This window comes from Allobosea vaviloviae (assembly GCF_001298265.1).
Lineage (GTDB): Bacteria > Pseudomonadota > Alphaproteobacteria > Rhizobiales > Beijerinckiaceae > Allobosea > Allobosea vaviloviae_B.
The window spans coordinates 1-106395 of sequence record NZ_LGSZ01000054.1 but is presented as its reverse complement, the minus strand read 5'-3'; the positions used below and the strand labels follow the sequence as shown (position 1 = coordinate 106395).

Here is a 106395-nt window from a genome sequence, read left to right as displayed (position 1 = left end):
CATTCGCGCTGGTCGGCGGCATCTGGCTGCTCTGGTGGCTCGGCTTCAACATGTCGGTCGCCGTTGCGGTCGGCTTCATTGCGCTCGCCGGCGTCGCTGCCGAGACCGGCGTGATCATGCTGATCTATCTCGACCAGGCCCTGAAGGAGGTGCGGGCGCGCTGCGCGGCGGAAGGACGAGCCTTCACCCGCGCCGATCTTCGCGACGCGATCATGCTCGGCGCGGTCGAGCGGCTTCGGCCAAAAATCATGACCGTGATCGCGATCATGGCGGGCCTGCTGCCGATCCTCTGGAACACCGGCACGGGCTCGGAGGTGATGCAGCGCATTGCCACCCCGATGATCGGCGGCATGGTCTCCTCGACCGTGCTGACGCTGTTGGTGATCCCGGCGATCTACGGGCTGGTCAAGGGCTGGGGGCTGCCGGCGGCGGCTGGGCTGTCCGGCCGTCATCCGACGGATGGCGGCGCCAATTCAGGCACGGTCGCCAGTTCGCCGATCGTGTCTGAGCCCGTCCAGTGAGCGATCAAGCGTCTTCAAGGCGGCGTCAGGCGACGACGCTTCGGGTCCGAGCATATCGAGCACGGGACATGGCGCGAGCGGCTCACTGGTGCAGCGCGCGACGGATGCGGCGAGGATACTCTCCAGCCTCGTCAGGTCTGCGAGCTTGCGACGCACCTCGGTGAGGTGCGTCGACGCGATGTCCTTGACCTCCGCGCAGGAGCCATGGCGGGGGTCGTTCAGGATCAGGAGGGCGCGAATCTCGTCGATGCTGAACCCCAGCTCGCGGCCTCGGCGAATGAAGGCCAGCCGCCTGACATGGGCGTCGTCGTAGACGCGATGGCCGCCCGACGTGCGCGGCGGCGCGGGCATCAGCCCGATAGTCTCATAGTAGCGGACCGTCTCGAGATTGACGCCTGCGGCTTGTGCAAGCTGTCCCGCGGCGATGCCTCGCGCCTTTGTGAGCATATGTGGCTTGATCCCGTAGTGGCTACGGGAGGCAGAGTGCCATGGATCGAAACGGAGCACCATTCATGTTCAGCGCGGAACTCGGAAAGTCGAGCACGACGGAGCCTCTCCCGGCGCCATCCACGCGCCTCCTGGCCGGGACGGGCGCGGTCGTTGGGATCGGCGCGCTGGTCGCATCCTCATGCTGCGTGCTGCCGATCGCGCTCGCGGGACTTGGAGCGACGGGGGCGGTCTTCAGCGGCCTTGCCTTCCTGGCCGATATCCGGCCGCTGCTTATTGCCGGCGCTGCGGGTATGCTGGCTCTCGGCTGGGCTTTTTTCTTCTGGCGAAGGCGCAGGCCGAGCTGTGATGGCGACACATGCGCCAAGCCAGGAACATCCCGCCGCACGATCGGACTGCTCGGCTTCGGCTCTCTGGTCGTCGGGCTGGCGCTCGTCTGGTCGCCCTATATCGAGCCGGCCCTGCTCAAGCTGACGCGGTGATCCTCATGCAGCTTGAATCGACTCTGACTTGTCCTCGCTGCGCCCATCAGGCGACTGAGACGATGCCGACGGACGCCTGCTGGTTTTTCTACGAATGCAAGAGCTGCGGAGTACTGCTGCGACCGCTTGAAGGCGATTGCTGCGTGTTCTGCTCTTATGGCGACGTGCCCTGTCCGCCGATTCAGGCCGCCAGCGATGGACAGCCGTCAGCGGCGGGCTGCTGTGCGCCTCGGATCGCGGCGCGAACCGGCTCCGGGGACGGATTTTAGGTCTGCGCCCAAGCGAGCTGTTTTCGGTTCGCGCCTGCCGGCCGACCCGCGTTCTCGCAGGCCGGCTGGAACCTCGTCAGCTCATGCGCTTGATCTCGGCATAGGCGCCTTTGGTGCGCAGGATGATGGTCACCGGCTTCGTGCCGCGGTTGCGCCAGAACCAGCCATGGCCGCCGTCGAATTCGGCGGTCAGCACGCCGGTATCGCCCGCTACCGCGCGGCCGGTCTTGTAGCTCTTCTCCTTGGCGCCGGGGCCGGGCGTGCCGTGCATGTCGTAGTTGACGACGCCGTCCTTGACGCTCCACTCGAAGGTGACCTTTGCGCCCTTGACCATGGTGAGCTTGTATTCGGTCCCCTTGGTCGGATCGAGCGTGATCACGGTCTCGTCGGTCTTCTCGGCCTGGGCGAGATCGAGCCGTTCGCCGGCCTGCGCAGGCGAGACGAGGAGCCCGGCCAGCGTGGTCAGCAGGCCGGAGCGCTGGTCCGGGGCCGGCGTCGCGGGGGCCGGTTGAATCGGCGTCGTGGAGAGGTCCTTCAGGCGGTCGGCCTCGGCTTCGGCTGCGAGCTGGGTCTTGATCTCGCCCATCTCGGTCAGCCTGAGCATGCGGCCGACGCCGGTGGGGTCGATCGCGTATTCGGCGGGCAGCACGATGGTCACGAGGATGCCGGCCGCCGCGACGATGGCGATGGCGGTCGAGCGCAGAAGCTGGGCGTTAGTCGGCAGTTCGGCGCGGGTCGGGATGTCGGTGTTGTACATGAGACGTGTGTCCTTGGGGTTCAGGAAACGAAATAGCCGGTGAGCTGGTAGCCGACGAGCACGAAGCCGGCGGTGAGCATCCAGACGTTTGCGGTGTAGGCATGACGCCAGAAGCTGGCCGTGCGCCGCCAGTAGCCCATGACGATCAGGATCATGCCGAGCGCCGTGAGCTGGCCGAGTTCGACGCCGACATTGAAGGCGAGCAGGTTCGGGATGAGCCCGTCCGGGGAGATCTGGTATTCCAGTATTTTGGTCGAGAGACCAAAACCATGGAACAGGCCGAAGATCAGCGTCGCCGCCTTGGTGTTCGGTTGGAAGCCAAGCCAGCGCTGGTAGGCGCCCATGTTGTCGAGCGCCTTGTAGACGACCGACAGCCCGATGATGGCGTCGATGAGGTAGCTGTTGATCCCGACGTTGAAATAGACGCCGAGCAGCATGGTCGTGGAGTGGCCGATCGCGAACAGGCTGACATAGAGCGCGATGTGCTTGAGGCGGTAGAGGAAGAAGATCACCCCGAACAGGAACAGGATGTGGTCGTAGCCCGTCACCATGTGCTTGGCGCCGAGATAGACGAACGGGAGCAGGTTCACCCCCGTGATCTCCTTGATGTAGCCCTTGTCGCCCTCGGCTACGGCGTGGGCCAGCGCCGCATCGATGCCCGGCATAACCAGGACGATCGCCAGTACGAGGGAAAGGAGCAGGCGCAAGGCTGCTTGTCGCAGCAGGCGCCGCCCTCCGGTGGAAGGTGGTTGCATGACTGATCCGATGGTTCGTCGTTGAAGGCTGCCGCGAGCGCGGCGCTGAGTTCAGGCGACGGCGGATCGAGGCGGGCGTTCCAGACCGCCGGGTCGCTCCGAGGCGGATCGCCGATGCTCGTGCCGGATCGGGGTCCGCACGAAGCGCGGCGTGCCGAGCTGGATCAGGCCGACGACATCCGCCGTCTCGTGGACATGGTCGGCGGTATTGTGCCCATGGACATGGCCTGGCAAGCGCTCGTCGGGCTCGCCCTCTTCATGGGCATGGCCGTGCTCGGCGATCGAAGCGGCGAGTTCCGCATGCCGTAAGACCTCGGCCTGCGCGATGGCGTAGGCGTTGTGCCCGGCAGAGACGTGCGCAGCCGAGAGCGTCATGCAGAGCGCCATCGCGAGGGCGATGACGAGGCTGAACCCGGCTCGAAGGCGGCGGCGCGACATGGGCAGAGCGTAGAGCCCTTCTTCTTGACGACAATTTGACCGGAGACGACGAACGACGAGTCACGTGACCGCATTGACGTATCCTACCCAGGAGGATACGGAAAGCCATGTCCGAGAGCCATCTCCACGCGACCCATCCCGCCATCGTCAAGCGGCTGAAGCGGGCCGACGGGCACCTGCGCAAGGTTATCGAGATGATCGAGGCCGGTCGTTCCTGCCTCGACATCGCCCAGCAATTGCAGGCTGTGGAGAGCGCGATCGGGCAGGCCAAGAAGACCCTGATCCAGGACCATCTCGACCACTGCCTCGACGAAGTCGTCGGGCCCTTGCCGCATAAGCAGCGCGAGGTGGTCGACGCCTTCAAGGCCATCGCGAAATACCTTTAGGGCCCACCCCATGCTGGCTATCCTCGCCAACCGGACCTATCGCCACCTCTTTCTCGCGCAGGTCATCGCGCTGGTCGGCACCGGCCTTGCGACGGTCGCGCTAGGTCTTCTCGCGTATGATCTCGCGGGTGCGAATGCGGGCATCGTGCTCGGCACAGCGCTGGCCATCAAGATGATCGCCTATGTCGGCGTCGCGCCGATCGCGTCCGCCTTCGCTGAGTGCCTGCCGCGCCGGAGCATGCTGGTGGGGCTCGATCTCGTTCGCGCGGCCGCGGCGCTGCTGCTGCCTTTCGTCACGGAGATCTGGCAGGTCTATATGCTGATCTTCGTGCTGCAGTCGGCCTCGGCCGCCTTCACGCCGACCTTCCAGGCGACGATTCCCGACATCCTGCCCGATGAGAAGGACTACACCCGGGCACTCTCGCTTTCGCGGCTGGCCTACGATCTGGAGAGCCTGCTGAGCCCGGCGCTAGCGGCGCTGCTGCTGACCGTGATCAGCTTCCACAACCTCTTCGCCGGCACGGTCATCGGCTTCATCGCCTCGGCCGCGCTGGTCGTGTCTGTCATTCTGCCGAACCCGAAGCCCGGCGAGCCGCGTGGCGTCTACGACCGCACCACGCGGGGCCTGCGGATTTACCTCGCGACGCCACGGCTGCGCGGGCTGCTGGCGCTGAGCCTCGCCGTCTCGGCGGCAGGCTCCATGGTCATCGTCAATACGGTGGTTCTGGTTCAGGCGACCTATGGCCTGACGCAGCAGGCGACCGCGCTCGCGCTGGCGATGTTCGGCGCGGGCTCGATGACGGCCGCCTTCGCGCTGCCGCGCCTGCTCGACCGCCTCGACGACCGCAGGCTGATGTTGATTGCCGGCGCTGCGCTTCCGGTCCTATTGATGCTGGGCACGCTGGTTCCCGGCTTTTCCGTCCTGCTGCCGCTCTGGTTCGCGCTCGGCTTCTCCTACAGCCTGACCCAGACGCCGTCGGGTCGCCTTTTGCGGCGCTCTGCCCATCCGGAGGATCGGCCGGCGCTGTTCGCCGCCCAATTCGCCCTCTCGCATGCCTGCTGGCTGATAACCTACCCGGCGGCGGGCTGGCTGGGCGCGACGATCGGCTTGCCCGCGACATTCGTGGCGATGGCGATCATCGCCGGGCTGGCGCTGGCGATCGCCTTGCGTGTCTGGCCGGCGGGGGATCCCGACGAGATCGAACACGAGCATCCCGGCCTCGAAGCCGACCATCCGCATCTGGCGGGTGCGGGCAGGCGGCATCGGCATGCCTTCGTGATCGACCGAAATCATCTTGCCTGGCCGACGCGCGGCTGAGCGGCTTGAGCATGGGCCCGCTATCGGAAATCGTTCCTATTATCCGACATCTCGCCGCAGGCGAGACGCTGTTTGCGGCCGGGGACGAAACGCGCGGCTTCTTTATGGTGCGCACGGGACGCGTCAGGCTCGTGCGCTTCGGCGGCGATGGCCGTGAGACGGCGCTGTTCACCGCTGGGCCGGAAGAGCGCTTCGCCGAGGCCTCACTTTTCGCCGAGCGCTACCATTGCGACGCCATCGCCCTGAGTGAAGCCGTCGTCGCGTGCTTTCCCAAGGCCGCCAGCCTCGCGCTACTGGGCGATGATGCGACCGCACGGCTCGACCTGACGGCCGATCTCGCCCGGCAGGTGATGACGCTCCGCGCGCGGTTGACGGTGCGCGACATCCGCTCGGCGCGCGAGCGGGTGATCGCCTTCCTCGTCGCGGAAGCCAGCGAAGACGGACGCACGGTCGCCTTTGACGGCTCGCTGCGGGACATCGCCGTCGCGATTGGCCTGACGCCCGAGGCGTTCTACCGGACGCTGGCCCGACTTGAGGCGCAGGGGACGATTTCACGGAAGACCGGCCACATTGTCCTGACATGATCTCGATCATGTCGCGATGTCACGATCTCCGGCAGGTTGGGCGCGAAGGAGAACCCCGATGAGCCGCCTCGCCTTGACCACCATACTCGTTTTGATCTCGGCAGGCCTCGCGTCGGCCGCGCCGGCATGGGGGCAGACGCACAGCTCCTATGCCGGCGAGCAGAGCCGGGCGATCAAGGCGCTGTCGCCCAAGGAGTTCGACGATCTCGCGCAAGGCCGCGGCATGGGCCTCGCCAAGGCAGCCGAACTCAACCGCTATCCCGGGCCGATGCACGCGCTCGAGCTTGCGGACCTGCTCAGCCTGTCAAGCCGTCAGCGACAAGCGTTGGAGTCGATCAAGGCGCGGATGAACGTCGAGGCGAAGGCGGTTGGCGGAGAGCTTCTGGGCCTCGAACGCGAACTGGACGCAGGCTTCGCCGCCCGCAAGATCGACGCGCAGCGCCTCAAGGCGCTGACGGAACGGATCGGCGTCAGGCAGGGAGCCCTGAGGGCGGTCCATCTCGTCGCCCATATCGAGACTGCGGCGGTGATGTCGGCGGAGCAGATCGCGCGATACGATCACCTGCGCGGCTATGGCGGCAATCGAATCGCGCCGATGCCGGAGTCAGGGCATGGCGGCCACGGTGCGCCCAAGCACTGACCGTCGATCGACCAAGCTCCGCGTCAACCGCTTGCAATGATGTCGTTCAAGGCGTCCACGAACAGGTCGATCTCATCCTCGGAATTGTAATAGTGCGGCGACACGCGCAGAACGGTCGGGAGATTCCGGGCGCTGGCGTCGAGAAGCGTGCTGTTCGGCTTCGAGACGCTGACGTTGATCGCCCGTTGAGTCAGCTCCGACCGGATCGCTTCCGAGGCAAGACCGCTGACCGCGAAGCTTACGATCGCAGCGCGATCACGTCCGAGATCGTGCAGTGTCACCCGTGGCAAGCGTTCGAGTTCCGCTTTTACATGGTCGGTGAGGTGCAGGCAGCGAGCCCTGATGGCGTCGAGGCCGAGACCGAGCGCGTAATCGACCGCGGCGCCCAGTCCAAGCCTTGCGGCGTAGTTCTTCTCCCATGTCTCGAACCGGCGCGCATCCGGCCTCAGCGCATAGCGGTCGGCGCCAACCCAGGGCGCGCCGAAGTGGTCGATCATCGCCGGTTCGAGTGTCTCGAGCATCGCCCGTCGGACGTAGAGGAACCCCGTGCCGCGCGGACCGCGCAGGAACTTGCGTCCCGTTGCGGCGAGCAGATCGCAACCGATCTCTTCGACATCGATCGGGAGCTGACCGACCGCCTGGCAGGCGTCAAGGAGGTAGGTCACGCCATGACGGCGCGCGATCTTCCCGACCGCAGCAGCAGGATTGATCAGCCCGCCATTTGTAGGGATCCAAGTGATGGCGATGAGCTTGACCCGCTCGTCCATCATCGCTGCGAGAGCATCCGGATCGAGAGCACCCGTCTCGTCGTCGGGCACGACCTCGATCGTGACGCCGGTTCGGCGCGCCATCTGGAGGAAAGCAACATAATTTGCAGCGTACTCGGCGCGAGCGGTCAGGATCCGATCGCCCGCCTGGAAGCGCTGCGCATAGAATGCCATCTGCCATGCGACGGTCGCGTTTTCCGTCAGCGCGATCTCGTCATCGCCGGCATTGATCAGCCTGGCGACGGAGGCATAGACGGCCGAGACGGCCTCTGCCCTCATGTCGGCGGCCTCGTAGCCGCCACGCATCGCTTCAAGATCGAGGTGATCCTTCATGGCCGCGATGACCGGCGCTGGCATGAGGCTGGCGCCGGCGTTGTTGAGATGGATGCGATGAGCGGTGCCGGGTGTGTCCGCGCGCAAGCTGGCGATATCCAGTCGGTTGATCTGATTCACGTGTCGATCGCCTTGCCGGTCAATGCCGGCGGCTGAACGTGTCGCCCTCGTCGCATGTGCAGTCGGCGTGTGTTTTCGCCTTGCCGCGCTTTTTCTCAGCAGGCGGTTGGCGGGCGTCGGGAAGCGCGAGATCGGCCAGGATCGGGCATTCGGGCCGGTCGTCGCCGTGGCAGGTCTGGGCCAGATGCCGGAGCGTCCGTGACATGGCCTGAAGCTCGTCGATCTTGGTCTCTAGATCGCGGACATGCTTCATCGCGAACGTCTTCACGTCGGCGCTGGCCCGGCTCTTGTCGCGCCACAGCGCCAGAAGTTCGCGGGCCTCCTCGATCGAGAAGCCCAGCGTGCGGGCCCGCTTGATGAAGCGAAGCTCGTGGATCTCCTCGGCCGTGTAGACCCGGTACCCAGCCTGGGTGCGGATTGGCGGCTCGATCAGGCCGATGCTCTCGTAGTAGCGGATCATCTTCGCGGTGACGCCCGATGCCGTCGCCGCCTGGCCGATGTTCATGTCGATAGCTCCTGGTTCTGCAACAGATTCATTCGGCGGGCGCGAGCTGCGCCGGGCGGGAGGGCTCCGGTTCGACCCGGGCCCGCCGGCCGAAGCGCTTCAGCCGCAGCGCATTCGCCAGCACGCTGACGCTGGAGAGCGCCATGGCGAGGCCGGCGAACATCGGCGACATCAGCACGCCGAAGGCCGGATACAGCGCACCGGCTGCAACGGGGATGAGCACGACGTTGTATCCGAAGGCCCAGACGAGGTTCTGGCGGATGTTGGCGATCGTGGCCTGCGACAGCGCGATGGCCGTGGCGACGCCGGAGAGATCGCCGGACATGAGCACGACGTCGGCGCTCTCGATCGCGATGTCAGTGCCGGTGCCGATCGCGATGCCGACATCGGCCTGCGCCAGCGCCGGCGCATCGTTGATCCCGTCACCGACGAAGGCGACGCGGACACCGCCGACCTGCAGCAACTTGACTACCTCGGCCTTGCCGGTGGGCAGCACCTCGGCCACGACCTCGTCGATTCCAAGCCGGGCCGCGATCGCCTTGGCCGTGCGCTCGTTGTCGCCGGTGATCATGACGACGCGCAGGCCGAGGCCATGCAGCGCGGCGATGGCGGCGGGCGTCGTCTCCTTCACGGGATCAGCGACCGCGATGATGGCCGCGAGCCGGCCGTCGATCGCAGCAAAGAGCGGCGTCTTGCCGGCGTCGCCAAGTTGCGCGGCCTGCTTGGCGAAGGGCGAAAGATCGAGACCAAGACGACGCATCAGCCGATCGGCGCCGACCTCGACGCGACGGCCATCGACACGCGCCGCCGCCCCGAATCCGGGCTCGCTGGAGAAGTCCGTCGGCTCGGCCAGCATCAGTCCGCGCTGCCTCGCACCGGCGACGATCGCCTCGGCCACGGGATGCTCCGAGAGGGTTTCAACCGTGGCCACGAGGCGCAGCACCTCGTCCTCCGCGAACCCGTCCGTCACCGCGATGTCGGTCAGTTCCGGCCGGCCCTTCGTCAGCGTGCCCGTCTTGTCGAGCGCGATGACCTTTGAGTCCTTGAGGCTCTGCAGCGCTTGCCCCTGCCGAAACAGGATGCCGAGCTCGGCGCCCTTGCCGGTGCCGACCATGATCGAGGTCGGCGTCGCCAGGCCCATCGCGCATGGGCAGGCGATGATCAGCACGGCGACAGCGTTAACGAGCGCGTAGGACAGCGCCGGGCTCGGGCCGAAGATCAGCCAGATCGCGAAGGTGAGCAGAGAAAGCCCGATCACGGCGGGCACGAACCACATCGTCACCCTGTCAACGACCGCCTGGATCGGCAGCTTTGCGCCCTGCGCCGCCTCGACGGTCGCGACGATCTGCGCGAGCAAAGTGTCGGCCCCGACCTTGCGAGCGCTGAAGCGGAACGAGCCCGTGCCGTTGACCGTCCCGCCGGTGACGGCAGAGCCAGCCTGCTTGCGGGCCGGGATCGGCTCGCCGGTGATCATCGCCTCGTCGACATAAGACGATCCGGAGACGACCTCGCCATCGACGGGGATGCGTTCGCCCGGCCGCACGATGACGACGTCGCCGACGATCACCGTCTCGATAGCCACGTCGGCCTCGCTGCCGTCGCGCAGCACGCGCGCCGTCTTGGCCTGGAGCGACATCAGCCGGCGGATCGCCTCGCTCGTCGAACCCTTGGCGCGCGCCTCGATCCAGCGCCCGATCAGGATCAGGGTCACGATCACCGCGCTCGCCTCGAAATAGGTGTATTCGGTCCCGTCCGGCAACAGGCCGGGCATGAAGGTCGCTACGCTCGAATAGAGGAAGGCCGCGGTCGTGCCGAGCGCCACCAGCGAGTTCATGTCCGGAGCGCCACGCAGCAGCGCCGGCCACCCCTTGCGGATGAAGCGCTGGCCGGGCACCGCCATCACGAAGCCGGCGAGCAGGAACGACAGCACCTTGATGTTGAACTCGCCGATCCGGCCGGCAAGAAAATGGTGCAGCGTCTCGGACATGTGCATGCCCATCTCGAAGACGAGCAGCGGCAGGGTGGCGATCGCCGCCAGGACGACGTCACGGCGCAACCCCGAGAGTTCGGTTTCCCGGGCCTGACGTTCGCGGTCGGCTGTATCGACCGCATTCCGGATCGGTTCGGCCTCGTAGCCGGCGGCGGAGACTGCCTCGACGAGCGAGGGCGCCATCTCCGGCCCGCCCAGCACGCGCACGGATGCACGCGAGGTCGCCAGATTGACGGCTGCGTCGAGGACGCCTGGCACCGCCTTGAGCGCACGCTCGACTCGCCCGACGCAGGAGGCGCAGGTCATGCCGGAGACACTCAACTCGACGACGCTCTCCCTCGGCTCGTAGCCCACCTTGCGGATGGCCGCGTCAATGGCCGCCGTCTCGACCCTGCCGGACGAGAGGGCGACGTGCGCCCGCTGCGTCGCCAGGTTCACCGAGACGCCACCGACGCCCTCGACCCCTGCGATCGCCCGCTCCACGCGGCCGACGCATGAGGCGCAGCTCATTCCTTCGACAGGAAAATCCAACTGAATGCCGTGTGAGGCCGGGTTTCTGGCCATCGTTGCAGTCGACATGACGTGTCTCCGAACTGTGATGGCAAGGGATATGGTGCTTCCCATAATGGTAAGGTCAAGCGCTATCGGAGCGTTCGAAGAAAAATTCTTCGGACGCGCCGAGGCGGCGAAAAAAGCCTCTTGACCTTACCACTGTGGAAAGCCGCAGCCTCCTTCTCACCCGCACATCAACAGGAGGCTTCAGCCATGTGCTCGTGCCAGCAACATTCCAATTCCACATCCGAAACCGTCGCTACCCCATCGGCAAGCGGGCTCAATTTCCGCGTAGACGACATGACCTGCGGCCATTGCGCCGGCACGATCAAGAAGGCGATCGAGACGACCCTGCCTGGCACGACCGTCGATGCCGATCCGGCCTCCAAGCTCGTGAACGTGACGGGCTTCGGCGACTATGCCGCCATCAAGGCGATCGTGACCGACGCTGGCTACACGCCAAGCGCCGCGCCCGTCGCAGCCTGAGTGAAATCCGGGGGCAGAAAGCGGCACGAGGTCGTCTGACCTACGCAAGCCGCTCGTCCCGCAACAGAGGGGATTGTCATGAAGAGCATCATTCTGGCCGCGCTTGCTCTTGCCGGCGCGGCCGCCCTCCCGGCGGAAGCTGCCGAGGGCGACACCGTCAAGGCCATCAGGGCGCGGGGCGAGCTGCTCTGCGGCGTCTCGACCGGCGTCTCGACAGGCATGTCGACACTGGACAACCAAGGCAACTGGAAGGGTATGGAGGTTGAATTCTGCCGGGGCCTGGCTGCTGCGATCCTCGGTGACGCCAGCAAGGTGAAGTTCGTCCCACTCGAATTCCGGGTCGCCTTCACGACGCTGCAGTCCGGCGCCGCCGACATCCTGGCGCGCACGGCGACATGGAGCTACTCGCGCGACGCCTCGCTCAACCTCGATTGGGCCGGCGTCTACATGTATGACGGCCAGGGTTTCATGGTCGCGAAGAAGCTCGGCGCCAAGAGCGGCAAGGACCTGAACGGCGCGTCGATCTGCGTCTCGGCCGGCACGACGTCGGAGCTGAACCTCGCCGACTACTTCCGCTCCAACGGCATGAAGTACACCGTCATCACCGGTTCGACGCGTGAACAGAACCAGCAGAGTCTGGAGTCGGGCCGGTGCGACGCCTATTCCAACGAGCGCGGCGGCCTTGCGGCGAGCCGAACGGCGATGAAGAACCCCGATGACTGGGTGATCCTGCCGGACGTCTTCTCGAAGGAGCCGCTCGGGCCGACGCTCCGGCAGGATGACGCGCGCTTCCGCGACATCGTGGCCTGGACCCTCAACATCATCATCGCCGCCGAGGAATTCGGCGTGACGAAGGCGAATGTCGCCGAGCAGGCGGCGAGTTCGACCAACCCGGAAGTCCAGCGCATGCTCGGCAAGACGGGCGAATTCGGCAAGATGCTCGGGATGGAGCAGGACTGGGCCGTCAAGGTCATCGCGGCAACGGGCAATTATGGCGAGCTCTACGAGCGCAACCTCGGGTCGGGCAGCCCGATCAAGCTCGATCGCGGCCTGAACTCGCTCTGGAGCAAGGGGGGGCTGCTCTACAGCCCGCCTTTCCGGTGAACGAGGTGCGGCGGCTCAGCCCGCCGCACCGCCTCCTGGAGCATCGGTCATGACATCGACCGGGTTGAGTACGCCACAGATCGCGGCACGACCGGTGACGCTCGGTCGAAATCTTACGGGTCGGCAGCGCCGCCATATCCTCTACCAAGCCGCGTTCCTGCTCGTGCTTTGCGCCTTGCTGTGGCTTGCCTGGCGCAACGTGGAGGCCAACCTCGCCGTGCGCAAGCTCGCGCTCGGCTTCTCCTTCCTGCGGCAGGAGGCCGGCTTCGGCATTTCCTTCAGCATCATCCCATATGCGGAAACCGACACCTACCTGCGGGTTTTCGTGGTCGGCCTGTCGAACACGCTCCTCATTGCCTTGCTCGGCATCATCGCGGCGACGCTTCTCGGCTTCGCGATCGGCATCGCGCGCCTCTCGCCGAACTGGGCGGTGGCGAAGGCTGCACTTGTCTATATCGAGACCGTCCGCAACCTGCCCCTGCTTCTGCATGTCCTGATCTGGTACAACGTCGTGATCCGGTCGCTGCCGCCCTCCCGGCAGGCCGTCAACCTGCTCGACGCCGTCTTCCTTAGCAACCGCGGCATCTTTGTCCCGTCGTTGGAGACGAGCCTGGGTTGGGAGACGCTCGCGCTGTTGGTAGGCGGAGCGGTTGCCGCGATCGCAGGCATCCTTCGCCGCGCCCGACGCCGGCGCGAGGAGACCGGACAGCCGACGCGTGTGGCGATCCCGATCGTCTTTATCTTGGCCGGCGCACTGCTCCTTGTCGCTGGATGGGGCCAACTCCGCGTGAGTTGGCCGGCGCTGCAGGGGTTCAACTTTTCCGGCGGCATGGCGCTGTCGCCGGAGCTCTCGGCGCTGGTCGTGGCGCTGGCCGTTTACAACGCCTCCTTCATCGCGGAACTGGTACGCGGTTCGATCGAGGCCATCGGCAAGGGTCAACGCGAGGCGGCCGCGGCGCTGGGGCTCGATCGCGGCAGGATCTTGAAGCTGGTGATCATCCCGCAGGCGATGCGCGTGCTCGTCCCGCCGCTGACGAACCAGTATCTGCATCTCGTCAAGGCGTCGTCGCTGGCGACCGTCATCGGCTATCCGGACCTCGTCAACGTCTTCGTCGGCACGAGCCTTAACCAGACCGGGCGGGCGATCGAGATCATGGCGATGACAATGGCCGTGTACCTCGTGCTCAGTCTGGCGATCACGGGACTAAGCAACCTGCAGTCCCGCCGCCTGAGGCTCGTCGAGCGATGACTGCCGTGGTCAACTCGAGCCGCGTCGAGCGGAGCCCGGCTATTGCGCAATTGAGAAGGCGTCTCGCCTGGGCGCGCGCCAATCTGTTCGCTCGGCCGATCGACGTGCTGCTGACCTCAACGATCGCCGCAGCCGCTGTCGCGCTGCTCTGGGCGATCGTCCCGTGGGCATTCATCGACGCGGTCTGGGTCGGCGAGAACCGCGCCGCCTGCCGACCGGACGCCGCCTGTTGGGCCTTCATCGTCAACCGGGGCGGTCAATTTCTCTACGGCTTCTATCCCCAGCCGGAGCGCTGGCGCGTGAACGCCGTATTTTTGATCTTCGCAGTATCGGTCTTCTTGCTGCTGCGGCGCGACACCCCAGGCAAGCGGGTCGTTGCCTTCTTTCTCCTCCTTGTGTTCCCCATCCTGGGCTATGTCCTGCTCCACGGCGGCGTGGCGGGGCTGTCGCGTGTGACGACCGATAAATGGGGCGGGCTTTCGCTAACGCTTCTTCTCGGCGTCGCCGGAATCGTCGTGTCGTTCCCAATCGCGATCGTGCTGGCGCTGGGTCGGCAGAGCGAAATGCCGCTGTTTCGATGGGCGAGCATCGCCTACATCGAGATCTGCCGCGGACTGCCGCTCATCGCCGTGCTGTTCATGGCGCGGATCCTCCTACCTTACGCCTTTCCGGTTGGCTCCGAGTTCGATCCCCTCGCGCTCGCGGTCACCGGCATCATCCTGTTCGAAAGCGCCTATCTCGCGGAAGTGTTCCGAGGAGGCTTCCAAGCGATCCCGAAGGGTCAGGCCGAAGCGGCCGCCGCGATCGGGTTCGGCTACTGGCGGACCGCGATCTACGTCACGCTGCCGCAGATGTTGCGCGTCGTGGTTCCCGGCGTCGTCAACAACGCTATCGCGCTGGTGAAGAACACGACGTTGGTCGTGATTCTGGGGCTCTTCGAGGTCCTGAACATCGTCGCTGCCGGCGCCGCCGATCCCGACTGGCTGGGGCTCCACGCGGAGGGCTACGTCTTCGTCGGGCTGGTCTTCTGGGGGCTCTGTTTCGCCATGTCGCGCTACAGTCAGAGCCTCGAACGCGAGCTCAAGGCGGCGGAACGGTCATGATGTCATCGTCCAGCCGCCCGATTCTCGAGGTCTCCGGGCTCAACAAGTGGTTCGGCGCCATGCACGCTCTGCGTGACGTCGATCTGACCGTCGGGGCCGGAGAGCGCATCGTGGTCTGCGGTCCGTCCGGTTCGGGCAAGTCAACGATGGTCCGATGCATCAATGCCCTTGAACGCTACCAGAAGGGTCTGATCCGATTGGAAGGGGAGGCTATCAACCCCGATTGCGATAGCGTCCTCGGGGCGAGGCGCGCGATCGGGATGGTTTTCCAGGCGTTCAACCTCTTTCCGCATCTCAGCATCCTCGACAACATCACGCTCGGCCCGCGCAAGCTGCTCCGGTTGTCGAGGCCTGACGCCGAGAGCGCGGCGATGATCCTGCTCTCCCAGGTCCGGATGGAGGATCAGGCGCGCAAGATGCCATCGCAGCTCTCGGGCGGACAGCAGCAGCGGGCCGCGATCGCGCGCGCATTGGCCATGAACCCCAAGCTGATGCTGTTCGACGAGCCGACCTCGGCCTTGGACCCCGAAATGGTCAAGGAGGTTCTCGATGTCATGACGGCCTTGGCGGAAGCCGGGACGACGATGATCTGCGTGACCCACGAGATGGGCTTCGCCAAGGCGGTTGCGGACCGGATCGTGTTCATGGACCAAGGTAAGATCGTCGAGACCGCTGATCCCACTGCGTTCTTTGCCGGCGACTGCTGCGATCGGGCACGGAGCTTTGTTGGCACCACCACCTCCGGTCAGGCCTAGCGTTATCGTCGTGATCTGATCGGGATTCAAAGCAGATGAGCAAGAAACTTTATCGACTTTCAATGCCGGTCGGTGCGCAAAAAAGTCCGCGAAAGCGGAAGGTCAACAAGACGATTCTGAGGGGATCTCTAGCTAGTTTCAAGAAACTTATCTTGTTTATGTCGTTAGCAACAATAGTATTTATTATCTTAACAAATAGATGAATATCTAGCGCATGCCGAAGCTCATCCAGGCCGCCATGGCGACCATCATGAGATTCTCGGTCAACGACACGAAGCCGAGTGGAACCCTGCTACTTCCTCCGACGCACGCGCATTTGATCTGGCGACGGTCGATATAGACCGCCTTTATTACAGACGCAGCGCCAACCGTGCCGATGAAGGCCGCGACTGGGATGGAGAGCCAGGTTAGCGCGCCGGCGATCATCAGGACGCCCGCCGTCAGCTCGGCGTACGGATAGACATAGGAGTAAGGCACCCAGCGCCGCGCCAGAAGGTCGTAGCCGAGGAACATGGTCGAGAAGCTCTCGACGTCCTGAAGCTTGAGCAGCGCCAGGATGCACATGCTGAAAGCGATGAACCACTCCAGCGAGTGCAAATCGAGAAGACGACCCGAGCTAGCCCAGTTGGCCGCGAGCGCCATCAGTGCCGCGACGGCAAAGACCCAGATGACGGGCGTATAGCTGGTCGCCCCGGGATCGGCGACGCTCAGCCCAAAGAAGCGACGCAGATCGTCGTAGCCGCCGACGCGTTGTCCGTCGATGAAGGTCTGCGGCGTGGTCTTGACGTCGTGCTCAAGCTTGAAGGCGTCGGTCTCAGCCCTCGAGGTCAGCCAGCGATCTTCGACGGTGTAGCCGCGGCGGCTCAGCAGGTCCCGCGCTTTCAGCCCGAACGGGCATTCGTGCTCCGGCATGACGATCCGGTGGATGGTGGCGCGAGGTTTATCGGTTGTCACCGCCACGACTTCACCGCGGCGCTACTTGCCCTTGGTCTTCAGCCAGGTGTCGATCGTCGCAATCTCTTTCTCTTGAGCAGCCACGATCTCCTCCGCCAGCTTCTTGGCCTCGGGATCCTTCCCGTTCACCAGCTCCACCTTGGCCATGTCGATCGCGGCCTGATGATGGCCTTTCATCTGCTTCATGAAGTCGACATCCGCGTCGCCGGTATAGGCCGGCATCCCGCTCATCATCGTCATCATCGACTGCTTGTAGCCCTTGGTAGCCGCCGAATCGGAGTTCATCGGCATCATCATCTTCATGTGCGTAGCAGTGTCCATCGCCGGTTTGGAGGCCGGTTGCTGCGCACATGCCGCAGAGATGGCGAATGCGGATGAAAGAACGATAAGGCTGATCCGGATCATGATGCTGGTATCCTTGTCTGGACGGGATGGCTGAGTTGATGGGTCCGAGGCGGCGACTAGGCCGCCATTGTCCGGCAGCTTTCGGCGCAGGCGCGGCAGGCCCGGACGCAAGCGTCCATATCCCCGAGACGCCCGCATTCGGCGGCGCAGTCCGCGCAGATGTCGGCACACTCGGCGCAGAGATGCTTATGGTGCGGCGATCCGATCAGCATCACATGCGCGGTGGCGCGGCAGGTCTCGGAGCAGGCGAGCATAAGCTTGATGTGTTCGGGGCAGGCGTGCGCGCCGCCGACCTCAAGGCAGTGCCCTGTGCTCATGCCGAGACAGGTCTGATAGCAGCTTAGGCAGGCGTCAATGCAAGCCTGCATTCTGGGATCAAGGTGATGCATGGATATCTCCCAAGCGGTTCGAACCGGCGCTGGTCCTTGCGAAGGAGACGCCGGTCGGTGGGCAACGTTCCCGCCTGCAACAATCGGTAACAAATGCTCGGGTCTGATCGGGTGCTCTGCCCCCTTGGCCTACTCAGTCGGACCACGGCCAGTTGCCGTTCTGCCAGCCGAAGGTTGACTGAAGGCGACGGAGCGGCGGCTTCTCCCACGTTGCGAGTATCAAGGTGCGAGCACGCTGAAAGACAGCCCGCCCTTCCGACTTGACCCTGTAGCGAGTTCAGGGTGCATCCTGGCGATTGTATGTGTCCCACTCAAGCGCCGCATGAGCGCGCTCTGAAAGTCGGAGCAGTTGTCGGGCCCTGTGCCGCCGGGCTGCTCCACGAGGAGCCCATCTCTGATCCGCTCCAAGACGAAGTCGGTCCGACCGCCAGGGACCAGGCAGTACCGTGTCGTCCTGCTGTCGGCGCTCGTTCATGCGTTGCTGTTGGCCGCCGTCGGGATGAGCGCCCGTCGCGACGTCTCCGCCATGCGCGAGGAGGTGACGGTCGAGCTGGTCACTGAGATCCCGAGGCCGCGCGAGGACGTGCCGCCCAGCTCCCCGCGGATCGAACGGGCTCCCGCCGCGCCCGTCGAACTTGAGGCGAAACGACACGAACCCGACGCCGGGCGCCAGCCCACGCCCGGTCCCCAGGAAAACGAACCGCCCCGGCAGGCGCTGCGATCCAGGTCGATCTTGTCCGACCCGCGCAGCAAGCAGGCACGGGAAGTCCTGGGCCGAACGGAGCCGTTCGAGCGCGCGACCCAGATCTGCAACCTTGAGGTGATGGCTCAGATCAATGGTCGCGAGAGGTCGCAGCGGGCGGATTTCGTGAATGCCGAGGCGACGGCGCCGGTTCAAATCCGCGATTCCGACATCGAGGCGGCTGGCGCGGCCTATCGAAGCCGCGACAAGTGGTTTCGGCTCCGGTTCACCTGCAAACTGAATCGTGCAGGCGACGAGGTCGTCGATATCCGGTTCACGCCCGGCGCGCCGATACCGCGCCGCGACTGGGAAAAATACTCGCTTATGATCGACGATCACCCGATGCATGATTGATCGAACGACGCCTCGCAACTGCTTGCCTTTGGATCATCCTCACGGCGTGAGGGCGCCGATGACCCGGCAGTCGGAGACGATCCCGCAACCGCACTGCTCGATCATGCGGTTCAGATCGTGCCTCAGCGCCTGAAGATCGGCGATTTTCCGCTCGACCTCGATCAGATGCGCTTTCGCGATCACGTCGACGGCAGCGCAGGGGCCGGCGCGATCATCGGACAGCTCCAGCAGCACCCTGACCTGATCGAGCGGGAAGCCCAGCGAGCGGGCGCGGCGGATGAATCTCAGGCGATCGAGGTGGCTTGCCTCATAGGCGCGGTAGTTTCCGCCGGTCCTCGCCGGCTCCGGCAGGAGGCCAGATTTTTCGTAGAACCGGATCGTCTCGACCTTCGTTCCGGTGTCCCGGGCGAGGTGGCCGATGGTCAAGGCCTTGGCTTGCATGACGGCATCCATCCAAGAGGGCGGCGCTGTGAGCGCCGAGGCCGCAGGCTCCGGAGCTTCGTCGGGCCTGCGGCGGTGGCGAGCCTATTTCCGCGCCTTCTCGACCTCGCGCTTGACCATTTCGTAAAGCGGGCGCGGGCCGAATTCGGTGAGAGGTTGGCCGTTCACGAAGAAGGTCGGCGTCCGGGTCACCTCAAGCGCCTTCACGTCCACGGCGTCCTTTTCCAAGGTCGTCTGGAAGTCCGGCCGGGCTGCGTCGCGCTTACCGCGCTCGATGTCGAGCCCGGCGTCCTTCGCCCGCGCCCACGCCTTCTCCAGATCGGGTTTGTCGTGGTCGGCCCATTCCGGCTGGAATTCCAGCAGCGCCGCGAGGACGGGTTCGAACTTGCCCTGAAGGCGCGCCGCTTCGAGGATCTTGACGGCCTGATCGGAGCCTTCATGGAACGCTGCGTACCGGATCACGAGCCGTGCATCGTTCGGGAACAGGGCCAGAATCTGCTTGAGCGGCGGATAGAAGGCGCGGCAGGCCTCGCAGGACGGGTCGAAGAACTCGACGATCGTGACGGGCGCGCTCGCGGGGCCGATGACCGGCGAGTGGTCGCGGACCAGCGCCTCAGTGCGCGAGGCCGCGATGGCGCGGGCCCGCTTGGCCTGCTCGTTCTTGTGGAAGACGGTCGCACCGGAGAAGAGCGCGAGGGCGGAGACGCCGGTGAGGACGACGATAGCGCGGCGGTTCATGATGCGGCCTTTGGTCTGGAGCCGATGAGCGCGACGGCAATCGCGAGGAAGGCCGCGAGAGACAGGTACGGCAAGGGCAGCATGCCCAGGATCGTCATGTCGGCGCTGGCGCAGGAGGGGCCCTGCGAGCAGGGCTGGATGCCCTCAGGAATGAAGCCGGCGTAAAGCAGGCTGTGGAACCCGGCGATCGCCATGCCGATGACGGCCAAAGGCAGGCCATAGCGCCAGGCGCCCGCGTCGCCCCGGTAGCTCGCCACCGCGAGCAGGATCGCGAGCGGGAACATGAAGGCGCGCTGGTGCCAGCACAGGCTGCAGGGCGCTTGGCCGACGACCTCGCCGATGAAGAGCGCACTGAGGCTCGCCGCGACCGCGACGATCCAGGCGATGAAGAGATAGAGCCAGCGGTCGTGCCCGCTGGCGGCGCTGTCGCTGCCGGTCATGTGGAAATCACGCCTTTCATCCGATTTTGGCGAGGAAGGGGAAGGTTTCGAGAAGCCAGAAGGCGATCGTCGAGAGCTGGCCAGACATCATGGCCAGGCCCATCGCGATCATGGTGACGCCGGCCATGATCTGCAGAGCGCGTCCCGCGCCGCGCAGGCGGCGAAGTCTCGCCGTCATGCCGTCTGCGAACAGCGCCGTCAGCAGGAAGGGGATCGCGAGGCCGAGCGAATAGACGCTCAAGAGCGCGACGCCGCTGGAGGCCGATGGCGACGTCGCGCTGACAGTCAGGATGGCGCCGAGAACGGGGCCTATGCAGGGCGTCCAGCCGAAGGCGAAGGCGAGGCCGAGAAGGTATGCGCCGACCGGCCGACCGCCGGCGATCGGCGCCTGGACCCGAAGCTCGCGCTCCAGCCAGGACAGGCGCACGAGCCCGGTCGTGAAGACGCCGAAGACGAGGACGATCGCGCCTCCGACGATGCCGGCCTCATAGCGATAGGCGAGGAGGAGGTGGCTGAGCGCGCTCGCGCCCGCGCCGAGCAGCACGAAGACCGTCGAGAAGCCGAGCACGAACCAGACGCTCATCACGACGGCGTTCAGCCGTGATGAGGATCGGGAAGGCGGATCGACGGTCGCGGCCGAGCCGCCGGCGATATACGAGACGTAGCCGGGGACGAGCGGCAGGACGCAGGGTGAGAGGAACGAGACCGCCCCGGCCGCAAGCGCCGCCCAGATGCCGATATTGGCGATGTCCATCAGCGGGCCTGCCTTCCAGGACGATCGGCGAGAAGCCCCGCGATCTCGTCCATCATGGGCTTCTCGTCCCATGCCTTGACGCCATGCCAGCGCCCCTTTTCGGAGCCGTCGGGGCCGAGCAGGATCGTGGTCGGGAGCCCCGAGATGGCCAGTCGGCCAACCGACACGCCCGTCGGGTCGAGGACGACCGGCAGGTCCTTGACGCTCAGCTGCTCCAGCAGCGGCTCGACGACGTCCGCGCCGTCGCGATCGACCGAGAGTGCAATCACGGCGGGAGGCCGTCCGCCCAGGCCGCGATGGAGCCTCGCCAGCGCCGGCAGCTCCTGGCGACAGGACCAGCACCATGTCGCCCAGACGGTCAGCAGCACGGCCTGCCCGCGAAGGCCGGCAAGTCCGGTGGAGCTGCCGTCGAGCCGCTGGAACACGAGCGCGTCGGCGCTCCGTGATCGCGACGTCCTGTCGGCGACCACGACATAGCAGACGACGACCGCCAGCGTCGCCATGGCGACCGCCGACAACACGAGCCGTCTGGATATGAGCACTGGTCCGATCAATCTCGGGCCTCGAAAGCGGAATGGTCATGCCGCGCAAGTCCAGCATGGCGAGCGTCCACGCTCACGGCCGGCGGCGACGGGTCTGGACTGAAAGGCTTGCGCGCGATGACGCCGCAGGCCGCGCGAAGGCTCGCCCTTCAGCTGCGGTGCGGTGGACCCGTCGCTTGCGGCGGACCTTGCGGGCTGCACGAAGCCGGCGCGTCGAGACGCTGCACAAAGATCGTCTCGGACGGTGCGGCGCGTCTGGGGATCAGCGATGCCGGTGCGGGGGGAGTAAACGGCGCCAGCGCGACCGATTTCGCCCAGACGCAGCAGGCATTGACGCCCTCGACATGGGCCGACCGATCACGCTTCGATTCCGGCGTGGCGCCACATATCTCGACGAGGGAGATTTCCCCCACGTCGAACTTGGCGGCGAGATGGGTGCTGCCGGCAAGCGCGCTCGCCATCAACTGGAACATCAGCACGAGACCGCAGACGGCGGCCAGAAGGCCTCGCCCCAGATCCCGTGATGTGCCGATCGACGTCATGATTGGAGAATAGCCCAGGCGGTCGGAGCTGAGCAATCGCGGCGCAGCGTCCTCGCGCTCTGTTGACCGGCCCTGCCTGCGGCGACGGGGATCATCGCGTCGTCTCCCTGGACCTGGCGATGTGCTCGTCGATGTCCGCCACGGTTGCCGGCTGGTCCCACTCACGTGCCCCCGGCCAGCGGGCGATCTCGCGGCCTGCCGGGTCGATGAGCACGGTCGTGGGCAATCCGGTGATCTTCAGCGCCGGCATGCTCCTGGCCTCGCGGTCGAGATAGATCGCCAGGCGGCTTAGCCCCGTCCGCTGAAAGAACGGCTGCACCACCTCCAGCCCCTGCCGGTCGATCGACAGGGCCACGACCTCGAACGTGCCGCTGCCCTTTATCGCCTGCAGCCGGTCGAGCGACGGCATCTCCTTGACGCAGGGCGGGCACCAGGTCGCCCAGACGTTGAGCAGGACGAAGCGGCCGCGGAAGGCCTCTCCCGACAGCAGTCGTCCATCGGCGGTCTCGATCGTCAGTCCGGCCAGGACGGGCGCTGCCGGCTGAACTCGTCGCGTGGCGAAGAGATAGCCGGATGCCGCTGCAATCACGATCGCCGCCAGCATCGCGGCGACGAACACCCTGCGCCCACGAGGGCTCATCGGAGCACCATGCGGACCTTCTCCAGCGCGGAAGCCTCCTCCTCGTGGTAGTCGATCATCGTCCGGAAGCTGCCGTCGGCCTTCATCAGATAGACCGAAGCCGAATGGTCCATGGTGTAGCCGCTCTCGGTCGGGATCTTCTTCGCATAGGCCTTGTAGGCGGCGAGCGCCGCATCGACCTGCTCGCGGGAGCCAGTCAGGCCCACCACGCGGGGATCGAAGGACTGGAGGTAGAGCGCGAGCTGTTCCGGCGTGTCGCGCTCGGGATCGACCGTGATCAGCAGGATCTGCAGGCGATCCGCCGCCGCTCCGATCTTCCCGGTCAGGTTGGCCATCTGTACCAGAGTGGTCGGGCAGACCTCGGGGCAGTGCGTGAAGCCGAAGAAGACCGCCATCGGTTTGCCGCGATAGTCGGCGTCGGTGACCGACCTGCCGGTGTGGTCTACCAGCGTGAACGGCCCGCCGATCGCGGGCACGCCCTGGACGGCCGCGCGACCGGCGAGCGAGCGACCGGGACCATCGACCTGCCACCACCCCAGCATGAGGGCAGCGCTGACGAAGGCTATGAGAACGACGCCGGCCCAGGCGCCGTAGCGGATCCATTTGAGGATTGGCATGGCGCGCCTCAGTGCCCGGTATGGCCTGTCGCGGCCGGTTGCGGCGCGCCGACGGCTTGCACCTGCAGCTCGACCGCGACCGCGCCGGCGCGCTCGAAGACCAGCATGGCCTTGACCTTTTCGCCCTGCTTCAGCGGCGCCTTGAGATCGACCAGCATCAGGTGCAGCCCGCTCGGCTTGAACTCCACCGTCTGGCCGGGCGGGACGACGACGCCGTCCGTCTTCTCGCGCATCCGCATGATGCCGTCTGTGAGGCTGCTCTCGTGGATTTCGACGCGAGCCGCCGCCTCGGTCGAGCCGCCGACCAGACGGTCGGGCTCCGGGCCGATGTTCTCGATGGCGAGATAGCCGCCGCCGACTTTCGCCGAGGGCGGCGTCGCCCTGGCCCAGGGATGGCCGATCTTGAGCGTCCCGACAGCATAAACGTGGGCGCGGACGGGGGTGGCGGCATAGGCCGCCAAAGACAGGGCGACGCCGGCGGCGCCGATCGCGAAACGCTTCATGGATGATCCTCGTCAGGGTGATGGTGCCGGCGGGAGGGCCGGCGCTCAGGTCACGCTTTGAGGATGGGAGGTGCCCTTGACCCCTGGGCGGTCGCCGCTCGGAACAGGATCGCCGGCGGCGCGGCCTGTCCGAACGCGATCGGCAGGCCGGCCGGAACGAGGTAGGGGATGGCGATCGCCGGCGAGGTCGGAGGCAGGACGGGATCGACCGCCACCGAGGCGCTCCAGGCGCAACAGGACGGCTGCGCGGTCGCGTGGTGCGGGCTTTCGTCCGATGCAGGCGCGTCGGGAGCCTGAGCACCCGAGCACAACGCTTGCGTCAGGCCTGGCTCGCCGACCGACATGGCAAGGCGCGAGCCAGCGGCGGCGCTTGCGAACACCCCTTGCAGGATCAGGACATAGGCCATCGCCAGCGCGAGCAGCGCCCGGATGATGACGGTTCTGGCCGGTCGTATTGTCACGGGCCGGACATAGCGGGGCGCTGCCGCCCCCGCAATGCGACATGGCGGATCACGCTCAACCCGTGGCGAGGTCGAACAGCAGCTTCATGTTCAAGGCGATGATGATCGCGGCGATCAGGGCTGCGGTGACGGTCAGCCATTTCGGTGCCACCATCTCGCCCATCTTGCTCCTCGACGCGGTGAACATGACGAGAGGCACGATCGCGAAGGGCAGTTGCAGGCCGAGAATGACCTGGCTCAGGATCAGGAGCTTGCCGGTCTCGCTGGCGCCGTAGATCCAGGTCACGATGATCGCGGGGATGATGGCGACCAGCCGCGTGACGAGCCGCCTGACCCAGGCCGGCAGCTTGATGTCGAGGAAGCCTTCCATGACGATCTGGCCGGCCATCGTCGCGGTCACGGTCGAGTTCAGTCCGCAGCACAGCAGCGCGATGGCGAAGAGCGTCGGCGCGATCGACAGGCCCAACAGGGGCGCGAGCAGTTCATGAGCGCGGCCTAGCTCCGCGACGTCGGTCTGGCCGGTCTTGTGGAAGGTCGCCGCCGCCAGAATCAGGATCGAGGCATTGACCAGGAGCGCGAACATCAGCGCCACGGTGGAGTCCACCGTCGCCCATTTCAGGGCGTCGCGCTTCTCGGGCAGGCTCTCGCCGAAGGCCCGCGTCTGCACGATCCCCGAATGCAGATAGAGGTTATGGGGCATCACGGTCGCCCCGATGATGCCAAGCGCGAGATAGAGCATCTGCGGGTTGGTGACGATCTGCGTCGTCGGCGCGAAGCCGCGCACGACCTGGCCCCAGTCGGGGTCGGCAAGGGCGATCTGGACGCCGAAGCAAATCGCAATCACGCCGAGAAGCGTGATGATGAAGGCCTCGATCCAGCGGAAGCCCTTGTTCTGCAGCCAGAGGATCACGAAGACGTCGAGCGCCGTGACGACGACGCCGATTTCCAACGGCATGCCGAAGAGCAGATTGAGCGCGATCGCCGTGCCGATGACTTCCGCCAAGTCGGTGGCGCAGATCGCGAGTTCCGCCAGTAGCCAGAGCGGCCATGACACGGCGCGGGGATAGGCGTCGCGGCAGGCCTGGGCGAGGTCGCGGCCCGAGCCGATGGCCAGCCGCGCGCAGAGCGCCTGCAGGATGATCGCCATGATGTTGGAAAGAAGCGCGACGAAGAGCAGCGTGTAGCCGAACTGCGCCCCGCCGGCGAGCGAGGTCGCCCAGTTGCCGGGGTCCATGTAACCGACGGCGACGAGATAGCCCGGGCCGAAGAAGGCCAGGAATTTGCGCCACGGCGTCGCGCCGGGCGCGACCGAGATCGTCCTGAAGACGTCGAGCAGTGACGGTTCGCCACGAGCCTTGCGCCAACCGGTTTCAACGGTCTCGACCTTGTTGAGCATCGCCCGCCCCTGAAATTGCAATTCGTTTGCAAAAGCAGATTACGGGCGCCTGCCACATTGTCAATGCATTTGCGAACCATTCTCATTAATGAGGCTGGAGGGAGGAAGCGATGTCCGACGCAGCCGATGTTCTGATCAGCCATTGCCGCCAGGCGGGGCAGCGCATCACGGCGCCGCGCCGCATCATCGCCGACGTCGTCGCCAGGGCCGACGATCATCCAGACGTGCCGGAGATCTACCGCCGGGTTGCCGAGATCGATCCGGGCATATCACTATCGACCGTCTATCGAACGGTGAAGATCTTCGCCTCGACGGGCCTCGTCGAACGCCACAGCTTCGCCGGCGGACGCGCCAGGATCGAGCCGGCATCCGAGATCCATCACGACCATCTGATCGACATCGAGAGCGGCGCGGTCATCGAGTTCAGGTCCGACGAGATCGAGCGGCTGCAGGCGCTGGTGGCGAGGGAGTTAGGCTTCGAGCTGACCGCTCATCGCCTCGTCCTCTATGGCCGCCCGCTCGCCAGGAAGGCGCGCCGCACCCGGAAGCCATGAGGCAAGCCCAATCACAGGCGGCCTCCAGCCGCTGCATCGCTCGGCCCGTCAGCTCCGATCCCGCTCCGCAACGCGAAGGCTGGCGTTGGCCTGGCCTAACGCGACCGGGGCAGTGCTCACCGTGGTGCGAGGGAGCCGGTCGTATCGGTTCGGCCGGGCGCGTCGTCTCCGCCGAACGGATCGGCGAGCGCCGCATCCGGACGACTGATCTCGACCTTGCCGGCGACCATGGGTTGCATGCGCTCGGGCCCAAGGCTCTTGAGCATCGTGCGGAAGCTCTGGTGCATGCCGCCGTCCAGATGGGCGTAGCTCATCGCCGGTGTTCCGCTGCCGATCAGTTCGGCGAAGCGGGCCTCGTCACGCGCTTGGCGCTGCGACACCAGGGGCTGCACGTCCGGGTCGATCTCGTAGGGCGGACAGGCCTCGGCCGGCGCGAACGGTCCCGAGCCCTCCCTGGCATTGAAGACGTAGCGGCGACCGCAGGCCGCGAGCTTGGGCGGCTGCTTCGTCGCCTCGAAATGATCCGCGCCCTCCTTCAGGTTCCGCCAGAAGGCGATGTGAGGGCTGTTGCGATGCCGCGCCATGTTCTCCGGCGTCATGCGAAAGGGCAGCGCCTGGACCTGGAAGCTGCGCTGCCCGCCGGCGAAGGCCTCGCGCGCCAGACCGTAGATCTCGGTGACGCCCTCGTCGGTCATGGCGAAACAGCCGGCCGAGGTGCAGGCGCCGTGGACCATCAGCGCCGAGCCTGTAGCGCCTTGCGACTTCTCCAGCGGGTTGGGGTAGCCGAGATTGAACGACAGGTAGAATTGCGAGCGCGGGTTCATCAGGTCGGCGGTGACGCTGTAGAAGCCTTCCGGCGCCTGCCGGTCGCCCTCACGCTTTTTGGGGCCAAGCTGGCCCGACCAGCGGCACATCGGATAGGTTTTGAGCAGGGCGTACTGGCCGCTGCGATCGCGCTTCCAGACCTCGAGCTCGCTTTCCTTCTTGAAGATGCGCACGAGGATGGGATCGCTTTGGCTCATGCCCTTGGCCGACATGTCCGAGACAAGCCGGGCAGGCAGCGGCTGGAGATGACGTGTGTCTCCGTCGCCGGTGACGCAGCCCGAGAGGACCAACGCTCCCAGCATGAGCCCGAGGGCAAGACGCAGGGTCGAGAAGCGGATCTGTGAGAGCATGCGAGAATTTTTGCGCGAACGAAGCTGACAAAGCGTCAAAAAGGACGGTTAACGACTCTCTACAACCTGATGCCACTTGAGGTTCAAGGGGTAATCGTCGGCGTTCGCCCGACGCTCGCACGCTTGGTCCACCAGCGCCGCAGCGCGACGACCGACCAGATCGCCTCGACGACGCCGAAGGGCCAGGCGCCCTGCAGGAAGCCGTAGACCGAGCCGAGCGCGCAGGCGACGGCGAAGCCCAGGACGAATCAGGGACTGCGCTCCTCGAAGGCGTAGGTGACAAGCATGAGCGTCACGGCGACGAGGCCGAAAAGGGTAAGAACGTCCATCAGGCGATCATGTGCGGTTGCGGCGATCGAACGCCGTCATACCCAATTCCGTCCATCGGCGCAGATCCAGCACTGCGACCGCCTGTCGCATCACATTGAAGACGGAATGCCGCCGGAGGCATTGAACCTGAAGTGGCTTCGGGTGCGATCAGTGTTCCGAAGGGAGGATTCCATGTTCGCACGTCGCTCGCTGCTTCGGCTCACGGTCGGGCTCGTCGCCGTTGGTTTAGGCGGCCGATCGGCGACCGCCCAGACCGTCCTTGCTGCGAAGCTGCTGGAGCCCGGCCCGCTTCCCGAGAAGGTCTTCGGCGTCGCCGACGCGCAGGTTACCGTGATCGAGTACGCCTCGCTCACCTGCCATCACTGCATGAATTTCCACATCAAGACCTGGCCGGCGTTCAAGGCGAATATGTCGATACCGGCAAGGTTCGCTTCATCGCGCGCGAGTTCCCGCTCGACCCTCTTTGGGCTGCGGGCTTCATGCTGGCGCGCTGCGGCGACGAGGCGAAGTGGTACCCAATCGTCGACATGCTCTACAACACGCAGGAGGGCTGGGCGCATTCGCCCAAGCCGCTCGACGCCCTGACGCAGACGATGAAGCAGGCCGGCTTCACGCAGGAGACGGTCGAAGCCTGCCTGCGGCGCGAAGACCTCTTCACGGGCGTCAAACAGTTCCAGGAGCGCGGCTCCAAGGAGTTCGGCGTCAACTCGACGCCGACCTTCTTCATCAACGGCGAGAAAAAGGTCGGCGCGCTGACGATCGAGGAGTTCGACAAGATCCTCACGCCGCTGCTGGCCGGGCGCTGAGCGCGCCGGCCCCAGTCGGCGATGCTAGCGCGAGCCCTTGATCGCGGCGGTGACGACGTCGGGCCGGCCGAGGAAGCGGCCGAGATCCTGCCAGACGTTCTGGTTCTCCGGCGACTGCCGCCGGATGAAGGTCAGGCCGGATTTCGACCAGGGCAGAACCTTGTCGGTCTGGTTGTCGAGGACGAACTCGCCCCGGTCCGTGACGACCGTCAGCACGGCGTGGCCGCCGCCTTCCTTGTCGATCACCACGGTGATGAGCAGCGCCGAGAGGGGCCAGCCGCGCTTCACGAGTTCGCGCCGCTTCTCGAGGACGTAGTCCTCGCAGTCGCCCTTGCCGGTTTTGGCGTAGTCCCAGTTCTCGATGACGCCGAACTGGTCCTGGTCGGTGACCGGCTCGATCGCCTTGTTGAACTTCAGGTTGACTGTCAGGAGTTCGCTCCAGGACCTGTCGTCGAGGCGCATGACGGTTGCCGCCGAGCGCGGGGTCCGGCAGTCAGTGGGATTGTCCACGCAGAACTGCTGCCAGCCGATCGGCGTCCGCGAGGGCTGGCCGGCATGGAGGTGGGCGAGGTCGGTGTAGCCGGCCGCGAGGGCCTGCGTGACTACGCCGGACATCGCGATGCCGAAAACTATCGCTGCGAAGATGCTCTGAACTTTGTTCATGACGCTCCCCTTTTCGTTGAGAGCGTTTCTAGCGAAGACGCGTTGAATTGACGCGAAATCAGACGGCTAAACTGTAAGGCTAAGATTCAGATTTTATTGATATTTCTTGCGGCGCTATCAACCTTAAGAAAGGCTTCCGGGATGCCACGTTTCTCTCTACTCAAAGGATCTTGTACTCCGCTCGCCGCCGCGCCGATGCCGTTCGGTCTGGCATCATGAAGTCGCGCAACGGCGCTCTGGCTGCGGCCCTGATCGCACTGGCTGTCTTGTTCTACGCGGTTACCTTCGTGCGCATGCGCGAGACGGAAGATCGACGCCACCAGACAGACCCAAAGGCGCACTCTCAAGGCGTTTCATCGTCACCGTCTCGACCTTGACAGTCCCAAGCGGGCGCGCTTCCCAAAAAGCCGTTCTTCCCTCGCGCTCCCAAGCCCGCCTCGCTGCGGCGCCGATCGTCTACAGGCGGGTGACGTGGCCTGGGGCGCCTCTGATCGCTTCGTCCTCGATCTGGATCGTCGTGTGGGTCAGCCCGAACTCCGAGCGCATGGCCGCGCTCGCGGCCGTGAGGATGGCCGCCGACTTCGTCATGTCGTCGACGACGAGATGGCAGCTCATCGCGTCCAGCCCCGAGGTGAGTGTCCAGACATGCAGGTCGTCGACCGCCACCACGCCGGGGATATCCGACAGCTTGGCCTTCAGCAGCGCCATGTCGACCTCGGGCGGCGTGCCCTCGAGCAGGATATGGACGGCCTGCTTGAGCAGGCTCCAGGTCCGCGGCACGATGAACAGGCCGATGCCGGCGCCGACGATCGGATCCACGATCGTCCAGCCGGTCAGGAGGACGACGATGGCTGCCACGATGACGCCGAGCGAGCCCAGCATGTCGCTCAGAACCTCGAAATAGGCGCCCTTGACGTTGAGGCTTTCGGACGATCCGCCAGAAAGGAGCTTCATGCTGAGGAGGTTGACGCCGAGTCCGACGACCGCGACCGCCAGCATCGGGCCGCCGATGATCTCGGGCGGGTTCTGGAAGCGCCGATAGGCCTCGTAGAGGATGTAGACCGTCAGCACGAGGAGAACGACGGCGTTGGTCAGCGCCGAGAGGACTTCCGCGCGGACGTAGCCATAGGTCTTCTCCGGCGTTGCGGGCCTTTCGGCGAAGCGGATCGCGATCAGCGCCAGAGCGAGGCCGCCGGCGTCCGTGAGCATGTGGGCCGCGTCCGCCAGCAGCGCCAGGCTGCCGGTCCACAGCCCGCCGACGACCTCCGCGACCATGAATGCGGTCGTCAGGCCGAGCGCCATCGCGAGCCGGCTCTTGTGCCTGCCGGCCGCCGTGCCCGCCGGCGCCGCGCCCGTATGGGAATGTCCCGAACCCATGATCTTGCTCCGTGTCGCGGCGCGTTGCCGTCGAGGCCGTTGGCGCGTGGCTAGAAGCCCAGAAAGATGATCCCGACACCGAGAAACATGAGCAGCGAGCCGAGAATGCCGCTCTCGTAGCGTTCCAGAAACTCAAGCCGAAGACGCTCGATCCCCGACATCGTCAGCCAGGTGAAAATGACCATTCCGGATATGGTGGCGACCGAAAGGACCGCGCTCAAGAGGAGGAATCCGGGCCAGCCATACGAGATCCCCGACAGGTAAACCGGCAGGAAGCCTTCGCAGGGCGAAAAGGTCAGGAGCGTGAACAGGCTGACGATGACCGCGCGGTCGGATTTCGGCGCCGCGCCCGTGACGCCGCGCGCCGCATTGGCGGCCGGAGCCGCGTGCGCATGCGCGTGCTCCTTGTAACTCAGCGCATGGCGATGGGCATGGGAGCCGTGCGCAAGGCTGAAGGTGGCGTCGAACTCATGCGGCTCCGGAATCTCCTCGCGGGATTCGAGGAAGCCGTCCCTGGCGACGAACGAGAAGGATTGCCGCGCTCCGTCGGGGCGCAGGGTTTCGAGCGAAACCGCCTCGACGCCGGGCAGGTCCGCGCCCGCCTCGGCCCGCAGGCGGAACCGGGGTGGGACGCCGTCCTCGAAGACCTCGAGCAGCAGCATGCCATGGCCCGTATCGATCCGCTTGGTCTCGTCCTCGTGGCCGTGCGTATGCTGGTTCGGGCCTTGGGCATGCGAATGACCGTGGCTGTGGCCGCCATGACCGCCATGGCTATGACCGCCTGAGCCGAAATGACTGTGGCCGTGGCCCTCGCCGCGCGCCTGCCGGACAAGGTAGTAGAGTCCGAACAGGATCAGTGCGCCGCCGGCGATCCAAGGAAAGACAGTGCCGGTCCACTTGCTCGTCTCGATGCCGAGCCAGACCACCAGGACGCCGAGCATGGTGGTGAACAGGACGTGGCCCGCGCCGCAGAGCGCCACCACCATCAGAGTCTTGCCCTTGCTCCAGCGCTGCCCGCGCCCGGCCATGACGAATGGCAGCCAGTGGGTCGGGATCGCCGCGTGGGCGAAGGCGACGACGAAGCCTGTCGCCATGATCGACAGGAGGAAGGGCTCATTCACCGCGTCGTTCTCCTGCTGGCTCCGCTCTCAGCTTCCGGTTCTCTCGAACAGGAGAGCGGTATCGGGCGCTTGCGCGCCTGTTCAGATCAATCGAATGGTCCGTCGATCGCGCCGATCGCAGCCTTCCCCTGGAAAGGGTAAGACGGTCGATGTCATCGCTCTCAACCATGGTCCTTGTGCTCCGGTTCGCCGAGATTCTCGACGCGGATATGGGCCGGGAGGCGGCCGGCGCGCTCGACGACGAACGTCACCGGGATGGAGCCGCCGGGCTCGACCTTGGCGTTGAGGCCGATCAGCGTGATCTGATGCGTTCCCGGCCTCAGCGACACCCTGCCGTTGCCTGGAACGGCAAGCTCGTCGAGTTCGATGGGACGAACGAGTCCGGTCTTGGTGTCCAGCGCCTTCAGGATGGCGTGATGGGCGGCGGCGGTCTCGATCTTGAGCAGCCGATCGGGATGGGCGCCGCTGTTGCTGAAGGTCGCGTAGAACGGGAACTGGTCGCCCTTGAGGGCCGACCCCTTCGCCCATGGATGGATCACGGCGACGCCGCCGCGCTGCGCCACCGGCTCGGGATGGATCTGGCCCATGGCGAGCAGCCCTGCGCCGACCAGCACGACAAGCCCACCGAGGCGCCAGACGGCAGCCCGCGAGAGCAGTGCGAATGGCTTGATGTCGGCGGAAGCCGCGGTCGCAAGCCATCGCCTGATCCGCTTCACGTCCGCTCCCCCGACTCGCTTTGAGCGGCCTTCGTCTCCGCCAGACCCGCGCCCGATCGGCCACGCCGATAATCGGCCAAAGCGGCCAGCAGCATCAGGCCGACGCCGGCTGAGATGGCGATGTCGGCACCGTTGAAGGTCGGCCAGTGCCAGCCGCCCCAGTGCAGGTCGATGAAGTCCGTCACGGCGCCCTGACTCCAGCGGTCCTTCGCATTGCCGAGCGCGCCGCCGGCGACCAGCGCAAGACCGATGCGTTCCGCCCGGATCGGGCTCCTGACGGCCCAGACCATCAGGCCGAGCGCGACGGCGACCTTGAATGCGGCCAGAAGACCCGGCCATGCCTCCAGCGTGTCGCGGCCGATCCCGAAGCTGACGCCGTAGTTAAAGCCCAGACGCAGGTTGAGGAATGGCGCGATCTCGATCACGCGCGGCGGCTCCATGACATAGGTCAGGATCAGCCATTTCGAGAGCTGATCCAGCGCCGCGGCCGCGACCGCCCAGCCCAGGACGTCTCCGAGCCGCTTTTGCATCGTCATGGCGTTGTGTTCCCCGCGCGGCGGCGCGTTCCGAGCCAGCGCCGGACGCGCTGCCGGTAGTCGCGATAAGGCTCGCCGAGGGTCTGCGAGAGGACGCGCTCCTCAATGCGGACCTGGAGGATGATGGCGATCAGGAGCACGAGCGTCAGGCCCGCCTGGATCAGGCTGGGCAGCACGATGAAAAGGCCCACGAACAGCAGGGCCTGTCCGACGAAGACCGGGTTGCGCGAGATCGCGAAGGGGCCGTCGTCGACGATCGGCCCCAGTTCGCCCTCAGCCGCGCCGATCCGCCAGGACAAGCCCATATGGCGTTGGGACAGGATCGCGACGCAGGCCCCGACCACGACGAGAAGATGCCCGAGCACATCGAGCCAGGGCCCGTCCAGGGCCTCAGAGAGGGGATCCGCCTCGACCGGGTTGCCGACCAGCGCCAGCACGAGCGGCCAGATTACCGCGCCGGCGAAAGCGAGGCGGAACAGCGTGGCGGGCAGCGCCTGTTTTTCGCGCCCCTTGTCGAAGAGCCAGATCGGCCGCCCCGCCTCTTTCGCGAGGATGGCCGACATGGCGAGGAAGCTGATGACGTAGACGACCGTCATCAGGTAGCTGGCGATTTCCATGCCCGACATGGCGCGCTGCCCGTCAGGCCGCTCGGCCGGCGTTGAAGCGCAGCAGCCGCAGGGCGTTGGCCGTCACGATCACGGTCGCGCCGGTGTCGGCCAGGATCGCAACCCAGAGGCCGGTGTAGCCGAACACGGTCGTCACGAGGAATACAGCCTTCAGCCCGAGCGCGATGGCGATGTTGACGCGGATGTTGCCCATCGTCGCGCGCGCCAGGCGGATCATGGCGGGCACGTCGCGGACGCGGCTCTTCAGGATCGCGGCGTCGGCGGTCTCGAGCGCGACGTCGGTGCCCGACCCCATCGCCACGCCGATGCCGGCGGCGGCCAGCGCCGGCGCATCGTTGATGCCGTCGCCGATCATCATGACCGAGGCCTTGGCCGACAGCGCCTTGATGGCCGCGACCTTGTCCTCCGGCATCAATTCGGCTTTGTGTTCCATCCCGAGCGAGCCGGCGATGGCCGCGCCCGTGCGGGCATTGTCGCCGGTCAGCATCAGCGAGCGGATTCCCATCGCCTTCAGCTCGGCGATGCCGGCGGCCGCGTCCTCGCGCGGCTCGTCGCGCATGGCGATCAATCCGATGAGCACGCCGTCGGCAAGAACGGCGGCGACGGTCTTGCCCGCGGTCTCCAAGTGTTCCACGGCGGCTTTCGCCTGGTCATCGAAGCTGACCCGCGAGAGCGCGTGGCGCGGCGCGCCGACGAAGATCGCGGTTTCGTCGAGCGTGCCGGTCACGCCCTGTCCGGGGATCGCCTTGGCCTCCGTCGCGTTGCGCATCGGGATCGCATGCGCCTTGGCGCGCTCGATGATCGCCAGCGCCAGCGGGTGGCTCGACCCGGTCTCGACCGAGGCCGCGAGCTCAATAACCTCCCGCTCGCTCCGTCCCAACGCGACGACCTCGGTCACGCGCGGGCGTCCCTGCGTCAGCGTGCCGGTCTTGTCGAAGGCGACGATGCCGGTCTTCGCGGCGGCCTCGATGACGACACCGCCCTTCATCAAGAGGCCCTGACGTGCGCCTGTCGAGAGCGAAGCCGCGATCGACGCCGGCACCGAGATCACCAGCGCGCAGGGACAGCCGATCAGCAGCAGCGCCAGCGCCCGATAGATCCAGACCGACCATTCGCCGCCGAGCATCAGCGGCGGCACGATGGCCACCAGCACCGCCAGTGCCACGATCGCCGGCATGTAGATGCGCGAGAAGCGGTCGATGAAGCGCTCGGTCGGGGCGCGCGCCTCCTGCGCCTCCTCGACCAGCCGAATGATGCGGGAGATCGTGTTGTCCTCCGCTGCCTTGGTGACGCGCACCCGCAGCGCGGCCTCGCTGTTGACCGAGCCGGCGAAGACCGGTTCGCCGACGCCCTTGGTCTTCGGCACGGATTCGCCCGTCACCGGGCTCTCGTCGATGCCGGAGACGCCGTCGGTGATCTCGCCGTCGGCAGGAATGCGGTCGCCGGGGCGCACCAGCACCGTCTGGCCGATCGTGAGGGCGGCCGCGTCGATCGTGCGGGTTTCGCCGTTCTCCTCGACGATCGCCGTCTTTGGCACGAGGTCCTTGAGCGCGCGGATCGAGGCCCGAGCCCTGTCTGCCGCGACGCCCTCCAGCACCTCGCCGACCGCGAATAGGAAGACGACGAGTGCGGCCTCCTCGGCTGCGCCGATGAAGAGCGCGCCGGTGGCGGCGATGGTCATCAGCATCTCGATGGTGAAGGGCATCCCGGCGCTGGCGGCCGCATAGGCCTTGCGCGCCACCGGGACGATGCCGATCACGCAGGCCGCGATGAAGGCCCAATGCGCGATCGCCGGCCAGACGAGGCTGGACGCCCACGCCCCGCCCAGCAGCACGCCCGTCGTCAGGACCAGTCGGCCCTTGTTGGAATGGTACCAGGATACGCCGTCGGGCGTCGCTTTATGAACGTGGCCCGGTAGGCCGTGGCCGGCATCGATGGGGTGCTTGCCGGCGCCTTCCGCTGTCGTGGGTTTGGACTCGTGGCCATCGTGGTCATGCCCCGCCTGATCACGGGTATGCGTCTTCGACGCGATCGCCGCAGCGGTGAACCCGAGGCTGGTGACCTTCTTCTCGATGGCGTCCTGCTTGGTCTGGCTCTCGTCGAGCGCCAGCGTCAGTGTTTCCGACATCATCGAAAGCTTGACCTCGCTCACGCCGGGCATGCGTTCGACCGCGCCGCGGATCGTCGCCGCGCAGCTTGGGCAGTCCATGCCGCCGATCTTCCAGCTCAGGGGCGCAGGCGCGGGTGCGCTCGTCGTCGCCGTCGCCGCCTCGGCCTGCCCTTGAGCATTGCAGCAGCCGCACGCCGCCGGCTCCGGGGCTGGCGTGGTTTTCGTGGCCATCATCGCCGTCGTGTATCCGAGGCTGGAGATGCGCTTCTCGATCGCCTCGCGTCGGGTCTGGCGCTCGTCGAGCGCCAGCGTCAGGGTTTCTGCGACGACCGACAGCTTCACTTCGCTCACCCCGGGCAGACGCTCGACAGCGCCGCGGATCGTCGCCGCGCAGCCCGCGCAATCCATGCCACCTACCTTCCAGCTCAAGGTCTGGAGCCGGGTGTCCGAGGTCGCTGTCATGGTCGTCTCCGCTTGCAGGCGCTATGAGACACCCCAGATACGACCTCTAGCCACTTCAGCTTCAAGAGGGAAAATGCGGATGGCTGAGAAAAACATCGCGCGCGCCATGCCGATCGGTTCGCTCTCGGACCGGACAGGCGTGAAGGTCGAGACCATCCGTTATTACGAGCAGGTTGGGCTGCTGCCGCAGCCCGAACGCTCTGAGGGCAACCAGCGTCGCTTTGGCCGGGTCCATGTCGAACGCCTGGCCTTCATCAAGCATGCCCGCGACCTCGGTTTTCCCGTCGATGGCATTCGTGCGCTGCTCAGACTGTCTGACAATCCCGGCAGGGCCTGCGACGAGGCTCATGCGATTTCCGTCGCCCATCTCGACGACGTGCGCCACAAGATCGCCCGGCTGCGTTCGCTGGAGAAGGAACTGGAGCGGATCGCCGCGACCTGCTCAGGTGGTGTGACAGCGTGCGACTGCAAGATCATTGAGGCTTTGGCCGATCATGGCCAATGTCGCAACCACGCCCATTGACGCCATGGGAGCTGCTTAGGGCCAGTGGCAAACATGAAGGCAAAACGACCGCCCGTTTCTAAGACCCCTGCCAAAAGGCATCGGCGCTTCGATAGAGTACATAAGCAGCGACAATGAAGATGAGCGCCGCGAAGACGCGATTGAGCATATCCTTTTGTCCCGACAGCCGCGTTGCGAGCATCATGCCCAACACGCCGCCTAGAACCCCTCCGCCGATGAACTGGGCCGCGATCGTCCAATCGATCATGCCTGACACTGCATAGTTGAGCGCCGTCGCAAGCCCAAAGGTACCGACTGCGAGCAGTGAGGACCCAACGGCGTCGATGGATCTCATGCCGGTCGCCAAGATCAGGCCGGGGACGATCAGGAACCCGCCGCCGATACCGAAGAACCCCGATGCACCGCCGGCGATGATCGCCACTGAACCCGTGAGCAGGCACATACGCAGATCGACAGGTTTGGGCACGGTGGTGGCATTCTTGCGCGGTCGCAACATCAGGACGCCGACAACAAGCATCAGCAGGCCGAACAGAAACAGCAGGCGCTGCCCGTCCATGGCCTTGCCCAGTGTCGAGCCGATGAGCGCGCCAACCGAGCCCACCAGCGCGAAGACGATCGCGCAGGTCCAACGCACATGGCCCCTGCGGGCGTGCCCGATCAGATTGGCATAGGCATTGACCGAGACGGCAAGCGCGCCGGTTCCGATTGCGATGTGGGGCTGCGCGATGCCGACAGCATAGAGCAGCAGCGGCGTCGCAAGGATGGAACCCCCGCCGCCGACAAGGCCTAGCGCGAAGCCGACCAGGCCGCCCGAACCGACTGCGATGAGAACCTGCTCCGTCATGGCGCCCTCCGGAGCGCGGGTGTATTGGTCCGGCCTGCGATCAAGCGATCATGGATCGTCATGCCGACGAGCATGGCCACGACGAACAGCGCGACTGGAGCGAGGCCCAGCGACAAAGCAGCTAGCGCAGGGCCGGGGCAGAGTCCGGCCAATCCCCAGCCGATCCCGAAGATGGCGGAACCCGTGATCAGGCGAGTGTCGATCGGCATGGTGGCCGGCAGGTGGAATGCGTCGCCGAAGGCCGGGTTTTGCAACCGACGTCGCACAAATATCCCCGACATCACGACCGCAACCGCGCCGCCGAGCACGAAGGCGAGACTGGGGTCCCAATCGCCGGCGACATGGAGGAAGCCGCGCACGCGGACGGGGTCGAGCATGCCCGACAGCGACAGGCCAATGCCGAAGATGGCGCCGGATGCCAGCGCGGTCAGGATTTGTGCATGACGGTTCATGGCGCGACGAGCCTCATCAAGGTGACGGTAGCGACGCCTGCCAGAAGGAAGGTGACAACGGCGGCGACTGAACGCGGCGACAGACGCGCCAGGCCGACCACGCCATGACCGCTCGTGCAGCCCGAGCCCATGCGCGTACCAAAGCCGACCAGCAGGCCTGCCAGCGCGATGACGGGCAGCGAAGCTGTGATCGTCACAGGCGGCCACTGGCCGGCGCCGACCCGATATAGCAGTGGCCCGGAGATCAACCCTATGGCGAAGGCGGCGTTGGTCTCGACCTGTGCGCCTTGTGCCAGCCGGCCGAGAATGCCGCTGATCCCGGCAACGCGGCCATTGAGCAGCAGCAGCATCGCGGCCGAGAGGCCGATCAGCATGCCACCGATGAGGGATGGCCAGTAGGAGGTCATGATCCAGATTCCTCGGCACAGAAGATGGCGTGAAGAGCCTCGACGAGCTGGGCGGCTTTCTGCTCGCTCAGCCGGTAGAAGATCTGCTTGGACTCGCGCCTTGTCTCGACGATCCCGGCCTCGCGCAGCACGGTGAGCTGCTGGGAGAGCGTCGGCTGCTGGATGCCCAGCTCGTTCTCGAGCTGGCTGACGGCATACTCCCGCTCGACGAGGGTGCAGACGATCATCAGCCGGTTGCGGTTGGCGAGCGTCTTCAACAGGCTCGCAACCTCCGTCGCCCGGCCGGAGAGTTCCGCACGGGTCATCGATGGTCGTGATGGCGTCGTCATGCTGGTTCCTCGGCCCAGACCGCGCCCGCCAAGGCGTCGAGCGGAACCTTGAGATAGCGCCGGCCGTTCGACTCAGGTTCGGGCAGGCGTCCGCCACGAATGTTCACCTGCAGCGCCTGCAGCATCAGTTTGGGCATCGACAGCGTCTTGTCGCGTGCTTCGCGCATCGCGGCGAAAGCCGCCTCGTCGAGGCCGACGACATGCGCGTTCGCCTGCTTCTGCTGCGCCACAGTGCTCTCCCAGCGCGGCTCGCGCCCGCCGGGTTGGTAGTCGTGACCGGTGAACAGGCGCGTGTCGTCTGGCAGTGCCAGGATCGCCTGGATCGAGGCCCAGAGAGCCTTCGCGCTGCCGCCGGGAAAGTCAGCACGCGCGGTTCCGCCGTCGGGCATGAACAGCGTGTCGTGTACGAAGGCGGCGTCGCCGATGACATAGGTGATCGAAGCGAGCGTATGTCCGGGCGAGAACAGCACGGAGACGTCCAGCGTGCCGAGCTTGAAGCGTTCGCCATGTGCAAACAGCTTGTCCCATTGCGAACCGTCGGCCGGGAACTTCGGCCAGTTATACAAGCCCTTCCACAGCCGCTGCACAGCGACGACCTGCTCGCCGATCGCGGTCGGGGCCCCAGTCTTTTCCTTCAGGTACTGCGCCGCGGAGAAATGGTCGGCATGGGGATGGGTATCCAGGATCCACGCGACCGTCAGCCCCTTCTCGCGGACATAGGTGAGGATGGCGTCGGCGCTGGTCGTGGCCGTCGAGCCCGACCTCTCGTCGAAATCCAGCACCGGATCGATGACGGCGCAGGTCTTCGTGGCAGGGTCCGAAACGACGTATTGGATGCTGAAGGTCCGGGGGTCGTAGAAGCCTTTTACGTTCGGCCTCGCCGAGGTGGGTGCAGTGACGGTGCTCATGACTGGGCTCCTCGAACCGCCAGCCAGGCGTCAGCCGCTGCGAGATTGTGCCCATGCGCTTCGCCGAACGCCCGCACATCACCGGCCCGCATGCGACCGTCCAGGACTTCACCGAGAACGAACAGGGTCAGCGCACGGGCGCCGCTCTTGCAATGTGCGAGCACCGGACCTTCCGCCGAGGAGAGCGCAGCTTGGAATGCGCGCACATCGCTTTCCCTGATATCCTTCAACGTGACCGGAACATGAGCATAGGCGAGCCCGGCCTGTTGAGCCGAGGAGGCCTCCGCAGCTGACCCGGGCTGCCCGTCCTCCTCGCCGTCGGGGCGGCTATTGATCACAGCGGCAAAACCGGCCGCGGCAATTCCAGCAAAATCAGCGGGCGATGGCTGGCCGGCGATCGACAGCTTGTCGTTGACGTTGGTCGGATTCATGAGTGCTCCTTACGGTAGACGTTATATAATTAAGTAATATGTATAATGTCTAGATTCAAGACGCTCTCCCGACTTTCGTTCGGCGTAGCGCGATCCCATTGGCCGACCGATGACGGCAATTGGGTATGCTCGGGTGGGGGGCGCCATTAATGGTCGCTCCCTGACCAACCTATCCGTCCCCCCAGAGGGATACGATCGATGGTGCCGAGCTGGCTGAAGCCGATCGCCGCGCAGCTCCGACTTGATGCTTCATTGCCCCGGCATCAAACCGCGACAAATCGGCCTAATGTCTCTGGATCGATGTCCTTGCCTGACTGGAAGTATGTTTTCAGGGCATCGATTGCCTTGATCTGCAGGTCGAACCTGTTTGTTCCGAATTTTTGCGGCACGCCCTGCGAGGTTACGAATGAGACGCCGTAAATTTTGGACAGGTCGATCGGCGCGTCCCCGACAAAGATGTGTTCGATCCGCTCGCCCGGTGGGTTTTCCAGCTTTCCATAGATGGTCATGCCGCAGAACCGTTTGAGATAGCCGCCCATCTGCTCGAAAGGATCACTGGCGAAGGTGCGCTGTACGTTGTCCTCCATCAGCTCCCAGATATCGAAGCCCGTCAGATCGACGGTTGAGATTGGCGGGTTGGGAGGAATGATGTTCCAAAGGTCATTGACCGTCACTGGCCCTGGCGGAATCGGCGCGCCGTAGCGCCAACCATTCGAGAAGGCGATCCTGGTGCCGCCGGCCAGCGCGACGGCAGCCAGCAACAAATCGTCCATGGGAGCAGATAGCACGGTATCCCGGTGAAGCCCGATCGAAGTCCGGCCGACGACCTCGTTCAGCATCGTACGATGAGGCCGCATCACGTCATCGACCATACGAGTCATGGCATCGTCTGGCGTGATCGACGCGTCTACGGTGATGAGCTCATGACGCGTATCGACGATTTTGCCCTCAGCGATCCGAAGATCCAGCCGGCCGACGAATGCGCCATGACAACCGGACTGAATTATCGTTGTGCGCCCGACCTTAACGGGGTGCTTCAGCCGATTATGCGTGTGTCCGCTCACGATGACGTCGATGCCCGAGACGACGTCCGCGAGCTTCACATCCTGAGGAAAGCCAAGATGCGACAGCACGATGATTAGATCGGCGGCCTCGGTCTGACGCAGCCGCTCGATCTCAGCTGGCAGTTCTTCGAGCCCGAGCGTAAAGCGCAGGCCCTCGCTGAAATGCGGCGGCATGCTCTTGTCGATGATCGATGCGGCGATGCCGATAATCCCGATCCGTAGCCCAGCCCGTTCCACGACCGTCGATGCGGGAAATGGCCTGGCGCCGGTTATTTGGTCATAGCAATTGATCGCCAGCATAGGATGGTTGAGACGGGTAACGAGCTCACGAAAATGGTCCGGCCCCCAGGCGAACTCCCAATGAGCCGTCATGGCGTCGAGTTTCAAGGCGTTCAGCAATGGAACAAGCGCTTCGCCCTTGCTCACCATGGCAGGGTAAGTGCCATGCATGGTGTCGCCATTGTCGAGCGCAAGCACGCCGTCAGGGTTACCCAGCCTCGCTTGTTTGAAGAGCGATGCGATGCGTGCGTAGCCCCCAATGCGCGGATATGCGGCGTCGCTCCCGGCCCAGACCAACTCGGGATGGGCTTCGAGGTAGCCGTGCGTGTCGTTGATCTGAAAGATCGTCAACTCGTGAACTTTTGACATGTGCTTGGCCTCATGTTCTTCGCAGGGGAGGCTTGATAGCCCGCATCGATCATGCCTCGGCAACTCACGCCAAGCGGGCCGGCTGAGCGCTCCGGCGTCCTTACGGCGCTTTGGTGGCCCATCCCCAGCGCGCAAAAATGGCCGCACCGTCCGCTGATCGCAGAAAACTCACAAAGCGCTCGGCATCCTTGTCCTCACGACCTGTTTTCGAGATCACCACGCCGGTATCGCGGTAGATGCGGTAGGGTTCTTCGACCGGCACGACATCGGCAAGCTTCGGGTTTGCGACTTGCCAGATGTTCCAGATAATCCAGGCCTCAAGCGTCGGATCATCGATCCAGGCCTGACGCGCTTCGGCGCTGTTACGGGCATAGACGACAATGTTCTTTCTGAGCGAGCTAACCTTGTCGATATCGCCCGTCCGTCCAGCCATATCCTCCCAAAGGCCGTTTTGCCCGGCTCCGTTGACGACTAGAATGCGCCGACCCGGCTTGAACAGGTCCTCGAGGCCCTCAAGTTTCAGGGGATTGCCGGGGCGGACGAGGATGGAGGCGGCGCGCAGGTACAGCGGTTCAGCCTGGGACGCCTCGATGCGACCGTCCATAGCCGTGACGAAATCCGTCATCATGGTCTCAGACCCGCTGAAGACGATGTCTGCGTCTTGCTTTGCCTTATCGATCCATTGGGGAGTAGGACCGGCGACGACCGCGACAGCACGGCCCGTCTTCTGTTCGAATGCGGCTGCCGCTTCCCGCATCGCCGGCGCCGGGCCGCCCGGCCCGTAAACCCGCAGCGCGTCAGCTTGGGCAGAAAATGACGCTGCAATACCAGCAAAGACTATAGCTATGAAAAAAGTTTTATTCATTGTACCGCGCCTCTCAATTTCCTGAACAACAAGTGGATATAGCCACCCTGAATTTGAAAAATTCTCGAATCTATAGCCTTAATCTGCATATCAATCTCTTCGGGAGAGATTTCCCCGATATGCGCCTTGAACAACTGGCCGTCGGCGCTCAGGAATAATGTCACGGGAATACCGGGTGTTCCGTAATGACGGGGCAACGCTGAATTCTGGTCGAAAAGAACATGCTTGAGCCGCAGATTCTGGCCCTCGAGATATGCTCGTGCGACCTGCGGGGTTTCGCCTTGATTGACGAACAGAAACCGGACGTCCGGATTGTCCACCTCGGCCGCAGCCAGGACCGGCATCTCGCGCCGACACGGGGGGCACCAGGTCGCCCACAGGTTGATCACGGTTATCCGTCCGGAAGGGACGGCCAAATCGATAGGCTCCCCATCGGCCGACGCTAGCGTCAGCGCAGGAGGACCGATTGGCGCACCAGCGGCAACAAGCTGAAAGGCTACGTTTGCCACGAGAACGCCAGCCACGGTCGGCACGATCGCCCAGGCCATCAAGCGGCGGGTTCGCAAGAGCAGGAGGCTCGCGACAATGATAACGGGCAGAGCGCCGACCCAAACAAATCCCCCTTGCCACACCGCGAAAGCACGAAGTGGATCGTCTTCGAAAAACGACCAGTTCAAGACAACGTGGGTGAGCCGTGCCGCAGCTACGCTGCCGATCAGCACGACCGTGCTCCACAGGTTGAACAAGGTGCTGACGCGCTTGGTCTGAACGCTCGCGACCAGAATGAACGCCAGTAGGCCCAGCAGCATGGCGAGGCGTTCGGGAGACAGAACAAGGGGTCCGATCGTCATCAGATCAGCCCGTGCAGCCGTGTCGGCGGTCTCGTGGAATGAGGTTCAAAGCACCACCACCTTCGAACCCGCCGGAATCCGATTGTAGAGGTCGATGACGTCCTGATTCATCATCCGGATACAGCCGGACGAAACGGCCTCGCCAATCGTACTCGGCTCGTTGGTTCCATGGATCCGGTACAGCGTATCCTTGCCGTTCTTGAAGAGGTAGAGCGCGCGGGCGCCGAGGGGATTGGTGTCGCCGCCAGCCATACCGCCGGCCCATTTGGCGTAGCGGTCCGGTTCGCGCTTGATCATGTCGGTCGTCGGCGTCCAGCGCGGCCATTGCGCCTTGCGTTCGACGGTTGCCGTGCCCTGGAACTCCAGCCCCTCCTTGCCGACGCCGACGCCGTAGCGCAGGGCCTTTCCGTTCTCCTGCACCAGATAGAGAAAGCGCTTGCGCGGATCGACGACGACGGTTCCCGGCTGGTGCGTCGTTTGGTAGTCGACCAATTGCCTGAGATTGCGCGGCCGGAGGTCTTCCAGCGCGACTTCAGGAACGTGAAACTTCTCGTTCGTCAGGGCGGCATAGCGCTCGGCCTCCGCGGGGCTGACCATCGCGACTGGCGCAGCAGCCTGCGGCGGTGGCGCCGCGACGGTGGTGCAAGCGCCGACCGAAAGGGCGAGTGCGAGGAACGCGGCGACCGAACGAGCCGAGGGCAAAGATACTGTCATCGAATTCTCGTTTGAGGTGTTGATCGGCATTTCGTCAGAAGCGTTATCGCGCATTGAGCTTGGCCCGCGCGTCGGCGACGACTTGCTTGAAGCCGTCATAATTCTGGGTCGAAGTGCGGAACGGGCCGATCAGATAGGCAGGCGTGCCATCGATGCCGATCGAGTCGGCCTGAGCGAGGTTTCGCTTCAGCAATGCCGTGATCGCGGCGCCATGCTTGTCGAGGTCGGCCTGCAGACGAGGCATATCGACGCCCGAGGCTTTGACCGCCGCCAGCATCGCTTCCTTGCCGATGCGCATTCCCGGAATGCCCATCAAGGCCTTGTGGGCGACCTCGTAGCGATCCTGGTATTTGGCGGCGAGAGCGAGCTGCGCGCCATAGACCGAGGCTTCGGTCAGAACCGGCCAGTCCTTGTAGACAAGGCGGATTTTGCCGTCGGTCTTGACGATGCGTTCGAGGTCAGGAGCCGACTTCTTGCAGAATGGGCAATTGTAGTCGAGGAACGCGACGATCGTGACGTCGCCCTTGGGGTTGCCCGCCGTTGGCGCTTCGGGATCGTTGAGAATGGCCTTGGTGTCGATGCTTTGCGCGAGAGCGGGCGTGGCGAATGCCAGCGCGTTCACCCCTGACGCGATCACACTTGCAGTAAGCTGGAGGAAATGTCTGCGATTCATGATTGGCTCCTGTGAGACGTGGTGGAAACGAGTGCCGGTGCGCGGCGCGATCACGCGCCCGCGCGATCGAGGGCGCGGTTGAAATCATCGAGAGAGATCGCGCCGATCATTCGGTCGGAGCCGATTTCACGGCCCGACTTCGCGTCGAGGAGAAACATCGTCGGCGGGCCGGCGACCGCGAAGCGCGCCATCAGGCCCCGGCTGTCGCCGTCATTGGCCGTGACATCGGCCTTGATCACCGTGAGCCGCTGAAGCCGCGCCTGTGTGGTGGGATCGAGAAACAGTGTGCGCTCGTTGGTTTTGCAGGTGACGCACCAATCGGCGGAGAAGGCGACAAGCACGGGCTGGCCAGCCGCCTGAGCTCCAGCAACAGCGGCATCGAAGGCGGCCGAAGATGTCACCGAGCGAATGTCGAGCGCAGCCGCCTGCTGCGCCGCGCCGCCTATGAAAGCGAGCGGACGAAGAGGGTCGGATGCGCCTCCCGCAAACCCGATCAGCAAGGCCACGCCATAAACCAGAAGGGCGAAACCGGCCGCCTTTCCGGCTCGGATGACGCCTCCGCTCGCCTGAGAAATCTGGTCGAACGCCCCGATGAAGACGGCCGTGCCAATGGCTAGGGCCGCCCAGAGCGCCAGCGCGGTCGTCTCGGGGATAACACGCGAGATCATCGAGATTGCCAGTCCGATGAAGACGAAGCCGAAGGCTTGCTTGACCTTGACGAGCCAGGGTCCCGAACGGGGCAGCAATCCCGAACCGAAAGTGCCGAAGACGATCAGCGGCAGCCCCATGCCAAGTCCGAGAGAAAACAGCGCGCCGGCGCCACGAGCGAGGTCGCCGGTCTGTGCGACGTAGAGCAGCGCGGCTGCCAGCGGCGGCGTCACGCAGGGGCCGACGATCAGCGCCGAAGCGAAGCCGAGCAAGGCGGCGCCCGCAATCGAGCCTCCGCGCCCTGTCGAGGCGCCTGTCAGACGGGTCGTCCAGGAGGCGGGAAGCTGAAGTTCGTAGAAGCCGAACATCGAGGCTGCGAGACCAACGAAGATCAGGCTCATCAGGCCCAGCGCCAAAGGGGTCTGCAACGCAGCCTGGAGGTTCTGCCCCGACCAGGCCGCGGCCGCTCCCAGCGCCGCATAGGCGAGCGCCATGGCGAGCACATAGGACGACGACAAGGAGAAGCCGCGCCGCGCCGTCAGCGTGCCGCCCGATCGCGCCAGCATGCCCGACAGGATCGGCACCATCGGGAACACGCAAGGCGTGAGGGCCAGCAGCAGTCCGAACCCAAGGAAGCTCGCCAGCATCGCAGCCAGGCCGCCGGTCAGCGCTGGATTGGCTCCGCCGGTCTCTGCCTCGCGCTTCACCGCCGGCGTCGGCGCTTCTGGCGCCTGCGCCCAAAGACTGGTCGCTGCGCCGCGGCCGGCGTCGACCTCCACCGATCTCCGAACGGCCGATGTGGCCAGATCGATCGTCTTCGTCACGGGCGGGTAGCAGATGCCCTTTTCGGCGCAGCCCTGATATACGACGTCGACGGTCGTTGCGGAGCCCGGCAAATCGGCCCGTAAAATCCCGGCTTGCGCCTTGTCGCGGTAGATCTCGGTCGGGCCGAAGGTCGGGTCATCCTTGCGTTCGCCGGCGTCGGTCGTCACCGGCAGGGGCTGTCCATCGGCGGTTCTGACGGCGATCTTGTCGCGGTACAGGTAATAGCCCGGCTTGATAGTCCAATCTAGACGAAGGCCCTTCTCGGCGTCGCGGGACACGCCGAGGCGAAAGGCCTCCCCGACCGGAATCGGCGTCTGCGCGACGCTTGCTGCCGGGATCAAGGCAACGGCCCAGAGAAAAGCCGCGATGATCCTGTTGGAAATGGCGCTCGACATGGAGACCCCTGACCGGTTGATGGGACGGTCAGGTCGGAAACCAACCTTAAGCCAGCCTTAAGCCTCGGCTGCAGTATCGAGGGCGAAGGAGATCAGCATGCGCATTCTCGTCGTCGAAGATGACCCGGTCCTCGCCAATGGTCTGAAAATCGGCCTCGGACTTGCTGGAGCGACCGTCGATCTGGCCGAGACCTGCGCGGACGCGCGGGCCGCCCTCGAAACCACCGCCTATGACGCCGTCGTCCTCGACGTGATGTTGCCCGATGGATCGGGCCTGTCGGTCCTCAAGGCGATGCGATCGGGCAAGGACCGGACGCCAGTCCTGCTCTTGACCGCGCTGGATGAGGTTTCCGATCGTATCGCCGGTCTCGACACCGGCGCCGACGACTATCTGGGCAAGCCCTTCGATCTCGACGAACTGGCTGCGCGGGTGCGCGCGGTCGCGCGCCGGGGAACCGGGCGGGCCGAGCCGTGTCTGAGTGCCGGCGGCATCGTTCTCGACCCGTCGCAGCTCGCAGCGACGGTCGGCGGGACGCCGGTGAACCTGTCACGCCGCGAGTTCGCGGTCCTGTCGGCCTTGATGGAGCGCCCGGGCACGATCCGCTCGAAATCCGAGATCGAGGATCGGCTTTATGGCTGGCAGGAGGAGGTCGAGAGCAACGCGATCGAGGTCCACATTCACAACCTGCGCGCCAAGGTCGGCCGCGACGCGATCGAGACCGTGCGCGGTCTGGGTTACCGCATGAGGCCATCGGCATGACTTCGCTGCGAAAGCGTCTTTTCCTCATTCTCGTCGCCGCAACCGGGGCTATCTGGCTCAGCGCGGTCGTCTGGATCTATGTCGGTGCCAAGGCCGAGGTCGAGCAGGTGCTCGATACGCGGCTGCAGGAGGCCGCGCGCATGGTGAGCTCGCTGGTCGGTTCTGGCGAGGTCGCCGCCTCCCGCGCGATCGCAGCCGTTCCCGGCCTTTCGCCGGAGCCTGCGAGCTATGAACGCCAGCTCTCCTGCCAGGTCTGGTCGCTGGACGGCCGCCTTGTCGCCCGTTCCAGCGGCGCACCGGATGCGCGGCTGGCCGAAAACGCCAGCGGCTTTTCCGATCGCGTGGTCGAGGGCGAAACCTGGCGCGTTTACGCCGTTGAGAACGTCGCCACCGGCGTTCGGGTCATGGTCGGCGATCGGCTCGGTCTGCGTGAGCGGTTGGTTGCAGACCTGATCAAGGGTTTGATCGCGCCCGCCTTCCTGATTGTGCCGTTGCTTGGGTTGCTCATCTGGGTGAGCCTGGGTCGAGGTTTGCGGCCGCTGAACGCGATGGCCGACCAGTTGCAGGTGAGAGCCGCCGACGACATGAGTCCGATTGCCGTTGGCAACGTCCCAGTCGAGGTCATGCCACTCGCTCGCTCGCTAAACGCGCTATTCGCCAAGGTGGAGCTGGCGCGCCGACACGAACGGGATGTGACCGCCTTCGCCGCGCATGAATTGCGTACGCCGCTCGCTGGCCTGAAAACGCAGGCCCAGATCGCGATCGCTGCAACCGACCCGGCCATGAAGGAGGGCGCATTGCGGCAAATCCTCGTCTCGGTCGACCGCACGACCCGCCTCGTGCGGCAGCTGCTCGCGATCGCGAAGCTCGACGCCCATGGCGTCGCGCCAGACGGCGAACAGGTGATCGTCGGCGATCTGCTCGACGAAATTATCGCGGCCCTAAAACCATCGAACACCGCCATCCAAGTCGACGTGGAGCCCGCCCTTCATTCGTTCAGAGTTCGCGCTAACCGCGAGATCCTGTCATTGGCGCTCCGCAACCTCCATGAGAACGCGCTTCAACATATGCCGGGCGGAGGCACCGTCTCATGGCGCCTATCGCTGGACGGACAGGGCGTGATCGTGGAGGACGAGGGGCCTGGAATTCCCGATGACGAGCTTCCGCTCGTGACGCAAAGATTCTTCCGGGGCCGGCACAAGACCGTCGCGGGCACAGGGCTCGGGCTCGCGATCGTCGCCATCGCTATCAACCGTCTCAGCGCGCGGTTCAGCTTGCAAAATCGCGATGGCAGACGCGGCGTCTCCGCTACGATCAGTTTTGAAGAGGCCCGTCGCGCCAAAGAAGACGCTCTGGCAGGGCCATAAAAGTCTTGTCGCTCATTCAAAACGGCCGCGAGCGGTGTTGCACCGATGGCGTCGCCCCGCAGCTGCCTATCATGGCATTTGAGACGCCAATGCCAACCTTACCTCCTGCCAAACCGTCCATGAGCTTGATCGCTGTGCCGTCAAACGCATAACGCCGACGATCGCGGGATCGGCCATATGACGAGCGTCATATGGCTTTTCCAACAAGTGCTCCAACGCCTGCCGTGAGGGCCATTGCGAAGGCCCCCCAGAATGCTACCCGGATGGTAGGCCGCAAAATCGCAGCACCGCCGGCCTTTGCCCCCAATGCGCCAAGCGCAGCCAGAAAGATCAATGACGTCACCGACACGATCGCGACAAGCTGGCTCGGTGAAGCCAGCGTCGCGGCGATGATCGGCAGCAAAGCGCCGACCGAGAATGTCGCCGCGGATGTCAGCGCTGCCTGTATCGGCCTTGCTGTCGTAACGTCGGTAATCCCAAGCTCTTCACGAGCATGAGCGCCGAGCGCATCCTTGGCCATCAGTTGCTCGGCGACCTGACGCGCCAGGCCCTGAGAGACGCCACGTTCGACATAGATTTGCGTAAGTTCTTCGGTCTCCAGTTCGGGCTGACTTGTCAGTTCCATCCGCTCGCGTGCGAGGTCGGCGTTTTCCGTATCGGACTGAGAGCTGACGGAGACGTACTCGCCCGCTGCCATTGACATGGCGCCAGCCACGAGGCCAGCCACGCCGGCAACCATCACCTCTCCCGATGAACTCGCGGCAGAAGCAACGCCGACCATAAGACTGGCCGTTGAGATAATGCCGTCATTAGCGCCCAGAACGGCGGCGCGCAGCCAGCCGATCCGCGCAACGAGATGATTTTCGGCGTGAGTCATTCTCATGAGCGGCGGCCTTCATTACTGGGATCGCGTGGGCAGGGCGTTACAATTTGTCACTGGATGAACGACACAAAAGCAATAAACAAGGGGCGGCAAAGCATCGGCTTTCATGAAATCAGATGGAGTCTATCGTGAACCGCAGAAACTTGCTCGCGAGCGCCGGCATTCTTGCCACGGGCACCATGGCCGCTCGCTACGGCTTTGCCCAGATGTCCAGCATGCCTGGCATGCAACACGGTGGTGCGGTCCCGCCGAAAACCGTGATCCAGCCGATCGAAGGCCAACCCTTGCCGATGCTGAAGGAAGTCGGCACAGGCGCGAATGGGGAGCTGGTCGCAGAACTTCGTGCATCGCCTGCTTCCGCTGAAATCGTTCGCGGGATGAAGACGCCGATCCTGGCCTATAACGGCATGAGCCCGGGGCCCTGCTTCGTTGCCCGGGAAGGCGATCTCGTCCGGATCACCTTGGTGAACGCAATTCCAGGACAGGAGAGCACGATCCACTGGCACGGGATGCCAGTTCCCGCCGAACAGGACGGAAATCCGATGAACCCGGTCACGAGCGGCGAGAGGCGGACCTATGAATTCCGCCTTCCCGAAGGAAGCGCGGGATCCTACTGGTATCATCCGCACCCGCACAAATTCACCGCTGAACAGGTTTATAGGGGCCTCGCCGGCGCCTTCATCGTCAAGCCGCGCGGCGAAGATCCCGTTCCGGCGGCCTTTGGCGACACGCCGCTCTTTTTTACTGACATGCGTCTGGCGTCGGACGCGACCATGCCCGCGAGCACGCCGGTCGATTTGATGAACGGACGGCAGGGCGATTTCGTTCTCGTAAACGGGGCCTACAAGCCAGAGCTCAGCCTCGAAGCTGGGACCCGCCGGCGCTTTCGTCTCTACAATGCATTGAACGCCGGTTATCTGCGCATCAGTTTCGGCGGCATCAAATTCGCGCTCATCGGCTCGGACGGCGGGCTCCTGGAGGCGCCGGTTGCCGATATGACAGAGGTTCTGCTGGCGCCTGCCGAACGTGCCGAGGTGCTCGTTCCATTCGATGGAAGCCAACGATCGGTCACGGTCCAGAGCCTGACCTACGACCGCGGCTGGATGGGACCCGGCGCGCCGTCGGCCGCCGCCGTCGACCTGATGACGATCTCCGTCACCGGCTCCGCTGCGGCCTCCATCCCGCCGCTGCCTTCCAAGCTGCGCGCCATCGCCGACCTCGGCGCCTCAACGATCACCAAACGCTTCGTCTTCGGCGAGACGATAAAGATGGGTGGCCCCGGAGGAATGAGCATGACGTTTTTGATCAACGGCAAGGTCTTCGAACCGGGACGGATCGACGAGACGATGAAGGTCGGCCAGCCTGAGATCTGGGAGATCGTCAATCCGACGGATATGGATCACCCGTTCCATATTCACGGCACCCAGTTCCAGGTCATCGACACGGAGAAATCTGGGACGCGCGTCGCCGCGCCTTTCAAGGCCTGGAAGGACACGGTGAACGTTGCGAGCAAGGAAACCGTCCGCATCAAGATCGTCCAGGACATGCCCGGGGACCGGATGTATCACTGCCACATATTGGAGCACGAACATCTCGGCATGATGGGGACCCTTCGCGCAGGTGCGTAGGGACGAGATCGATCGACCAATTGAGCCAGCCAGCATGGCGTCTGATCGAGAGGCTCGCTCGGGTGGTCCTGTCGGTTTCATGTGCGCGGTAGCGTCGGCAGGCCAAACCTGCTGACACCAAATCTCATGGGGTGCGGCCAGCCCTGATCACGCTCGCAGCCAGAACAGCGACGCAGCCGCCGATGAGGGCGCTGGCGGCCCAGATCATCGGCGCTTGGAGACCGAACGCCAGGATTGCCGCCGCCGCAACGACGGCCAGGATCGCCAGCGCGAGAAATTCGTCGTCGATGAACATGCCGACGAACTCCCGCAGGACAAGGCGGAAGATCTGCATCAGGCGAACTCCTGCCGTTGGCGGCGGATGATGGCGGCGAGCCCCAAGCCCGTCGCAAGGAAGAGCGCCGCGAAGGCCAGGATGGCCAGGTCCCGTCCCGGCCATGCGATCCCGAGGCCCTCGCCGGTCCAGAACAGGCCGAAGGCCGAGAGCATGACGCCCACGCCGAATTTGAGCGTGTTCTCGGGGATGCGCGCGAGCGGCTTGCGAACCACGAGCCCGATCGTCAGCACGAGCAGGCATGCCGCAAGCGCCCCGAGGCTCGCCGGCCACAGCAGGCCTCGGCCTGCGCCGACCGCGATGACGATGAAGACGACTTCGACCCCCTCCAGCACCACTGCCTTGAAGGCCGCCAAGCCAGCGATCCAGTCGAGATGCTTCTCCTGTTGACGGGCCAGGTCGGTCAGTTGCGCCGATTCTCTGGAGAAGGCGAGCGTTTCGTCGTGAAGCGGGATGATGCCGGCCGAACGCAGGATCGCCTTTCGCAGCCAGCGCAAACCGAACAGCAGCAGAAGCACGCCGACGAAAAGCTGCAACGCCTGGATCGGGACCTGATCCAGGACGGGGCCGAGCGTCAAGACGAGGGCAACCAGAAGGGCGAGACCAGCCACGGCCCCCGTCAAGGCAGGCCGCCAGCCGCGAACCGTGCCGACCGCGAGCACGATGGTGAACGCTTCGACGACCTCGACCAAAGAGCCGAGAAAGGCTGCGGAGATCGCGGGAGCGGCAGTGGCCCATGTCGTCATGGTCGCCTACTTTCGGATGGAGATGGCCTTCTGGCCATCGGCCTGTCACGATGGCAAACGCCCGATCCGTGACGATGTCGTTTTTTATATGTTACGACCGTAACAATCAAGAGGTTCAATGCCGACTCTCGAATGGTTGCTGTTGACCTACAAGGTCCCGACAGAGCCTGCCCGCAAACGCGTCTCGATCTGGCGCAAGCTCAAAGGCATGGGCGCGGTCTATCTGCAGGGGGGCGTCTGCGTGCTGCCCAAGACCGACGACCATCTGCGCCGTCTGAAAATGCTCGAAAACGAGATCGCCGAGGCCGAGGGCGAGGCCCTGCTACTGGCAACAATCGGCCTTGACCAGAAGCAGCAGGACAAGATCATCAGTCGTTTCAATGCCGATCGAGACGACGAATACAAGGAATTCATCGAGAAGTGCGTCGCATTCGAGGCGGAGATCGCATATGAGACCACAATTCAGCACTTTACCTATGCGGAACTGGGGGAAAACGAGCAGGAGCTGACCAAGTTCAAAACCTGGATCGCCAAAATCCAGAAGCTCGATTTCTACGGAGCTCCCCTCAACAAGGAGGCAATCGAACGGTTGGTCCGATCGGAGGCCATCCTCGATGCCTACGCGCATAACGTATTTGCCGCTCAAGCCGAGAACAGGCCCGCAGGGGAGCCCGGGCCGCCTTAGCAGCCGGCGATATCTTCGCCATGGCGACTGCCCGACTTCCCGAAAAATGGCGAAGGGATTCCTCCCTCCGCCATTCTCCCCGGCGCGCTATCCTGCGATGGCATTTGGGGGGCTGTCCGCAGAACGACGCTCCAAGCGCGGCCGTTCATCATCCAGCGGCGAATGTCACCGCCATGAACCGTGATCCATCGGCTGTCTTAATTTTCAGCAGTGCGGCCTTCTTTCCGTCCTTGCGAGCCTGCTCCAGCCCCGACTTGACCTGTTCGGGCCTATCGACCGGCTTTCCCGCGACCTCGAGGATGATGCTGCCTTCCGCCAACCCCTTGGCGGCGCCCTGCCCATCGGGATCGACGCCTACGACGACGACACCGACGTCGCCGGCCCCCGGCACGGCCTTCGCAGGCGCGAGCTTCACGCCGAGGATCGACTTGGCGTCGGGGGACGAGGAATCGGCCTTCGCCTGTCGCTCGTCGTTCTGGACTGCGAGGGCCACATTCGCAGTCAGTTCCTTGCCGTCCCGCAAGTAGGTGAACTCGGCCTTGTCGTTCGACTTCATGGCGCCGACTTTGCGGGTCAGTTCCCGAGCGTCCTTGATCGTGACGCCATTCATCTTTGTAATGACGTCGCCCGATTTGAGCCCTGCGGCCGCGGCTGGCGTGCCGGGCTCGGCGGTGTCGATGAGCGCGCCGGCTGCTGTCGGCAATCCGAGACCGTCAGCCAGATCCTGAGTCACCGGCTGCACGCGCACGCCGAGATAGGCGCGATTGACCCTGCCGCCATGCTCGAGCTGGTCCACGACCGAGGTGACGGTGGAAGCGGGGATGGCGAAGGCGAGACCGACGCTGCCCCCCGACGGCGAGAAGATCGCCGTATTCACGCCGACGACCTCGCCCTTGAGATTGAAGGTCGGCCCGCCGGAGTTGCCCTTGTTGATCGGCGCGTCGATCTGGAGATAGTCGTCATAGGGTCCCGAGCCGATGTCGCGGCCATGCGCCGAGACGATCCCCGCGGTGACCGTGCCACCGAGGCCGAACGGATTGCCGATTGCTACAACCCAGTCGCCGACCATCGGGGCCTCGCGAGCGAGCGCGACAAAAGGATAGTCGCCCTTGGTGGCGACCTTCAGCAGCGCAAGATCGGTCTTTGGATCCGTGCCCACGACCTTGGCCGCGAGCTCGGTTCCATCGCTGCGGGTGATCGTCACCTCCTTGGCATTCTCGACGACATGATTGTTGGTCACGACATAGCCGTCCGCCGAGATGAAGAAGCCCGAACTCTGCGCCATAGCCGGCGCCTGCCGCGCGCGAGGAGACGCCGGCGACTGGTCCTGTTGGCCGAAGCGCTTGAAGAATTCCTGGATCTGCGGCGGAAGGTTGTCGAGTTGTTCCGACAGATCGGCGGTTTTGGTGATGCCCGCATCGAGCTTGACCTTCACCGAGACGACAGCGGGTTTCACCCGCTGCACGACCGTCGAGAACGACGGCATAGTCTGAGCTGCGAGGTCGCTGGTGACGACCTGGGCTGCGCGCGCGTCATGCGCACCCGCGAAAGTCATGACGCCATAGGAGCTGCCGGCCAACATGGCCAGTGCGGCGACGGACGCCATCCAGCGTTTACGGGATGACAAGGTTGAGGTGTTCTTCGAGACTGCCATGATGGATCTCCGTGGCGTTGACTGGTCGCCAGCGCGGCCATGAGAAATGGTCTAGTCCCGCCGGGATGAGGCGGGCTTGTCCAGTTCATGACAAATTCCCAACGCAGCTCGCGGTCTCTCCAACCGAGCGGGTCGGGCTGACCCGTCGGGCCAGCATCGATTCGGCAAACGCCTCAATCGGCAACGGCAAGAACGACGGGTTCGGTTCCAGCTCGCTCTCGCACCGCGATTGTCTGTCCGAGACGGTCAAAGAAGTTCGCACCGATGGGTGGCGCCGACACAGAACGTGGCAGCGCCAGCAGGTTCAGCGGCTGCGACAGGGTCTCGGTCACGATGGAGGCCGCCAGTACTGGCGACGCTTTCAAGTCGGAGATTGTCAGCGGCGTCAGCCAGGCGCTGAGCACGCGACGGGTCGCTCCATCCGCGGACATCTGCATCAGGGTGAGGACTGGCGATTGGCCACTGCTGAGGCGTGGCAGCACCGGCATTTCGCCGAGCGCCGGTCGAGGCGACAGAAACGTCGGCACGACATTGATCGACCACGGTTTGGGGACTGACCAACCCTCTTTCTGCAACGCACTTTGCAGCGCGGCAGGCGACCCGGCCCATTGCAGAACGATCGGCTCCTTGGTGTCCCCCTCAAGGTCGATGCGATGCTGCGGTAGGGTCGCCCAGGCCGATGTTTCCCATTCCGCCTTGGTCGCCGCGGCTTGCGGCAATGAGCGCACATACCGTTGTTCGGCTGCCGGAAGCGTTCGATAAACGTGCAGCGAACCGACCATCAGGAAAGCGCCGCACAAAGCCAGGCCGAGCCATGCGGGACGCGCCTGCGTCAGGTCGTCCTTTCGGAAGACAAGAGCGATGATCAGTGTCGTGCCGAGTCCGAAGATCGTGCCGGCGAGTACGTCGGAGGGCCAGTGTGCCGCCAGATAGATGCGCGATGTTGCGATCAAGCCCACAGTGCCTGCAGCCAGGACGATGGGTAACCAGCGCCATCGCCCCGGCAGGCCTCTCAGTGTCAGCCAGCCCACAAAGCCGAAGAATGTCGCAGCGAAGGTCGCATGCCCGCTGGGGAAGCTATAGGCTTCGGCGCCGCTATACATCGCCAACGGCCGAGCGATCTGGATCGTTGACTTGAGGAGCGGCACAAAGGCGGCGGTCGCGATCAGCAGGATCGCCAGGCCGCCAGCCAGGCGCCAACTGCGTCGCCAAGCCAGCCAGGTCAACGCGACCACCGCCAGCGCCGCGATCACGACCCCGTCCCCGAAGCTCGTCACGACGATCATAATCCGGTCGCCGGCATCGATGCGCAGGCTCTGGATGAGATTGCTGATGGCCAGATCGGCACGGGCGAGTTCGCCGCGAGCCACGACGTCCTCGACAAGATTGACGAAGCCGAGCAGCGCGACTGCAAATCCAGCAACCAGCAACGCCACGGTCCGGTCGTCAGGAATATCGGGGTCCAGCAAGCGTCGAACGGTGTGTGCGAACCAGCCGTTTCGGCCTCTGGCCCAAGCGAGCAGGCGTTCCTGCCAAGCGCCGAGCAAAGGCAAAACTCTCGACCAGGCCAGCCAGGCCAACAGGATCGCGCCCGCGACGGCAAGGCCGACGACGACCAGAACAAGCAGCAGACGGCTGCTGGCATCGCCAAGGATCGCCATCGACGCTCCAAGCGCCGTCGCCGGGAGGACGTGAACGGGAGCCCAGACGAATGCCGACGAGACATTAGCGGCGTAGAAGCGGCCCACGGTCATTCCAGCCATCCCTGCCGAGATCGGTAGGACGGCCCGGACACCCGGCAGGAATCGCGCGATGAAGACGCTCTTGCCGCCGTGACTATCAAAATAGGCATCCCCCTTTGCCAGAAGTCCCGGATAGCGGCTGAAAGGCCAAATCCGCACGATCTGGTGCTTGTAGTGGTGCCCCATCCAAAAGGAGATGCCGTCACCAACGATCGCCCCGGCAATGGCCGCGATCAGAACCGGCCAGACAGAAAGGTGGCTAGCACCAATGATCGCCGCCGCGGCCAGGATGATGGCTGTCCCGGGAATGATCGCGCCGATCAACACGATCGCTTCCGACAACGCCGCGACGAACACGATGAAGGCGACAAGCCATACGTTCTGGCCAGCGAATGCGAGCAGAGGCTGGACGTAACTATCGACAAACGTGCTCATGCTTCGGCTTTCAGCGGGAATGCGATTTCGATCCGGAGCCCTGGTCCATTGTCGTGCGCGGTCACGCTGGCGCCGTGGAGTTCGGCAATGGCGGCGACGAGGCTCAATCCAAGGCCGCTGCCGGTGGTGGTGCGGCTCTGCTCAAGGCGATAGAACCGCCGGAAGATCCGCTCGCGCTCCGCGTCGGGCACCCCCGGGCCGTTGTCGGCGACTGTCAGCGTGACGTCGTCCTGGCGTTTGGCCAGCCCAACCACGATTCGAGAGCCATCCGGCGTATGGCGAATGGCGTTCTCGACGAGATTGACGATCAATTGCGTGAGCAGGTCACGGTCGCCCTCGACCCAGACCAAGGGCTCGATTTCCGTCGCGATCGTTTGACTGCGATCATCGGCGACGGCCCCGTAGTCGCCTGCAAGCAATGTGGTCAATTCGGACAGGTCAACGGGAGAAAAAGCCGCCCTCCTCGTGCCGGCCTCGATCTGGGCGATCCGAAGCAGCGCGGAGAAGGTGGACAGGATTTCGTCCACCTGCAGTGTGGCGTTCAGAATGCCGGAGCGCATGTCGTCGATCGTCGCCGCGCCGCGCGCTGTCTCGTCGAGGTTCTGCTTCAGGCGGGACATCGGCGTGCGCAGGTCGTGGGCGATGTCGTTCGAGACCTGCTTCAGGCTGTCCATGAGCACGGCGAGCCGGTCGAGCATGCTGTTGAAGGCGCGGCCGAGTTGGTCGAAATCATCATTGCGGCTGGAGATCAGCACGCGGCTCTGCAAATCGCCGGCGACGATGGCCGCGGCCGTCCTGGTCATTCCATCAAGACCGCGCAGGAAGCGCGCGCTGAGCCAGATCCCGCTTGCCAGGGCCAGGACAAGCGTCGCGCCGAGCGCCCAGGCGAAGGTCGAGAGGATCGCTTCCTGAACGTCGTCGATCCAGTCCAGATCGTTGGCGACGGCGAGACGGACACCACCCTCCAGGGTAACGGTCCGAAGATATAAGGGTGAGGCCTCCTCGTCGCTGGTTCGACCCTCAGTAGCCGGCGTGACGATCGACCAGCCGTCAGTGGTCGGCAGAGGCAGCTTCCGCCTCGTGACGAGAGTCCTGTCCTGCAAGACCAGCATGTATTCGAGCGCGTCGCGCTCACGAGCGCCCAAGCGAGCCGAAACCGCAGCGACCAGATGCTCCAGACCCTGCGTACGGTATTCCTGTGCAAGGGTCTCGATCTCTCCCTCGATCCGCAGCGCCATCTGCTCTTCGAGAGCTGTCCGAACAGTCACGTAGACGATCGCGCCGAGTGCGGCGACCGATATCGTGAAAACGAGCGCATAGAGAACGGCGAAACGAAAACTCGTCGTTCGCAAAAGTCTAGGCAGGGTCACGGATCATGTATCCCGAGCCACGGACGGTTTCGATCAGCTCCTTGTCGAAATCACGATCGACCTTCGATCGCAGCCGGCTGACATGCGTCTCGACAATGTTGGTTCGCGGGTCGAAATGATACTCCCAGACGTGCTCGAGCAGCATGGTTCTGGTCACGAGACGACCTGCGTTCTGCATCAGAAATTCGAGCAGCCGGAACTCGCGGGGCTGCAGATCGATGTCCTTGCCTGCGCGAGAAACCCGCCGCTTCAACAGATCCATTTCAAGATCGGCAACTCTCAAAACCGTCTGCACGTCGTTGATCGGAGGGCGGCGCGCCAGCGCATTGATACGGGCGACCAGCTCGGCGAACGCGAAGGGCTTGACGAGGTAGTCGTCACCGCCGGCCTGAAAGCCATCGACACGGTCATCTATGCCTGAAAGCGCCGTGAGGAACAGGACCGGCGTTCGCACGCCCGCCGCCCGGATCGTCTTGACGATCCCAAGGCCATCGAGTCCGGGCAGCATCCGGTCGATGATCATGACGTCATAGGGCTCACCGGCGGCCAGGAACAAGCCGTTGCGGCCGGTCTCGGCGATGTCGATCACATGCCCGAGCTCGGCCATGCCCTTCTGGATATAGGCCGCCGTCGTCTTGTCGTCTTCGATGACGAGAATCTTCATGATAGCGATGATCCGTTTGGCGAGCTGGTCAAACCATGCTCAGCCATTCTTGCTGAACATTTTTGGAAGAACCCGCTCGCCGATCACTTCATGCACAACCGCCAATCCGGCATGGGCTATGAGGTAGGCCCACATCAGGTTCGCGAACAGTTTGTGCGTCGAGATCAGCAATTGACCGGATCCCGGCGAAACCAAACCAACTGCCGGCAGAACGCCCGTCAAGGCCATCAGCGTGACAGTCAATAATCCCAGTCCGTGGATCGCGCTGGCAAGCGGTCGATCATCCGCTGCGGGCAAGCGCCGACGCCGAAGTTCGGTGGCGTGGAGTCGAAGATCGGCTACGACAGCCTTGATCCGGTCGCCGGAGAACCACGGGAACAACGCACCCAACTTCGTTTCTCCGCGCCGCACTATCGACCATATCCAGAATACACAGAGAACGACAAAGGCGGCGTAGCCGCCATATTCGTGCAGCGTGAAAAATATGTCGGCGGACCGACCGGGACGCGGTCCTTCCATAAGCAGGCTGACGGCGAGCTGGTGTACGACCGTGATCAGCAGCAAGGCATGCATGATCTTCGTCACCATGGAACGCCTGCTCAAAGCAGCGTGGTTCATAGCTTGATGGTCCATCAGATTGTCTCGATTCTGCACGGTCACCGGATTCTGTGACATTGAAATCTGTTTCGCCTGCACGACGCGTAGAAGAAAAAATGCCAGCAGCGAAAATTATCCGGTATCCCGGCCCCGTCTGCGCCAGCCGATGAAGCTCATGCCGATCAGCAAGGGCAGGCCGAGCGCCACCGGCAGAACACGAGACGATTCCACAACCGGCTTGGAGCGAACGACAAAATCGGCGAACGGGCTCGGCGTCAGCGACGATCCCTCGCGACTGACCGCGCTGATGACGACGCGGTAGTGACCCGCCTGGATGAGGCGCATCGGCCATTGCGTGCTGATCGTCTCGCCAGGCTTCAGCGACGCTCGGCTGATCGCCTTGTGCGCCGACCAGTCCTCCAGATCGATCGGCTGCTCCTTGCCTTGGTCGATCTGGACGAGGCTGACCCAGGCGATCAGACCATCTATGGGCTTGTCGCCTGTGTTGCGGATGACCGTATTGAATGCGAGCCGGTCGCCCATCTGGGGCGATGCGGCGTTGGTTGTCGCCGGCGAAATACCGATGCTGATAGGACCAGCGTCAGCCGAGGCGGGCGGTGCGCTTGTCGCGGCCAGCAAAAGCCCTGCGGCCATGGCGATGGACGCCTTTTCATTTTTACGCATTGGAACCTCCTTCAGCGAACGAGACGGTTGGTCTGGCGAACGGCATAGGCGAGCGCGAAGATCAGCCAGGCGACAATTGCAGCGAGGTGGATCGACTGCGCCGCGACGCCGAGCGAGTCGATGATCATGGCGTCGAGCGCGTTGACCGCATGCGAGAACGGGTTGACGGCGTCGAACCAGCGGCCGAGCGTCGACTGGCGCAGGCTCGGCCCGATCAGCAGGGGGCTGGCGGCGAGCAGCAGAACGACGAGCATGGTCATCATGGTGGTCCGCACATTGCCGAGCCGTGCGCCAAGCCCCATGGCGAACAGGCCGAATGTGAGCACGACGGGGGTGCCAAACAGCGCCAGGCCCAGGATCGAGCCCGCCAAATTCTGTCCCGTGCTGCCGACAGCCCAAAGGTAAGGCAGCGAAAGAAGGAACATCACGGCCCAAGCCACCATCTGCCCGCCGATCTTGCCGGCGAGGATGCCGCGCCGGGACACCGGCGCCAGCAGCAGGGGCGTCAGGCTTCCGCGCTCATGTTCGCCCGCAAAGGCGTCCGAACCGACGACGAGCGCCAACAACGCGCCCAGCGCAATGACGATGCCGGCCATGTCGTAGACGACCTGGGCATTGTCGAGCAGGCTGAGTTCGGTGCTGCCGACGAGCAGCAGCGAGAAGCCCGACAGAGCGCCGACCATGGCGAGGAGCCAGCCCCGTCCGCGAGGGCTGACTATGATCTCGCCAGCCTCCTTGCGAGCGATCAGACCGATGGCGTTCAAATTCCCGGGCGAGCGAAAGGGCGGGCTTTCGCTCGCCGCCTTGATGGTCGCGTGAACGGTCATGCCGCCCTCCTGTCGGTCAGATCGAGATAGAGATCCTCGAGGCCGCCGCCTTCGCGCGCGATCTCGGTCACGCGCCATCCGGCGGCGAGAATCTCGCTCCAGGCCGCCTCGGGAGGAACGGACGGGTCGACGGCGACGATCGTCCAATCGCCCTCCTGCGCGAGCACCATGACGTGGCCCTCGCGGTTGCCGGCCTTGGGCGAGACGCCGTCGAGACGCAGGCGGAAATGGCGATGACCGCGCCGCGTCCTGACCAACTCCGCGATCGCGCCCTCGGCGACGGTGCGGCCCGCGACGATGATGCCGACGCGGGAACACAAACGTTCGACGTCGTCGAGGAGATGCGTGCAGAGCAGGATGCTGACGCCGCGGTCGCGCGCCAGCCCGATGAGGATATCGTGGATTTCGCGACGGCCACGGGGATCGAGGCCGTTGGTCGGCTCGTCGAGAACGAGGACCTCCGGATCAGCGATCAGCGCGCGGGCCAGCCCAAGCCGCTGCCGCATCCCGCGCGAGAAATGCCTGATCGGCTGGCCGAGCTTGGGCTCAAGTCCCACCTGCGCCAGGCGCTTCTGGACCTCGGACAGGGAAAGGCGCGCGCCATAGAGGCCTGCGTAGAACGACAGATAGTTCGATGCCGTCATCCAGTCGTAGAAGCCGTTGGGATCGGGCAGGACGCCGACGCGTCGCCGGAGCTCGACACCCTCCTTGGCCGGATCATGTCCGAGAATGCGGATGAGCCCGCTTGTGGCAGGCATCAGACCCAAAGCCGCAGCGATGGACGTCGTTTTCCCGGCGCCATTTGGACCCAGAAGGCCGTAGATCTCGCCGGCCTTCACGGAGATCGAGACGTCATGCAGGATCTCGGTCGAACCGAGCGTCAATTTGAGATGCTTGATGGTGATCGACATCGTGTTCTCCATCGCGATTACTCCCGGCCGACTGGATGCATCACGGGCACCGGCCGCTCGACCGTGATGGTTTGGGTAGCCAGATCGACATGGAGCGCGCTCGTGCCGTGCCGCGATCGGATATCGATCACGAGCGTGGCGGCGCCCCGGTGGGTGACACCGCGAACCCGGATCGCACGGCCGCCCACCGCCTGCTCCGCCAGAGCGACGGCGCCGCCGAGCGTGAGGCGCGGCGTCATGGCGCCCGCGCGCAACGCCGGCGATAGTCGCGCCGAACAATGATTGCGTTCGGCTCCTTGATGTCTCGACATGGCGAGCTCCCATCGGGTGACTGAGGCCAATGTCGCTCATGGCGCTGTGGGGCGAGGTGGCGCGACCTATACGAATTTGTCGGAAAGCAGGCCGGGACACGAAAACGGCCGGCGGGATTCCCGCCGGCCGAACGCATTATTTTACGGCCCAGACGGACCAGGCCCGCAGATCACGCCTCCGAGGCGGCAGTCTCGATGCGGTCCGTGTTGCTGTAGCTGAGATAGGCCACGACGCCGACAATCACGGCCAGGAAGAGCAGACTCGTGCCGACGGTGCCCAGTCCAAGGCCACCTGCGCTGACCGGCTTGGCCAGCAGATCACCCGTCGATGCGCCGAGAGGACGGGTCAGAATGTAGGCGAGCCAGAACGACAGGATGCCGTTCATCTTGAAGCGGTAGTGCAGCAGTGCGACGCAGCCGATCAATGCCGCAAAGACCAACGCGGCCGTGCCGTATCCCAAGCCCATTGCTTCAGCCATAAGGTCCCCGACCGAGGTGCCCATCGCGAAGGTGAAGAGGATGGCGGCCCAGTAGAACAGCTCCCGCCTGGTCGTCCGAATGGAATGCACCGAGAGGGTCCGCTCGCTGCGCTGCCAAGCGACGAACACGCCGGCGAGGATGAGGCCGAAGGCGACCGACGTGACCGGAAGGGCGATGCCCAAGCCATCGACGAGATTGTCGGAGACGAGCGTCCCGACGACGCTGATCAGCACGACGACGAGCCAGTAGAGCGATGGAATGTAGCGCCTCGCCTTCAACTGAAACGCCAGGGCGGCGAGGAACAGACCCGCCATCACATAGGACGTGATGGTGAGACCCAGTCCCAGTTTGGTTGCGAGAAGGTCGGCCGCAGTCTCGCCCACGGTCGTCGCCAAAATCTTGATGATCCAGAAATACGCGGTGATCTCGGGCACCTTGTTCAGCAGTTCATGCGAACGGTCATCTTGAATGGGGGGCATCGTCTCGCTCCTTGCGAATTTCAGATCGGAATCGGAAGAGCGGTCGCTTGCCGGGGGGCGGCTGCCGCTGAAGGACTGTCGATCGCATCGCGATCGACGATTCCAAGCTGGCGTGTCGCGCATCGCAGGGAGATGTCGTGCCGTATACGAAATCGTCGGAATAGGGCTTGACGCGAAAACGGCCGGTGCAATGCACCGGCCGCCCTCTTCGCCGCCCCTCATCCGGTGATCGCGGTATACTGCGATCAGCCGAATTCAGTCGTTGTCGCCATCGTCGTCGTTGTCGGCGCTGGCCATGACCTGCTTGGTGATCTTGCCGGTCTGGGTGTCGATCAGCACCTTGTGGCCCATGCCGTCCTTGACGACCTCGACCTCGAAGGTGACGACACCGTTCTCGTCGTCGATGCCCGAGCCGGTCGCCTTGCCGCCGACGGCCTGCTCGGCGGTGGCGATCGCCTGCTGCATGGTGATCTTGGCGTTCTGCATCACCTGCGCCTCATTGGTTTCCTGGCCCTTGCTCTCTTTGGCGAAGGCCAAGCCCGCTGCGCCGAACGAGCCGAAGGCGATGGTGGCGGCCATGAGGGCCGGAATGATCTTGCGCGAACTCATAGTCTTCTCCTGGGTTACTGAATCGGCTCGGCTTCAAGGCCGACCGTGAGAAGACTTTGACAGCAGCCAGGGTGGCGTCACTTGGACAGGGCTATACCGTTTCGCAATCTGCGCCCAAGGACGCCAAGCACCGAGTCGTTCAGTCGGGCCGCTGATCGAGCAAGAGCGTCAATAACCGCTGCTGCTCGTGCTGCCCTGTAATCACGGCATCGATGCGATCCATCCGCAATGCATCGAGCTTCTCGTGCAGCGCCATGATCTCGATCTCGGCCTTGAGGTTGACCTCGTAGTCATGCGAAACCGCCAGCCGGTCTTTCTCGGCCTGGCGGTTCTGCGACATCATGATGATCGGTGCCTGGATCGCCGCAATCATCGAGAGTAACAGGTTCAGGAAGATGTACGGATAAGGATCGAACGCGCTCGTTGCCAGGATGACGCTGTTGAGGATCGCCCAGGCTACAAGGAACGCTCCGAACCCGATAATGAAACTCCACGAACCGCCGATCTCGGCGACGCGATCCGAAAGGCGCTCGCCGAAGGTCAGTGTCGCGGAGAACTCTTGCTCCAGGTCGCGGCTGATATGCGCGCGCTTGGCGATTCGGTTGAGAACCTTCTGATCGCGCTCGGGCAGGGAACCGGAGCCTTGGTTCAATAGCCGCTCGGCGAGCCGCTGCAGATCGGAATTCATGTCGGTCTCCTGGACGGGGTCATGGCGTTCGTTCGCCGCGAGCGCTTATCGTCGATGGCTCCGCTAGAGAATTGTGCGGATTTCAAGGCGCACAAAGCGCGAAACGAAGAAGCCGACATTGGGAATTATCAATCAATCGGCCATCCGCCGACGGTCTCGCCAAGCCTATCGCTTCACTCGGTCGGTCCGACCAATTCTTGTGGAGCTATAGACCCATGTCGATCAAGGCGTTCCCCCTCGCCATCGCCGCTTCGGTGGCCTCGTTTGCAACGGTTCATGCCGCTGATCTGCCAAGCCGGAAGGGTGCTCCCGTTGCCCCTGCTGCCTATAGTTCCCTGCCTTACAACTGGACCGGGGCCTACATTGGACTGGGCGGCGGTTATGATCGCACGCAAGGCGCTGCGGCAACCGGGCTTGCCGGCCGCAAGAGCACTCGATCGCGCGGGGCGATCGGCGGCTATGCGGGATACAACATTCAGCTCGGGCCGATCGTTTACGGGCTCGAGGCCGACGCCGCGCTTTTGTCATCCGGCTCGAAATCGAACGCCTTGGCTGGCGCAGCCAAGGTTCGCGAGCGGTATGATGGGTCGGTTCGCGGCCGCGCTGGCTATGCCATCGATCGTTGGTTGGTTTACGGCACCGGCGGCTTCGCATTTCGCGACCAGCAGATCACCGCGCCCGGTCTGATAAGCAAGAGCAAGACGCAGACAGGGTGGATCGCCGGCGCCGGCGTCGAACGGGCCTTGACCGACAATCTGGTCGCCAGGCTCGAATATACCCACGCGGACTACGGCAAGACGAAAGGATTGGTTCCGGCCGGCCTCGGTCGAGGCAAATCTACCGACGACCGCGTGATGGCGGGCCTGTCCTACAAGTTTGGGATGTAGGCGACGGGATCCGCCTTCGACCGATCGGAGCGCAATCGTGCTCTACGCATTCAACCAGGACCTGTGCCGATCGATCAACGCCCGACAGACCAATTCGGCGGCTGCGCGCCTTCTGGGCGTCGCAGCCGCCGAATGACTGTTTGGCTGGTTTCAGAGTGCTCGTGATCGGCTCATCCGACTAACCCGCGTTAGTGAGAAGCGACATGATTGCTGCAAAAGCATTGGCCCAAACTACCTATCATCGCTTTTTTCGGTAGTGTGATTGCCGGCATTGTTTGACATCTCTCGTTTGTGTTGAGCACGCTGCGCCGCGATGCCAAGTTCCCGCTTCAATTGTTCCCGCCGCGTTTCCGGATCGGGCATGTTGGCAACGAACTCCCGCACCTTCGCCGCAAGAGCCCGATCGCTCCCCTTCCCAGTCCGCTCCAGCTCCTTGGCTTGAACTAGGTACTGAGCCCGGATCTTCGCCTGGCGCTCGCGAGCCTTCGCTTCCCATGGTCGCGAACCTGATACGCCGGCAGCCGCAGTCCGCACGACGTCGGCCCGCGCCCCCTTGTCCGTCTCGGGAACGACGCCGCGACGCCGCAGCGCCACCACTGTCCCCTTGTCGTACTTGCGCACCTTTCCCCGCGTCCGACGCGGCGTCGCCTCGGCCGCGACGCCGCGCAACCGAAGCTCGCCGGCGAACCGCTCGCGCCACGTCGCCAGATCAGCCTTCCGGGGGTTCAGGCGCTTCCCGTTATAGCCCTGCGATCGAACCGTCAGATGCACATGCGGGTGCTTGTCATCGAGATGCTGAACGAAGACGTAATCGTGGTTGGCTCCGAACGTCTCGATCGCGAAAGCCCGCACAGCATCCTTCACCGCGATCGGATTGGTCCCTGGCGGCATCGAAAGGATGATGTTGACCGAGACTGAGCCGTCGCGACGCCTCTTATCGTCGAGCACTGTGTCTTCGGTCCAACGCGACTGCATATCCTTCAGACCTTCCCTGCCCTGCATAAGCGAGCCCTGCTCGGTCTCTGCCGTCAGCTCGCCATTGCGCATGATGTATTCCAGATGAGACTTGAGGTGCCCGGCATCCTTGGTGCGCCCGGTGATCTTGACCATGACCTCCGGCGCACGCCCGACGATCCGTTCGAGCCGCGCCCGCATCGCCGGCGTGACGCGCTGCGGCGCGACCGGATCGGGAATGTCGGCCTCAGAAACCCGAGGCCGCCGCACCGGTGTCCGCCACACATAGGAGATCGGCGGTAGGTCATCGAGCAGCTCTTGAGCACGCTTCCCGCTCATTACTGGCCCTCCCAGTAGGTGCTGGTCCGATCCAGCACGCCCTTCAATTCACCCTGAAGCGCTTCAAGCGCCAAGCGGGCCTCATCTAGTCCGTACCTCGAGCCGCCTAGTTTCGTACTGTCGCCAGCGTTGGCAGCCCGCGCGATCTGGTTGATGTTGCCGCCGATCCGGTTCAACTCGCGCGCGATGGTCCGCAGCTCCTCACGCTCGCCATCCGACTGCTGCGCCGGCGCACCCAGGCGTGACCGCACCAGCGACGTGATCCATTGCGTCCGCGTCATCCCCCGTGCCGACGCCATCTCCCTGAGCTGATGCATTTCGCTCTCCCGGAAGCGCACCGTCACCTTCTGCGGCGCGCCGACAGCGACCGGTCCCCGCTTCGATGACGGCGCGCCGACAGCGTTCTCCATCAACCGGCGGATCAGCACCGACTTGCCGCCTTCGGTCGCCGCCAGAGCCGCAAACTGAAGCGCCAGCTCGTCCGAAACTCGCAACGTCAGCGTCGGCACCTGGGCGTCCTCTCACTGCAACAAAGACCATCGACGCGCTAAAGCGAGTCGCCACGCCAATCTGGCGTAATAAATCGCTGGCGGCAAGCCTATCCTGCACTAGAATAGAACCCAAAGACTCTCCACCATCCACCTCGGTTAACGATTCGAGAAGCTGGAATAGCTGCCGTATGGGAACTGCCCACAGCGAACCACAACGCCGCGGGTCTAGGCGATCGAACAGGAGCCGAAAGAGCGTGGTTTAAACCACGCCTTGCGAAACGACAGTGGCAGGGCGGCCCGGCTTAGCCGATCAGCACGGCCTCGATCCGCAGCTCGCCAACAGGAACGTCCTCGCTTCCACCATCATCGAAGGCGACGCGGGCGCTCCCTTGTTCGGCATCCGACCTTGCGTCGAGGACCAACTGACCGACCCGCTTGCCAGCGCGCACCCGCACCACGGGCATGCCTTTTCTTCCCGTTCCGGACGGCACTGTGGTTAAGCTTGAGGATGGTTTCTCGCGAGCCGATGCGCGACCTGTCTCCGGCGCTCGGACATCCTTGGCCCCATCCCGTGCTGCTGTGTCGGGCGCTACCGCTGGATCGACGAAAGCCCGGAGGCTGGATGCAAACTCTCGCGCCTGCGCATCGGTGAAGGTGTGCCGCTCATTGACGGCTCGCTCCACGACAGCAGGCTCCTGCCGCCACGCCTGGTAGAGCTCGTAGACCGCGCGGATCGAACTCGTGGGGAGTTTCTCCTGCAAGAACTCCGGCATCTTCGGTACCGCCGCATAGCGCGAAACCCAGTCGCGCGGCTTGCCCAGACGCCGTGCAATCTCCGTCTGCTTCTCGCCCGCCTCGAGCCGAGCCGTGATGAAGCGCGCGATCTCGCTGGGCTTGAGATCGTCGCGCTGAATGTTCTCGACCATCTGGGCGTAAGGGTTCGCGTCAGTGCCGTCCTGAACGAAGACGGGTGCCTCGACCAGCGCGGCAATCTTAGCGGCCCGGTAACGCCGCGCGCCCATGACGATGATGAAGCGGCCCGCCTGCTCTGAGTGCCTGACCACGATCGGCTGGAGAATGCCCTCGATCCGGACCGACGCGGCAAGGTGCTGCAGTTCGTCCTCTGGAAACTCGAGCCGCGGCTGATTGGGATCCTCGTCGATCAGGTCCAGCGCCACCTTGAGCGGTCGGCCATCCGACCCTCCATCTGCGGCGACATCCGCCAGATCCTTGAAGCTCAGATCAAGCGCCATGCGATCACCCCAAATGCTCGACGATGCGCGACAGGACGAGGCGGATTTCGCGGCCGGCCTCCTGCGCCGAGCGCTTCTTCAGCTTCCACACGGGCACGCCCTCGGCGACCGCTTCGGCATAGCCATCACGCGCGACGATGTGGCCGGGGAAGACGTATTTGCCAGCCTCGCGCAGAAGCTGGTCGAGATGCGCCCGCTGACGCGGCGACTTCGTGTTGAAGTTCGACGGCAGCAGTCCGAGAAACTTCATGTCGGATCGGCCGTAGCGCTTCTGCACGCCGATCACGGTCTGCAGCAGTCCCTTCACGCCTTTCACCGAGTAATCCTCGAGGTAGATCGGCGACAGCACATGGGTCGCGGCGACCAGCGCGGCCACGCTGCGCAGGCCCAGCGAGGGCGGCGTGTCGATGACGCAGACATCGAACGCCGCGCTGCCGGCCCGGAGATTGTCGCGGAACTGATGGATGCCGGCCGCATCGCCGCGATCGACATCGGTGAGCGAGCTGTCCGAGGCCGCGAGCGTGATCCCCTCAGTGCCCCCAGTGACTGGAGCCCTGCCCTGTCGGAACAGGTCGGCGGCGGTCACGTCGCCACGATGACGCTTCATCGTATCGGTGGCGTTGCCTTGGGCATCGGCGTCGATCAGCAGCACGCGGGCGCCGCTCTCGGCCAGGTGCCAGGCAAGATGCACGGCAAGCGTCGTCTTGCCGACGCCGCCCTTCTGGTTGTTGATCACAATGGTCTTCATGGCGAACGCGATACAGCCCCGACGATTTCAATCGGAGCGTGTTCTGGCCGGAGATCGCGGCGATGACGTGACGGTGTTGGTTTTAACCACACCGCCGACGAGTGGCCACGAGAATCTGGCCTGGGCGCAGCAGAGCAAGCGCAGGCCAGGGCGACATGCAAAAAGGCCGGCCCGACGCGCGTGGCGTCAGACTGGCCGTCTCGGATCGTGATGCTCAGAATGGCAGTGCGGCAAGCTCGGCGGCGTGGACCGAAGCCCAACCCTCGACATCTGCGAAGTACTCCGTCTCCGCATCGCTGCGGTCCTGCTCGGTCAGGAATTCCAGCTCCCGCTGCGCATCGCGTCGCTCGCGCGGCGTCAGGTAGGCATTGTTCAGTTCGGCCTTGAGTTCGGCAATCTGCTGATCGATCGGCATGGTCATGAGAACCTCCTTCGTCTCGAATGGACGAAGGCGCGCCACGCGTCGGTGGAGACCGGGTCAAGGATCGGCGCAGCCGACCGCCGGAGGCGGCGCGTGGGGGAGCCGAAATGCGAAGCATTTTGGGGGCACCGCGCGTCCTTGAGGCGGGCTCCGCCGGCCGTACCATGGCACGACCAGAGAGCCCCTCCAGTTCACGCGGGAAGCACCAGGGCGGCTGACACCGAGCAGATCACGCGAAGGTCGAGGTGTGGTTTGAACCAACACATGCAGTGATGTGGTTTGCACCACAAATCATTGGATCGCTGTTTCAGCGAGGCAGCGGTTGTTTGAACCACAATCCGCGCGCTGACGGCTCTAGAAGTCGGCTGTGGTTTAAACCAACAGGGGGACTGACGAGGTGAGAAGGCGAAGTGGTTTTCGGCGCACGGCCGTGGGGCGGAATGATTGGCCCCGCCTCACGGCGGGGCCATCTTGGACTGGGGGCTCAGTTGCGGGTCGGACGGGACCAGATGAGCTGGAGGCCTTCCGTGCCTTCGACTTGGATCAGGTTGGCGTAGATGGGAGCGGGGAAGCTCGGATCGTCGAGCTTGACCGAGAGATAATCGCGCCCCTCATCCGAGGTCTTCTGCCAGGCCGCGCCGAACTCGACAGATCCTGCGAGGATGCGGAAGGCCGGGCCCTTCTCCGATGACCGCTCCGGGCGCACCATCTTGGCTTTGACGTTGAGGTTGAGGGTCTTGATCGTGCCGTTGAAGCCGTCGCCGTTCGAGGTGAAGCTGCCGATGATCGCCATTGTCGTACTTCCTTCTGGTTGCTCGAGGCTATCGCCCATCGCGGCCTCGATGGCAGTCGAAAGACCGGAGGCGCTCGACCTGCACCCCATCGGGCCGCAACGCAGTGGAGGACGGCCGGGAGGGGGGTTTCTTGTCCCGCGAGGAATGGGACCGCAGGGCCCAGGGGAAGAAAGGCGCGGATGGCCGTTGCAGGTGTGAGAGCGAGACGGCGCGCCAGTGACGACGGCCTCCGGTCAGACATGCCGATCGAGGACGCAGTGGACGCAAGGCCCTTGGAAACACCTGGGGAACGCATGGTGGTAGCGCCTCCAGTAATTCCGAACTGGCTCCGGCATCATCGTGCTCGATCACTCATGCAGCCTCCGCGATCAAGCCGGTCTGCGGCTGGAGCCCGTGAAGATAAGCGACGGCCCGCTGAGCATGCGCCGCGGCGGCGAAGATGAAGCGCTTGTCGCTGGACAGAACCTCAAGCCAGGAGCCGAGATAGCTGGCGTGATCTGGACGCGGCTCCAGCTCCGGCGCAATGCCGAGATCGGCGCACAGGAAGCAGCTTCCGAGTTCCGCGATCAGTTCCTCGCGCGCCCGCTCGCTCCGATCCTTGGCGTAGCGGCTGAGATCGCGGTTCGCGCGATGCGCTGCAGCCGTCCAATGCGTCGCCTCATGGCTCAGCGTCGCGACATAAGAACCTGCGTCGCAAAACGTCGCGAAAGGCGGCATCTGGATGTGGTCGGTCGCCGGAGAGTAGTAGGCGCGGTCGCCGCCATGTCGGATGACGGCGCCGGTCTGGGCGAAGAAGCGATCGGCATGATCGCTCCGCTCGATCGGGTCGCAGAGTGCTTCGGACTGGTTGCGATCGTTGGCAGGCAAGCCGTCGATCTGCTCTGCGTTGAAGACCGTGTAGGATCTGAGGAACGGGATCTCCCGATCGACAACGTCGCCCGAGGCATCGGTTTCGGTTTTCTTAAAGCGGCTGGCAAAGACAACCGTCGAGCCGGTCTCACCCTTGCGCACAGCGCCGCCGAGTTCGAGCGCCTGCTTGAACGTCATCCAGATCGGCGAGGCGTATCCGCGCGCCGCAGCTTCAGTCCACAGCAAAAGCACGTTCATCCCGCTATAGGGCAGACCATTATGCCGCAGCGGCCGCGTCACGCCTCCGCTGCCGTTTTCAGACCGCCATGGCTGCATCCACGGACGCACGCCCTTCTCCAGACCGGCGACGATCCTATCGGTGATCCGCGCATAGACGTCCGTGCGCAGCTTCTCTTCTGACCTGCTCATGATCCAACCTCCATCGTGGAGGTCGCGCTGATCGCGACCCCGTCACGGAGGTCGAAAAGCCGGGAGGCCAGGCGGTGGCTGCACCCGGCGGGCTGGAACGAAGTGGAAGACGGCAAGGCCGTTGCAGCCGATGCCGTCCCGGCCAAGACCGTCGGCCGGGACGGGTCGCGGTCATTGCGGCCAACCCGCTCTTCTCTGCTTCGCCAGGTTCGCCTTGGACTTTGATAGACGACGAGCGGGGCTTGTCGCCCCGCTCGCACTGGCTTAGCCGAAGGCGGCCATCTGAACCGACGCCGCCTTGCGATCGACGGACGGACTTGTGGTCTCAGCAGCTCGCTCGAAGGGCTTCCACCGTTCGCCAATGACCTGCTCATAAGCCGCGACAGCGCCCTCGGCCGCCATCAGCAGCGCGTGGGCCTGGACGCCCATGTCGGCGGCAAATTCTCGCTTGCGCTGGGCGGGGCCGTCGAAGCCGACCGGGCCATCGACATCCTCGTCGCGATCGTCGCAGGCCGATTTGGCGGTAGCGTCGCGCGCCTCGGTAACCGCGCGGGAGTAGAACTGTCCGGCGCCATGGGCCGAGCCTACATAGGCGCCGACGATGCGCTGCAGGTGGATCTGCATCGCTCGCTCTCCAAGCCCTTCCTGCAGGCTGGCCGCGGTCTCCACAATCAACCGCTCGTGCATGTCGCGGATGCCGTCGCCCTCGAGGACCGGGAGCCCAAAACTCTCGGAGATCAGGATCGCCTGTTGCGTGTTAGGACAGGCGAGCCGGGTCATTTCGATGGTCGTGCTCTTGCGGAGCGGCACGACGCGGGCGGTCTGTCGGGGTGAGTGTGCGGTCTTGGCCATGGGAAAAGTCCTTTTTTCGGTTGCGCCTTCGGAGCCGGATCGGCGCTTGGCCTTCGTCCCCTCGGGTGCGGTCGACCCGAACCGTCGAATGCCCTGGCGCATCAGGGCCCGGCCTTTGCCAGGCGAGCGGACGAGGCCTGCGGCCAAGCAGGGCATTAGCCCTCGCGAAGGACGCTGCGCCTCGTCTGCGAGATCGGCGAAGGCCGGCCGCCACGCGGCGCGGCACGCGGCCTTGAAGCGCCTGGCCAACGGTTCAGACCGCAGCAAACCCGAGAGGACGAGGGCCAGCCCGGCCTCGCCTCAGTGACGCAACCGGAACGAACACTCACGGCCTCGCAGCCATGCGCCGCCGATTGCCTCGGAACTGACGGACCTGCAACGCCCCCCGCATCGCCCGGTCACGCCGCGCGCGAAAGCGCAATCTGTTGACGCTCGTGATGGGCGGCGATGGCCTGGTCCTGCCGAGCGAGTTTGCGCGACAGAGCGTCGATCTCCGGCTGACGCTCGGCCGTCAGCGCAGCAAGAGTCAAGCGATAGCGTTCCAGCACCATGCACACATCGGACGATTTCCCTCGCCGATCGCCATGGCGTTTGCGCTGGTGCGGGACCAGCGCGGCCGCCCGGCGCGTAATCTGCCGGTCGATCAGCTCGAGCTGGCGCTGGACCTGCCGGCGCGCCTCCTCCATGCGAGAGAGCTGCGCCAACGTCTCAAACGAGATCGCCATCACGATGCCCTGCGCTGCCAGCCGAGGAAGCTGGAAGGCCCACCATAGACAGCATGACGGCTCGGATCGATGACGAAGCCGAACCGGCCGACCGCATACTCGTCCGCTGGAACGAGAAAGCGGCGCTCCTCGGTCCCCTCGCCGCGCCGGCCGCCGGGCGTGGCGACGCACTCGACAAACCCCTTGTAATGTCCTGACCCCATCGCCGAAACCACGATCCAGTCCCCGGCATGTGCCTGGTGGAAGGCACGCCGGTCCTTCTCATAGGATTCGCCCGGTCCGAGCTCGGTCACGGACATCGCCTCCCACGCGTCGGGCCAGCTATCCTTGATCGAGCGCTCGGCGCAGCGCCGCTCGAAACCGCTGAAGAGGTCGGGGAAGGTGATGGCGACGATTGCCCAGGCGCAATCCTCCTCGTACCAGCCGCCTTCCGCACGCAGGAGTGGGTGGACGTGTTCGTTCCGCTCGGCTGAGAGCTTGAAGCCGCCATGTCCGGCGGTCGAATGGGATTCGACGCCGTCGGCGTAGAGGGTCGTGCCCTGCGACATGCCCCACGGCGTTTGCGACTTGCTGCGCATCTGCGTTCGACCAAGAGCCCCCTTCTCACGCTGATGCTCCGCGTGCTCCAGGACTTTGGCGCGAAACGCGGCCCCATCCGCCAGTCTGCCGGAATGGCCGTAAAAATCGGACCGACGCCACTCCGCGATCGGGCGCTCAATCCGCCAGCCCGTCGCGAGATAATGCCGCCCGTTGCGGGCCGGCAGCATGGCGAAGGCCGTGTCAGCTACCCGGGCGACCGAAAAACCCTCGGTCGATCGGCCAAACTCGATCTCGGGGGTTTCCGGCGTAACGTCGGTCGCGTCGCAAGCGAGGACATCGTTCATGCCGCCCTCCCCTCGCCGACCGCGGCGCCGACCTCGTCGGCCGTTACCTCCTCGAGCACTGCGCGCGGAAAGCCCTGGCGAGAGAGCCATTCCTCCGCCGCCGGCCGATGCGACGCGAGGTGGACGAGCTCGGCCTCCTCGCCGAGCCGGTCGAAGACGCGGACCGAGCCGATGACCGGCCGCTCGATCACGCTGAAGCGCAGCGAAGAGTCGAGCGAGAAAGTCCTATGGACGCGCAAAGCGATGACGCCGCCTGCGCCAAAATCCGCCTCGTGCAGTGTGAAGCAGGCGGACAGGCTGAGATTGCCCATGGCCCTTGCGCCCTGCTTCCGGATCAGGCGGCCCCTGCCATTGCTGGTCAGCCAGGCCGAAAGCTTTTTCGTGAAGCGCGCCAGTGGCCGCGGCGTCCCGTCGGACCAGGCAATGAGGGAGCCGATCGGGGCATTGTCGAAGATGGCGTGCGCGGACATGTGTGTCCTCCGTGATGGAGCAGGTGTGGAAACAAGACCGCCGCCGGCGCGAGGCCGGCGGCGGATGTGGATCGGGGCAGGATGAGGAGCGCGACTACTCGGCTGCGACTCGATAGGCTTCGTCGACGACGTCGAATTCGCCTTCGTCGGTTCCCGCCGCCTCGCTGGACTCCTCCTGGGCGTCGCTAGCGGCGGTGTCCGCAGCGTCGGCGCTCTTGGACCGCCAACTCGCGACCTCGGCTGCCGCCGGCGCGAACACCGCCGACGGATGGACGAAGCGCTGCTCCTTGAAATGCTCGACGAGCGCGACGCGCGTGTCCTTCACTCGAGCACGGGGCAGTACGGACGTGTCCTTGCAGGAGCGCTCCAGCGCCTGGCGCGACAGGCAGGACAGGAACTCCTCCGTGCCCATGCTCGGCAAAAAGCCGTCCGCGCCGATCGCATCGCCCGCCAAACGTGCGACGATTCCGCTGTCGGTCCGGTTCTGACGGGCCGACAAGACGTCGATCAGGGCGGACCGGGCGGCGATCCGCAGCGCGTCGCGATCGAAGGCAAGTTTACCGTCACCATCCACCAGACGTACGGCATGGCGCTCCATCCGCGCAAAACCGTAGACGTCGTCGGACGCGCCCGACTGGACCGAGATGTTGCGGCCGGCGAGCGCGAGCACGAGCAGCGCCATCAGCGTGTCGTCCTCGATCGGCGCTCGCGCCAACGCCTCGTGCAGCGCATCGGTGCGCAGGTCGCCGATCATCTCGACGCCCTTGCGGGTCACGTCCGGCCGCGGCTTGGCCATGACGATCGCATCATCGCCGCCCTCGGCCTCGTCGGCGCCCTTGCTCTTCTTCGGCTCCGGCAGCCGAAAATGCACGCTCTGCACCTTGCCCTCGCGGTCGAGATACATCGCGGTCCTATCGCCCTTGCCCGGCTTGCCGTGGACTCGGTCGGCCTTGGGCGGCAGCACGACCTGACCCCAGTTGTTGACGTCGGTGATGACGCCTCGCTTGGGCAGGTTGATAGTCATCCATTCCTGCTGGGCCCCCAGAAACGCTTCGAAATTGGTGGTGTAGCGGCTGTCCTCGTCGGCCGGCGCGAACAGATCCTCGACCCAAGTGATGCCGTAAGCCTGGGCGAGGTCGTCGCCGAAGCTCGCGTCGCGCGCGTACATGCGCTTCTTCGACAGAGCGTTCGCCACGCTCCACCAGGACACCTGCGGATCGCCCTTCTTAGGTCTATGCGCCTTCCAAACCTCGCGCTGCTCGTCGAGGTTCGCTGCCGCGATCGCGCGCAGTTGCTGCTCGTTGGGCATGTCGCCCTTGGCCATGAGGTCCAGCATCGCAGGCAATACATTCGCCAGCAGCCTGAGCTTTCTGATCTGGCGCACCGGCAGTGCGAGCGCGATGCCGATCGCCTCCTCGGTCCAGCCGAGCGCGACGAGCCGCTCGATCGCTCGCCACTGATCGACCGGGTTCAACGGCTCGCGGGCGATGTTCTCGACCATGCTCCGCATCGCGCCATTGTCGTTGGCGGCATCGACGACAAGGACGTCGATCTCCTCCAGCCCGGCCGCGATTGCCTGCCTCACGCGGCGGTGCCCGGAATCGATGATGTAGCCATTGCCGCCATCGGTCTCCGGCGCGATCACCGGCGGTTGGACGAGACCGACCGCCTTGATCGTCGCCAGCAACAGCGCGTCGGCCTGCGGAGTTGATTTCGTCTGGCGCGAACGATCGGAATTCTCCTTCAGCGCGCGCGGATCGACTTTCATGAGATGCATGGGAACGCTCCTTGAGGGGGTGTCGGACCAAGGCCTCGACCTGTCCGGTTCAGTCTTCTTCCCGAAGACCCCTCCCCGCCCGCGGAGCGGACAGGCCGGTGCAACTGCGGCCGAGCATCCCGGCCCGGCCGGACAAGCGGGGCAAAAGCCCTCCGAAGGACGACGGGCCGGGATCGCGACGGCGGCGGTTGAGCGTCAGCGCCACCGGAATGGCCGATCGGCGAGCAAGCCTCTTTCTTCTCTCGCCCTTTCGCTTGGTTTTCATTCCTTCAAATGCCTGTCTGATCAGCGGCGACCGCCTTCATCGCATCGGGTCCGTCCAGATCGCTCGCCATCCCCGTTTCGATCTCGACCAACTGCCGGCGCTTCTCGGCCAGCTCCGTGCCAAAGGCGAACTCCCCGCCCTTGCGCGACCGATACGACGCCAGCCTGCGCTGCGCCTCAGCGAGACGCTGACGATGCCGCTCCCGCTCGCCCTCAAAATCCCCGAGCACATGTTCCAGCCGTGACACCGCGCCGAGCGGCGTGACAGTGACCGGCAAATCGATCTCGTGATCGGTGCCGGTGCGCAGCAGCATCGTCTCATAGCGGTAGCCGTCGCGGCCGCCGCGCGCGCCGCTGAACTCCAGGTCGAACCCGCCGATCGTGGCGATGGTCACCTCGCCCTCCTGCCGCATTTGCACAAGGGTGAGGACCTCCTTGAGCAAGGCGCGGCCGGCTTCCTTGCGTTCGACATAAGCCGTGCCCATCACGATCATCACGAAGGCGTCGCCGGCGGTCGGGGCGAGGCGCTCGATGTCGCGACTGATCTCACTGATGCGACGGGTGGAGACCTCGATATCGCGCTCGGCATCCCGGATCTGCCGGCGCACGGCGAACTGATCGTCCTGATGTGCGGCGCGCAGGCGCTCTAAACGCGCGATTTCAGCCTCGAGTCCGGCCTTCTGCATCAGCCGCTGATCGCCCGACGCGATCGCCTTCGCCATTGCGAACTGATTGGCCTGCCCCTCGCCCAAATCTTCGAGCCGGCGGATCGAGGTGTCGCCCGAAAGTGCAGCAGCGATGAAGCGCGCCTTTCGCTCGTTGTTCTGCCACATCGTGGCGTCGAGCGAGCCTTGCGTGGCATAGGCAAAGATATCGACCTCGTCATGCTGGTTGCCCTGCCGCACGATCCTGCCTTCCCGCTGCTCGATCTGCGAGGGCAGCCAGGGCACGTCGAGATGATGCAGGGCCTTCAGCCTGAGCTGGGCGTTGACGCCGGTGCCCATCGTCTCTGACGAACCGATCAGAAAGCGCACCTTGCCGGCGCGGACATCGCCGAACAGGCGCTGCTTCGCTTCCGACTTCTTGAATTCCTGCATGAAGGCGATTTCGGAGGCCGGCACGCCTCGCCGCACGAGCTCGTCGCGGATCCAGCGATAGGCCGAAAACCCCCGGCTCTTCTCCACGCTGATCGTGCCGAGATCGGAGAATATCATCTGGGCAGCGCCACCAAGCTCAAAGGGCTTGCCGTCCGGGCGGACATAAGCGTTGCCCGCCGTCCCCCGCCAGATTCGCAGGGCGTTCCCGATCAGCAGGTTGAGCTTATTCTCGGGCTCGTTGTCGTTGCCGGGCTCGACAAGGCGCAGGTCGATCGCGGCATGGCGGCCGTCGATGATGACGGAAAGCAGGATGTCGTCGCCCGGTTCCGGCGGCCGGTCGCGCATCTCGATCACCTTGATGCGTTCGTCGAGCAGGCGCTGATAGGCCCTGAAAGCCGGCGTCGGCTTCGCGGTCAGGATCTGACGACGGCCAGTCGAGATCGCCGGCACTTTGACGTAGCGCCGCAGGTCGTCTGGCATCACGACGTCCGCGAAGGAGCGGAACATGGCGATGAGTTCGGGGACGTTGACGAAGCTGGCGAAACGCGAGACCGGCTTGTATTTGCCCGATGGCTGCAGCTCGAGCTCGGTCGTGGTGTCGCCGAAGGTCGAGGCCCAGGCGTCGAACTCGTGCAAGCCCCGCTCGCGAAGCGCGGCACGGTCCATCAGGCGCTGCACCGAAAACATCTCGCCGAGCGTGTTGGTGATCGGCGTGCCCGACGCCAGCACGAGCGCTCGGCCAGGATTCTTCGTCTCGACAAAGCGCGACTTCACATAAAGATCCCAGGCGCGCTGCGAGCCGTTGGGGTCGACGCCCTTCAGCGTCGACATGTTGGTGGCGAAGGAGAGCTTTCGGAACTCCTGCGCCTCGTCGATGATGATCTGGTCGATGCCGAGTTCCGAGATGGTCAGGAGATCGTCCTTGCGGGTCGAGAGCGCCTCCAGCCGCTCCCTCAAGCCCTCTTTCATGCGTTCGAGGCGCTTGCGCGAAACGCGGTCGTCGGTCTCGACCTTGATCAGCAGGCTCTCATAGAGTTCGAGCTCGTCCTGGATCATCCGCTGTTCGAACGCGCTTGGCACGTCGATGAAGCGGAACGCCGAATGCGTGATGATGATTGCGTCCCAGGTCGCGGTCGCGACGCGCGACAGAAAGCGATGGCGCTTCTCCTTCGAAAAATTGCTCTCATCGGCGACAAGGATGCGGGCATTGGGATAGAGCGCCAGGAACTCACGCGCGACCTGCGCCAGGCAATGGCCCGGCACGACCAGCATGGCCTTGGCGATCAGGCCGAGCCGGCATTGCTCCATCACGGCGGAAGCGAAAGTCATGGTCTTGCCGGCGCCGACGGCGTGGGCGAGATAAGTCGCGCCGGCCGCGACGATCCGCCAGATGCCGCGCTTCTGGTGCGGATAGAGGGTGAAGGCGTTGCTCGCGCCGGGCAGATTGAGATGGGAGCCGTCGAAGGCGCGCGGCGCGATGTTGTTGAAGCGGTCATTGTAGACCTGCGCCAGCCGGTCGGTGCGGTCGGGCTCGGACCAGACCCAGCTCTGGAAGGCGGTCTTGATCTTGTGCAGCTTTTCCTTGGCGGCTTCGGTATCGACGACGTTGAGCACACGTCGCTCGCTGCCGCCCTCCTTCACCGTATCGAAGATCTGCGGGATGCGGCTGTTCAGCGCGTCGGTCAGCAATTCGCCGGCATGGCGGCGGCCGGTGCCCCAGTCGGAGGTTCCCGCCGCCAGCCAGCCGAGCTGTCTTGCGTCCACCGTCCATGACGCCAGCTCCGGCATATGGCGGATCGTGATCTCGGCGCCCATCGTCTCCTTGACGAAGGCGACGACGTCGGAGGCCGGAATCCAGGGCGCACCGAGACGGGCGGTGATGTCGGAAGGACCAAGGTCGGCCGGCTGGACCGCGACGAGAGCGCGGACATTGCGCTCATAGCCGGGATCGAGGGCCGCAGCGGCTTCTGCAATTTTCAGCTTGTCGCGCACCGGCCCCGACAGATAGGCGTCCGCCATCTGCCAGGCGCGGTCGGCCGGGTTCTGGAAGATCGCGTCCCCGAGTTCGGCGACGACGCCGGTAACATCTCGATGCAGAAGCTCGGCGATATGCTCGAGATCGACGCGGCCGCGCTCGTTCAGGACGACGGCAAGCGCGTCCGTGGCGCAAGTGATGACGGGAGACGCCGGCGGCGCGATCACGCGCTCGCTGAACAGCGGACCGGGTTTCGCCGTATCGGTGTCGAGGTCGTAGTCCTCGATCGAGGCGACGAGCCAGCAATCGGGATCGTCGAGGAAGGGCTGCAGATTCGGCCGGCGGTGGTTTTCACGGACCTCGCCGGTCGTCTCGTCCTCCGAGATCGAGACCGTCGTGTGATTGATCGGGCCAAAGTCCCGCAAAAAACTCGACCAGGCGATGCGCATGCGAACCTGCGCGTCCTTCCACGGCCGATCCTGCTCCTGAGCGGCCAGGACCTCGCGCACAGCGTCGCGGATCGGGATCAGCTTCTGGATGATCCGCACGTGCTTTTCCGGGACGCCTTCGGCGCTACGACCTTGCCGAACTTTCACGGCGATCGGCTGGCCGTCGACGAGCTGCATCAGGCCGCGGCGCGTGTCGACGAAGTAGCTCCCCTCGCGGACTCGCGCCTCCGGCGAGAGTGCAAGCTTCGCGTCGGGCGCTGGGTCGTCGTCGAGATCGACAGCTTCCGGCTCACCGTCATAGAGGCTCTCCGGAAGGAGACGGATAGCGGCGTCCAACGCGGCATCGAGAGAGGTGCCGGTCTGCGGCTGGCAGGTATAGGCCATGCCGAAGGGGCCTGAGGTGAGAGCGTGCCTGCCGAGGACAAAGTCGGGATGGCGTGCAAACCAGCGATTGACGCGGATCGCGCCCTCATCGGCTATCCCGGCCTGGACCTCCTCCAGATCGAGCCAGACAAGATCGCCCTTCGGCTCGCCCGGTTTCCGCTTCCGGAAGAACAGGATGTCGACGACGACATCCGTGCCGGCATCAGCACGGAAGCTGCCTGCCGGCAGGCGGATGGCGGCGATCAAATTGGCGGAATTCGCGATGTGCTCGCGCGCCGATGCGTCGGCCTTGTCCATCGTGCCATGCGAGGTGACGAAGGCTGCAAGCCCGCCGGGCTTCAACAGATCGATCGATCGCGCGATGAAGTAGTCGTGCAGCCGCAAGCCCATCGAACGATAGGCCCGGTCGGAACGGACCGTGCGATCGGAGAACGGCGGATTGCCAATGGCGAGGTCGAAGTTCGCCGGCTGGTCGATGCGCGCAAAGTCGCCGGTGAGGATCCGGGCGCGCGGCAGCAGCAGCCGGGCGATGCGCGCCGTCGTCGGATCGAGCTCGACGCCGGTGATATGCGCGCAATCGCGAAAGGCTTCCGGCATGAGCGCCGCGAACAGCCCCGTGCCAATGCCCGGCTCCAGCACGCGGCCGCCGCGCCAGCCGAGCCGTTGCAAGCCCGTCCAGATCGCCCGCACCATGAACTCCGGTGTGAAATGGGCGTACTGCGTGCAGCGGGCGAGCGAGGCGTAGTCGGCGTCGCTAACCGCATCCTGCAGCGAGCGCCCGATCGTCTCCCAGCCCTTGCGAAACGCCGTCTCGCCTGGCCGGAGAAAGACGCCATTGGCGAGATCGGAGGCGCCGAATCCGGTGAAGCGGATCAGCCTGCCCTGCTCGTCCAGAGTTGCTGGCCGCTTTTGGCTTTCGATGTCCGTGGCGAGCCGGATCGCCGCGATGGTATCGCGAGCGCGATCCTTCCAGCTCGCGGCCAGGCCGCGGTCGCCGTCGAGGACGAAATTGACGCCCCAAGGATTGGTCGCGGGCTGTTGCGTGCGCGGCTCGATCCGCTGCGCCGGCGACGGCGGTGTGGGCTCGGGATCATCGTCGTCATTTGCTGCGACGTCGCCGGCGAAGGCCGTGACACCGAAGCTCAACCCCGAGGAGAGTGCGGTGTCATTGAAGAGGTCGATGGTGAAGGGATCGAGATTGAGGCGGTGATCTTGCGCCATGGCGAATGTCTCCTGTGATCGGGGCGCGCGCCATCGCTCCCGCCGGATCGATCCGACGGGAGGCGATGATTGCGGGAAGGTGTGTGAAGACCCGGCTGGTCGGGGCGGCGGTTCAGCGCCGGACCAGAGCAAGCGACAGGGCGCTGTCGGTGATCTCGATCGTCAGATGCGTCGCCGTTGGCGGGGCGTCGATCAGCTTCACCAGCACGACGGCATCGAGAAATTCGACGCCGTCATCGCCGCCAAAGTGCTGGCGCTTGTAGTGCCAGTAGTCCGGGTTGGTCTTTGGATCGCACTCCTGGGCGTAGACCACGAGCAGACGCTGATCCTCGGCGAGCTTGCCGTTGGACATGATGTAGACGCCGTCATCGGCGACCAGCCAAAGTCCGGGCCGTTCGTCCTGGCCGGGGAGCAGGCCGTAATGGGGATTGCGAAAGCCGCCATTGAGGACGGCGTCGATCCGGCCGCGCGTGATGACGGCGCGGACATCCGTGACAGAAAAGCTGAACATCGCCGCCACCCGTCACGCTGCGATCGCGTCGGGCAAATAGCGCAAATGCACGGGGAGCTTTTCGCTGATCTCCGTGTCCGTCAGGCCGTCGAGGAGTTTTGACGTCGTTCCCTGCCGGCCGCCATAGACCATGACGGTGCGCTTGCCCCGGTCGGGCGCGGGCCAGCGCTCGCCGGCATAGCCGCGATAGTCGTCATGCGTGCCCGACCAGATGTGCTCCAGACGCTCCTGCCGCGTCATCGCCCTGACGGGTCGGCTTTCGCGCTCGACGATCGCCTCGCGCATGCGCCTGCCGGACCCGATGTCGGCGAGATCGCAATAGCAGTGGAAGTATCGGGCCCGGCCATCGATCCACAAGGTGAAGAAGACGCTCGTGATCGAGCCGGTCAGGAACACGCGCAGCGCGAACATATCGACCGCCAAGATGACTGGCGGCAGGGCCTCGAACATGTAGTCGTGCGCCGCCTGGCCGATCTCAAACCATTCGCCGGCGTAGAGCGAGCCGGCGTCACCCTGGCCGCGATCGGGCCGCTGGGCATGGCGGTCGAACATCAAAAACATCTGGCGCCGGTCGGCGACGCCCTGAAACACTTTGCGGATCGGGAAGAGGGTCATGTGCTGCCTCCATCTGGTCGCGTCAGACCGGAGCGCGGCTCATCCTCGCGACATCGCCATCATCTTCGGCTTCCTGACCCCTCCCCCGCGGCCGCTTCCCTGATCGGCCGGGTCAAGGGCCGGCGCAGCCGGGCGAAGCGTCACCCTTGATGCTGCCGGCGGGCATGCGGCAGGCCTCCTCTCCTCTTTCGTCTTTCCACCTCCTCCCTGGCTTTCTCTTTCAAAGCGTCGTTCCAATCATCGCCGGGCGGCCTCAGCCGAAACCAGTTGCAGCCCGCGGTCTCGGCGACCTCGCGCAGCCGGCCGGCATAGGCTTCGCCCTGACTGTTGGCGTCTGTTGCCGCGACGAGTTTTGCTCCAGGCCGCGCTGCGAGCGCTCGCAACGCGGCCTGCGTCGCCGGCGACCAACCTCCGCCGGTGCTGAGATAGAGGCTGCCATCCCGCAGCCCCTCGATCGCTGCGAGGCTCATGGCGTCGATCGCTGCTTCGGTGACGCAGAGCCTCAAGCCCTCGGGCGCGCCAAGCCGGAACAATATCTTCGCCCCGCCGGTCGAAAAACCTCGCCATGCGGGCCCACGCTCCTCCCAGCCGGTGACAATGCCGCCGTCGTCGGCATGGGCGGCCCACACGCTGCCGTGCGGGCCTTCCCGCAGCCGGTCCTGACGGATTGCGGCGCGCAGCACGCTTTCGGGGAGATGGCGTTCGTGACGCAGGTAGCGCCAAGTGGCGGAGCCCGGCCGAAGGACTCGCCGGGCGCACCAGCGTTCGGCAAGAGAGACAATCGGCCTCTGAGTGCGCGGTCTCTGGAAGATGGGTTCGGCCGGTCGGAACCCGACCAGCTCGGCCGCGCGCGCCAGGGCTTCGGTGAAGCCAACGCCGTCCAGATGCTGGATCAGCGAAAAGACATCGCCCTTGGCGTCCGACAGCGGATCGAACCAGCCCCGGCCTTCGTGGATCACGATGATGATGTCGCTGCTGCGCCGGTGCTTGACGGCACGGCGCGTGCTCTCCTTCAGATCGATGGCAAAGCCGGCTTTCTCCAGCACCGCCGCACACAGCACGCGCCCCTTCAGTTCTTCGAGTTCTCGTTGCTCCATCATCTTTCCCGGCGCTTGCGTCCGGCCTTTCCTGCTGTCTCTCACTTCCCACTGGATTCCGGGACCAGACCGCCCAGCCGCGAAGGGCGGCGCCTGCAAGGGCGCGGATCGACAGACGACGGGATGACGAGATCGATCGCCAGCGGCGCAAGCCTCCCTTGCGGGCGGCTGCTCGCCAGCGGCATCCCGGGCCGGCTCAATGAGCCGGCCGGCGCTCATGGGGGTCGAATTCGTGAATGACGTGCAGGTCGTCTGCGTCGTCGATCTCGTCGCTCGGCAGCACTCCATAGGCGCCATCGATCTGGAAAACTGTGACCGCGACCATCAGCGTGCGGGCGAGTGCGAAGGCGTGGCTCTGGGCAAGCGAAAGATCGTTCGACATCGTGAGGCTCCATCCGGGAGCGGGGCAATTCCCGCTTGATGGCTCCTCGAAGGGCCGGGGCCGGTCGCGATCACCGCGAAGGCAAAGCCGAAGCGGCGGCACGCTCGCGTAGCCGACCCCTTGCGGGTTGATCGTGGAAGATCCGGAACCGGACCAGGACGCCATCGCAGAAGAGCGGGATTGCGCTGCTCTCCGATTGCCCGGGCTTCATGGCAACGACGCTATTCGCCGAAAACCACCCTGCCGCCGTATGACGATTTGCCCGGACCTTCGCGAGATTCATCTTCGCGCGCGGCGGGATCCGCGCCACCTCTGCCGAAACCTTGTCCGGTGCAGGAATTCGCCCGTCAGACCATCGGCCCGCGTGCGGGCTGCCCGTCGCTGCGCAGCGTAGTAGGCGCCAAATTCGTCGAGCTGTGCGAGTTCATGGGCATCGGCTTTCCATCGTCCGCCGGATAGCGCGCCGCCGCTACACCCCGCGTCAGGGATGGACGCCCGCATGGGTGAAGACCCGCAGGGGCTTCAGCTTCGCCGACAGCCCGGCCCGCAGGAAGACGCCTTAAGCCCATCAAACTGGGAGAACAGCTGTCTCATCCTGCTTTGAAACTGAACCAATTTGTCAATCTTGGTTTGACATCAGGGCCAAATCGAGAAGCGGTTCTCACAAATATTTTTAATAACGATGATGTGCATAGAACATTGAAGCTGAAGCAACTCCTTCAAGCAATCTCGCCAGATTTTGTGGGAGATTTGGCCTGAACCAGCGTGGATGTCGCCTCAGCGATCGCCTCGAACTCCTGGAGGAACGACGGCCGATGCTGCGTCAGATACCGCACCACGCGCGCGTTCCCAAGGAGCCTGGCAACGTAGGCCTTGACGACCGTGAGCTGAAGGTGCTCGCGGCCGTAGGTATCCTGGATAGAGGTGATTGCTTCTTGCAGCTTGGCAAGTTCCCGCTCCATGCGGGCCATCGCCTCTGGCGTCACGCCCTTGATCTTCTTCGCCTTGTCTCCGGCAACGAGCTGGGTCTGAGGCGTTCCCGCCAGGATGGCGGAGACATAGCTGACCGAGTAATTGTTGGCGTTGACGAGCAGCTCCGCAGCCTCGATCTGGCGAAGCGGCCGCATCTTTTTCAAGATCTCGAAGACGGCCATGGGGCACTGCTTGTCCTTCAGCAGCGACACCGCCTCGGCGCAGATCCCTTGAAGCAGGTTCGTGCGCCGCCGCAGGCTGGACAGGTTGATACTGAGGGCCTTGGCAAGCTTCTGCTCCGGTACGCCGCGGGCGATGGCGCGCACGACCATGTTGTGCTCCTGCACGGCCGAGAGCTTGCTGATGCGCTTGTTGTAGGTGAAGGCCTCGTCATCGGTGGAGACCAGGCACTCGACCTCCGAGACGCCCATGTCTTTCAAGATCTCGATGCGGATGTGGCCGTCGAGGATCAGGTAGAGCCCGTCGCCGGTCCGGCAGACCACCGGCGGCTCGACCAGGCCTACCTCGTGGATGGAGGCCGCGATCTGCTGGTACTTGGTACTCGCCTTCACGTTGTGCCGGAGGGCCTTGACCGGCAGGAGGGACGCGGCAGGAAGCCGGACGCACTCGTTCTCGAAGCCTTGGACGAGATTGAAGGCGATCGCTCCCGCGCTCATTGCATCGTTCTCGCGTGCGCCAGGCGGTCGGCCAGCTCGCGCGGCATGTCGGCGAGCCCCTCCGCCCTGAGAAGATTTACGAAGTTCTCGTCATCGCCGAGGGACCGCATCGCCTCCACGATGAACAGGAGCCGCGTCTGCGTGATGTCGGCCTTTTTGACCAGCAGGCGCTGACGGTCCGCCTCCTGCCGGTAGACGCGGATCAGCGCCTCCGTCGACGTCGGCTTCCTCGGCGGCAGCGCGCGCCCATACGGCGTCTCCCCCATCTTGGGTCCCATCCGCCGGCGTTGGTCCAGCATCCGGCGCAGCTTGAACAGCTTGCCGCCCGTGATCTTTCCCTCGGTGTAGGCTTGGGCAAGCAGATCCTGCAGCCCGCTGTCGTCGGCGCGCGAGATCTCCACGGCGACGCTGATCGGGATCGTGCCGTTCTCGACCGCGACGAGAAGGCGCTGCTCGCCCTTCGCCAAGAGGCTCGATATCATGTTAACCCACTCGTAGCTGACGCCGATCTTGGCCGCGATCTGGTGGTCGGTGTAGCCGCGCTTCGCCATCCCGCGGACGTCCTCCAGGAGGTCGATCGCCCGGTGCTGCCTTCTCGCGCAATTCTCGACGAGGCTCATGACAAGGCAGTCCGTCTCGGGTGCGTCGATGACGATCGCGGGAATGTGGGTCTGCCCGAGCTTGGCGCAGGCCTCGAGACGGCCCTGGCCGCAGACGAGGCCGTAAGCTGGCAGGCCGTCCTCGCCCATGGCGCGGTTGACGGTGACGGGGCGCTTCAGCCCGACCCGGCGGATGCTCTCGACCATCTCCTCGAAGTTGCGCTTGTTGCGCACCCTCGGGTTCAACACCGTGATCCGGTCGATCTGGATCATCTCGATGTTCTTCGCGTCTTCGCTCATGCCGCCTCCATGATGCTGGCGCGCGCCGACAGCGCGTAGAGGAAGTCGAGGCTCTCGAACCGGTAGCCGTCGAGCGAGAGCCCGTTGCTCTCGGCGAGTCGCAGGCGAGGCTCCGTCATGTCGATCCACGGCAGCAGGTAGTAATCGCGCGTCGCGCGGTTGCCCTGGGCCATGCGGACCGCGACCGTGATGTCGGGGACGAGGTCCGCGTCGAAGCGGATCTTCCAGCGCGGATGCCCGGCCGGCGTCTCGACGCAGCGCGCGATCACGACCGAGGCCGTGAACTCGCCGTTGACGGCCAGCAGGTCGGTCTCCCCGTCGATGGCGACCCTGCCGCCGGCCGCGCGGATCCCGGCGACGACTTCGGCGACGACCTCTGGGTGCCGGCGGCGCAGCTCGCGATTGTCCTCGATATAGCGATAGTCGCGGTCGGGCCTGTAGCCGACAAGCTCGTAGGCGCGCAGCAGACTGCCAAAGCGGGTGACGAAGACGCTGCTGGACGGCATCGCCTCCCGCTCGTCGATGACCAGGCTCGACAGGGCGCCGACCTCAGAGAGAAGTTCGCGCAGCAGCGCGAGGAGCTCGCCGTCGCTCAGCTTGCGCGAGCGCTCCTCGATGATCGCCAGCGCAGCCGCTTGCATCTGCATCTCGACGATGGGCGTGAACGCGCCTGGCGCCCGGACCCATTGCCCGGGCGCGTTGACCACGCGCCTCTGCTTCAGCCGGAAGGAAACCCGATTGAAGACGTTGTCGCCGACGTATTTCGGGTTCGTCAGGACCTCGTGCACCGTCGCCCTGTTCCAGGGCCTGCCAAGGTCGGTGACGACACCCTCGGCGTTCAGGACGTCGGCGATCCCACGCTCGCTGAGCCCCTCGACCACGAACATCCGGTAAATTCGCCGGACGGCCTCGACCTCATCCGGCGGGCCCGGGACGAGGATGACCCGATCGGTCTGCAGGCTCTTGCGGTCGCCGAGCGCTAACTCGAACTTCCGGTTGCCGCGTTCGTCCAACAGCATCCGGCGCAGGCCGAAGCCGGCCATGCCGCCTTGCCGGAAGCCCTTCACGATCAGGCGGGACTGACCGGCATGGACCTTGTCGGACAGCTCGCGGCTGTACTCCCCGGCCATCATGCGCTTCATGGACTTGACGACGTTCGAGATCGTGCTGCCGTCGTTCTCGAACTGCTCGGCGCAATAGTGAACCCTGACGCCCGCCCGAGCGCAGAGGTACTCGTAGAACGCCGCCTCGTCTGCGTTCTGGAACCGCCCCCAGCGGCTGACGTCGTAGGCGATGACGACCTCGAAGTCGGCCCGACCGGACTGGATGTCGACCATCAGCCTCTGGTGGCCGGGGCGGTTATCGGCCCTAAGGCCGCTCTTGCCGGCATCCTCATAGGTCCGCACGACCTCGAAGCCGCGACGCTCCGCATAGGCCCTGATCGCCGCAAGCTGGTTCTCGGGGGAGAACTCCTGGAGGTCGGTCGACATGCGGACGTAGGCCACGGCGCGCACCCGCCCCTGGAGCCTGCCGCCTGCGACGCCATCACCGACCCGATCCCCCATCAGACCTCAACCACCTCCGACGCACACTCGGCCGCCCGCAAGCGGCGGGCGCATTCAACGGGCGGGAGGTCGGAATGTCTTTTCCCGAGACGGGCAAGGTTTTTCCAAATGGCAGAGCAAGCGACGAGAAGTTCGCCAAGCTCGTCGCGAACGTGCTGTGCCGGGCACTCGGCGAGAGGTCATCCGCCATCAAGGTGGTGGCACGCTGGACGGGCGCCGGAGAGCGCACCGTCAAGAACTGGTTCGTCGCCAAGAACGCACCGTCGGGCGACCATTTCCTAGAGCTCGTCCGACACTGCCCGGACATGCTCGACGAGTTCCTCGCGGCGGCAGGGCAGAAGGAGCGGCTGGCCGGCGTCAGCGTGCGGGCGGCGCGCCTTGCCCTAGTCACCTCGATCCTGGCACTCGACAAGCTGATGGACAGCGAGGACGGCGAAGCCAGCTTACGCTGAAGCGGCCTCAGCCAGAATGCCCGCGTCACGCGCTCTCCTAAATGCGCCAGCCGTTTCCCGCGCACTTGGCATCGTAAAGGCCCTATCGGCAGCCTCCGTGAGGGGCACGGGCTGTCCTTGGCTTCGCTCTCCGATGCGGATACCGATGAAGCCGGCCGGAGATTCCGATCTGAAGCAGGCCACTCTTGGCGTCATTCGCATGGGTCTACGGGATGCTGTTTTGCGGTTGGGCGGAGGTCAAGCTGCTGGCTGAGCAATGGTGCTTTGTTTGGTCTTTCGCAGGCTCTCGCCCTTGAGGTCGATGCGGTAGGCGTTGTGAACAAGCCGGTCGAGGATGGCGGCGGCGATGTTGGGATGCCTCGTTACATCGCCGAGAGGTGCCCAGCGATCTATGCATGCGAGCGCGCGTCGCATTGGACAAACCCGTTTCATCCAAGGCCGTCAAATGGCTCACCGGTTGATCGCGTCTTCCAGCCTTTGAATTCGCGCGAGAATCTCCTCGAACGCGAGCGGCTGGTCGTCGAACATCATGGGCGCCATGTCGCGATAGTCAGCGCGCAGATCCTTTTGTCTCGCCACTGAGGGCACCAGTTTCAGGGTGCCGGGTCGGGCGGTGTCGTAGTTTGCCCAACCTGATCGGAAGAAGACCGCCTTGTGCTTGACCACCTGCTCGAGGAGTTCGAAATCTGTGGCCGCAGCCTGCCCATCATCGGTTTCAAGGAGCATCGCGACGTCGTAATAGTGACGCGAGAAATATTGCGGCGTCGCGTTGTCAGTCGGCCGATGATACTCGGCGTGCAGCGCCGTCGCCTTCTCCCAGAATGTCCGCCGCGCAGAAAGCACGGTCACGGTGCAGGCTGGGCTCTCGAAGAAGTCCGGAAACTCGTCGGCAGCGTATGGATGGATGCTACGCTGTTCGGTAGGCCATGGGTCACCGCGAGCACCGAATTCGAGCTTCACCCTCGGCGTGATGTAGGCCATGCCGGCATAGTCGCTTTCTGTGAGCGCGGTCGGATAGTGAAAGTTGACCGTTTGTCGATCGTTGCCGTCGATCTCCAGCGTCCAGCCGCTGGCCCCCGATTCTCCGAGGTGTTCGGCGATGGCTTTATGCAGCGCCGGCATGAGCGTTTCAGCAATATGCCTCTCGACGTCACCCATCAGCGCTTCGATGAGCTTTCCCGCAGCCTTCCCGCTCAAGCCTTCCTGTTCCGGATCACGTTCGCCCTTGTAGCCGAGATCCGCCCGATCGAAAGACAAGTCGATCTTCGGAGAAGCGGCGAATTGCGCCAAATGCCTTGGACAGGGACGTTCCGCCCTTGAACACAAGCGTTGGAGCGCCTTCTTCCCGCCGCTCGAACAGCCGCTTCAGAGTCCAGCAAACCCAGAAGTCCTTTTCGATGATCGTGTTCGCAACACCAAGCGATGCTCCGGTCTGGCCGAACAAGGCGGCGCGATCGGAGCGCTTTGAGACGGCGACCTTATCCATCGATCGCCCCGGACGCAGCCTGGGCGATCGACACCAGTGTCGGCCTCATCCAGGCCGGGGCCTGAACAGCGCTATTGCCAAGCATCTTCTTATCGCCGAGCGACAATTTATGGGATGCCACTTGCATGATATCCGCCGCTCCGACGGGTCCCAGATGCCGCAAGGCCTGAACGACCGTCCCTGCCGGACTGCCCGGCGCGATCAGGTGTTTGGGCGAAGCATGGCGCAGATCGATAACGCGCTTTCCGAGGACGACGCGCCTCGACGGTCCATCGGTGAGATAGGTGCTTTTGGCTGGAACCTGGGTAGAAAGTCCCAACGCATTCGCCGCCCGTGCTCCGGCGATCTGCACCTGGGATCCAGTCTCGCGGGCCAAGGCTTGCGCCACATCATCGGGAGCCGGCGACAATGCGCCGAGCTTTGCGTGCATCTTGGGGAAATCGTAAAGGCCCCGGACGAGGCGTCGCATTTTGCCGCCTTTCACCATGCGCGACAGGGCCTGATCGACCGCAGCACGTCCGGCGACATCAAGAAAATCACTGGGCGTGAAGACGCTCCCGCGCCCACTGGCACGGGCGCGCTTCATAATCCGATCCGAGACTGACAGGGCGACGGTTTTCATGTGTCAGAAAATAGCGTGTATTTTTCTGACAATCAAGACCATTCGACGGGCAGCGCCATTGAATGGCTGACGCCGACCCGGATCTTCGCGTATCGATTGTGGCTGGATGGATTGTCCAGTCGGGAATGAAAAGGACGGTGGTGACCCGGCCCATCCAACTTGACCGCAGTCGACAACCACGATCGCTGAGGGCTTACAGGCAGGATGCGATATGAAATCGCTGACCGTCCACCAGGTGGGTAAAGTCAGCTTCGACACGACGGAATTCGATGTGTCGCGCAATCGCTACCAAAAGCGAGACGTCGATTTCTGATTTTATGGCGGTTGAACGTGCCTAACACCACTTCACCCGGCCGCGCCGGAACCAGAAATGGGACTTGCAGTCTTTTTTACGCCAGACGGAAGGGTGCAAGCTCGCCGTGCCGTCGCCATGCTGCGTTACCCGCCAGCATGGCCTTTCATCGGTCAGCAGATTCATCTGCAACGTCGCCTTGCAACCGCACGGGCAAATCATGGCCGCCTGCTCTTCGAACCCATCTTCCTGGACGACGTAGAGCGTTCGGCGCTTGAGCGTCTTGGGCAACGCGTCCTGTACGAGGACGGTGGCATACGGTGGAACCAGCCAATCGTAGGCGCGCTGATACGCTCTCTGAAAAAATTTGCGCAGCCAGTTCATGCGCTGCGCCTTTCCGCGAGTTCCATCAAACCAAGCAGCGGCCTCGTGTCGCCATGGCCAACCTTGCCGCCAAGAATGTCGCAAATCCCTTCATCGGGATCGTAGATCAGCTCCATGCTCGCCATGCTGAACGTAACGGCAGCATAGGCGCCGTTGGGCTGCTCGCGGAAAGGATGCAGACGGGCAAGCAGCTCATTCACCGCGAGCGCGGAAGCGTACATGTTGACGCTGATCACCGCAGGGCGGTGCCCGACCACGCCGCGAATGTATCCATCCTCAACCTGTCGGTCATGGGCGGCGGGATCATTGCGGCGCAGCCCAGCGGCAGCGACATCCTTCATCGAGAAAAGTTCGCGGCTGACCAGGCTGGAGCGCCCAGGTCGAAGATAATTCACCGTGCCGCAAACTTCGCGTATGCGCGCAGCGCCGTGCGGGTTCGGAACAGCGTCGAGCCGGACGCCGATGTCGAAATAGGGGATGCAGTAATAGGAGGCGATGGCGTTGAGCAGATAGCGGCCATCGACCGTATCCATGCAGCCGAAAATGACATCGCACTGAGCGACCTGCCGGATGGTTTCGGCATCCCACAGATTCCTGGCCACGCGTATGAAGCGGGTGCCGAGCCCCATGCGTTCGACAGCATCGCCAATCACATCGACCTTGGCACGTCCCAGAGCTGCATCCGCCATCGTGGAATTGATGATGCGATTGACGTTGCGGTCTTCGATATGGTCGTCGTCAACGGCGACGATTTCACCCGCGCCAAGGCGGACAAGCTGCTCGATGGTGGGGCTACCGGTGCCGGATGCGCCGATTACCGCGAAGGACAATCGCCCAAAACGTTCGATCGTGCCTTTGTCGAAAGCCTGGGCATGCGACGCAACGAAGCTGGGGAGCGCCTTGCTGCCTGCGTCCGCATACCAGAAATGAAGGTCATCCGCCGCGACGCTGATGCAGTCGATCGGAACAAGCTCTTTCGCGGCATTCAGGAAGCGGCCGAACATCTGACCGCAGGGCAGCATGACGACGCTGCCGTGCGGGACATCCGCTTCAACCCAGCCGCGGATCATGGGCAACAGCTGCTGATCGCTTTTGTCGTCAGTCATTGAGAAGGCAGCAAGGCCGCCGGGGTGGCTATGGACCTTTACGACAGAAAGACCTTCAGCCGCAGCGCGATCCAGAATTGGCGCGATGTAATCGGTGGACCATGTGACGCGGACAGGGGAACGCACCTCGCAGTCTTCGTAAGGCACGCCATGGATTTCGCGCACGATCAGACGATGACGTCGATCACCATCGCGGCGTGTGCAGAGCAGGAAAGCGACGGCCTCGTTGCCGTCGCCCGGAAACAGAAAGCTTTTCAGGTGTTCGTGCTGATCACCTGACATGGCCAGCGTCACAGGGAGGGGCATTTTTCAAACTCCCTGTCCAACCAATCCTCGATCAGAATGACATGCGTGCCGATATGATCGCGGCCGATCTTCCAGGGGTTTTCCCCCGTCCGGTGCCGCGACCAGCGCTGATAGTTTTTGCCATCAAGCGACTGGAGCACTTCGGTGGCGCCGATCGGCTTGCCATCGCTGCGCGTCAGGAAGGGCGAGAAATACACCATGTCTAGTCCGGTATTGGGATAGCCGGTTTCGATGCGGATCGCCGCCGTTGCTGTCGCGTGATTGTAGCCGCGCGGCATCGGGAAATCGTGGATGAGAACCCATTGGGACCCATCCACGATCGTTTCCCAAGGCAACCCGAATTCCTCGAGGAATTCGTGATCCATCGGCAGCAGGTCGAACTGGCGGCGAAGCGTCATGGACTTAGCCCTCCGTCTGATCGCGCGGCAGCGCCTTGAACTTTTCGACGCCCGCGCCGCGGAGATCGACCCTTTCGTCGAGACCGACCTTCTTCGGCTTTTCGCCGGCCATCTTGACCCGCAGCGTGTAGTTTTCCGCCGGGAGCAGGCCTGCAAGTGTCAGGATCGCGCGGCCGGTCGGCTTGGGCTCGTTCACGACGAACGGGTCGCCGTTGACACGGATGCGATAGCCCTTGGAAAGCGGCGGCCGCTTGCCCGCCTTGGCGTATTCTTCCAAGTCCACGATACCGTCGTAGATCTCTTCAACGCCGGGGTCGGCGCCCTTCTCGTCAAAATTGTCAGTCATGGGATGCTCCATTGATACGTCTTGGAGCACCAACGCCCCGCCACGACTCACCATGACATAGCGCGCTAAGAATATCAAGCAAATGAAATGCGCGCTTGATCGACTTAGCGTAGCGCGCTAGAATCGGAATAGAAACAACAGCTTGCAGGAGGGCAACCGCCATGCACACTCCCAACGACGACCGCGCAACGACCAAAAGGACCCTGGGCCAATATCTCGCTGGCATCCGCATGGACCGAAAAATGAGTCTGCGGGCCGTGGAGGAAGCCACCAACAAGCAGGTTTCGAACGCGTACCTGAGCCAGATCGAGAACGATAAAATTCAACAGCCATCGCCGAATATATTACACGCGCTTTCAGAGCTATATGCGATAAGCTTTGAGAATTTGATGGAGATGGCTGGCTATTTAATGGGAACGGCCGGGCGGTCTGACACTGAAAGGCATGGCCGCATCGCGACATTTGCTGAACATAACTTAACTGCAGACGAAGAAACTGAAATGCTGCAGTATCTTCAATTTATGAGAAACAGGAAAAAGCCGGGTGACAAAACCTGATGATAGTACGCTAACGCCGGCGGATCTTCGTATCGTCGAGGAACGCGCGCGACAGTTGATGGATCGCGCTGGCGGATGGAACACCTTTCCTGTGCCTCTCGAAGAGATTATGGCCGCCGCAAAAGTGAAGCTTGCGCCGACCAGCGCATTCGACCCGGTTGCGATCCTCGCCTATCTCAAGGGCAAGGCGACGGAAGTTGGCACGACGATCAAGTCGGCCATCGCCAAGGTGTTTGGCATCTACGATTCGGCCGAAAGCCTGATCCATATCGACGACCAGGTTGTTAAAGCAAAGCGGACGTTCCTGACGCTCCACGAAACGGCGCATCACGACCTACCGGTGCATCGCAAGATGTTCCGCTTTTTCCAGGATTGCGAAAAGACGCTGGCACCGGAGGTATCCGATCAGTTCGAGCGCGAAGCTAACAATTTTGCGCGCTTCATTCTGTTCAAGGGCAACACATACGCCAACCATGCCGCTGACGGCGCCTTCAGCCTAAAGACGCCGATCAAGCTGGCACCGCATTTTGGTGCATCGATCTATGCTGCCGCTAGAGAGTTCGCCCGCACCAACCACCGCGCCTGCGCCGTCTATGTCCTGGAACCGATCGAGTATGTTGCTGGTGCTGGTGCCCGGGCGATGGTTCGTCGCATCGAGCCTTCCCCCTCCTTCGTGACGCAGTTTGGAAGGCCCACATGCGCCGCGGTGACGCCAGATCACTTTCTGGGGCCAATCCTGCCGATCGGACGTAAAATGACGCGCCCCACCGGCTTCTCCCTAACGGACAAGAATGGCAACGCACATGAATGCGTCGGCGAAGCCTTCGACACGACGCACAATGTCATCATTCTGCTCTATCCGTTGAAGGCGCTCCAAAAGTCGATTGTCGTCCTTCCAGCGAATGCGAGTTGAACAATCGAACGTTTCCTTGAGCCGCTGTTTCTGACCGAAAAGGGAATTCGTTTGATCGGCGTGACGCTGCCGTCTTTCGAAGAGGATCCGCAGGACGAGCCGGACCAGCTTGGCCTGATGATCTAGACGACATATCGGCCCGCCGAACCTGGGTCCGAGATGAGCGCCCGGTTGAGCGAGGACCCGCAAGGGCTTCAGCCTTGCCAAGGTGACCGTGACCAGCAAGCACATTCATACGCTTGGCCCCCGCCGTTATCATGGCCGCCGACGCCCTCTCCGGCTATATTCAAGGGCTGCTCGACGGGATCGAGATCAAGCAGACGGCGTACGCTTTGGATCGCGAATCCCGGAGAGGGGCGCTCAATCGTTGCCTGACCAAAGCAGTCGGGCAGCAGTCGAACGAAGTGGAAGAGGAGTCCCGCCTGGCCGCATGAGGTCTATGACGAGCCGGTCGCGTATCGAACAAATCGGATCGGTCATATGGCCTTCAAAACGGTAGAAAGTGTTCTGCAACCTGACCCGCGCTTCGCCGATCTCTATGCCGTTGAGAACGGTGCAGCCCGCCGAATGACGCTCGCGGACCACCATGGGGCGCTAGCAAGCGTCGGCCTCACAGGCGCCGCGCCGGCGGACGTGGTGGCGGCCTTCGATCGTGCTCGAAATACCATCATCTACGCCTTCTTCGACTACGATCTTTTCGTGGTCGGCGAAGTGCAGGTATTCGGCGCGTTCGAGCTGGCGCTGAAACATCGGCTCTACGGCCCTGGCGGCGCCGCTCGCGGCACACTGCGCAATCTCGTCGAAAAAGCGAGGAAGGCTGGCGTCCTACCTGCGCTCGTGCCCGGTCCCACTATGGTCTCCGACCCTATCGAGGCCCTGATAGCGCTGCGAAATGGACTGTCCCACGGCACGACTGATATCCACTCGCCGGGAATGGCACTGGAAGTCGTGGCTGCGTGCGCTTCGTGGATCGATCACGTATTTCCGTCGACGCCCTGAACGGAAAACTACGCCGATCGAACGCCCTCGCCTTGAACGGCTCGCACAAACTCATCGCGAGTGAGCGCGCAGAGGGCAAACTCGCCGCGCTTCAAGGGGTCTCCAAGGCGGGACATAGTGCCAGAACCGGCGAGGTAGAAGATGCACGGACCCGCATTGAAGAAGACGTGGGCGGCGGCGCGCTTCCACTTCTCAACGAACTGCTTGTTCGGCCCCATCCACCGCATAATCGCGAATTCCCTTCTGTCCAGATTGACGACGCGGGATTTGAAATCGAGCGACATGCCGAAATAGGTCGCTAGGAACGACCTCTCGCTGTGGATGTGAACCAGCCAGAACATCCGATGTCCGCGTCGATAGAATGCCTCGCGCGCATTACGCTCGTCCTCGCTGATCGAGGAGTGCTGCACTCCAGCACGGTCGCCTTAGGGGTGCCGCTACCGACCAGGACATCGGCACGATGAAGTTCGCCGGTCGTGGGATCGCGCAACGCTATCTCACGGCACGACATGTCAAAGAGTTCCTTCCAGCCGAGATGCCAGGGTCCCTCGGGCTCGCTCCAGGGGCCGCAGTCGCCCGCTTTGTGCCGCCAGTGGCGCGTGTTCTCGACGGGCATGACGGCGGTCAGCAGGCCGCCACAGTCCCGACACGTCGTGCGCTCTCCCTTCTCAGCAGGAGCGCGCTTCTGATCGCCTACCCAAGCATAGAGCATAGGCTACAGCCTCCTTCTACGCGTCGGCCGTCGGCCAATCCAGTTTCCCGCGGCCGACACGTGAGGCCTCCACCAGCCTCGTGTTGCCTGGTAACCGGCCTGAAAATAGGCTGGGCTTGGGATCAACCGCCGGCTTTTTGAAAGCGGCGACACGCTGGTAGTCGGGCGTCACCAGCCAGGTCCGCCCATCACCTTCGTCGGTTACGACCCGATAGAGGCCGGCAGGCGGGGCGGCGGCAATGTCTAGCAGGCGCTTATAGTGTTCGACTGACCATTTCTGGATGCCGCCGCTGAGAGCTTCGGTCCGGAACCGCGCCCACAGTGCAGCGGTCTCGGGCGTCGGCCAGTCGCCGGCGTCCGTGGAGGCAGTGATCTCGTCGGATTCGAGCCAGGCCCGCATCTCTGCCGGCGTGACGAAGACCGGCTTGGCATCCTCGATCGCAGCCATGGCCGCCCGCCGTGACGGAAGGCCCCCGCGGATCAGCATCGACATCATGAATTGCGGGACGCCGGTTTCGACTGCCGCTGCAGCGCCGCCCGCCACCGTCTCCGGCGACCAACCGAGGGACATGCGACGGGTACGGACAGCCTCCAGCGCCCAGACCAAACGATAGGTAAAGGCTTTTTCGACGGCCCGCATGTTCTGCGGTCCGATCTTGGCGACATCCTCGCCAGACACCCAACTGCGTAGGATGGCCTTCCAATTCGCCGGCAGCGTGTTCGCCTTGTCGGGGATGAAAGGCCGCATGAACAGCAGGTGCTCGCCGAGGACGCCGAGAGCATCGCTGAGTTCGTCGACGTAGCCGCTCAACGCCGCCTTGTCAGCCCGGTCCAGGAGCGCGGCCAGCTCGTCGGCCATGGCGTCGATGGCGAGGCCAGCCTCAAGCCCGACGCCCATGGCAAAATGTCCCCGCCGCGCCTGAGCCGTCGTCGTCTTCCAGATGAGATCGGCGCGCGCCTCGAACACCTTCTTGTGGAGTGGGGCGATGTCTTCGTCTTCGCGGGCGATCTGGCGAGCCCAGAGCGAACCCTTGAGCGCCTCGTCCAAGAGCCTCGGCAAGTCGGCGCGATCGGAATCGAGCGCTTCGATCAGGCCGAACACGGTCGCATCGAGGCGCTCGACGATTTGCGAAAGCGGCTCCTCGTCGATGGCGTCTTCCTCGTCATCGGCCCCCTCATCATCGTCATCACCGTCGGCCTCGTACTCGACGCCGGCGGCGAGCCGCTCGGCGACCGCAGCTTCTTCCTCGGGCGATCTCCAGGCCTCACGGGCATTGGCGAGATATTCCCACGCATCATCGCGATCCAGGACGCCCTCGCGCGACAATCTGTCGAGGATCTCGGCGACGATCTGGATGAGACCGCTTTTCAGCGTGCGGGCCTTGGCGGAAGCGACCAACCTCTTCCATTCTCGTTTTCGCCAATCCAACTTGTCGAACATGACATGGACAATCAGCCCCTCGACGTCGACGAAAGCGCGCCCGGCGCGGCCAGCGACATTCGCGAACTCCTCGCCTTTGATCTTCTCGGAAGCTCGATATAGAGCGGGCACCAAAAGCACGGCAGCGTTGAGGTTGAGGCCCTGCGAGAGAGTCGGCGATGCGACGATGACCCTTAGGACGCCATCGGACAGAAGGGCTTCCAGCGCGCGTAAAAACGGGCTCGGCAGCCGACCATGGTGGATGGCGACGCCCTGTTTCAGACACGCGACGGCTGGATGGTCTTCTCCCAACCACTCCTTGCCGATCTCCAGAGCGCGGGCGATCGCTGCCTCGTCCTCCAGGAGCGAGTCGAGATAGCCACGTTTGCACAGGTCCACGACTTGTTTGCCGTAGCTCTCGACCCAATTCGCCTGGGTGGAGAAGATCAAGGTCCGTTTGCCTTGGCTCGCAAACTCCCATGCCGCGAACAGGGCAAGATGTGAGTTCTTGCGCGGATAGGGCTTCTTCTCTTTTCCCCTCGCTGGTTTCTCAACGACGAACTTGTCGAGGAAAGGACCGTTGTCGTCGAGGTCGAGGCGAAGCAGTGCGTCCTTCCCCCGCCAGGTGAGCGCACCGAACCGCTGGCGCGTCGGGCGCCAGTCGGAACGCACCGGCTCACCCGGTTCGTCGGAGCGAATCCAGGCGGTGAGATCGTCCAGCTCGTCGCCGCTCGGCAGGACGGCCGACAGACAGACGAGCCGGCGGTCCGCCGCATCGGCGCGCCGAAGCAAGCGCTGTACCAGGGTCTCGTAGCGGATTTCACGCTCGCTCGGGCCGATCATGTGGCCTTCATCCAGGACGATTAGCCCGACATCATCAATCAAAGACGGGTCGCTTCTCAGCGCGAAGTCGAGTTTCTCGGGGGTCGCGATGATGATCTCGCGGGAGCGCAGCGCGTCTTCATCACCGGCCGAAAGGCCGCTGGCACCGTAGAGCGAGGAGACGCTGAAGCCGAGTGGGGCGAAGGTCTTCCTAAAGGACCGCTCGGTCTGCGCCGACAAGGCGCGCAATGGCGTGACGATCAGCACTCGCCGCGCCGACGACAAGGTCATCAGCGCGGCAATCTCGGCGACCCGCGTCTTGCCGGCGCTGGTCGGAAGGGCAACGACCAGGTCGTCGGTGACGTCGGTGGAACGCTGGGCCGCTTCGCGCTGTGATGGCCATAGCTCCACCTCGGACGCCTTGCGGGCGTAGAGCGACGAGATGAACAGCCGTCGCAGGTCCGGGTATTTCTCCTCCGTCCCCTCGGGCGGCTCGGTCGGCAGGTTCTGGTGCAGCGAGTGCCGCCAGAGGTCGTTGATGAGATGACGGCATAGGTTCGATATCCACCACAGCGGGACATTCTCTGCGTGATCCGCCAGGCTGACCGCAGTGCCAAGCAACTCACGCGCCCTTTCGATCGGCTCGGCCTCGCCGGTCTCGAGACCGAAGTCAAAATGCGCCAAGGCCCGGCAGATCGTCGTGTTTAGGATAGTCGAGAGCACCTCGTCGACGTCGGGCTCGTCGCCCGTGAGCGCTGCGGCGATCTGCTCATCGCCGTGAGCTTCGTCCTCCAACCACTCGCGCGCAAAGCTGCGCAGCTGGCCGAGATCGCGCAGGATCAGGTGCCGGATCGCCGTTTCGCTCGGCGAAGCATTGAGGTCGTCCGCCGTCTCGTTGAAGAGCGAATAGGCGACAGCCGAGAAGCCGGCCAGGTGGTAGGCAGCGGCGGCGATGGTGCGGCGGAATCCGCGATCGGGCGACTGCGGGTCGCCGTTGCGCACCAGGGCTTCGAAGGCGTTGGCGGCGCGCTCGAACGCCTTGCTGGTCAGATCCGACGCACCGGCCTGAGCACGCAAGGCCATCGCGCCCCGAAGCAGGGCGAAGCCGTGCTCAGCGAGATCGGTTTCGATCGTCGCGCCAAGGGGCGGCGCATTCGCCGGCAACACACCTTCTTCGCGCATCAGCGACCAAGCGGCGCCACGATAAAGCAGGCGCCCAAGGATGCCGTCGACGGTCGCGGTCGCCAGGAACGCGGACAGCTCGTCAATCGTCTCCAAGATCTTCCGCCTCTTGGTACATGGCCGCGATGAAGTCCTGGTGGTCTTCGACGTGAATGTTCACGACGTAATGGTCCCGGTTGGTTCCTGTGGCGTCGAGATCCACCTTCAGAGAGGCATGGGGGCCGTTGCCCGACACGGTGAAAAGCATGTGGTCGATGCGATCGGCGAGAAGCGACTTCAGGCCCACTTGGTCACGGAGGCTGCGGCCCAGCGCGTTGTCGTCCGGGTCGCTGCTCTCCAAGAGGCGGTTGGCGACGAACAACAGGGAATCGGGCGTGCAGCGGCCATTGTCGCGGTTGAGCACCTTGCGGGCGCTGGTAACCGTGGCCTTGCCGAGCACCTTGTTGCTCTTGGCTTCGCCTTTCAGGAGCCAGAGCTTCTCGCCAGCCTCATCGTATCCGGCACCGATGAAGTCGTCACCGCGCATCGCCATGTTGCGCCCGTCCTTGTAGCGGAGACGGCGCACAGGGACACGAAGCCCGATCTCTTCCTCGACCAGCTCGGTCGCGAGAATCTCGCCGAGATCGCCGGATCGACCCCTGGGCGTCTGCGGCATCGCCTCGCTGAGAATCTTGGCAGCAACCTTGTATCCTAGCCGATCCACATCCTCGGCGATGCGTTCGAGCCGGTCATAATGCGAGCGGATAGTCTCAGAGAGGTCATCGCGAATCTCGTCGCGGCCGCCGTCCTTCTCGACATAGGTCCAATAGCGCTTGCGCTTGTCCTTTTTCCTGGTGACGTCACACCACTTTTTATACAGTTCCACGCCTTCCCCAACTCCCACAATCGTGCTGCATGGTTCGCCCGTTCGGCGATGTCTGCGCATCGCTCGATCAGCGTCTCAAACGGCTCAGTCCGTACCCGAAAGCCAGCCCGGCGAGCTTCGCATTTTGGCTCCAAGACCTGTGACAAATCCGGGAGGGCTTTTATGCCGACGCCAGGATGATAATAGATGATCTGCCGATATCGGTCCTTGCTCAGAATGCGGCAGAGTTTGGCGACTTTAGCTCGGTGCTCGCTAAATTGGTTTGAGGTTCCATCACAACAGACAACGAGATTTCGCCCACCGATAGACAGGTCGTTCAACGAATTGTCTGGTATTGCACTCATGACAAATCGAACGATGTCTCATGAAAAAGCTCGTTTTCTTTTAGACTCTGAGTCGTGAAGAGCGCGCTCTGACGGTCGAGTGCCTGCACCAGCGTTTGACGGGGAACCTCGGTGCGCCGTTCTTCGTTCCCGTGCTTATGAGCCATCGTCGACATCAACGTCTGGAGACGATCGGGACCATCTTCGTCAGATTTCTGATCGAACAAATCCCAAAGCGACTTCGGCGTCGCGTTTAGACTGCCATGATGGCCGACCTTATAAAGATCGACTTTCTTGAGTTTTTCCCGAACCGTCGCCTGGCTAAGCGCATAAGACCAGTTTTCGATCTGCGCATCGCCCGGAAAGAGAAGACTCTTCGGTCCACAGCGAAAGAGCAGTATCAGGCTCGTATTATTCAGCACATTGTCGAGGATGCGTACCAGCCGCAGCATCTGATCGGAGCGCAGACGCCGCGCCTGGCTGACGATCCAGCGTGCGTCGATCGGAAATTGCGCTCCCGACCGCTCCACCGTGAAGCCCGGGAAGAGTGGCGCAACCTTTTGCGCCCTGGTCGGTCCCAGGGAGGCAGCGGCGTGGGCCATCAGATGCCAGAATTCGTCCTGGTCACGGCTGCGTTGCTTGGTAATCGTTTCCGCTTGCTCGATCGATGGCGGCCCGAGGATGTCGACCTTGACGCCTGGCAGCAGGTCTTCGAGCGCGGTCTTGTCGCCGGCCTTGGCGTATTCCCGGGCGGCCGACATCGTCATCAGATTTTTGACGGCCTCGAGATTGGCGAGATTATTCTCGCCCGTGAAAGAGAGCTCCTGGCGCAGCGACGGCGACAGATAGCGGACGCGCTTGACCTCGCTCAATATCGCGCCGGCCGCCTGCTGCATGGCCGCGAGCGAGGAAACATGGTGGGCAGCGAGGGGGAAGCCAGGCGGCAACGGGCCTTTGGCATCGACGGCGAGCTTCGGATCTTCCGTCCACGGCTGCAAAACCAGCTCGGGTTTCAAGTCGGCGATCGTCTTTCCGGATGACGGTCGCAGCTTCTTTGTCGTGAAGCCGGAAATGTGATCCTTGTGGCGGTGGGTCGCAACGACCGCCAGCCTTTGGTCCTTTGTCCGCTCTGCAATGTTGTTGGCAATCAGGTCGAGCTGGTTTTTCGGAATGCCGTCGGGCAGTCCGGTCGAACCGAAATCGATCAAGACATGCCGTTTCTCAGTCGTGTATTCGAACGACAGCAGGAAGCAGTCGCCGAAACCCACCTGGTAAGAGGTGATGACTACGCGGCTTGGTCTCATCCAGCCCGCTCCTGCACACCGCTGCGGGCCAAATGCAGCGCGGAGAAATTGCCCGCCCTATCTTTCTTCTTGTCGAGAAAACCTTGCCTCCAGAGGTAAGCCAGTCGATCGCCCTGCCGCTTCTTATCGCCCCGATCCTTCAAGAGATGATTGGCGATCTGATATTTGAGCTGGCCATATTCGTCGAAGACCAGCGTGCCGCCCCCTAGCAGCCGCAGCGGCCGCCAAAATTCTATATCTTCTGGGACATCTACGTTGAAATCCTGGCGAAGCTCGCCCGCAGTGACCGTCAGGACCTGTACATATTCGGCGATCGTCTCGCGCAAAACGAAACCGTCAGGCGCGATGCGCACGCTTGGACGCACGGATTGCACCTCAATGTAACCAATGTCACCAATTTTCAGGGCTTTGCGGTTCTCCCAGACGAAGCGGAAAACCTCTTCGTTATCCCGTAGCATGGAATCGAAGTGCGTTCGGCTATAGATCATTTCGTCGTCGCAACGCAGCCAACTGCCATCCGAATCGGCACGCGCGCTGGGTTCGATACCGAAGTCCCTGAAATTCGAAAGCAACGCGTCGCGGTAGCCATAACGGTCGTCAGGAACGACTTCCCGGTCGACCGTCAAAAGAGCGGATAGATAATCGGAGAAGGAAAGATCGACGGGAGGGCAGTAATCGATCGCACGAATGGCCATGGTAAGCAGATGGTCTGCCGCCCGCGCACCTTCGTCGATAACCAACGACCGATCCTTCTTGCCATCGACGATGGTCCCGATACGGCTGAGACGACTGACCCAGATATCGAGGAATGATCGCAACATGCCCGCAACGAGCAGTTCCCCGCGATTGTGCACCTCCTGAAACTCTGGATCGTTCATATAGTCCTTGCCCGGCGGCAGCATGATTGAATGGCGAAGCGCGCCGCCGCGCACACCACTCATTTCCTCCCCCATTTCGTCCGCCAAGCGGAAAAGGACCGAACTGGCCAGTTTGTCCTTTTCGAGCAGGGACTGATCAATCAAAGCTGCGCCCGTAGCTCCATCAAGTGCAGCTCCGACGACATCTGGAAGCGCGAAAACAGATAGCAGTGCGACGACGTCAGCGAGACCTTCATGAAAGGCGCCCTGGTCCGGAGACGAGGGTTCGAGGTACCGAGAGCGTAGACCATCCAGGATCGCGTGCGTCGTCTCGTGGGCTATTACATCGTGCGACAAACAGGAGAAAACTGTGCGCGTGTGGCCCTGCTGGTCGGGAAAGCTCTCGAAATAGCCGAAAAACAGCGAACGGTCGTCGCGCGAGTAAAATGCGTTTGGTTCGGCGAAGGCATGCGGGAGAATGTTGAGCTGGTGCCCCTCGCACCCCCATTGCACGCGGCGACCGAGGGCGAACTCGAAGCGCGCCAGAATTCGCATGGCAATGGCGTACACATTCTGAGCGTGAAATCGCGGATCTGTGAGGAGCGTTTCGTCCGGCGCATCCTGGAAGGGGTCGTGATATTCCCCGTCCAACCCCGATGGCAGATCCGCCGCCTGATATAAAGCGTTGGCCGTCACGTCATAGTCAACGACCGCCACCCTGTAGCCTCGTGGACCCGACAAGAGTTCCTCGGCTGGGACGTCGATCGACGCGATAACGATCCGGCCGCCAATTTTGACGGAAGGATCCTGGGCAATGATTGACAGCTTGCGCGTGCTACGAAGGCTGTGGCGCGTTCCCTTCACATTGCGCATGCATCCCCCCAACGCGCCGCTGAAACAGGATGGCGGCAACCTCGGCAGAATGCAACTATATGGCGAGACCTCTCGAGCACTTTCATCAGCTTGAAACGTGCCAGGGCGCCCAGGGACGAGAGATTACTTTGCAGCGAATGTGACGCACCACTTGTGGAGCACAACATGGGGTCGCACATATTCAATCGGCGCGCTTTTGGTGCAATGGAGCGCCCCCTGGCACCGTCTAGACAATCCCCCACGCCCGATAGCGCTTCCGGCCGGTGAGCTCACGCGGCAGGCTGCCGCCGAGTTCTTTCAGCATGGCCTCGACCGCCTGCGGCGTGACGTTCAGGCGCGCCGCCGCCAATTGCACCGTCACCAATGGCGAGGCGACGAACAGGTCGACGAGTTCGGCAAGCTTCGAATTCCCCCTCCTCCCTTCACACCTCCGAAGCATCACAGTCCGCGCCAAGGTCAATCGATCGAGATCCCCCTGACCAAACGCGGCCGCCTCGGCAAAAGCGCCAAGCAGCCCCGCGATCCGGAGGCTGAGCGCTTGGTGCGGGCTCCACCGGAACTTCCCCCGCCTCAGCCCGACCCCAGCCACCGGCAAATGCGCCGCCGCCAGCCCGCGCTGCCGCAACACGGTCGCGGCGAGCGCGAAGCCGAGTTCGCCGGCGCGTTCCGACGGCTCGAGCCAAAGCCAGGCATCGAGCGCGAGCGCGGCCGCGAGCGCAGCCGGCAGCCCCTTGCCCTCCTCCAAGATTTGGTGCCAGCGCGCGAACCGCCCGGCGGCGTCATAGGCGGGATCGCGCAGGGCTAGGTTTTTGCGGCCCGCGTCGGAGGACAAATCGTTCCAGGCGTCGAGCTTTTTTCGCGTCCGCGCCAGCAGCGCGTCGATGTTTGCGAAGGCTGGATCGGCGTCGTCGTCCTCGTTCTCCAGGTCCAAGTCATCCTCGCCGGCCTGGTCCTGCTCGTCGTCGTCACGATCGATCCGGTCCCAGGGTGCAGTGACCCCTTTCGCGGTCCCCGACACAGTCGTCGCTCTGTCCGGCCGATCTGGGTCGGGGGATTCTTCAATGCAGAGCCGCAGTCGCAGGGCACTCTCGCTCAAAACCTCGGCCGGCTCGCGTCGGGCCAGGCGCCGTCGTTCGTCGAGCATGGCGGCGGCCCGGGCGATCTCGCGCGTCGGGCTGCGCACATCCATGCCGGCATCGTGCAGGACGAGATCCTCGAGCGGGCACAGGCCCCCGGCGAGCCCGATCAGGGCCTGGGCCTCAAAGGCGTGGCCGCGCTGACGCGCCCCCTCGGCCAGCATCGGCTCGGCGCGGGCCAGCCGCTCGTCGCAGCGCGCAAGCGCGATCGCCGCGGTCTCGGCGGCTGCGGCGCAGTCGCAAACCAGGGCTTGGCGCTCCGCGCGCTTAAGGTCGTAATGATCTGAATTCACATTTAAAAAATATCATACCCAAGCCAAATAGCCATTGGTTTGTTTCACACCGGCATCATTTTAAACGCATCCATCACTATCGATAAGAATGTATTATCGATAGTGATGGACAGCGGCCCGGAAATCGGCGATTCTGGCGCTCCGGAACGTCGCCGGCGACGTCCGCCGGGCCTCCGATCGACGAAATCGGCCCTCTCGACCGTCCAGGAGCCGCCATGGCCTCGACATCCCTGCTCTCGGCCGAGACCGAAATGCGACGCGCCCTACAGCTCGACGCGCTTGCCGGCATCCTGCCGATGGAGCGCCGCGACAAGCTCGCCACCATCCTGACCGACGACGACGTCGCGACGCTTCGCCACCTGGCCAAGGAAGGCATGGGT

113 protein-coding genes and 6 pseudogenes are annotated in these 106395 nt (G+C 64.2%); 27 read left to right on the top strand and 92 right to left on the bottom strand.

Annotation, left to right across the window (positions count from 1 at the left end; translation table 11 throughout):
* The coding region (locus AE618_RS21515; RefSeq protein ID WP_054211125.1) for an efflux RND transporter permease subunit at nucleotides 1–521 on the top strand (521 nt) is incomplete at its 5' end.
* Here the strand turns inward: AE618_RS21515 and AE618_RS21510 are convergent.
* Nucleotides 474–1031, bottom strand: a complete 558-nt coding sequence (locus tag AE618_RS21510; RefSeq protein ID WP_349236444.1) for a MerR family transcriptional regulator — start codon at nucleotides 1029–1031, stop codon at nucleotides 474–476. The genes AE618_RS21515 and AE618_RS21510 overlap by 48 nt on opposite strands.
* 2 nt (nucleotides 1032–1033) lie before the next feature.
* Between AE618_RS21510 and AE618_RS21505 the strand changes: the two genes are divergently transcribed.
* Together AE618_RS21505 and AE618_RS28885 are read left to right on the top strand one after the other, a co-directional pair.
* Nucleotides 1034–1450 (top strand): mercuric transporter MerT family protein, encoded by a 417-nt coding sequence (locus AE618_RS21505; protein WP_054211124.1) that lies wholly within the window; start codon nucleotides 1034–1036, stop codon nucleotides 1448–1450.
* A 5-nt stretch (nucleotides 1451–1455) separates the two neighbouring features.
* Nucleotides 1456–1719: a GDCCVxC domain-containing (seleno)protein gene (locus AE618_RS28885; RefSeq protein ID WP_082365457.1), complete on the top strand. Its 264-nt coding sequence runs from the start codon at nucleotides 1456–1458 to the stop codon at nucleotides 1717–1719.
* Nucleotides 1720–1795: 76 nt separating this feature from the next.
* Here the strand turns inward: AE618_RS28885 and AE618_RS21500 are convergent, their stop codons facing one another.
* Genes AE618_RS21500 through AE618_RS21490 form a run of 3 tightly spaced genes read right to left on the bottom strand, consistent with a single transcriptional unit; the run spans nucleotide 1796 to nucleotide 3669 of the window.
* On the bottom strand, nucleotides 1796–2476 hold the full coding sequence (locus AE618_RS21500) for a hypothetical protein (RefSeq protein WP_054211123.1): 681 nt from the start codon (nucleotides 2474–2476) through the stop codon (nucleotides 1796–1798).
* Nucleotides 2477–2496: 20 nt separating this feature from the next.
* Nucleotides 2497–3231 carry a HupE/UreJ family protein gene (locus AE618_RS21495; protein WP_054211122.1) on the bottom strand — a complete coding sequence of 245 codons (735 nt, stop codon included), beginning with the start codon at nucleotides 3229–3231 and terminating at the stop codon, nucleotides 2497–2499.
* A 51-nt stretch (nucleotides 3232–3282) separates the two neighbouring features.
* On the bottom strand, nucleotides 3283–3669 hold the full coding sequence (locus tag AE618_RS21490) for a hypothetical protein (RefSeq protein WP_054211121.1): 387 nt from the start codon (nucleotides 3667–3669) through the stop codon (nucleotides 3283–3285).
* Between the two features lie 107 nt (nucleotides 3670–3776).
* On the opposite strand from AE618_RS21490, the gene AE618_RS21485 reads away from it, so the two are divergent.
* The 4 genes from AE618_RS21485 to AE618_RS21470 are packed head-to-tail and all read left to right on the top strand — an operon-like array spanning nucleotide 3777 to nucleotide 6597.
* Nucleotides 3777–4055 (top strand): metal-sensing transcriptional repressor, encoded by a 279-nt coding sequence (locus AE618_RS21485; RefSeq protein ID WP_054211120.1) that lies wholly within the window; start codon nucleotides 3777–3779, stop codon nucleotides 4053–4055.
* A gap of 10 nt (nucleotides 4056–4065) precedes the next feature.
* A complete protein-coding gene (locus AE618_RS21480; protein ID WP_054211119.1) occupies nucleotides 4066–5373 on the top strand; it encodes an MFS transporter in 1308 nt (435 codons plus the stop codon).
* Nucleotides 5374–5384: 11 nt separating this feature from the next.
* Complete coding sequence (locus AE618_RS21475) at nucleotides 5385–5957, top strand: Crp/Fnr family transcriptional regulator (RefSeq protein ID WP_082365453.1); 573 nt, start codon at nucleotides 5385–5387, stop codon at nucleotides 5955–5957.
* Between the two features lie 58 nt (nucleotides 5958–6015).
* Entirely contained in the window at nucleotides 6016–6597 is a 582-nt protein-coding gene (locus AE618_RS21470) for a hypothetical protein (protein WP_054211118.1), read from the top strand.
* A gap of 23 nt (nucleotides 6598–6620) precedes the next feature.
* On the opposite strand, the gene AE618_RS21465 is transcribed toward AE618_RS21470, so the two are convergent.
* Genes AE618_RS21465 through AE618_RS21455 form a run of 3 tightly spaced genes read right to left on the bottom strand, consistent with a single transcriptional unit; the run spans nucleotide 6621 to nucleotide 10891 of the window.
* Entirely contained in the window at nucleotides 6621–7817 is a 1197-nt protein-coding gene (locus AE618_RS21465) for an aminotransferase class V-fold PLP-dependent enzyme (RefSeq protein ID WP_054211117.1), read from the bottom strand.
* Nucleotides 7818–7836: 19 nt separating this feature from the next.
* Entirely contained in the window at nucleotides 7837–8322 is a 486-nt protein-coding gene (gene cueR, locus AE618_RS21460; protein WP_082365452.1) for a Cu(I)-responsive transcriptional regulator, read from the bottom strand.
* A 28-nt stretch (nucleotides 8323–8350) separates the two neighbouring features.
* The gene (locus AE618_RS21455; protein WP_052231999.1) at nucleotides 8351–10891 is read right to left on the bottom strand and encodes a heavy metal translocating P-type ATPase; all 2541 of its coding nucleotides are present in this window, start codon (nucleotides 10889–10891) and stop codon (nucleotides 8351–8353) included.
* A gap of 186 nt (nucleotides 10892–11077) precedes the next feature.
* Between AE618_RS21455 and AE618_RS21450 the strand changes: the two genes are divergently transcribed.
* The 5 genes from AE618_RS21450 (at nucleotide 11078) to AE618_RS21430 (ending at nucleotide 15561) form a co-directional block, all read left to right on the top strand.
* A complete protein-coding gene (locus AE618_RS21450; protein WP_054211116.1) occupies nucleotides 11078–11350 on the top strand; it encodes a heavy-metal-associated domain-containing protein in 273 nt (90 codons plus the stop codon).
* Between the two features lie 78 nt (nucleotides 11351–11428).
* The gene (locus tag AE618_RS21445) at nucleotides 11429–12454 is read left to right on the top strand and encodes an amino acid ABC transporter substrate-binding protein (protein ID WP_054211115.1); all 1026 of its coding nucleotides are present in this window, start codon (nucleotides 11429–11431) and stop codon (nucleotides 12452–12454) included.
* Between the two features lie 49 nt (nucleotides 12455–12503).
* Entirely contained in the window at nucleotides 12504–13703 is a 1200-nt protein-coding gene (locus tag AE618_RS21440) for an amino acid ABC transporter permease (protein ID WP_082365451.1), read from the top strand.
* The gene (locus tag AE618_RS21435) at nucleotides 13700–14806 is read left to right on the top strand and encodes an amino acid ABC transporter permease (protein ID WP_082365450.1); all 1107 of its coding nucleotides are present in this window, start codon (nucleotides 13700–13702) and stop codon (nucleotides 14804–14806) included. The genes AE618_RS21440 and AE618_RS21435 overlap by 4 nt, the downstream gene beginning before the upstream one ends.
* Entirely contained in the window at nucleotides 14803–15561 is a 759-nt protein-coding gene (locus AE618_RS21430; protein ID WP_082365449.1) for an amino acid ABC transporter ATP-binding protein, read from the top strand. Before AE618_RS21435 ends, AE618_RS21430 begins: the two co-directional genes overlap by 4 nt.
* Before the next feature lie 207 nt (nucleotides 15562–15768).
* Here AE618_RS21430 and AE618_RS21425 read toward each other — a convergent pair whose 3' ends face one another.
* The 3 genes from AE618_RS21425 to AE618_RS28880 all read right to left on the bottom strand — a co-directional run bounded on the left by AE618_RS21425 (nucleotide 15769) and on the right by AE618_RS28880 (nucleotide 17309).
* Nucleotides 15769–16473: a glutaredoxin family protein gene (locus tag AE618_RS21425; RefSeq protein WP_054211113.1), complete on the bottom strand. Its 705-nt coding sequence runs from the start codon at nucleotides 16471–16473 to the stop codon at nucleotides 15769–15771.
* A 63-nt stretch (nucleotides 16474–16536) separates the two neighbouring features.
* Complete coding sequence (gene copM, locus AE618_RS21420) at nucleotides 16537–16920, bottom strand: CopM family metallochaperone (protein WP_054211112.1); 384 nt, start codon at nucleotides 16918–16920, stop codon at nucleotides 16537–16539.
* 56 nt (nucleotides 16921–16976) lie between these two features.
* Nucleotides 16977–17309 carry a four-helix bundle copper-binding protein gene (locus tag AE618_RS28880; protein ID WP_054211111.1) on the bottom strand — a complete coding sequence of 111 codons (333 nt, stop codon included), beginning with the start codon at nucleotides 17307–17309 and terminating at the stop codon, nucleotides 16977–16979.
* Between the two features lie 484 nt (nucleotides 17310–17793).
* On the opposite strand from AE618_RS28880, the gene AE618_RS21410 reads away from it, so the two are divergent.
* Nucleotides 17794–18405, top strand: a complete 612-nt coding sequence (locus AE618_RS21410) for a DUF930 domain-containing protein (protein ID WP_054211110.1) — start codon at nucleotides 17794–17796, stop codon at nucleotides 18403–18405.
* 39 nt (nucleotides 18406–18444) lie between these two features.
* Here AE618_RS21410 and AE618_RS21405 read toward each other — a convergent pair whose 3' ends face one another.
* From AE618_RS21405 to AE618_RS21355, 11 genes are all read right to left on the bottom strand, one after another.
* Nucleotides 18445–18846, bottom strand: a complete 402-nt coding sequence (locus tag AE618_RS21405; RefSeq protein WP_054211109.1) for a MerR family transcriptional regulator — start codon at nucleotides 18844–18846, stop codon at nucleotides 18445–18447.
* Nucleotides 18847–18930: 84 nt separating this feature from the next.
* Nucleotides 18931–19584: a DsbA family protein gene (locus tag AE618_RS21400; RefSeq protein WP_054211108.1), complete on the bottom strand. Its 654-nt coding sequence runs from the start codon at nucleotides 19582–19584 to the stop codon at nucleotides 18931–18933.
* Nucleotides 19581–20024 carry a disulfide bond formation protein B gene (locus AE618_RS21395; protein ID WP_054211107.1) on the bottom strand — a complete coding sequence of 148 codons (444 nt, stop codon included), beginning with the start codon at nucleotides 20022–20024 and terminating at the stop codon, nucleotides 19581–19583. The genes AE618_RS21400 and AE618_RS21395 overlap by 4 nt, the downstream gene beginning before the upstream one ends.
* A gap of 16 nt (nucleotides 20025–20040) precedes the next feature.
* Nucleotides 20041–20778 (bottom strand): cytochrome c biogenesis CcdA family protein, encoded by a 738-nt coding sequence (locus AE618_RS21390; RefSeq protein WP_054211106.1) that lies wholly within the window; start codon nucleotides 20776–20778, stop codon nucleotides 20041–20043.
* Nucleotides 20778–21320: a TlpA disulfide reductase family protein gene (locus tag AE618_RS21385; RefSeq protein WP_156330403.1), complete on the bottom strand. Its 543-nt coding sequence runs from the start codon at nucleotides 21318–21320 to the stop codon at nucleotides 20778–20780. Before AE618_RS21385 ends, AE618_RS21390 begins: the two co-directional genes overlap by 1 nt.
* Before the next feature lie 149 nt (nucleotides 21321–21469).
* On the bottom strand, nucleotides 21470–21862 hold the full coding sequence (locus AE618_RS21380; RefSeq protein ID WP_156330402.1) for a hypothetical protein: 393 nt from the start codon (nucleotides 21860–21862) through the stop codon (nucleotides 21470–21472).
* Between the two features lie 91 nt (nucleotides 21863–21953).
* Nucleotides 21954–22502, bottom strand: coding sequence for a TlpA disulfide reductase family protein (locus AE618_RS21375; RefSeq protein WP_082365448.1), 549 nt, complete (start codon nucleotides 22500–22502; stop codon nucleotides 21954–21956).
* Nucleotides 22499–23119 (bottom strand): SCO family protein, encoded by a 621-nt coding sequence (locus AE618_RS21370; RefSeq protein WP_054211102.1) that lies wholly within the window; start codon nucleotides 23117–23119, stop codon nucleotides 22499–22501. The genes AE618_RS21375 and AE618_RS21370 overlap by 4 nt, the downstream gene beginning before the upstream one ends.
* Nucleotides 23120–23127: 8 nt before the next feature.
* On the bottom strand, nucleotides 23128–23622 hold the full coding sequence (locus AE618_RS21365) for a copper chaperone PCu(A)C (RefSeq protein WP_054211101.1): 495 nt from the start codon (nucleotides 23620–23622) through the stop codon (nucleotides 23128–23130).
* Between the two features lie 50 nt (nucleotides 23623–23672).
* Complete coding sequence (locus tag AE618_RS21360) at nucleotides 23673–24083, bottom strand: DUF2946 family protein (protein WP_156330401.1); 411 nt, start codon at nucleotides 24081–24083, stop codon at nucleotides 23673–23675.
* A 55-nt stretch (nucleotides 24084–24138) separates the two neighbouring features.
* The gene (locus tag AE618_RS21355; RefSeq protein WP_054211099.1) at nucleotides 24139–25479 is read right to left on the bottom strand and encodes an Nramp family divalent metal transporter; all 1341 of its coding nucleotides are present in this window, start codon (nucleotides 25477–25479) and stop codon (nucleotides 24139–24141) included.
* A gap of 110 nt (nucleotides 25480–25589) precedes the next feature.
* Here AE618_RS21355 and AE618_RS21350 point away from each other — a divergent pair, with 110 nt between their 5' ends.
* A complete protein-coding gene (locus AE618_RS21350) occupies nucleotides 25590–26033 on the top strand; it encodes a Fur family transcriptional regulator (RefSeq protein WP_054211098.1) in 444 nt (147 codons plus the stop codon).
* Between the two features lie 116 nt (nucleotides 26034–26149).
* Here the strand turns inward: AE618_RS21350 and AE618_RS21345 are convergent, their stop codons facing one another.
* A complete protein-coding gene (locus AE618_RS21345) occupies nucleotides 26150–27208 on the bottom strand; it encodes a L,D-transpeptidase family protein (RefSeq protein ID WP_054211097.1) in 1059 nt (352 codons plus the stop codon).
* 83 nt (nucleotides 27209–27291) lie between these two features.
* A pseudogene (locus AE618_RS28875) lies at nucleotides 27292–27537 on the bottom strand (hypothetical protein).
* 172 nt (nucleotides 27538–27709) lie between these two features.
* Between AE618_RS28875 and AE618_RS21335 the strand changes: the two are divergent.
* Nucleotides 27710–28344: pseudogene (locus AE618_RS21335) on the top strand (DsbA family protein).
* Nucleotides 28345–28368: 24 nt separating this feature from the next.
* On the opposite strand, the gene AE618_RS21330 reads toward AE618_RS21335, so the two are convergent.
* The 8 genes from AE618_RS21330 to AE618_RS21300 form a co-directional block, all read right to left on the bottom strand.
* Complete coding sequence (locus AE618_RS21330; protein WP_054211096.1) at nucleotides 28369–29007, bottom strand: transglutaminase-like cysteine peptidase; 639 nt, start codon at nucleotides 29005–29007, stop codon at nucleotides 28369–28371.
* A gap of 86 nt (nucleotides 29008–29093) precedes the next feature.
* Nucleotides 29094–29354, bottom strand: a complete 261-nt coding sequence (locus AE618_RS28125) for a hypothetical protein (RefSeq protein ID WP_210166467.1) — start codon at nucleotides 29352–29354, stop codon at nucleotides 29094–29096.
* A gap of 109 nt (nucleotides 29355–29463) precedes the next feature.
* Nucleotides 29464–30384: a cation diffusion facilitator family transporter gene (locus AE618_RS21325; protein ID WP_054211095.1), complete on the bottom strand. Its 921-nt coding sequence runs from the start codon at nucleotides 30382–30384 to the stop codon at nucleotides 29464–29466.
* 50 nt (nucleotides 30385–30434) lie between these two features.
* Nucleotides 30435–31370 carry a hypothetical protein gene (locus AE618_RS21320; RefSeq protein ID WP_210166466.1) on the bottom strand — a complete coding sequence of 312 codons (936 nt, stop codon included), beginning with the start codon at nucleotides 31368–31370 and terminating at the stop codon, nucleotides 30435–30437.
* A 296-nt stretch (nucleotides 31371–31666) separates the two neighbouring features.
* The gene (locus AE618_RS21315; RefSeq protein WP_054211093.1) at nucleotides 31667–32221 is read right to left on the bottom strand and encodes a copper chaperone PCu(A)C; all 555 of its coding nucleotides are present in this window, start codon (nucleotides 32219–32221) and stop codon (nucleotides 31667–31669) included.
* On the bottom strand, nucleotides 32218–32757 hold the full coding sequence (gene lspA / locus AE618_RS21310; protein WP_248307486.1) for a signal peptidase II: 540 nt from the start codon (nucleotides 32755–32757) through the stop codon (nucleotides 32218–32220). Before lspA ends, AE618_RS21315 begins: the two co-directional genes overlap by 4 nt.
* The gene (locus AE618_RS21305; RefSeq protein WP_054211092.1) at nucleotides 32754–33383 is read right to left on the bottom strand and encodes a methyltransferase family protein; all 630 of its coding nucleotides are present in this window, start codon (nucleotides 33381–33383) and stop codon (nucleotides 32754–32756) included. Before AE618_RS21305 ends, lspA begins: the two co-directional genes overlap by 4 nt.
* Nucleotides 33384–33396: 13 nt before the next feature.
* The gene (locus AE618_RS21300) at nucleotides 33397–35955 is read right to left on the bottom strand and encodes a heavy metal translocating P-type ATPase (RefSeq protein ID WP_197280852.1); all 2559 of its coding nucleotides are present in this window, start codon (nucleotides 35953–35955) and stop codon (nucleotides 33397–33399) included.
* 79 nt (nucleotides 35956–36034) lie between these two features.
* Here AE618_RS21300 and AE618_RS21295 point away from each other — a divergent pair, with 79 nt between their 5' ends.
* Entirely contained in the window at nucleotides 36035–36478 is a 444-nt protein-coding gene (locus tag AE618_RS21295; protein WP_248310966.1) for a MerR family transcriptional regulator, read from the top strand.
* A gap of 58 nt (nucleotides 36479–36536) precedes the next feature.
* Here the strand turns inward: AE618_RS21295 and AE618_RS21290 are convergent, their stop codons facing one another.
* From AE618_RS21290 to dsbD, 11 genes and pseudogenes are all read right to left on the bottom strand, one after another.
* Entirely contained in the window at nucleotides 36537–37322 is a 786-nt protein-coding gene (locus AE618_RS21290; RefSeq protein ID WP_054211091.1) for a sulfite exporter TauE/SafE family protein, read from the bottom strand.
* Nucleotides 37319–37774, bottom strand: a complete 456-nt coding sequence (locus AE618_RS21285) for a YeeE/YedE family protein (RefSeq protein WP_054211090.1) — start codon at nucleotides 37772–37774, stop codon at nucleotides 37319–37321. Before AE618_RS21285 ends, AE618_RS21290 begins: the two co-directional genes overlap by 4 nt.
* A complete protein-coding gene (locus AE618_RS21280; RefSeq protein ID WP_054211089.1) occupies nucleotides 37771–38181 on the bottom strand; it encodes a YeeE/YedE family protein in 411 nt (136 codons plus the stop codon). The genes AE618_RS21285 and AE618_RS21280 overlap by 4 nt, the downstream gene beginning before the upstream one ends.
* On the bottom strand, nucleotides 38178–38510 hold the full coding sequence (gene bigR, locus AE618_RS21275) for a sulfite-sensing transcriptional repressor BigR (RefSeq protein WP_054211088.1): 333 nt from the start codon (nucleotides 38508–38510) through the stop codon (nucleotides 38178–38180). The genes AE618_RS21280 and bigR overlap by 4 nt, the downstream gene beginning before the upstream one ends.
* Nucleotides 38507–39849, bottom strand: a pseudogene (blh, locus tag AE618_RS21270) (bifunctional sulfur transferase/dioxygenase Blh). Before blh ends, bigR begins: the two are co-directional and overlap by 4 nt.
* Nucleotides 39850–40112: 263 nt before the next feature.
* Nucleotides 40113–41561, bottom strand: a complete 1449-nt coding sequence (locus AE618_RS21265; protein WP_054211087.1) for a bifunctional metallophosphatase/5'-nucleotidase — start codon at nucleotides 41559–41561, stop codon at nucleotides 40113–40115.
* 100 nt (nucleotides 41562–41661) lie between these two features.
* Nucleotides 41662–42426, bottom strand: a complete 765-nt coding sequence (locus AE618_RS21260; protein WP_054211086.1) for a substrate-binding domain-containing protein — start codon at nucleotides 42424–42426, stop codon at nucleotides 41662–41664.
* The gene (locus AE618_RS21255; RefSeq protein ID WP_082365446.1) at nucleotides 42423–43277 is read right to left on the bottom strand and encodes a TlpA disulfide reductase family protein; all 855 of its coding nucleotides are present in this window, start codon (nucleotides 43275–43277) and stop codon (nucleotides 42423–42425) included. The genes AE618_RS21260 and AE618_RS21255 overlap by 4 nt, the downstream gene beginning before the upstream one ends.
* Nucleotides 43278–43322: 45 nt before the next feature.
* Nucleotides 43323–44021 (bottom strand): L,D-transpeptidase, encoded by a 699-nt coding sequence (locus tag AE618_RS21250; RefSeq protein ID WP_432704519.1) that lies wholly within the window; start codon nucleotides 44019–44021, stop codon nucleotides 43323–43325.
* 13 nt (nucleotides 44022–44034) lie between these two features.
* Nucleotides 44035–44664: a DsbA family protein gene (locus AE618_RS21245; RefSeq protein WP_054211085.1), complete on the bottom strand. Its 630-nt coding sequence runs from the start codon at nucleotides 44662–44664 to the stop codon at nucleotides 44035–44037.
* A gap of 50 nt (nucleotides 44665–44714) precedes the next feature.
* The gene (gene dsbD, locus AE618_RS21240; protein ID WP_054211084.1) at nucleotides 44715–46532 is read right to left on the bottom strand and encodes a protein-disulfide reductase DsbD; all 1818 of its coding nucleotides are present in this window, start codon (nucleotides 46530–46532) and stop codon (nucleotides 44715–44717) included.
* Between the two features lie 97 nt (nucleotides 46533–46629).
* Between dsbD and AE618_RS21235 the strand changes: the two genes are divergently transcribed.
* A complete protein-coding gene (locus AE618_RS21235; protein ID WP_054211083.1) occupies nucleotides 46630–47292 on the top strand; it encodes a response regulator in 663 nt (220 codons plus the stop codon).
* Nucleotides 47289–48659, top strand: a complete 1371-nt coding sequence (locus AE618_RS21230) for an ATP-binding protein (RefSeq protein WP_054211082.1) — start codon at nucleotides 47289–47291, stop codon at nucleotides 48657–48659. The genes AE618_RS21235 and AE618_RS21230 overlap by 4 nt, the downstream gene beginning before the upstream one ends.
* 187 nt (nucleotides 48660–48846) lie before the next feature.
* Here the strand turns inward: AE618_RS21230 and AE618_RS21225 are convergent, their stop codons facing one another.
* Nucleotides 48847–49542, bottom strand: coding sequence for a VIT1/CCC1 transporter family protein (locus tag AE618_RS21225; RefSeq protein WP_054211081.1), 696 nt, complete (start codon nucleotides 49540–49542; stop codon nucleotides 48847–48849).
* 128 nt (nucleotides 49543–49670) lie between these two features.
* Here AE618_RS21225 and AE618_RS21220 point away from each other — a divergent pair, with 128 nt between their 5' ends.
* Nucleotides 49671–51170, top strand: a complete 1500-nt coding sequence (locus tag AE618_RS21220; RefSeq protein ID WP_054211130.1) for a multicopper oxidase family protein — start codon at nucleotides 49671–49673, stop codon at nucleotides 51168–51170.
* A gap of 124 nt (nucleotides 51171–51294) precedes the next feature.
* On the opposite strand, the gene AE618_RS21215 is transcribed toward AE618_RS21220, so the two are convergent.
* Together AE618_RS21215 and AE618_RS21210 are read right to left on the bottom strand one after the other, a co-directional pair.
* The gene (locus AE618_RS21215) at nucleotides 51295–51504 is read right to left on the bottom strand and encodes a hypothetical protein (RefSeq protein ID WP_054211080.1); all 210 of its coding nucleotides are present in this window, start codon (nucleotides 51502–51504) and stop codon (nucleotides 51295–51297) included.
* A complete protein-coding gene (locus tag AE618_RS21210; RefSeq protein ID WP_054211079.1) occupies nucleotides 51504–52250 on the bottom strand; it encodes a COG4280 domain-containing protein in 747 nt (248 codons plus the stop codon). The genes AE618_RS21215 and AE618_RS21210 overlap by 1 nt, the downstream gene beginning before the upstream one ends.
* Nucleotides 52251–52368: 118 nt before the next feature.
* On the opposite strand from AE618_RS21210, the gene AE618_RS21205 reads away from it, so the two are divergent.
* Nucleotides 52369–52935 (top strand): Chromate resistance protein ChrB, encoded by a 567-nt coding sequence (locus tag AE618_RS21205; protein ID WP_054211078.1) that lies wholly within the window; start codon nucleotides 52369–52371, stop codon nucleotides 52933–52935.
* Between the two features lie 148 nt (nucleotides 52936–53083).
* On the opposite strand, the gene AE618_RS21200 is transcribed toward AE618_RS21205, so the two are convergent.
* The 12 genes from AE618_RS21200 to AE618_RS21145 all read right to left on the bottom strand — a co-directional run bounded on the left by AE618_RS21200 (nucleotide 53084) and on the right by AE618_RS21145 (nucleotide 64386).
* On the bottom strand, nucleotides 53084–54589 hold the full coding sequence (locus tag AE618_RS21200; protein WP_054211077.1) for a Do family serine endopeptidase: 1506 nt from the start codon (nucleotides 54587–54589) through the stop codon (nucleotides 53084–53086).
* Between the two features lie 173 nt (nucleotides 54590–54762).
* The gene (locus AE618_RS21195; protein WP_054211076.1) at nucleotides 54763–56766 is read right to left on the bottom strand and encodes a bifunctional DedA family/phosphatase PAP2 family protein; all 2004 of its coding nucleotides are present in this window, start codon (nucleotides 56764–56766) and stop codon (nucleotides 54763–54765) included.
* Nucleotides 56763–58136, bottom strand: coding sequence for a HAMP domain-containing sensor histidine kinase (locus AE618_RS21190; protein WP_156330399.1), 1374 nt, complete (start codon nucleotides 58134–58136; stop codon nucleotides 56763–56765). Before AE618_RS21190 ends, AE618_RS21195 begins: the two co-directional genes overlap by 4 nt.
* Nucleotides 58123–58800 (bottom strand): winged helix-turn-helix domain-containing protein, encoded by a 678-nt coding sequence (locus AE618_RS21185; RefSeq protein WP_054211074.1) that lies wholly within the window; start codon nucleotides 58798–58800, stop codon nucleotides 58123–58125. The genes AE618_RS21190 and AE618_RS21185 overlap by 14 nt, the downstream gene beginning before the upstream one ends.
* 39 nt (nucleotides 58801–58839) lie before the next feature.
* Nucleotides 58840–59388, bottom strand: a complete 549-nt coding sequence (locus AE618_RS21180) for a cytochrome b/b6 domain-containing protein (protein ID WP_197280851.1) — start codon at nucleotides 59386–59388, stop codon at nucleotides 58840–58842.
* A gap of 141 nt (nucleotides 59389–59529) precedes the next feature.
* Nucleotides 59530–60051, bottom strand: coding sequence for a hypothetical protein (locus AE618_RS21175; RefSeq protein ID WP_054211072.1), 522 nt, complete (start codon nucleotides 60049–60051; stop codon nucleotides 59530–59532).
* Nucleotides 60052–60092: 41 nt separating this feature from the next.
* Nucleotides 60093–60908 (bottom strand): ABC transporter permease, encoded by an 816-nt coding sequence (locus AE618_RS21170; protein ID WP_197280850.1) that lies wholly within the window; start codon nucleotides 60906–60908, stop codon nucleotides 60093–60095.
* Nucleotides 60905–61819 carry an ABC transporter ATP-binding protein gene (locus tag AE618_RS21165; RefSeq protein WP_054211128.1) on the bottom strand — a complete coding sequence of 305 codons (915 nt, stop codon included), beginning with the start codon at nucleotides 61817–61819 and terminating at the stop codon, nucleotides 60905–60907. The genes AE618_RS21170 and AE618_RS21165 overlap by 4 nt, the downstream gene beginning before the upstream one ends.
* Before the next feature lie 17 nt (nucleotides 61820–61836).
* Nucleotides 61837–62130, bottom strand: coding sequence for a hypothetical protein (locus AE618_RS21160; RefSeq protein ID WP_156330398.1), 294 nt, complete (start codon nucleotides 62128–62130; stop codon nucleotides 61837–61839).
* A gap of 170 nt (nucleotides 62131–62300) precedes the next feature.
* Nucleotides 62301–63089, bottom strand: coding sequence for a COG4705 family protein (locus AE618_RS21155; RefSeq protein ID WP_054211070.1), 789 nt, complete (start codon nucleotides 63087–63089; stop codon nucleotides 62301–62303).
* 255 nt (nucleotides 63090–63344) lie between these two features.
* A complete protein-coding gene (locus tag AE618_RS21150; protein ID WP_054211069.1) occupies nucleotides 63345–63698 on the bottom strand; it encodes a PepSY domain-containing protein in 354 nt (117 codons plus the stop codon).
* A 139-nt stretch (nucleotides 63699–63837) separates the two neighbouring features.
* A complete protein-coding gene (locus AE618_RS21145; protein ID WP_054211068.1) occupies nucleotides 63838–64386 on the bottom strand; it encodes a DUF1003 domain-containing protein in 549 nt (182 codons plus the stop codon).
* A 215-nt stretch (nucleotides 64387–64601) separates the two neighbouring features.
* Between AE618_RS21145 and AE618_RS21140 the strand changes: the two genes are divergently transcribed.
* Nucleotides 64602–65273, top strand: a complete 672-nt coding sequence (locus AE618_RS21140) for an outer membrane protein (protein WP_054211067.1) — start codon at nucleotides 64602–64604, stop codon at nucleotides 65271–65273.
* 231 nt (nucleotides 65274–65504) lie between these two features.
* Here the strand turns inward: AE618_RS21140 and AE618_RS21135 are convergent, their stop codons facing one another.
* The 20 genes from AE618_RS21135 to AE618_RS21040 form a co-directional block, all read right to left on the bottom strand.
* Nucleotides 65505–66566 (bottom strand): relaxase/mobilization nuclease domain-containing protein, encoded by a 1062-nt coding sequence (locus AE618_RS21135; protein WP_054211066.1) that lies wholly within the window; start codon nucleotides 66564–66566, stop codon nucleotides 65505–65507.
* Complete coding sequence (locus AE618_RS21130; protein ID WP_054211065.1) at nucleotides 66566–67075, bottom strand: plasmid mobilization protein; 510 nt, start codon at nucleotides 67073–67075, stop codon at nucleotides 66566–66568. Before AE618_RS21130 ends, AE618_RS21135 begins: the two co-directional genes overlap by 1 nt.
* Nucleotides 67076–67359: 284 nt before the next feature.
* Entirely contained in the window at nucleotides 67360–68310 is a 951-nt protein-coding gene (locus tag AE618_RS21125) for a ParB/RepB/Spo0J family partition protein (protein WP_054211064.1), read from the bottom strand.
* A 4-nt stretch (nucleotides 68311–68314) separates the two neighbouring features.
* Nucleotides 68315–69058 (bottom strand): ParA family protein, encoded by a 744-nt coding sequence (locus AE618_RS21120; RefSeq protein ID WP_054211063.1) that lies wholly within the window; start codon nucleotides 69056–69058, stop codon nucleotides 68315–68317.
* 214 nt (nucleotides 69059–69272) lie between these two features.
* Entirely contained in the window at nucleotides 69273–69479 is a 207-nt protein-coding gene (locus tag AE618_RS21115) for a hypothetical protein (RefSeq protein ID WP_054211062.1), read from the bottom strand.
* A gap of 484 nt (nucleotides 69480–69963) precedes the next feature.
* Nucleotides 69964–70272 (bottom strand): DUF736 domain-containing protein, encoded by a 309-nt coding sequence (locus AE618_RS21110; protein WP_054211061.1) that lies wholly within the window; start codon nucleotides 70270–70272, stop codon nucleotides 69964–69966.
* A 352-nt stretch (nucleotides 70273–70624) separates the two neighbouring features.
* The gene (locus AE618_RS21105) at nucleotides 70625–71551 is read right to left on the bottom strand and encodes an ArdC family protein (RefSeq protein WP_054211060.1); all 927 of its coding nucleotides are present in this window, start codon (nucleotides 71549–71551) and stop codon (nucleotides 70625–70627) included.
* Between the two features lie 264 nt (nucleotides 71552–71815).
* Nucleotides 71816–72403 (bottom strand): hypothetical protein, encoded by a 588-nt coding sequence (locus AE618_RS21100; protein WP_054211127.1) that lies wholly within the window; start codon nucleotides 72401–72403, stop codon nucleotides 71816–71818.
* A gap of 398 nt (nucleotides 72404–72801) precedes the next feature.
* Nucleotides 72802–73089: a hypothetical protein gene (locus tag AE618_RS21095; RefSeq protein ID WP_349236443.1), complete on the bottom strand. Its 288-nt coding sequence runs from the start codon at nucleotides 73087–73089 to the stop codon at nucleotides 72802–72804.
* 38 nt (nucleotides 73090–73127) lie between these two features.
* Nucleotides 73128–74012 carry a DUF7007 domain-containing protein gene (locus tag AE618_RS21090; protein WP_054211058.1) on the bottom strand — a complete coding sequence of 295 codons (885 nt, stop codon included), beginning with the start codon at nucleotides 74010–74012 and terminating at the stop codon, nucleotides 73128–73130.
* Entirely contained in the window at nucleotides 74009–74482 is a 474-nt protein-coding gene (locus AE618_RS21085) for a hypothetical protein (protein ID WP_054211057.1), read from the bottom strand. Before AE618_RS21085 ends, AE618_RS21090 begins: the two co-directional genes overlap by 4 nt.
* Before the next feature lie 94 nt (nucleotides 74483–74576).
* Complete coding sequence (locus tag AE618_RS21080; protein WP_054211056.1) at nucleotides 74577–76259, bottom strand: ParB N-terminal domain-containing protein; 1683 nt, start codon at nucleotides 76257–76259, stop codon at nucleotides 74577–74579.
* Nucleotides 76260–76528: 269 nt separating this feature from the next.
* Nucleotides 76529–81649 (bottom strand): N-6 DNA methylase, encoded by a 5121-nt coding sequence (locus AE618_RS21075; RefSeq protein ID WP_054211055.1) that lies wholly within the window; start codon nucleotides 81647–81649, stop codon nucleotides 76529–76531.
* A 112-nt stretch (nucleotides 81650–81761) separates the two neighbouring features.
* Entirely contained in the window at nucleotides 81762–82160 is a 399-nt protein-coding gene (locus tag AE618_RS21070) for a DUF3085 domain-containing protein (protein WP_054211054.1), read from the bottom strand.
* Nucleotides 82161–82172: 12 nt separating this feature from the next.
* Nucleotides 82173–82775: a DUF1419 domain-containing protein gene (locus tag AE618_RS21065; protein ID WP_054211053.1), complete on the bottom strand. Its 603-nt coding sequence runs from the start codon at nucleotides 82773–82775 to the stop codon at nucleotides 82173–82175.
* 140 nt (nucleotides 82776–82915) lie between these two features.
* The gene (locus tag AE618_RS21060; RefSeq protein ID WP_054211052.1) at nucleotides 82916–83872 is read right to left on the bottom strand and encodes a DUF3991 and toprim domain-containing protein; all 957 of its coding nucleotides are present in this window, start codon (nucleotides 83870–83872) and stop codon (nucleotides 82916–82918) included.
* A 196-nt stretch (nucleotides 83873–84068) separates the two neighbouring features.
* The gene (locus AE618_RS21055) at nucleotides 84069–84254 is read right to left on the bottom strand and encodes a hypothetical protein (RefSeq protein ID WP_054211051.1); all 186 of its coding nucleotides are present in this window, start codon (nucleotides 84252–84254) and stop codon (nucleotides 84069–84071) included.
* A 719-nt stretch (nucleotides 84255–84973) separates the two neighbouring features.
* On the bottom strand, nucleotides 84974–85903 hold the full coding sequence (locus AE618_RS21050) for a plasmid partitioning protein RepB C-terminal domain-containing protein (RefSeq protein WP_054211050.1): 930 nt from the start codon (nucleotides 85901–85903) through the stop codon (nucleotides 84974–84976).
* Nucleotides 85900–86802, bottom strand: a complete 903-nt coding sequence (locus AE618_RS21045; protein ID WP_054211049.1) for a plasmid partitioning protein RepB C-terminal domain-containing protein — start codon at nucleotides 86800–86802, stop codon at nucleotides 85900–85902. Before AE618_RS21045 ends, AE618_RS21050 begins: the two co-directional genes overlap by 4 nt.
* The gene (locus AE618_RS21040) at nucleotides 86799–88367 is read right to left on the bottom strand and encodes a recombinase family protein (protein ID WP_054211048.1); all 1569 of its coding nucleotides are present in this window, start codon (nucleotides 88365–88367) and stop codon (nucleotides 86799–86801) included. Before AE618_RS21040 ends, AE618_RS21045 begins: the two co-directional genes overlap by 4 nt.
* Before the next feature lie 74 nt (nucleotides 88368–88441).
* Here AE618_RS21040 and AE618_RS21035 point away from each other — a divergent pair, with 74 nt between their 5' ends.
* Nucleotides 88442–88819: a hypothetical protein gene (locus tag AE618_RS21035; RefSeq protein ID WP_054211047.1), complete on the top strand. Its 378-nt coding sequence runs from the start codon at nucleotides 88442–88444 to the stop codon at nucleotides 88817–88819.
* A 237-nt stretch (nucleotides 88820–89056) separates the two neighbouring features.
* Here the strand turns inward: AE618_RS21035 and AE618_RS28575 are convergent.
* The 8 genes and pseudogenes from AE618_RS28575 to AE618_RS21000 all read right to left on the bottom strand — a co-directional run.
* Nucleotides 89057–89212: pseudogene (locus tag AE618_RS28575) on the bottom strand (ATP-binding protein); the annotation flags it as partial.
* A gap of 57 nt (nucleotides 89213–89269) precedes the next feature.
* A complete protein-coding gene (locus AE618_RS21030; RefSeq protein ID WP_349236442.1) occupies nucleotides 89270–90076 on the bottom strand; it encodes a nucleotidyl transferase AbiEii/AbiGii toxin family protein in 807 nt (268 codons plus the stop codon).
* Nucleotides 90033–90305, bottom strand: a complete 273-nt coding sequence (locus AE618_RS29170) for a nucleotidyl transferase AbiEii/AbiGii toxin family protein (protein WP_349236441.1) — start codon at nucleotides 90303–90305, stop codon at nucleotides 90033–90035. The genes AE618_RS21030 and AE618_RS29170 overlap by 44 nt, the downstream gene beginning before the upstream one ends.
* The gene (locus tag AE618_RS21025) at nucleotides 90298–90927 is read right to left on the bottom strand and encodes a DUF6088 family protein (RefSeq protein ID WP_248310965.1); all 630 of its coding nucleotides are present in this window, start codon (nucleotides 90925–90927) and stop codon (nucleotides 90298–90300) included. The genes AE618_RS29170 and AE618_RS21025 overlap by 8 nt, the downstream gene beginning before the upstream one ends.
* A 334-nt stretch (nucleotides 90928–91261) precedes the next feature.
* The gene (locus AE618_RS21020) at nucleotides 91262–91603 is read right to left on the bottom strand and encodes a DUF6527 family protein (protein ID WP_054211045.1); all 342 of its coding nucleotides are present in this window, start codon (nucleotides 91601–91603) and stop codon (nucleotides 91262–91264) included.
* Nucleotides 91600–93015, bottom strand: coding sequence for a ThiF family adenylyltransferase (locus AE618_RS21015; protein ID WP_082365444.1), 1416 nt, complete (start codon nucleotides 93013–93015; stop codon nucleotides 91600–91602). Before AE618_RS21015 ends, AE618_RS21020 begins: the two co-directional genes overlap by 4 nt.
* The gene (locus AE618_RS21005) at nucleotides 93000–93413 is read right to left on the bottom strand and encodes an E2/UBC family protein (protein ID WP_054211042.1); all 414 of its coding nucleotides are present in this window, start codon (nucleotides 93411–93413) and stop codon (nucleotides 93000–93002) included. The genes AE618_RS21015 and AE618_RS21005 overlap by 16 nt, the downstream gene beginning before the upstream one ends.
* Nucleotides 93414–93417: 4 nt before the next feature.
* Nucleotides 93418–93771 (bottom strand): multiubiquitin domain-containing protein, encoded by a 354-nt coding sequence (locus tag AE618_RS21000; protein WP_197280849.1) that lies wholly within the window; start codon nucleotides 93769–93771, stop codon nucleotides 93418–93420.
* Between the two features lie 149 nt (nucleotides 93772–93920).
* Between AE618_RS21000 and AE618_RS20995 the strand changes: the two genes are divergently transcribed.
* From AE618_RS20995 to AE618_RS20980, 4 genes are all read left to right on the top strand, one after another.
* Nucleotides 93921–94316, top strand: a complete 396-nt coding sequence (locus AE618_RS20995) for a helix-turn-helix domain-containing protein (protein WP_082365442.1) — start codon at nucleotides 93921–93923, stop codon at nucleotides 94314–94316.
* A complete protein-coding gene (locus AE618_RS20990; RefSeq protein ID WP_054211040.1) occupies nucleotides 94303–95229 on the top strand; it encodes an ImmA/IrrE family metallo-endopeptidase in 927 nt (308 codons plus the stop codon). The genes AE618_RS20995 and AE618_RS20990 overlap by 14 nt, the downstream gene beginning before the upstream one ends.
* A 257-nt stretch (nucleotides 95230–95486) precedes the next feature.
* Entirely contained in the window at nucleotides 95487–95663 is a 177-nt protein-coding gene (locus AE618_RS20985; protein ID WP_197280848.1) for a hypothetical protein, read from the top strand.
* Nucleotides 95664–95709: 46 nt separating this feature from the next.
* Nucleotides 95710–96228 (top strand): hypothetical protein, encoded by a 519-nt coding sequence (locus AE618_RS20980; protein ID WP_054211038.1) that lies wholly within the window; start codon nucleotides 95710–95712, stop codon nucleotides 96226–96228.
* A gap of 8 nt (nucleotides 96229–96236) precedes the next feature.
* Here the strand turns inward: AE618_RS20980 and AE618_RS28870 are convergent, their stop codons facing one another.
* The 7 genes and pseudogenes from AE618_RS28870 to AE618_RS20950 all read right to left on the bottom strand — a co-directional run bounded on the left by AE618_RS28870 (nucleotide 96237) and on the right by AE618_RS20950 (nucleotide 106015).
* Nucleotides 96237–96638, bottom strand: a complete 402-nt coding sequence (locus tag AE618_RS28870; protein WP_248310964.1) for a hypothetical protein — start codon at nucleotides 96636–96638, stop codon at nucleotides 96237–96239.
* A gap of 318 nt (nucleotides 96639–96956) precedes the next feature.
* On the bottom strand, nucleotides 96957–100460 hold the full coding sequence (locus tag AE618_RS20970) for a DEAD/DEAH box helicase (protein ID WP_054211037.1): 3504 nt from the start codon (nucleotides 100458–100460) through the stop codon (nucleotides 96957–96959).
* The gene (locus AE618_RS20965; protein ID WP_054211036.1) at nucleotides 100447–101229 is read right to left on the bottom strand and encodes a HamA C-terminal domain-containing protein; all 783 of its coding nucleotides are present in this window, start codon (nucleotides 101227–101229) and stop codon (nucleotides 100447–100449) included. Before AE618_RS20965 ends, AE618_RS20970 begins: the two co-directional genes overlap by 14 nt.
* Before the next feature lie 164 nt (nucleotides 101230–101393).
* A pseudogene (locus tag AE618_RS29285) lies at nucleotides 101394–101573 on the bottom strand (phospholipase effector Tle1 domain-containing protein); the annotation flags it as partial.
* Complete coding sequence (locus AE618_RS20960; RefSeq protein ID WP_054211035.1) at nucleotides 101570–102856, bottom strand: hypothetical protein; 1287 nt, start codon at nucleotides 102854–102856, stop codon at nucleotides 101570–101572. The gene AE618_RS20960 and the pseudogene AE618_RS29285, both read right to left, overlap by 4 nt.
* Nucleotides 102853–104586 carry a hypothetical protein gene (locus AE618_RS20955; protein WP_054211034.1) on the bottom strand — a complete coding sequence of 578 codons (1734 nt, stop codon included), beginning with the start codon at nucleotides 104584–104586 and terminating at the stop codon, nucleotides 102853–102855. The genes AE618_RS20960 and AE618_RS20955 overlap by 4 nt, the downstream gene beginning before the upstream one ends.
* 226 nt (nucleotides 104587–104812) lie before the next feature.
* The gene (locus tag AE618_RS20950) at nucleotides 104813–106015 is read right to left on the bottom strand and encodes an RHE_PE00001 family protein (protein ID WP_054211033.1); all 1203 of its coding nucleotides are present in this window, start codon (nucleotides 106013–106015) and stop codon (nucleotides 104813–104815) included.
* Nucleotides 106016–106230: 215 nt separating this feature from the next.
* Between AE618_RS20950 and AE618_RS28865 the strand changes: the two are divergent.
* Nucleotides 106231–106395: pseudogene (locus AE618_RS28865) on the top strand (integrase); the annotation flags it as partial.

Excerpts from the sequence above, each read along its gene's own strand:
- AE618_RS21510 (WP_349236444.1), bottom strand. The coding sequence starts at position 1,031 with ATGGTGCTCCGTTTCGATCCATGGCACTCTGCCTCCCGTAGCCACTAC.
- AE618_RS21505 (WP_054211124.1), top strand. The coding sequence starts at position 1,034 with ATGTTCAGCGCGGAACTCGGAAAGTCGAGCACGACGGAGCCTCTCCCG.
- AE618_RS28885 (WP_082365457.1), top strand. The coding sequence starts at position 1,456 with ATGCAGCTTGAATCGACTCTGACTTGTCCTCGCTGCGCCCATCAGGCG.
- AE618_RS21500 (WP_054211123.1), bottom strand. The coding sequence starts at position 2,476 with ATGTACAACACCGACATCCCGACCCGCGCCGAACTGCCGACTAACGCC.
- AE618_RS21495 (WP_054211122.1), bottom strand. The coding sequence starts at position 3,231 with ATGCAACCACCTTCCACCGGAGGGCGGCGCCTGCTGCGACAAGCAGCC.
- AE618_RS21490 (WP_054211121.1), bottom strand. The coding sequence starts at position 3,669 with ATGTCGCGCCGCCGCCTTCGAGCCGGGTTCAGCCTCGTCATCGCCCTC.
- AE618_RS21485 (WP_054211120.1), top strand. The coding sequence starts at position 3,777 with ATGTCCGAGAGCCATCTCCACGCGACCCATCCCGCCATCGTCAAGCGG.
- AE618_RS21480 (WP_054211119.1), top strand. The coding sequence starts at position 4,066 with ATGCTGGCTATCCTCGCCAACCGGACCTATCGCCACCTCTTTCTCGCG.
- AE618_RS21475 (WP_082365453.1), top strand. The coding sequence starts at position 5,385 with ATGGGCCCGCTATCGGAAATCGTTCCTATTATCCGACATCTCGCCGCA.
- AE618_RS21470 (WP_054211118.1), top strand. The coding sequence starts at position 6,016 with ATGAGCCGCCTCGCCTTGACCACCATACTCGTTTTGATCTCGGCAGGC.
- cueR (WP_082365452.1), bottom strand. The coding sequence starts at position 8,322 with ATGAACATCGGCCAGGCGGCGACGGCATCGGGCGTCACCGCGAAGATG.
- AE618_RS21455 (WP_052231999.1), bottom strand. The coding sequence starts at position 10,891 with ATGTCGACTGCAACGATGGCCAGAAACCCGGCCTCACACGGCATTCAG.
- AE618_RS21450 (WP_054211116.1), top strand. The coding sequence starts at position 11,078 with ATGTGCTCGTGCCAGCAACATTCCAATTCCACATCCGAAACCGTCGCT.
- AE618_RS21445 (WP_054211115.1), top strand. The coding sequence starts at position 11,429 with ATGAAGAGCATCATTCTGGCCGCGCTTGCTCTTGCCGGCGCGGCCGCC.
- AE618_RS21440 (WP_082365451.1), top strand. The coding sequence starts at position 12,504 with ATGACATCGACCGGGTTGAGTACGCCACAGATCGCGGCACGACCGGTG.
- AE618_RS21435 (WP_082365450.1), top strand. The coding sequence starts at position 13,700 with ATGACTGCCGTGGTCAACTCGAGCCGCGTCGAGCGGAGCCCGGCTATT.
- AE618_RS21430 (WP_082365449.1), top strand. The coding sequence starts at position 14,803 with ATGATGTCATCGTCCAGCCGCCCGATTCTCGAGGTCTCCGGGCTCAAC.
- AE618_RS21425 (WP_054211113.1), bottom strand. The coding sequence starts at position 16,473 with ATGCCGGAGCACGAATGCCCGTTCGGGCTGAAAGCGCGGGACCTGCTG.
- copM (WP_054211112.1), bottom strand. The coding sequence starts at position 16,920 with ATGATCCGGATCAGCCTTATCGTTCTTTCATCCGCATTCGCCATCTCT.
- AE618_RS28880 (WP_054211111.1), bottom strand. The coding sequence starts at position 17,309 with ATGCATCACCTTGATCCCAGAATGCAGGCTTGCATTGACGCCTGCCTA.
- AE618_RS21405 (WP_054211109.1), bottom strand. The coding sequence starts at position 18,846 with ATGCAAGCCAAGGCCTTGACCATCGGCCACCTCGCCCGGGACACCGGA.
- AE618_RS21400 (WP_054211108.1), bottom strand. The coding sequence starts at position 19,584 with ATGAACCGCCGCGCTATCGTCGTCCTCACCGGCGTCTCCGCCCTCGCG.
- AE618_RS21395 (WP_054211107.1), bottom strand. The coding sequence starts at position 20,024 with ATGACCGGCAGCGACAGCGCCGCCAGCGGGCACGACCGCTGGCTCTAT.
- AE618_RS21390 (WP_054211106.1), bottom strand. The coding sequence starts at position 20,778 with ATGGACATCGCCAATATCGGCATCTGGGCGGCGCTTGCGGCCGGGGCG.
- AE618_RS21380 (WP_156330402.1), bottom strand. The coding sequence starts at position 21,862 with ATGACGTCGATCGGCACATCACGGGATCTGGGGCGAGGCCTTCTGGCC.
- AE618_RS21375 (WP_082365448.1), bottom strand. The coding sequence starts at position 22,502 with ATGAGCCCTCGTGGGCGCAGGGTGTTCGTCGCCGCGATGCTGGCGGCG.
- AE618_RS21370 (WP_054211102.1), bottom strand. The coding sequence starts at position 23,119 with ATGCCAATCCTCAAATGGATCCGCTACGGCGCCTGGGCCGGCGTCGTT.
- AE618_RS21365 (WP_054211101.1), bottom strand. The coding sequence starts at position 23,622 with ATGAAGCGTTTCGCGATCGGCGCCGCCGGCGTCGCCCTGTCTTTGGCG.
- AE618_RS21355 (WP_054211099.1), bottom strand. The coding sequence starts at position 25,479 with ATGCTCAACAAGGTCGAGACCGTTGAAACCGGTTGGCGCAAGGCTCGT.
- AE618_RS21350 (WP_054211098.1), top strand. The coding sequence starts at position 25,590 with ATGTCCGACGCAGCCGATGTTCTGATCAGCCATTGCCGCCAGGCGGGG.
- AE618_RS21345 (WP_054211097.1), bottom strand. The coding sequence starts at position 27,208 with ATGCTCTCACAGATCCGCTTCTCGACCCTGCGTCTTGCCCTCGGGCTC.
- AE618_RS21330 (WP_054211096.1), bottom strand. The coding sequence starts at position 29,007 with ATGAACAAAGTTCAGAGCATCTTCGCAGCGATAGTTTTCGGCATCGCG.
- AE618_RS21325 (WP_054211095.1), bottom strand. The coding sequence starts at position 30,384 with ATGGGTTCGGGACATTCCCATACGGGCGCGGCGCCGGCGGGCACGGCG.
- AE618_RS21320 (WP_210166466.1), bottom strand. The coding sequence starts at position 31,370 with ATGGTGGTGGCGCTCTGCGGCGCGGGCCACGTCCTGTTCACCACCATG.
- lspA (WP_248307486.1), bottom strand. The coding sequence starts at position 32,757 with ATGACGATGCAAAAGCGGCTCGGAGACGTCCTGGGCTGGGCGGTCGCG.
- AE618_RS21305 (WP_054211092.1), bottom strand. The coding sequence starts at position 33,383 with ATGTCGGGCATGGAAATCGCCAGCTACCTGATGACGGTCGTCTACGTC.
- AE618_RS21300 (WP_197280852.1), bottom strand. The coding sequence starts at position 35,955 with ATGACAGCGACCTCGGACACCCGGCTCCAGACCTTGAGCTGGAAGGTA.
- AE618_RS21295 (WP_248310966.1), top strand. The coding sequence starts at position 36,035 with ATGGCTGAGAAAAACATCGCGCGCGCCATGCCGATCGGTTCGCTCTCG.
- AE618_RS21290 (WP_054211091.1), bottom strand. The coding sequence starts at position 37,322 with ATGACGGAGCAGGTTCTCATCGCAGTCGGTTCGGGCGGCCTGGTCGGC.
- AE618_RS21285 (WP_054211090.1), bottom strand. The coding sequence starts at position 37,774 with ATGAACCGTCATGCACAAATCCTGACCGCGCTGGCATCCGGCGCCATC.
- AE618_RS21280 (WP_054211089.1), bottom strand. The coding sequence starts at position 38,181 with ATGACCTCCTACTGGCCATCCCTCATCGGTGGCATGCTGATCGGCCTC.
- bigR (WP_054211088.1), bottom strand. The coding sequence starts at position 38,510 with ATGACGACGCCATCACGACCATCGATGACCCGTGCGGAACTCTCCGGC.
- AE618_RS21265 (WP_054211087.1), bottom strand. The coding sequence starts at position 41,561 with ATGTCAAAAGTTCACGAGTTGACGATCTTTCAGATCAACGACACGCAC.
- AE618_RS21260 (WP_054211086.1), bottom strand. The coding sequence starts at position 42,426 with ATGAATAAAACTTTTTTCATAGCTATAGTCTTTGCTGGTATTGCAGCG.
- AE618_RS21255 (WP_082365446.1), bottom strand. The coding sequence starts at position 43,277 with ATGACGATCGGACCCCTTGTTCTGTCTCCCGAACGCCTCGCCATGCTG.
- AE618_RS21250 (WP_432704519.1), bottom strand. The coding sequence starts at position 44,021 with ATGCCGATCAACACCTCAAACGAGAATTCGATGACAGTATCTTTGCCC.
- AE618_RS21245 (WP_054211085.1), bottom strand. The coding sequence starts at position 44,664 with ATGAATCGCAGACATTTCCTCCAGCTTACTGCAAGTGTGATCGCGTCA.
- dsbD (WP_054211084.1), bottom strand. The coding sequence starts at position 46,532 with ATGTCGAGCGCCATTTCCAACAGGATCATCGCGGCTTTTCTCTGGGCC.
- AE618_RS21235 (WP_054211083.1), top strand. The coding sequence starts at position 46,630 with ATGCGCATTCTCGTCGTCGAAGATGACCCGGTCCTCGCCAATGGTCTG.
- AE618_RS21230 (WP_054211082.1), top strand. The coding sequence starts at position 47,289 with ATGACTTCGCTGCGAAAGCGTCTTTTCCTCATTCTCGTCGCCGCAACC.
- AE618_RS21225 (WP_054211081.1), bottom strand. The coding sequence starts at position 49,542 with ATGAGAATGACTCACGCCGAAAATCATCTCGTTGCGCGGATCGGCTGG.
- AE618_RS21215 (WP_054211080.1), bottom strand. The coding sequence starts at position 51,504 with ATGCAGATCTTCCGCCTTGTCCTGCGGGAGTTCGTCGGCATGTTCATC.
- AE618_RS21210 (WP_054211079.1), bottom strand. The coding sequence starts at position 52,250 with ATGACGACATGGGCCACTGCCGCTCCCGCGATCTCCGCAGCCTTTCTC.
- AE618_RS21205 (WP_054211078.1), top strand. The coding sequence starts at position 52,369 with ATGCCGACTCTCGAATGGTTGCTGTTGACCTACAAGGTCCCGACAGAG.
- AE618_RS21200 (WP_054211077.1), bottom strand. The coding sequence starts at position 54,589 with ATGGCAGTCTCGAAGAACACCTCAACCTTGTCATCCCGTAAACGCTGG.
- AE618_RS21195 (WP_054211076.1), bottom strand. The coding sequence starts at position 56,766 with ATGAGCACGTTTGTCGATAGTTACGTCCAGCCTCTGCTCGCATTCGCT.
- AE618_RS21185 (WP_054211074.1), bottom strand. The coding sequence starts at position 58,800 with ATGAAGATTCTCGTCATCGAAGACGACAAGACGACGGCGGCCTATATC.
- AE618_RS21180 (WP_197280851.1), bottom strand. The coding sequence starts at position 59,388 with ATGGTGACGAAGATCATGCATGCCTTGCTGCTGATCACGGTCGTACAC.
- AE618_RS21175 (WP_054211072.1), bottom strand. The coding sequence starts at position 60,051 with ATGGCCGCAGGGCTTTTGCTGGCCGCGACAAGCGCACCGCCCGCCTCG.
- AE618_RS21170 (WP_197280850.1), bottom strand. The coding sequence starts at position 60,908 with ATGACCGTTCACGCGACCATCAAGGCGGCGAGCGAAAGCCCGCCCTTT.
- AE618_RS21165 (WP_054211128.1), bottom strand. The coding sequence starts at position 61,819 with ATGTCGATCACCATCAAGCATCTCAAATTGACGCTCGGTTCGACCGAG.
- AE618_RS21160 (WP_156330398.1), bottom strand. The coding sequence starts at position 62,130 with ATGTCGAGACATCAAGGAGCCGAACGCAATCATTGTTCGGCGCGACTA.
- AE618_RS21155 (WP_054211070.1), bottom strand. The coding sequence starts at position 63,089 with ATGCCCCCCATTCAAGATGACCGTTCGCATGAACTGCTGAACAAGGTG.
- AE618_RS21150 (WP_054211069.1), bottom strand. The coding sequence starts at position 63,698 with ATGAGTTCGCGCAAGATCATTCCGGCCCTCATGGCCGCCACCATCGCC.
- AE618_RS21145 (WP_054211068.1), bottom strand. The coding sequence starts at position 64,386 with ATGAATTCCGATCTGCAGCGGCTCGCCGAGCGGCTATTGAACCAAGGC.
- AE618_RS21140 (WP_054211067.1), top strand. The coding sequence starts at position 64,602 with ATGTCGATCAAGGCGTTCCCCCTCGCCATCGCCGCTTCGGTGGCCTCG.
- AE618_RS21135 (WP_054211066.1), bottom strand. The coding sequence starts at position 66,566 with ATGAGCGGGAAGCGTGCTCAAGAGCTGCTCGATGACCTACCGCCGATC.
- AE618_RS21125 (WP_054211064.1), bottom strand. The coding sequence starts at position 68,310 with ATGGCGCTTGATCTGAGCTTCAAGGATCTGGCGGATGTCGCCGCAGAT.
- AE618_RS21120 (WP_054211063.1), bottom strand. The coding sequence starts at position 69,058 with ATGAAGACCATTGTGATCAACAACCAGAAGGGCGGCGTCGGCAAGACG.
- AE618_RS21115 (WP_054211062.1), bottom strand. The coding sequence starts at position 69,479 with ATGACCATGCCGATCGATCAGCAGATTGCCGAACTCAAGGCCGAACTG.
- AE618_RS21110 (WP_054211061.1), bottom strand. The coding sequence starts at position 70,272 with ATGGCGATCATCGGCAGCTTCACCTCGAACGGCGACGGCTTCAACGGC.
- AE618_RS21105 (WP_054211060.1), bottom strand. The coding sequence starts at position 71,551 with ATGAGCAGGTCAGAAGAGAAGCTGCGCACGGACGTCTATGCGCGGATC.
- AE618_RS21100 (WP_054211127.1), bottom strand. The coding sequence starts at position 72,403 with ATGGCCAAGACCGCACACTCACCCCGACAGACCGCCCGCGTCGTGCCG.
- AE618_RS21095 (WP_349236443.1), bottom strand. The coding sequence starts at position 73,089 with ATGGAGGAGGCGCGCCGGCAGGTCCAGCGCCAGCTCGAGCTGATCGAC.
- AE618_RS21090 (WP_054211058.1), bottom strand. The coding sequence starts at position 74,012 with ATGAACGATGTCCTCGCTTGCGACGCGACCGACGTTACGCCGGAAACC.
- AE618_RS21085 (WP_054211057.1), bottom strand. The coding sequence starts at position 74,482 with ATGTCCGCGCACGCCATCTTCGACAATGCCCCGATCGGCTCCCTCATT.
- AE618_RS21080 (WP_054211056.1), bottom strand. The coding sequence starts at position 76,259 with ATGCATCTCATGAAAGTCGATCCGCGCGCGCTGAAGGAGAATTCCGAT.
- AE618_RS21075 (WP_054211055.1), bottom strand. The coding sequence starts at position 81,649 with ATGGCGCAAGATCACCGCCTCAATCTCGATCCCTTCACCATCGACCTC.
- AE618_RS21070 (WP_054211054.1), bottom strand. The coding sequence starts at position 82,160 with ATGTTCAGCTTTTCTGTCACGGATGTCCGCGCCGTCATCACGCGCGGC.
- AE618_RS21065 (WP_054211053.1), bottom strand. The coding sequence starts at position 82,775 with ATGACCCTCTTCCCGATCCGCAAAGTGTTTCAGGGCGTCGCCGACCGG.
- AE618_RS21060 (WP_054211052.1), bottom strand. The coding sequence starts at position 83,872 with ATGGAGCAACGAGAACTCGAAGAACTGAAGGGGCGCGTGCTGTGTGCG.
- AE618_RS21055 (WP_054211051.1), bottom strand. The coding sequence starts at position 84,254 with ATGTCGAACGATCTTTCGCTTGCCCAGAGCCACGCCTTCGCACTCGCC.
- AE618_RS21050 (WP_054211050.1), bottom strand. The coding sequence starts at position 85,903 with ATGAGCGCGGGAGCGATCGCCTTCAATCTCGTCCAAGGCTTCGAGAAC.
- AE618_RS21045 (WP_054211049.1), bottom strand. The coding sequence starts at position 86,802 with ATGAGCGAAGACGCGAAGAACATCGAGATGATCCAGATCGACCGGATC.
- AE618_RS21040 (WP_054211048.1), bottom strand. The coding sequence starts at position 88,367 with ATGGGGGATCGGGTCGGTGATGGCGTCGCAGGCGGCAGGCTCCAGGGG.
- AE618_RS21035 (WP_054211047.1), top strand. The coding sequence starts at position 88,442 with ATGTCTTTTCCCGAGACGGGCAAGGTTTTTCCAAATGGCAGAGCAAGC.
- AE618_RS29170 (WP_349236441.1), bottom strand. The coding sequence starts at position 90,305 with ATGGATAAGGTCGCCGTCTCAAAGCGCTCCGATCGCGCCGCCTTGTTC.
- AE618_RS21025 (WP_248310965.1), bottom strand. The coding sequence starts at position 90,927 with ATGAAAACCGTCGCCCTGTCAGTCTCGGATCGGATTATGAAGCGCGCC.
- AE618_RS21020 (WP_054211045.1), bottom strand. The coding sequence starts at position 91,603 with ATGAACTGGCTGCGCAAATTTTTTCAGAGAGCGTATCAGCGCGCCTAC.
- AE618_RS21015 (WP_082365444.1), bottom strand. The coding sequence starts at position 93,015 with ATGCCCCTCCCTGTGACGCTGGCCATGTCAGGTGATCAGCACGAACAC.
- AE618_RS21005 (WP_054211042.1), bottom strand. The coding sequence starts at position 93,413 with ATGACGCTTCGCCGCCAGTTCGACCTGCTGCCGATGGATCACGAATTC.
- AE618_RS21000 (WP_197280849.1), bottom strand. The coding sequence starts at position 93,771 with ATGGAGCATCCCATGACTGACAATTTTGACGAGAAGGGCGCCGACCCC.
- AE618_RS20995 (WP_082365442.1), top strand. The coding sequence starts at position 93,921 with ATGCACACTCCCAACGACGACCGCGCAACGACCAAAAGGACCCTGGGC.
- AE618_RS20985 (WP_197280848.1), top strand. The coding sequence starts at position 95,487 with ATGGCCGCCGACGCCCTCTCCGGCTATATTCAAGGGCTGCTCGACGGG.
- AE618_RS20980 (WP_054211038.1), top strand. The coding sequence starts at position 95,710 with ATGGCCTTCAAAACGGTAGAAAGTGTTCTGCAACCTGACCCGCGCTTC.
- AE618_RS20960 (WP_054211035.1), bottom strand. The coding sequence starts at position 102,856 with ATGAGACCAAGCCGCGTAGTCATCACCTCTTACCAGGTGGGTTTCGGC.
- AE618_RS20955 (WP_054211034.1), bottom strand. The coding sequence starts at position 104,586 with ATGCGCAATGTGAAGGGAACGCGCCACAGCCTTCGTAGCACGCGCAAG.